The following is a 113,955-nucleotide window of genomic DNA, read 5'->3' as shown; positions in this document are numbered from 1 at the left end:
GTCCGGGCCGACCGGATCGCAGGCCAGGAGACCCACAAGATCCAGGACCAGTGGGCGGCCGGCGCCCGGGACCCCGGGGTCTTCGAGCCCGGTCAGGGCTTCGCGATCATCCACATCCCGAAACTCGACATCGTCGCGCCCATCGCCGAGGGCACCAGCAAGGAGAAGGTGCTCGACCGGGGCATGGTCGGCCACTACGGCGAGGGTGCGCTGAAGACCGCGATGCCCTCAGCTCCCCAGGGCAACTTCGCGTTGGCCGGCCACCGCAACACCCATGGTGAGCCGTTCCGGTACATCAACAAGCTGAGTCCGGGCGACAAGGTCGTGGTCGAGACCCAGGACGCGTACTACACGTACGAGATGACGAAGACGCTCGCGCAGACCTCGCCGTCCAACGTGTCGGTGATCAGTCCGGTGCCCGCCGGGTCCGGATTCACGGCACCCGGCCGCTACATCACTCTGACGACCTGTACGCCGGAATTCACCAGTACCTACCGCCTGATCGTGTGGGGCAAGATGGTCGACGAGCGGCCTCGGAGCAAGGGCAAGCCCGACGCTCTCCTGGACTGACGACAGCGCGCTCGCGGGCGGAACCTCCCGGCGGCGGACAACCCCACGACAAGGGATGGTTGCGGTGGTAACGAGGACCGAGCACGAGGCGCGGGCCGACGAACCCGCTCCGCCCCTCGCGGCGGCGCCGGTCCGGCGCCATGTGGTCGCTGCGGCCGTCAGCGTCGTCGGTGAACTCCTCATCACCGCGGGGCTGGTGCTCGGTCTCTTCGTCGTGTACTCCCTGTGGTGGACGAACGTGGTCGCCGACCACGAGGCCGCGAAGCAGGGCCACGCCGTCCGCGACGGCTGGAAGGCGGCCGGCGGACCGGGCGCGCTGGACATAGAGGGCGGCATCGGCTTCCTGCACGTGCCCGCCATGAAGAACGGTGAGGTGCTGGTCAGGAAGGGCACCGACACCAGCGTCCTCAACGACGGCGTCGCCGGTTACTACACCGACCCGATCCCGGCCGCGCTGCCGTCCGCGGCCCGGGGGAACTTCACGCTCGCCGCGCACCGCGACGGCCACGGCGCGAAGTTCCACAACATCGACAAGGTGCACACCGGTGACGCGATCGTCTTCGAGACGGAGGACACCTGGTACGTCTACAAGGTGTTCAAGACGCTCCCGGAGACCTCGAAGTTCAACGTGGACGTGCTCCAGCAGGTGCCGAAGGAGGCCGGTGTGACCAAGCCCGGCCGCTACATCACCCTGACGACCTGCACGCCGGTCTACACCTCGAAGTACCGCTACATCGTCTGGGGCGAGCTGCAGCGTACGGAGAAGGTCGACAGCGACCGTACGCCCCCGGCCGAGCTGCGCTGACCTCAGCGGACCTCAGCCGCCTTCGGGTGAGGTAACCGCCGGTCCGTCGTATCACCCGTAGAACACATGAAGGGGCCCGGACCACCGTGAGGTGGTCCGGGCCCCTTCGTCGTTGTCGTGTGCGCGGGGGACGCGCGCCGGGGTCGGATCAGCCGAAGAGGCCGTTTCCGCCGGCCCCGTTGCCGCCCCCGCCGCCGTTGCCGCCCATCGTCCGCACGTTGACGGCGCTGCCCTTGTCGACCTGCTGACCGACATCCGGATTGACGATGAAGACCACGGCGTTGTCGTCGGAGGATCCGTCGACGCTGCCGAGCGTCAGTCCGTTCTGGGCGAGCAGGGCCTTGGCGGCCGCCAGCGTCTGGTTCCTGATCTCCGGGACGGCCACCTTCTCGGGCTGCGGCGGTCCCTTGGAGACCTTCAGCACGATCTGGACGTCCTTGGCCTGCTCGGTGCCGGCCTCCGGGGTCTGCTCGACCACGGTGCCCGCCGGGGCCGTCGAGTCGGTCTCCGCCTGCGAGACGTTGGTGAACCCGAGACCGTTCAGCTGGCTCTGGGCCTGCTCGAACGTACGGCCCGACGTCGAGACGTCCGGCATGGAGATGAGCTTCTCCTTGGCGACGGTGATCGTCACCTCGGACTCCTTCTCGGCCTCGGAGCCGCCCTCGGGGCTCTGCTTGGTCACCGTGTCCGGCGTCGCGTCCGACTCCTCGGTCTCCACCTTGACGGTGAAGCCCTTGTCCTCAAGAGCCTTGCGGGCGTTGTCCTCGGACTTCTCCGTGACGTCCGGGACTTCGATCTTGGGCGCACCGGAGGAGACGTGGACCGTGACGGTGTCGTGCTTCTGCAGCTCACCGCTGGAGGGGTCCTGGTCGCAGATCTTGCCCTTCTCCTGGTCCTCGCACGGCTTCTCGTCGCCGACCTTGAGGACCAGTTCGGAGTTGTCCGCGAGGCGTTGGGCCTCCGTGACCGTCGATCCGACCATGTTCGGTACCGCGACCGAGCCGGTGTCCTTGGTGTCGGTGAAGACGTATCGGCCGATCAGAATGGCGCCGATCAGGACGAGGACGCCGCCCAGGACGAGGAGGATCGTCGAGGTGTTGCTCTTCTTCTGGTTCTGGCGCCGCCGGCCGGGGCGGTCGTCGTAGCCGTAGCCGCCGTCGTCGGGGTTGAGCGGCGGCATCATCGACGTCTGCGGGCCGCCGGGGTTGTCCGTGGCGCGCAGGGCGGTGGTGGGGTGGTCGCCGCCGTAGCCGCCGTCGTAACCGCCGTAGGCCCCGTACCCCGCCGCGCCCATGGCGGCGGCCGCGGCGACGGGGCGGCCGTCGAGGCAGGCCTCGATGTCGGCGCGCATCTCGTCGGCGGACTGGTAGCGGTAGTCGGGGTCCTTGGTGAGCGCCTTCAGCACGATCGCGTCCATCTCGGGCGTGATCTCGGGGTCGAAGTTGCTCGGCGGCTGGGGCTCTTCGCGGACGTGCTGGTAGGCCACCGCGACGGGCGAGTCCCCGATGAAGGGCGGCCGCACCGCGAGCAGTTCGTACAGCAGGCAGCCGGTGGAGTACAGGTCGGAGCGGGCGTCGACCTGCTCGCCCTTGGCCTGCTCCGGGGAGAGGTACTGGGCGGTGCCGATGACCGCGGCGGTCTGCGTCATCGTCATGCCGGAGTCACCCATCGCACGGGCGATGCCGAAGTCCATGACCTTGACCTGGCCGGTGCGCGTCAGCATGACGTTGGCCGGCTTGATGTCGCGGTGCACGATCTGGGCGCGGTGCGAGTACTCCAGCGCCTGGAGGATGCCGACCGTCATCTCCAGGGTGCGCTCGGGCAGCAGTCTGCGGCCGGAGTGCAGGAGTTCCCGGAGCGTGGAGCCGTCCACGTACTCCATCACGATGTACGGGATCGAGACCCCGTCCACGTAGTCCTCGCCGGTGTCGTAGACAGCGACGATCGCGGGGTGGTTGAGCGAGGCCGCGGACTGGGCCTCTCGGCGGAACCGGGCCTGGAAGGACGGATCGCGGGCCAGATCGGCCCGGAGCGTCTTCACGGCTACGGTGCGGCCGAGCCGGGTGTCGTGCGCGAGGTAGACCTCGGCCATGCCACCACGGCCGAGCACCGAGCCCAGCTCGTACCGGCCGCCGAGGCGACGCGGCTCTTCCATCACTGTTCCAGCCCTCTCCGTCAGTCCCGACCGCACCCGTGTGTGGTCCGGCGGTGCGCTGTTCGCGCATACGCTACCGGGCACGCGCGACGCGTTCGGCCCGCACCCGTCAGCCGATATCCGACCGGTATCCCGATGTCCGGTATGGCGGTCGGGCGTCGGGGCCTTGCCCAGGGCCGTACCGCCCCTACTTGCTGTCGATGACCGCCTTCATGATGGCCTTCGCGATCGGGGCGGCCAGACCGCCACCGGAGATGTTCTCGCGGTTGGCCGAGCTGTCCGCGACCACGACCGCGACGGCGACCGGGGTGCCCTTGTCGGTCTTCGCGTACGAGATGAACCAGGCGTACGGCTTCTTGCTGTTGTTCAGGCCGTTCTCGGCGGTGCCGGTCTTGCCGCCGACGGTGACGCCGTCGATCTGTGCATTGGTTCCCGTGCCCTTCTCGACGACGGTCTCCATCATCTGCTGGATCTTCTGGGCGTTCTCCGCCGAGACGGGACGGCTCATCTCCTTCGGCTCGGCCGTGTCGATGGTGTCCGTGTTCGGCGCCTGGCGGGAGGCGACCATGTACGGCTGCATGAGCTTGCCGTCGTTGGCGATGGCCGAGGCCACCATGGCCATCTGGAGCGGGGTGGCGCGGTTGGACGCCTGGCCGATGCCCGCCATGGCGCTCTGCGACGGGATGTCCTCGGGGAAGACGCTCTTGTCGGCGCGGACCGGGGTGAAGATCTCCTTGTTGAAGCCGAACTTGTCGGCCTCCTCGATCATCTTCTTGTTGCCGAGATCGGCGCTGATCTTGCCGAAGACGCTGTTGCAGGACCAGCGCAACGCCTCACGGAGCGAGGCGTTCTCGCAAGGGATGTTGCCCTCGTTCTTGAGCGGGAGCGTGGTACCTGGGAGTTCCCAGGGGAGGGGGGACCTGGTCGGGTCGTCGATGTTGTCGTAGAGCCCGTTCTCCAGCGCGGCGGCGGCTGTGACGATCTTGAACGTCGAACCCGGCGGGTAGGTCTCGCGCAGGGCCCGGTTGAGCATGGGCTCGTCCTTGTCCGCGAGGAGCTTCGCGCGGGCCTCGGAGTCCTTGTTGGAGTTGCCGGCGAAGACCGAGGGGTCGTAGGACGGCGTACTGGCCAGGGCCAGGATGGCGCCGGTCTCGGGGTCGAGCGCGACGGCCGCGCCCTTCTGGTTGCCGAGCCCCTCGAAGGCGGCCTTCTGCGCGGCGCCGTTGAGGGTGGTGACGACGTTGCCGCCCTTCTTCTGGTCCCCGGTGAACATCGACAGGGTGCGGTTGAAGAAGAGCTGGTCGTCGTTGCCGGTGAGGATGCCGTCCTCGATGTTCTCCAGCTGCGTGGAGTCGAAGGCCTGCGAGGAGTATCCGGTGACGGGGGCCCACATGGGCCCGTCCTTCCAGACCCGCTTGTACTTGAAGTCGCTGCCGTCCGTCTCGACGGACCCGGTGATGGCCTTGCCGTCCACGATGATGTCGCCGCGCTCGTGGGCGTACCGCTCGATCCGGACGCGCCGGTTCTCGTCGCGCGAGTTGAGCTCGTCGGCGCGGACGTACTGGAGGTAGTTCGTACGGACCAGCAGGGCCAGGATGAGGACCCCGCAGAAGATCGCGATCCGGCGCAGGGGCTTGTTCACGGACGGACCACCTGAGTCATCTCGGCGTCGGGCGAAGGGGCGGGGGCGGGCGCGGGGCGGCGGGCGGTGTCGCTGATCCGGATGAGGATGGCGATCAGCGCCCAGTTGGCGAGCACGGACGACCCGCCGTACGCCAGGAACGGCATCGTCATACCGCTGAGCGGGATGAGGCCCATCACACCGCCGGCGACGACGAAGACCTGGATGGCGAAGGCGCCGGAGAGGCCGACCGCGAGGAGCTTGCCGAACGGGTCGCGGGCGGCGAGCGCCGTGCGGATGCCGCGCTCGACGATCAGACCGTAGACCAGCAGGACCGCCATCATTCCGGCCAGGCCCAGCTCCTCGCCGACGGTGGAGAGGATGAAGTCGGCGTTGGCGGCGAACATGATCAGGTCCGAGTGGCCCTGGCCGAGGCCGGAGCCGAGGGTGCCGCCGGAGCCGAACGACATCAGGGACTGGGCGATCTGGTCGCTCTGCTCCATCGTCTTCTGGGAGAACGGGTCCATCCAGGCGTTGACGCGCTGCTGGACGTGCGGTTCGAAGGTCGCGACACCGACCGCGCCGGCCGCGGACATCAGCAGACCGAAGACGATCCAGCTGGTCCGTTCGGTCGCCACGTAGAGCATGACGATGAAGAGGCCGAAGAAGAGCAGGGACGTACCGAGGTCGGTCTCGAAGACCAGGATCAGGATCGACAGCGCCCAGATCGTCAGGATCGGGCCGAGGTCACGGCCGCGGGGCAGGTACATCCCCATGAAGCGGCGGCTCGCCAGGGCCAGCGCGTCCCGTTTCACCATGAGATAGCCGGAGAAGAAGATCGCGATGAAGATCTTCGCGAACTCTCCCGGCTGGATGGAGAAGGGGCCCAGGCTGATCCAGATCTTCGCGCCGTTCACCGCGGGGAAGAAGATCGGCAGGATCAGCAGCACCATCGCCACGACCATGGAGATGTAGGTGTAGCGCTGGAGGACGCGGTGGTCCTTGAGGACCATCAGTACGGCGACGAAGAAGGCGACGCCGATCGCCGAGTACAGCAGCTGCTTGGGAGCGTCCGGGCTGTATCCGCCGTAGGCCTGCTCCGCGCGCTGGATCAGCCGCTGTGACTGGTCGAGGCGCCAGATCAGCACCAGACCCAGGCCGTTGAGCAGGGTGGCCAGCGGCAGCAGCAGCGGGTCGGCGTACGGCGCGAACTTGCGCACCACGAGGTGGGCGACGCCGCCGAGCAGGACGAGCCCGGCGCCGTAGCCGAGCATGCCGGAAGGCAGCTTGCCGTCGATGGCGAGACCGACGTTGGCGTACGCGAACACCGAGATCGCGATGGCGAAGACCATCATGATCAGTTCGGTGTTGCGGCGGCTCGGTGCGTCGATCGCGCCGATGGTGGTCGTGTTGGTGACAACGCTCATGGTGCTGTGGGCCCCCTACGGCCTTACTGCTTACCGCACTGCGGGACCAGCTTCTGCTCTTCCTCCGAGAGGCTGGGGCCGGGAGTGGGGGTCGCTGCGGTCGGCTTCGTCTCCTTGGCGGTCTCCTTGTCGGAGCCCGCCTCGGAGGTCTTGTCGGCGGAAGCGGCGGTGCTCTCCGCGGCCTGCTTCTCGGCCGCTCGGCGCTGAGCGTCCTTCTTGCAGGCGCTGGCCAGGGTCGACAGCTGGTCGACCTTCTTGCGGGCGTCGCTGAGGTTCCCCTCGGCGATCGTCTCCTCGACGGCCTTGCGCTGGTACGGCGGCAGGTACTTGAGTTCGATCTCCGGGTGGTCCTTCTCGACCTTCGAGAGCGAGACCCAGCCGAGGTCCTGGCTGATGCCGCGGAACAGGGCGACGTTGTCGTTCTGCGCACCCACGTAGAACTGCGTCTGCGTCCAGCGGTAGCCGCCGTACAGGCCGCCGCCGACGATTGCCAGGGCGAGCACGCAGTACAGCGACCGCTTGAGCCACCTGCGCCCGCCGGGCTTGACGAAGTCGTCCTCGGTGTACGAGTCGAAGGAGCCGTGCGGGCCGTCGCCGTAACCGGCGTCGCCGCTGCCGGGAGGGCCGAAACCGCCGGCCGGCGGCGGCACCGGGCGGCCGAGGCCGGCCGCGCGGCCGGCCGGGGTCTGCATGGCCCCGCCGTCGCTGAGCTGCGCCTGGTTCTCCGCGACCGCGCCGACGATCACCGGGGTGTCGTTGAGGTGGCCGGCCAGGGTGTCGTTGCTGTCGACGTCCAGGACGTCGGCGACGATGCAGGTGATGTTGTCCGGTCCGCCGCCGCGCAGGGCGAGCTGGATGAGCTCCTGGATGGTCTCCTGGGGGCCCTGGTAGCTGGCGAGCGTCTCTTCCATCGTCTGGTGCGAGACGACGCCGGAGAGGCCGTCGGAGCAGATGAGGTAGCGGTCGCCGGCCCGGACCTCGCGGATGGAGAGGTCGGGTTCGACGTGGTCGCCACTGCCCAGGGCCCGCATCAGCAGGGAGCGCTGCGGGTGGGTGGTGGCCTCCTCCTCGGTGATCCGGCCCTCGTCCACCAGGCGCTGCACCCAGGTGTGGTCCTGGGTGATCTGGGTCAGGAGTCCGTCGCGCAGCAGGTACGCGCGGGAGTCGCCGACGTGCACCAGGCCGAGGCGCTGGCCCGTCCAGAGCAGGGCGGTGAGCGTGGTGCCCATGCCCTCCAGCTGGGGGTCCTCCTCGACCATGACGCGGAGCTGGTCGTTGGCACGCTGCACGGCGGTGCCGAGCGACGTGAGGATGTCCGAACCGGGGACGTCGTCGTCGAGCTGGACGAGCGTGGAGATCACCTCGGAGCTGGCGACCTCACCGGCGGCCTGGCCGCCCATGCCGTCGGCGATCGCGAGGAGGCGGGGACCGGCGTAGCCGGAGTCCTCGTTGCCCTCCCGGATCATGCCCTTGTGCGATCCGGCGGCGAAACGCAAGGACAGACTCATGCGCACCTCGCCCGTCGGTTCGGGGTACAGCCGGTCTTGTCGAGCCACACTGCCCACCCTCCGGTCGGGAACCGGGCCGCGTCCTTCGTCAGGACCGCCGCGGCTCGCTCGCTCCGCTCGCTCATTGTCGTACTACTTCCGCAGCTCGATGACGGTCTTGCCGATACGGATCGGCGCACCCAGCGGAACAGGCGTCGGGGTGGTGAGACGGGTCCGGTCGAGATACGTGCCGTTGGTGGACCCGAGATCCTCGACGATCCACTGGCCGTCCCGGTCGGGGTAGATCCTGGCATGCCGGCTGGACGCGTAGTCGTCGTCCAGCACGATCGTTGAATCGTGGGCCCGGCCCAGCGTGATGGTCTGGCCCTGGAGCGCGACCGTGGTGCCCGTGAGGGAGCCTTCGGAGACGACCAGCTTGGTGGGTGCGCCGCGGCGCTGACGCGCCGGCTGCTGGCGCTGCTGCGGTGGTGCTGCCGCCTGTTGGCGGGCCTGCTGCGGACGCGTCTCGGTGCCCGTGCGGCGTGAGCCGCGCTGGGTGACGCGCGTTCCGAACAGATCGCTGCGGATGACCTGTACGGCCACGATCACGAACAGCCACAGAACGGCTAGGAAACCTAGCCGCATGACCGTCAGGGTCAGCTCTGACATTGCCCCCGCTTCACCCTTCGGCTTGCCGGTAAACGATGGTGGTACTGCCCACGACGATCCGCGAGCCGTCGCGGAGCGTAGCGCGGGTGGTGTGCTGCCCGTCCACCACGATGCCGTTGGTGGACCCGAGATCCTGGATCGTCGAGGGCGTTCCGGTCCGGATCTCACAGTGCCGGCGGGATACGCCGGGGTCGTCGATCCGCACGTCGGCTTCGGTGCTGCGTCCCAGCACCAGCGTCGGGCGGGAGATCTGATGGCGGGTGCCGTTGATTTCGATCCAGCGCCTGACCTGTGTCTCCGGCAGGGGGCCGGAGGGCACGGGCGGTCGGCGCCGGTCGTTCGCGGGGCCCGCTCCGCGTCCGCCCAGCGGCGGCGGGGCCGCGGGCATGGGAGGGGCGGCGGGGGGCGGGTAGCCGTAGCCGCCGGGGGGCTGCTGCCCCTGCGGGGCCGCGGGCCTGCCCGGTGCCTGGCGCTGGGCGCCGTAGGGGTCGGGGCGTCCGCCGTGGGGCTGCTCGGGCCGGCCCTGGGGATCGGCGGGGTCCTGCTGCGACGTACTGGACGCGAGGGTGCGGCTGCGTACGCGGTAGAGGCCCGTGTCCAGGTCCTCGGCCTTCTCCAGGTGGACCTTGATCGGTCCCATGAAGGTGTAGCGCTGCTGCTTCGCGTAGTCCCGTACGAGTCCGGACAGCTCGTCGCCGAGCTGTCCGGAGTACGGGCTGAGCCGCTCGTAGTCGGGAGCGCTCAGTTCGACGATGAAGTCGTTGGGGACGACGGTCCGCTCGCGGTTCCAGATCGTCGCGTTGTTGTCGCACTCGCGCTGGAGCGCACCCGCGATCTCGACCGGCTGGACCTCGGACTTGAAGACCTTGGCGAAGGTGCCGTTGACCAGACCTTCGAGACGCTGCTCGAAACGCTTCATGACTCCCATGGGGCACCTCCTCCGGTGTCATCGTCCCTGTACTGCTTACTGATCGTATCCACGCCCGGGGAAAACGGCTGGTTCCCCTTGTCTGCCCGGTGGACGAGTGTCCCCCCTCACACGGATCGTAGAGGTGGCCACATCACAGTGTCCCGCACACGGGGTGCACTCGGCAGGAGTGGGGAGAGGGTTCCGCGTTCCCGCTTCCCGCTCGGGAGTCCCCGAAACAACGGATGTGAATCCTCCCCGATCAGCGTGCTAATCTTCGGTTGTCGCCAGGGAGAAGCGCCGAAACGGCGGGACGAACTGGAAACACCACTCTTGCGCGAGTGGCGGAACGGCAGACGCGCTGGCTTCAGGTGCCAGTGTCCTTAGGGACGTGGGGGTTCAAATCCCCCCTCGCGCACAACGAGTAGCTGGAAACAGCTGCTGGGTTGGTTCGACAGAACCCCCGCACCGGCGAGATCCGGTGCGGGGGTTCTTCGTTGTTTGCGGTGCGGTGCGGTGCGGTGCGGTGTGACCTGTGGCCTGTGGCGGGCGGGTTGGCGGGGCGGGTGTGGGTCGGGCGCTGTGCCTTGTTTCACGTGAAACGTCGAGGGGGCGTCTTCTCCGGCGACGGTTTTACTTGCTCTTTGGCCTGTTCAGAGACTTGTCCACAGCCTGGGGCGGTAGTTGTCCACAGGGGCCGACGGTCCGGGGTGAACGGCGGTACGGTCAGGGCCCATTGAGGGCGAACAGGACCGCTGGTGGGCGGGGGAGGCGGTTTCCATGAGTGCGACCGATGTGACGGCGGTCTCGGTGGTGGCGGCGAATCCGGTGGTGGTGGAACCGGTGGTGGCGGTGCCGGTCGTGACCGTGGCTGATGTGGCGGCGGCCGGGGCTCCGGCGCCGGGTGCGGTTTCCGGGGTGCCCGGGCCGCGCATTCCGGCGGTCCCGGGGTTCGCGCGGCGGACCGAGGAGTCGTCGCCCAAGGCGGCGGGCCGGGCGTTGCGGGAGCGGGTGCCGCGTGGCGCCCACGCCTCTCTGGTGCTTCCGGCGGGGCGGCCCGACGCCGTGCGGGCGGTCGAGGAGTCGAACAGGGGCCGGGTGGCCGGTCTGACCCCGATACGGGTGGGTCGCATGGCGGCCACCCCCTTCGCGTTCCTGCGCGGTGCGGCGGGACTGATGGCCCACGACCTCACGGGGACCCCCGTCACCGGGGTGGGCGCCCAGCTCTGTGGCGATGCGCACGCGGCCAACTTCGGTCTGTACGGCGATGCGCGCGGCAACCTCGTCATCGACCTCAACGACTTCGACGAGACGGTCTTCGGTCCCTGGGAGTGGGACCTCAAGCGGCTGGCCACCTCCTTCGTGCTCGCGGGCCGGGCGGCCGGCGCCGACGAGGACACCTGCCGCAAGGGTGCGTACGACGCCGTGGGCGCGTACCGGCGGACGATGCGACTGCTCGCCCGGCTGCCCGCGCTCGACGCGTGGAACGCCATCGCGGACGAGGCGCTCGTCTCGCACGCGGACGCGCGGGACCTCCTCGGGACGCTGGAGCGGGTCTCGGCGAAGGCCCGGAAGAACACGAGTGCCCGGTTCGCCGCCCGGTCCACGGAGGAGTCGGAGGACGGCGGGCGCCGGTTCCTGGACGCCCGGCCGGTGCTGCGCCGGGTCCCGGACGCGGAGGCGGCGGCGGTCGCGGCGGGTCTGGGCGGCTATCTGGAGACCCTCCCGGAGGACCGGGTGCCGCTGCTCGCCCGCCATGCCATCCAGGACGTGGCGTTCCGGGTGGTTGGGACGGGCAGCGTGGGGACCCGTTCGTACGTGGTGCTGCTGCTGGACCACCGGGGGGAGCCGCTGGTGCTCCAGGTGAAGGAGGCCCGGCCGTCGGCGCTGACGCCTCACCTGCCGGCCGTCGGTTTCGACGTTCCGGTGGTGGAGCACGAGGGGCGTCGGGTGGTGCTCGGGCAGAAGCGGATGCAGGTCGTCAGCGACCATCTGCTCGGCTGGGCCGAGGTCGAGGGCCGGCCCTACCAGGTACGGCAGTTCCGGAACCGCAAGGGCAGCGTCGATCCGGCGGCACTCGCCCCGGACGAGGTGGACGACTACGCGCGGATGACCGGTGCCCTGCTCGCCCGGGCCCACGCGCACAGCGCCGATCCGCGTCTCGTGGCCGGGTACTGCGGGAAGAACGACGAGCTGGAGGAGGCGGTGGCGGACTTCGCCGTGACGTACGCGGACCGGACCGAGGCGGACCACGCCGAACTCCTCAAGGCCATCAGGTCCGGACGGATAGCGGCCGAGCTGGGGGTCTGAGCGCCGGGGCGGCCCCCGCCGGGTCCTCGCCCCGCCCGCCGGGGCCATACGCTGGACGGGTGACCGACGAAGCCGCCGGGGTGGACACCACCCGGAACGACGATGACCGGCAGAGCCCCGACCACGTCCAGGACCTGGGGAGTCCGGGCGGCGAGCCCGACGCGGAAGGAGAAGCGCCCGGCGCGGAGCCTTCCGGGGCTCCTTCCGCTGCTTCCTCCGGGGCTCCTTCCGGGGAGGACACGGTGCCCGGTGCGGAGGAGACCGCCGCACGGCCGGAGGCGCGGCTCGCCAAGGCGGTCCAGGCGGCCGAGCAGGCGCTGATCGAGTTCGAGATCGCGGTGGAGACCTTCCGGGTCGAGGTGGAGAACTTCTCCCGGCTGCACCACCAGAAGCTCGGCCCGATGTACGCCCGCCTCGACGAGCTGGACGCGCTCATCGCGGAGGCCACGGCCGCCCGTACCGGCGACCCCGAGGACGCCCGCAAGGCCCGGGAGAAGCGTGCCGCCGTCATGCCGATGCCGGGGGTGGAGGAGCTGTTCCACGGCTGGATGGATTCGGACGGGCTCTACCCCGAGGCCGTCGCCATGCTCACCGAGCAGACGGTTCAGCCGCCGAAGCGGGTACGGCCCAGCGACGAGGCCCGCAAGCTCTACCGCGAGCTGGCCCGCAAGGCCCACCCCGACCTGGCGCGGGACGAGGCCGACCGGCAGCGGCGGGACGAGTTCATCGCCCGGGTCAACGCGGCGTACGGCCGGGGCGACGTGCCGTTGATGCGGGAGCTCGCCGACGAGTGGGCGGCGGACCCGGTGCGCCCGCCGGTGCTGCTGAGCGAGAGCGAGGAGCTCTACGCCCGGCTGGAGTGGCTCAGCCGGCGCAAGGAGCTGCTGACCGTGCTCGCGCAGGAGCTGGAGCAGAGCGCGATCGGCTCGATGCTGCGGATGGCGCCGGACGACCCGGACCAGCTGCTGGTGGACATCGCCGACCAGTTGCTGGGCGAGGTGTCCCGGCGGGAGGCGGAGCTCGCGGAGCTGGTGCAGTAGCGTTTCGGTAGACGGTGTCGCGTATGCGCGTATGTACGAGAGAAGGCATGACCCATGAATTTCGCCCCGCTGCCCTCGGTGGACGTCGCTGCGGTGCCGTCGGACGGCTTCGTGCTCGACGTCCGTGAGAACGACGAGTGGGCGGCCGGTCACGTCGAGAGTGCCCTGCACATCCCGATGAGCGACTTCGTCGGCCGCTTCGGCGAGCTGACGGAGGCGGCCGAGGACGGCCGCCGCGTGCACGTGATGTGCCGCGTCGGCGGGCGGTCCGCGCAGGTCACCCAGTACCTCGTCCAGCAGGGCATCGACGCGGTGAACATCGAGGGCGGCATGCTCGCCTGGGACGGGGCCGGCCGTCCGATGGTCGCGGACGGCGGCGCGTCGCCCTTCGTCCTCTGAGAGCGGCTGACGACTGGGATGGACGGCTGACCACCGAGGCTGACGGCTGACCACCGGGGCTGACGGCTGACCACTGGCGGCACGGGGGCGGCGGTGTGCGGACCGCCCCGGTGCTCGCCCCGTACTCGCCGCCGGTCAGCGGTCGAAGTCGATGGCCACCTCGGGGGTGAGCGGGTGCGACTGGCAGGCCAGGACGAAGCCGGCCTCGGTCTCCTCCGGTTCCAGCGCGTAGTTCCGGTCCATCCGCACCTCGCCCCGGACGAGGAAGGCGCGGCAGGTGCCGCATACTCCGCCCTTGCAGGCGTAGGGCGCGTCGGCACGCCTGCGGAGCACCGTCTCCAGCAGTGAATCGCCGTTCTCCACCGGCCAGTTGCCCGAACGCCCGTGCAGGGTCGCCGTGAGTGTGGCCTCCGCGGGGACGGTGACCCCGGCCGCACTTCCGGCGGCTGCCAGGTCCGGATTCGCCCCCGTCGGGGCGGGGGCGTCCGCCACGTGGAAGATCTCCTGGTGGACACGGCCGCGGTCGACGTCCAGCGAGCGCAGGGCCCGTTGGGCCTCCCGGACCAGTCCGAGCGGTCCGCAGAGGAACCACGCGGCCACCTCCGGCACCGGCAGCAGGGCGGGCAGCAGCGAGGTCAGGCGCTCCTGGTCGAGGCGTCCGGCGGGCAGCCCCGCCGCCTGCTCCTCCCGGGAGAGCGCGGTGACGAGGTGGAAGCGGTCCGGGTAACGGTCCTTGAGGTCGGCCACCTCGTCGAGGAACATCGTCGACGCCACCGTCCGGTCGCTGCGCACGAGGCAGAACCGGGCCAGGGGCTCCCGCGCGAGCAGGGTCGCCGCGATCGACAGGACCGGGGTGATGCCGCTGCCGCCGACCACCGCCGCGAAGAGACCCGGCCGGGGCTCCAGCGTGAAGCGCCCGGTCGGGGGCATCGCCTCCACCTGGTCGCCGACCGCGAGTTCCTTGAGCGCGTACGTCGAGAAGGTGCCGCCGTCCACCAGGCGGATGCCGACCCGGAGCACCGGCGGCTCCGGTGGGGCCACGGCGGGGGAGCAGAGCGAGTAGGACCGCCGGATCTCCTCGCCGCCCGCTTCGTAGCGCACGTTGAGGTGCTGGCCCGGTACGTGGCGGAAGGTCTCCCGCAGGGCGTCCGGGACCTCGAACGTCACGGCCACCGCGTCGTCCGTGATGCGTTCGACGGCGCGGACCCGGAGCGGATGGAACATCTACAACTCCTTGAAGTGGTCGAAGGGTTCGCGGCAGTCGTCGCAGCGGCGCAGCGCCTTGCAGGCGGTGGAGGAGAACCTGCTGAGCAGCTCGGTGCGGGTCGAGCCGCAGTGCGGGCAGCGCACGGCGAGGGTGAGCGGCACCGTCCCGTCGGAGGCGTGTACGGGGCGCGGGGGCGCTATGCCGGAGGCGGCGAGCTTGCGGCGGCCCTCCGCGCTGATGTCGTCCGTGGACCAGGCCGGCGTCAGCACCGTGACCACCGAGACCTGGGCCATTCCGTGGTCGTGGAGGGCGCGTTCGATGTCGTGGGCCATGGTCTCCACGGCGGGGCAGCCGGTGTAGGTCGGGGTGAGGGTGACGGTGACGCGGTCGGGTCCCTCCACCCGGACACCGCGCAGGACGCCGAGCTCGTCGAGGGTCACCACCGGCAGTTCCGGGTCGGGTACGGCTCCGGCGACGGCGCGCAGCTCCTCCTCCAGCGGGGTCGTGGTCACCATGTCGCCCCCGGGTGGCTGCGGTGGAGGTGCTGCATCTCGGCGATCATCCGCCCGAAGGGCTCGGTGTGCAGCCCCTGGCGGCCGGCGCCCGCCGTCCAGGCACCGCTCCTCGGGCCGGTGGGCAGGGAGAGGCCGGCGCGCCCGACCACGTCCGTGACCGAGGCCAGCCAGTCGTCGCCGAGGGCCGCCCAGTCGACGTCGACGCCTTCGACGGGCCGGACGAGCTCACCGGTGAACTTCCAGAGCCCGTCCAGTCCTTCGCGCATCCGGCGGTGGCTCTCCTCGGTGCCGTCGCCGAGGCGCAGGGTCCACTGCTCGGCGTGGTCCTGGTGGTAGGCGACCTCTTTCACGGCTTTCGCGGCCAGAGGGCGGAAGGCGCTCGTGCCGGCGGCCAGCCGCTCGTACAGGAGGCGCTGGTAGACGGAGAAGTAGAGCTGGCGGGCGATGGTGCGGGCGAAGTCGCCGTTCTCCTGCTCGACCAACTGCGTGTTGCGGAAGGCGCGTTCTTCGCGGAGGTAGGCGAGTTCGTCCTCGTCGCCCACGAGGGAGAGGAGGACGCGGGCCTGGCCGAGGAGGTCCAGCGCGATGTTGGCGAGGGCGACCTCCTCCTCCAGCACCGGGGCGTGGCCGGCCCACTCCCCCAGCCGGTGCGACAGCACCAGCGCGTCGTCTCCCAGGGCGAGGGCACCGGCCAGGAGTCCGGGCGGTGCGGAGGCCGTGGGGCGGGGCGTCGCGTCGTGCGGGGCGGCGGTCACAGGTGCTTCACCCCTTCCGGGATCTCGTAGAAGGTGGGGTGGCGGTAGGGCTTGTCGGCCGCCGGTTCGAAGAAGGAGTCCTTCTCGTCGGGGGACGAGGCGGTGACCGCGGTGGAGGGCACCACCCAGATGGAGACCCCTTCCGCGCGGCGGGTGTAGAGGTCGCGGGCGTTGCGCAGGGCCATGGTGGCGTCGGGGGCGTGCAGGCTGCCGGCGTGGGTGTGCGAGAGCCCCCGGCGGGAGCGGACGAACACCTCCCACAGCGGCCAGTCGGTCGAGTCGCTCATGCCGTCGCCTCCGCGTTCGGGGCCGGGGTGGTGGATGCGTCCGCCGCGCTGCCCGCACCGGTGGAGGGCGCGGCCCGCGGGGGCTGCGGGGGTTCGGGCCGCGCGTGCTTCGTGGCGTACGCGGCCGCGGCGTCGCGGACCCAGGCGCCCGCCTCGTGGGCGTCGCGGCGCTGGGCGAGCCGCTGGTCGTTGCACGGGCCGTTGCCCTTGAGCACCTCCTGGAACTCCGTCCAGTCGATGGCGCCGAAGTCGTGCCTGCCCCGGTCGTCGTTCCACCGGAGGTCGGGATCGGGGAGCGAGAGGCCGAGGGCCTCGGCCTGGGGCACGCAGATGTCCACGAACCGCTGGCGGAGTTCGTCGTTCGAGTGACGCTTGATCTTCCAGGCCATCGACTGCGCGGAGTGCGCGGAGGCGTCGTCCGGCGGCCCGAACATCATCAGCGACGGCCACCACCAGCGGTCCACCGCGTCCTGCGCCATCGCGTGCTGGGCGGGTGTTCCCCGGCTCAGCGCCAGCAGGAGTTCGTACCCCTGGCGCTGGTGGAAGGACTCCTCCTTGCAGATGCGGACCATCGCGCGGGCGTACGGGCCGTACGAGCAGCGGCAGAGCGGCACCTGGTTGGTGATGGCGGCGCCGTCCACCAGCCAGCCGATCGCGCCCACGTCAGCCCAGGTCAGCGTCGGGTAGTTGAAGATCGACGAATAGCGCTGGCGGCCCGCGTGCAGCTTGTCGAGCAGCTCCGCCCGGCTGGTGCCCAGGGTCTCCGCGGCGCTGTAGAGGTACAGGCCGTGGCCCGCCTCGTCCTGCACCTTGGCCATCAGGATGGCCTTGCGGCGCAGGGAGGGGGCCCGGGTGATCCAGTTGGCCTCGGGCTGCATCCCGATGATCTCGGAGTGCGCGTGCTGGGCCATCTGGCGGACCAGCGAGGCGCGGTACGCGTCCGGCATCCAGTCGCGGGGCTCGATCCGCTCGTCCGACGCCACGGTGGCGTCGAACGCCGCCGTACGGCCGTCCGTCCCCGCTGCTGCGGCATCCGCACCGTCCGGTGTCTGCCGACCCGCGGTCACTGTCGCCATGACCACTCCGTCCCGACCGATCGTTCGGTCCATCGACTTCAATGGTCGGTCGGCGGACCGTAGGGTGTCAACCCTGTGGATGGCCGAGGGATGATCGACGACGATCGGGGCGGTATGCAATCGGATCACAGGGGGCGCCCGGGGCGTCGGCCGGCCGACGAGGGCGAGGGATCGGACGAGGTACGCGCGGACGCGGCACCCCAGGAGGCGTCGGGGCTCTCCACGGAACGCGCGGTACGGCCCGACGGGCCGCCGGGTGAGCCGGGTGGGTCGCCCGCCGAGGAGTTCGCCGCCGAGGGGCGCATACCGGAGCGAGCCGGTGGTGAAGCGGCCGCTGGGGGCGAGGCCGAAGCGGAAGAAACCGCCGACGCCGAGGAAACCGCTGGTGAGGTGATCGGTGGCGAACAGGCCACCGCCGGGGTCTCCGCGTCCTGGCCTCCCGGGACGGACGGGCACGAGCCCGCGCCGGGGCCCGAAGAGCTCGACGCGGGCCGTGACCACGACGGGGACACCGCCGCTTCCGGTGCCGCGGCGCACTCCCCGGGCGAGGGGGACGACCGGCACGGTGCGGTGGGTGCCGGGCGTGAGGGCGGTGACGACGGTGCGGGCGGACCCGGTACCGCGTCCGGGGCGCCGTCCGGCGCGGCCCCGGGCCCGGCGCGCGTCGGGATGGCCGGGCTGTCGACCGGATACCGGGTCGTCGCGGGGCTGGTGATGGTCGGGATCGGCCTGCTCGCCTGCGTCCACCTGGGCATGGTCTTCCTGCACGTCGCACCGTCGAACACGCTCTCCAAGGAACACGCGGAGAGCGTCAACAAGTGGATCTATCCGGAGTTCGAGCAGAACTGGAAGCTTTTCGCTCCGAATCCGCTCCAGCAGAACATCTCCGTGCATGTCCGGGCGGAGGTCGTCAGCGCCGACGGGGATCGCCGTACCACCCCCTGGATGAGTCTCACCGCGGAGGACGCCGAGGCGATACGGAGCAACCCGCTGCCCAGCCATGCCGCTCAGAACGAGTTGCGCAGAGGATGGGACTTCTACGTCAACAGCCATGACGACAAGAACCGTTCGACCGGAACGCGCGGAGTGCTCGCCGAGTCCTATCTGCGGCGCATCGTGATGCGGCGCCTGGACGGGCACGACTACGGCGGGAAAGTCGAACGCATCCAGCTGCGTTCGTCGTCGCGCCGGGTCGCGGCACCCCCGTGGAGCACCGAGAAGATCAGCACCCGTCCGGTCTACCGCGAGCTCGGGTGGTGGAACGTGTCCACCGACGATCTGCCCGAAGGCAGCGCGGCGGCCCGGGCGGCAGCGACGTCCGGCGAGGAGGCCGACCAGTGAGCACCGCCCCCACGGCGCCTGCCGTCGACCCCCGTCCGATCGAGGATCGGATCCGCCGTTCCGTCCAGCGGATCACCGCGTCCGCTCTCGGCCCGTACCAGAGCGCCGTGATCCGGATCGGGTTCACCGCCACGTATCTGCTGTTCCTGTTGCGCGAACTGCCGTACCGGCAGGAGCTCTACGGGCCGGACTCCCCCTGGCAGTGGGAGCTGGCGCACCGGCTGATATCCGACAACCACGCCTTCACCGTCCTGATGTGGTCGGACAGTTCCGCGTGGTTCGAGGCGGTCTACGCGCTCACCCTCGTGGCGGCGTTCTGCACGATGATCGGGTGGCGCACCCGGACGATGTCCGTCCTGTTCATGGTCGGGGTCCTCTCGATCCAGAACCGCAACGTCTTCATGGGCGACGGCGGCGACAACGTCGTCCATCTGATGGCGATCTACCTCGTGCTGACCCGCTGCGCCCAGGTCTGGTCGCTCGACGCGCGGCGGGCCGCACGGAACGCGGCGCGGCGGGCGCAGGGACTGCGGCCGGCCCGGGACGTCGTCGGTCCGGTGCTCTGGTCGGTGCTCGGACCGGTACTGGTGGTCGCCACGGTGCAGGACGGTCTCGGCGGCACCCGGTGGCTGCCGGCGCTGCTGTGGGTGCTCTGGCTGGGGGCCGCCGCCCAGCGGATCACGGACCGGAAGGCACCGGACGGGGAGCACCGGGTGCTGCTCGACGTGGTGGCCAACCTCGCCCACAACGCGGCCCTCGTGGTGATCATGGCCGAGGTCTGCCTGGTTTACGCCACCGCCGGCTGGTACAAGATCCAGGGTTCGCGCTGGCAGGACGGCACCGCGCTGTACTACCCGCTCCATCTGGACTACTTCACCCCGTGGCCCCAGCTCTCGAACCTGCTCGCGGGCAGCGCGGTGATGGTGATGGTGGTGACGTACGCGACGGTGATCGTGCAGGTGGCGTTCCCGTTCACGCTCTTCAACCGGCGGGTCAAGAACGTCCTGCTGGTCCTGATGATGGGCGAGCACGCGGGGATCGCGGTCCTGCTGGGCCTGCCCTTCTTCTCGATGGCGATGATCTCGGCGGACGCCGTCTTCCTGCCCACCGTCTTCCTGGTGTGGCTGGGCGGCCGGGTCGGCGCGGGCCGGGACCGGCTGCTGGCCCGGGTCGGCAGCCGTACGGGCGCGGCCCGCGTGCCCGGCCCGCGGGGGCCGGACGGACCGGGCGGGGAGGCCCCGCGGCGTCCCGCCGACGGGGGCCATACGCTCGTCGGGTGAGCAGTGAGACCGGCAGTACAGAGGAATTCGTGCCCTTCGTGGCCGAGGGGCCCGATCCGGCCGCGGAACCGGCGCAGTACGACGACGGGTTCGGGGACGGGATCGGTGTCGGACCGCACCCGTCCCCCTGGCCGGAGGACGAGCGGTACGACCCCGAGCTGCTGGCGGGCGGCGACCGGCGCAACGTGGTGGACGAGTACCGCTACTGGACCCGCGAGGCGATCGTCGCCGACCTGGACCTGCGGCGTCACGACTTCCACGTGGCGGTGGAGAACTGGGGCCACGACTTCAACATCGGCTCGGTCGTCCGCACCGCGAACGCCTTCCTCGCGAAGGAGATCCACATCGTCGGCCGTCGGCGCTGGAACCGTCGTGGCGCCATGGTCACCGACCGCTACCAGCATGTGCGCCACCACCCCGACACCGCCGACCTGACCGCCTGGGCGGCGGCGGAGGAGCTGCCGATCATCGGGATCGACAACCTCCCCGGGGCCGTACCGCTGGAGCGGACCGTGCTGCCCCGGCGCTGTGTGCTGCTCTTCGGCCAGGAGGGTCCGGGGCTCACGGAGGAGGCCAGGGCCCACGCCTCGATGGTCTGCTCGATCGCGCAGTTCGGTTCGACGCGGTCGATCAACGCGGGGGCGGCCGCCGCCGTCGCCATGCACGCGTGGATCCAGCGGTACGCGGACGTGCCGGACCCCGCGGCCTGACGCCCGGCACCGTACGAGGAGACCCGGGCCCGGTGGCCTCGGGCCCGGTGGCCTCAGGCCTGGCGGCGTACCTCGATGGTGCGGAAGCGGCCCGAGACGAAGGCGCCGTCGCAGAGGGCCGCGTTGGCCGCCGGGTTGCCGCCCGAGCCGTGGAAGTCGGAGAAGGCCGCCGTCTGGTTGACGTAGACCCCGCCGGTCAGGTTCAGCGACAGCTGGGCGGATTCCTCCAGGCAGACCTCCTCGATCGCGCGCTCCACCTCGGGCGAGGTGGTGTAGGCGCCGACCGTCATCGCGCCCTTCTCCCGGATCGTGCGGCGCAGCAGGTCCACCGCGTCGGCGACGGAGTCCACCGAGACGGCGAAGGACACCGGGCCGAAGCACTCGGAGAGGTGGACGGGGTCGCCGCCGTCCGGGCCGGGCTCCTTGGCGAGGACCTTGACGACGACCGGCGTGCGCACCACCGCGTCGGGGAACTCCGGGTGAGGTACCGCGCGTGAGGCGAGGGCCACGTCGCCGAGGTCCGGGGCGGCTTCGAGCCGGCTCCGTACGTCCGGGTTGACCAGGGCGCCGAGGAGAGCCGTGGCGCGTGCGTCGTCGCCGAGGAGCCCGTCGACCGCCGCCGCCAGGTCGGCGACCACCTCGTCGTACGTCCGGGGACCCTGGTCGGTGCTGATGCCGTCGCGGGGGACGAGGAGGTTCTGCGGGGTGGTGCACATCTGGCCGCTGTAGAGGGAGAGCGAGAACGCGAGGTTGGCGAGCATTCCGGCGTAGTCGTCGGTGGAGTCGATCACCACCGTGTTGACCCCGGCCTTCTCGGTGTAGACCTGGGCCTGGCGGGCGTGGGTCTCCAGCCAGTCCCCGAAGGCGGTGGAGCCGGTGTAGTCGATGATCCGGACCTCCGGGCGCACCGCCAGCTCCTTGGCGATGCCCTCGCCGGGGCGCTCGGCCGTCAGCGCGACGAGGTTCGGGTCGAATCCGGTCTCGGCGAGCACCTCGCGCGCGATCCGGACGGTGAGCGCGAGCGGCAGCACGGCGCGCGGGTGCGGTTTGACGAGGACGGGGTTGCCGGTGGCGAGCGAGGCGAAGAGGCCCGGGTAGCTGTTCCAGGTGGGGAAGGTGTTGCAGCCGATCAGCAGTGAGACGCCGCGCCCCACCGCGGTGAACGACTTGCGCAGCCGGAGCGGGTCGCGTTTGCCCTGCGGCTTGGACCAGTCGGCCTCGGCGGGGGTACGGAACTGCTCCTCGTACGCGTACGCCACCGCCTCGAGGCCGCGGTCCTGGGCGTGCGGGCCGCCCGCCTGGAACGCCATCAGGAAGGCCTGTCCGCTGGTGTGCATGACGGCCTGCGCCACCTCGTGCGTGCGGGCGGCGACGCGCGCCAGGATCTCCAGGCAGACCAGCGCCCGCGCCTCGGGGCCGGCGTCCCGCCAGGCTGTCGTGGCGGCGCGCATCGCGGGCAGCAGGACGTCGGGGTCGGCGTGTGGGTACTCGATGCCCAGCTCGGGGCCGTACGGGGAGATCTCGGCGCCCGTCCAGCCGTCGGTGCCGGGCTGGCCGAGGTCGAAGCGGGTGTGCAGGAGTGCGTCGAACGCCGCCTTGCCCTCGGCCATGCCGAGGCTGCCGGGCGCCCCGCCCTCGCCGTACGCCTTGGGGTGCTCCGGGTGGGGCGACCAGTAGGCGCGGGTCCGGATGGCGTCGAGGGCCTGGTCGAGCGTGGGCCGGTGGGTCTCGGACAGCTTCTGGAGGGAGAGCGCGGCGGCCATGGCGGACCAACTCCTCATCGAGCCGGGCGGGGACGTGCTGACGGAGTTAGAGTAACCGAACGATCGGTCGGGACAAGGGGGCCCGGACAACCTGTGGACAACTCATGGGGGAGGATCGCGTTCATGACCACGGCCAAGCGGGACACGTACACCCCGGAGACGCTGCTGGCCGTCGCCGTGCGGGTGTTCAACGAGCGCGGATACGACGGCACGTCCATGGAGCACCTCTCCCGGGCGGCGGGCATCTCGAAGTCGTCGATCTACCACCATGTGGCGGGCAAGGAGGAGCTCCTGCGCCGCGCGGTGAGCCGGGCGATCGACGGGCTCTTCCGGATTCTCGACGAGCCGGGCGCGGACCGGGGGCGCGCGGTCGAACGGGTCGAGTACGTCACCCGCCGCACGGTCGAGGTGCTGATGGCCGAGCTGCCGTACGTCACTCTGCTGTTGCGCGTCCGGGGCAACACGAAGACCGAGCGGTGGGCGCTGGAGCGGCGCCGCGAGTTCGACCAGCGGGTGGCGGCCCTGCTGAAGGCGGCCGTCGCGGACGGGGACCTCCGGGCCGACGTGGACATACGGCTGGCCACCCGGCTGCTGTTCGGCATGGTGAACTCGCTCGTCGAGTGGTACCGCCCGCAGCCCGAGGGAGCCGGCGGAGGCACCGGTGGCGCCCCGGACGGGGTCCCCGGGGCGGACGACCTGCCGGGGACCGTCGTACGGCTGGCTTTCGACGGGATGCGCTCCGCCGGCCGGTGACAATTCGTGTGACGGTTCGGGTGAAGGTCGGCCGTCAGCCGGCGGCGGTGGGGCGGTTGGTCCGGCCGTGGCCGAGTTCGGTCTCCTCGAACACCAGCAGGGTGCGGGTGGAGAGCACCTCGGGAATGGCCTGAATGCGGGTGAGGACGAGCTCGCGCAGGGCCCGGTTGTCCGGTGTGTGCACCAGGAGCAGTACGTCGAAATCGCCGCTGACCAGCGCGATGTGGGTGGCGCCCGGGAGTGCCTGGAGCTCCTCGCGCACGGTCCGCCATGAGTTCTGCACGATCTTGAGCGTGATGTAGGCGGACGCCCCCTGCCCGGCCCGCTCGTGGTCGATCCGGGCGCTGAACCCGCGGATGACCCCGTCCTCGACCAGCCGGTTGATGCGGGCGTAGGCGTTGGCCCGCGACACGTGCACCTGTTCGGCGACGGCGCGTATCGAGGCCCGGCCGTCGGTGCGGAGGATGCGCAGGATGTCCCGGTCGACGGCGTCCAGGGGGCGGGCCGGCGGTGTCGGCCCGGGCCCCTCGGCCATTCGTTCAGCTGCCATGCCCCCGCGCCTCCCTGTTGTGGACGAGCTGCCTCCATCCCAGGCTGTGGACAACCGTTTGTCCACAGGGCGAGGGGGGCTGTAGCCAGAATGCGTCCACGACCGAACAATCGGTAGGTGAGACACGTCACCCGGGCTCGCCCCGGGCCGCGTCCGCGTGCGACCGCTCCGACTCCGACGTACACCCCGACGTAGGGCCCGGGGCCCGGTGGGATTCCGTTCTTCCGCCGGCCCGTGTGTCCGCCTCGTTGCCAAGGAGGTGCCTCTCATGACGGTCCAAGAGCTGCCCGGCGCGGGCTACCGGCCGGTGCCGCCCCCGGCCTGGAAGCCGCTCACCGACCCCGCCCCGCTGCTCCCGGACCCGGAGCCGTACCGGGTGCTGGGCACGGACGCGGCGGCCGGAGTGGACCCGCGGCTGCTGCTGAGACTCCACGCCGAGCTGGTGCGGGGCCGCCGCTACAACGCGCAGGCGACGGCGCTCACCAAGCAGGGGCGCCTCGCCGTGTACCCGTCCAGCACCGGCCAGGAGGCCTGCCAGGTGGCCGCAGCGCTGGTGCTGGAGGAGCGGGACTGGCTCTTTCCGAGCTACCGGGACACCCTCGCCGCGGTGGCCCGGGGGCTCGATCCGGTCGACGCGCTGACGCTGCTGCGGGGCGACCGGCACACCGGTTACGACCCCCGCGAGCACCGGATCGCGCCGCTCTGCACCCCGCTGGCCACGCATCTGCCGCACGCGGTGGGGCTGGCGCACGCGGCGCGGCTCAGGGGCGACGACGTGGTGGCGCTGGCGATGGTCGGGGACGGCGGTACCAGCGAGGGCGATTTCCACGAGGCGCTGAACTTCGCGGCCGTGTGGCGGGCCCCGGTCGTCTTCCTCGTGCAGAACAACGGCTTCGCCATCTCGGTGCCGCTGGCCAAGCAGACGGCGGCACCGTCCCTCGCCCACAAGGCGGTCGGTTACGGCATGCCCGGCCGGCTGGTCGACGGCAACGACGCCGCCGCGGTGCACGAGGTGCTCGCCGACGCGGTGGCGCGCGCCCGCGGTGGTGGCGGGCCGACGCTGGTGGAGGCGGTGACCTACCGCATGGACGCCCATACCAACGCCGACGACGCGACCCGCTACCGCTCCGGGGACGAGGTGGAGTCCTGGCGGGACCACGACCCGGTGCTCCTCATGGAGCGTGAGCTGACCGGGCGCGGCCTGCTGGACGAGGCCACCGCCGACGCGGTGCGCGAGGCGGCGGAGCGGATGGCCGCGGCGCTGCGGGAGCGGATGAACGCCGATCCGGTGCTCGACCCGATGGACCTGTTCGCACACGTCTACGCGGACCGGACCGGGCCGCTGCGCGAGCAGGAGGCCGCGCTCCGCGCCGAGCTGGAGGCGGAGAGCGCGTACGCGGGCACGGACGCGGAAGGACAGCAGGACGGCCACGAGCGGGGCACGGAGGGCGGGCGATGACCACGGCGGTGCGGGCGGGGGCGGGTCGTACGGGCCCGGTCACGATGGCTCAGGCGCTGGGGCGGGCGCTGCGGGACGCGATGGCGGAGGACCCGTCGGTGCACGTCCTCGGAGAGGACGTCGGCACGCTCGGGGGCGTCTTCCGGGTCACCGACGGGCTGGCGGCGGAGTTCGGCGACGAGCGGTGCACGGACACGCCGCTCGCGGAGGCGGGGATTCTCGGCGCCGCGGTCGGGATGGCGATGTACGGCCTGCGGCCGGTGGTGGAGATGCAGTTCGACGCGTTCGCCTATCCGGCGTTCGAGCAGCTCGTCAGCCATGTGGCCCGGATGCGGAACCGCACCGGGGGCGCCCTGCCGATGCCCCTGACCGTGCGGATTCCGTACGGCGGCGGGATCGGCGGGGTCGAGCACCACAGCGACTCCTCGGAGGCGTACTACATGGCCACCCCGGGGCTCCACGTCGTCACCCCGGCCACCGTGGAGGACGCCTACGGGCTGCTGCGGGCCTCGATCGCCTCGGACGATCCGGTGGTGTTCCTGGAGCCGAAGCGGCTGTACTGGTCGAAGTCCGACTGGTCGCGGGAGGCCCCGGCGGAGGTCGGACCCATCGGCCGGGCGGTGGTCCGCAGGCCGGGGACGAGCGCCACGCTGATCACCTACGGCCCGTCCCTGCCGGTCTGTCTGGAGGCGGCCGAGGCGGCGGTGGCGGAGGGCTGGGACCTGGAGGTCGTCGATCTGCGGTCGCTGGTGCCGTTCGACGACGGGACGGTCGCCGCGTCCGTGCGGCGGACCGGGCGCGCGGTGATCGTCCACGAGTCCGCCGGGTTCGGCGGGCCGGGGGGCGAGATCGCCGCGCGGGTGACCGAGCGGTGCTTCCACCACCTGGAGGCGCCGGTGCTGCGGGTCGCCGGCTTCGACATCCCGTATCCGCCTCCGATGCAGGAGCGGCACCATCTGCCGGGGGTGGACCGGGTGCTCGACGCGGTCGCCCGGCTCCAGTGGGAGGCGACGCGCTGATGCCCACGGTGCTCGAGTTCAAGCTGCCGGACCTCGGCGAGGGGCTGACCGAGGCGTTGATCGTGCGGTGGCTGGTGGAGATCGGCGAGGTCGTCGCCGTGGACCAGCCGGTGGTCGAGGTCGAGACGGCCAAGGCCCTGGTGGAGGTGCCGTGCCCGTACGGGGGCGTGGTGACGGCCCGCTTCGGTGAGGAGGGGGCCGAACTCCCGGTCGGCGCGCCGCTGATGACGGTCGCGGTCGCACCGGGCCCGGCATCGGGTTCCGCCCCGGCTCCGGTTTCCGCCCCGGCCGCTCCGGTGTCGGCTCCGGCGTCCGCACCGGTGTCCGCTCCGGTGTCGTCGGAGGCTTCGGGGAACGTACTGGTCGGGTACGGCACCGCCGCCCCGGCAGCGCGGCGGCGGCGGGTCCGCCCCACGTCGGCGCCGGCCGCTGCCGGCGGTGGCGCCGGTGGCAGCGGTGGCGCCGGTCCGGTGGCTCCGGTCTTCCCGGTTGCTCCGGTAGCTCCGGCAGCTCCGGTCGTGGAGGCCGCTCCGGCTGGTTCCGCCGCTCCGGTCGCGGTCATCTCTCCGCTCGTCCGCCGACTGGCCCGGCAGCACGGACTGGACCTCCGGGAGCTGGTCGGATCGGGTCCGGAGGGGCTGATCCTGCGGTGCGACGTCGAGGCGGTGATCGAGCGGGCGTCCGCGGCGGGCGGTGAGCACACTGTCGGCGAGGCGGGGGCCGTCGGTGCGGTGGGGGCTGCCGCGTCCCCGCAGGGACGTGCCGTGACCGGCGAGCGGATCGCGTTGCGCGGGGTACGGGGCGCGGTCGCCGACAAGATGGCGCGCAGCCGGACCGAGATCCCCGACGCGACCTGCTGGGTGGACGCGGACGCGACCGAACTGATGGCGGCCCGCGCGGCGATGAACAGGGCGGCGGGTCCGAAGGTCTCGGTCCTCGCCCTGCTGGCCCGGATCTGTGCGGCGGCGCTGGCGAAGTACCCCGAGCTGAACTCCACCGTGGACACCGCCGCCCGGGAGATCGTCCGGTTGCCGTCCGTCCACCTCGGGTTCGCCGCGCAGACGGACCGGGGGCTGGTCGTACCGGTGGTCCGCGACGCGCACGCGCGGTCCGTGGACTCGCTGGCGGCCGAACTCGCCCGGCTCACCGAGGTGGCCCGGGACGGGAAGCTGACCCCGGCGGAGCTGACGGGCGGCACCTTCACCCTGAACAACTACGGCGTGTTCGGGGTGGACGGCTCCACGCCGATCATCAACCACCCTGAGGCAGCCATGCTCGGAGTCGGCCGCATCCTCCTCCGCCCCTGGGTGCACGGGGGTGAACTGGCGGTACGTCAGGTGGTGCAGCTTTCGCTCACCTTCGACCACCGGGTCTGCGACGGCGGCACGGCGGGAGGCTTCCTGCGGTACGTCGCCGACTGCGTGGAGCATCCGGCCGTCCTGCTGCGGACCCTGTAGGCCCGGTCCGGACGCGGGACCACTGATCGCCCGGCCCGCCCGGCCCGCCCGGCGGTCCCGCGTCCGAGGCGGGCGCCCATACTCGTCGCATGACCGCCTATGACGCCATCGTCCTCGCCGGAGGGGCCGCCCGACGGCTCGGGGGAGCCGACAAGCCCGGGATCGGTGTCGGCGGCCGGGCGCTGCTCGACCGGGTGCTCGCGGCGTGCGCCGGTGCCGCGAGCACTGTGGTGGTGGGGCCCCGCAGACCCACGGTCCGGCCGGTGATCTGGACCCGCGAAACGCCTGCCGGAGGTGGCCCGGTGGCCGCGCTGGGCGCGGGCGTGCGGGAGACCGCATCGCCCTGGCTCGTGGTGCTCTCGGCGGATCTGCCGTTCCTCGGGGCCGCCACCGTCGGTACGTTGCTGGCCGCCGCCGAGGAGGGCGGCCGGGAGGGCGCCCTGTGTACGGACCCCGACGGGCGACGGCAGCCGCTGGTCGCCGTCTACCGTGCCGAACCCCTGCGGCGCGAGCTCGCCCTGCTCGCGACGGAGCACGGCGGCCTCGCCGGACTCCCGCTGCGCCTGCTGACGGCCGAGCTCGATCTGGCCGCCGTGGCCACACCGGGCCTCGCCTCCTTCGACTGCGACACTTGGGACGACATCAGGGTGGCAAGGGCACACATCAGGGAGCATGAGGCCGTGCTGGACGAATGGATCACCGCAGTCAAGACCGAACTCGGCCTCGAACTCGACGTCGACACCGATGTTCTGCTCGACCTGGCGCGCGACGCCGCGCACGGAGTCGCGCGGCCCGCCGCCCCGCTCACCACCTTCCTCGTCGGATACGCGGCGGGTCTGGCGAGCGCGAACGCCGAACCCGGCGACGGCCCCCGGGCCGTGGCCGAGGCGACCCGCAAGGCGACCGCGCTCGCCCTGCGTTGGGAAGCGGAATCGGGCGATGCCAAGGGAGCCGGAGCCTCGTGAGCGGCCGGGAGCCGCTCCCGGCGGCGGAGGCCCCGACCGTGCGGCTCTCCGGCATGGGAGACCCCGGGGACTTCTTCGTGCTTCCGGAGCTGGACGACTGCCCGGTGCCCGTGCGGAAGACCTCCTCGGCGGAGGACGAACGGGCCGTGGAACAGGCCCTGGCCCTGGCCAACCGGGTCTCCCCGCAGGAGCCCTACGAGCCCTACGAGCCCTCGCGCCACGGCTCCTCGGCCCCGGTGGCTCCTGAGCCGTCCGGAATCCCGGCGGGCGGATCCGCGAAGGACGCACGCGCGAAGGACGCACCGCCCCCGGGCACGCCCGTGCACCGCTCCCCCGCCGCGACCTGGGAGCAGGCCCGGGCGCTGGCCGTGCGGGCAGGACGCAGGGGCGGGCACCCGGCGATCCGGCTGCCGCTCGGCCGCTCGCTGGGCCACGTACTGGCCTCGGGGCTGACGGCGTTGACCGATCTGCCGTCCTTCGACACCTCGGCCATGGACGGCTGGGCCGTCACCGGACCGGGCCCCTGGCACTTCCACGGTGGCTCCGGGCTCCTCGCCGGGGACGGCGGCCTCGACCGGCTGCCGGACGGCGAGGCGGTACGGATCGCCACCGGGGCCCGCATGCCCGTGGAGGCGACGGCGGTCATCCGCTCGGAGCACGCGGAGGTGGACGAGGCCAAGGGGATGCTGCACGCCCGGCGCGCGGTCGTTCCGGGCCAGGACATCCGGCCGCGCGCCCAGGAGTGCCGGACGGGCGAGCAACTGCTGGCGCCCGGAACGCTGGTGACCCCCGCGGTGCTCGGCCTGGCCGCCGCCGCAGGGTACGACGCGCTCGTCGTCGTACCGCGTCCCCGGGTGGAGGTGCTGGTGCTCGGTGACGAGCTGCTCACCTCGGGGCTCCCGCAGGGCGGGCGTATCCGGGACGCGCTCGGGCCCATGCTCGGCCCGTGGCTGAACGCCGCGGGCGCCGATGTCGCCGAGCCGCGCCGGCTGGGCGACGACCCGGAGGCCTTGCGGCAGGCGCTCACCACCACCGACGCGGACCTGGTGCTGACGACCGGCGGCACGGCGGCCGGTCCGGTCGACCATGTGCACCCGATCCTCGCGGAGATCGGCGCCGAACTGGTGGTGGACGGAGTGGCGGTACGCCCGGGGCACCCCATGCTGCTGGCCAGACTGGCGCCGGACGGGCCGTGGCTGGTGGGACTGCCGGGCAACCCGCTCGCCGCGGTCTCCGGGCTTCTCACACTCGCCCTTCCGCTGCTCGGCGGGCTCGCGGGGCGCGTCGAGCAGGAGCCGTACCGGGCACCCGTACAGGAGGCGGTGCAGGGGCACCCGCACGACACCAGGCTCGTGCCCGTGGTGCATCGGGCCGGGCACGGAGCGATCCGGGACCACGCCGTGCCGCTGCGCTACAACGGCCCCGCGATGCTGCGGGGGATCGCCACCGCCGACGGTATGGCGGTCGTGCCGCCGGGCGGAGTGAGGCCCGGTACCGAGGTGGAGATCCTGGATCTGCCCTGGGCTTGAGGCCCGTCCCGGGGTGAGTCCCGCGACCCCGGGGCCCGCCCCGGGGTACGCCCCGCGATCCGGGTACGTCCCGGGGTACGTACGCGACCCGGGGCCCGTCCCCCGACCGTTTCACGTGAAACAGCAGCGGCTCGGCGCCGTTCGGGTGTTTCACGTGAAACACGCGGGCCCCTTCACGGGACCGGACAGGGTCTCAGCGGGCCGGACCCGAACGGCTGATGGTGATGAGACGGTCCTCGCGCTGGAGGCTGGTGAGCGTGGGGTCCGTGTAGTCGAGCAGCCTCCTGTTGCGGAGCACCGCGACGATCAGGTCGGCGCAGTCGCGCGGCGGGCGGCCGATCTCCTCCTCGGTCACCGCGCGTTCCCCGAGGTCCAGTCCGCTGCCGTGGGTCATCAGGTCCTCCAGGGTCCTGGCGACCGGTGGGCTGGCCATGGAGACCCCGAGCAGGCGGCCGGCCGAACTGGAGCTGGTGACCACGGTGTCCGCGCCGCTCTGTTTGAGCAGCGGGACGTTCTCGTCCTCGCGGACCGCGACGACGATGGTGGCGTGCTTGTTGAGCTGGCGGGCGGTCAGGGTGATCAGGGTGGCGGTCTCGTCGCGCTGGGGGGCGATGATGACCCGGCTGGCGGTCGGTACCTCGGCCTTGAGCAGCGTCTCGGAGCGCGTGGCGTCGCCGACGACGGCCACCAGCCCGTCGTCACCGGCCGCGTGTGCGGCCTTCTGCTGCGGGTCCACCACGACGATCTTGTCCTTGGTGATGCCCGTGGAGATCAACGACTCGATCGCGTGACGGCCCTTGGTGCCGTAACCGACCACCACGACGTGGTCGCGGGTGCGGGAACGCCACCGGTGGATGCGTACCTGCTGGCGGGTCCGCTCGGTGAGGACTTCGAGGGTGGTCCCGACCAGGATGATCAGGAAGAGCACTCGAAGGGGTGTGATGACCAGGACGTTGATGAGGCGGGCGCCGTCGCTGACCGGGGTGATGTCGCCGTATCCGGTGGTGGAGAGGGTGACGGTCGCGTAGTAGACCGCGTCGAGCAGGTCGACGCTGCTGTCGGAGGTGTCGTTGTAGCCGGAGCGGTCGGACCAGACGATCACCACCGTGACCGCCAGTACGAGCAGTGCCATCGCCAGTCGCCGGAGCACCTGCTGGAGCGGCGGCAGTGCGCCCTGCGTCGGCATGGTGATGGCCCGGCTGGCCTCGGCGTCCTCCCGCGCGTCCGAGCGCGAGCGGTGCCAGAGGGTCCGCAGGATGGAGAACCTGCCCATCCTGGCTGCTGGTTGGTTCTCGTCCTTCAAGGCATGTCCTCTGGCGGCGGCGGGCAGGTGGTCACGTCGTGGCCCATGGTCGTGGATCGACGACGGGGACGGTGGCCGAAGTGCGTCGCACGTGCCGTGTCTCCACCAGCCGTGCACCGTCACCGGCGGAGAGAAGCGTAAGGGGTTCCGTGCGGCCGTTCCGTCCCTCGTCCTTCCGTACCCTGAGAGCTGCGCCGTACCGCGCGGCCCACCGGCCAGGGCCGCCCGCCGAGCACCCGGACCCCCGGATTCCCGAGCACCCGGACCCCGAGTTCCTGAATCGCTGAATCGCTGGAGAAGCAACGTGCGTGATCACAGTGTGGTCGTCGGTTTCGGTACGAAGGGCCGTTCGGCCGTGCAGACGCTCTGCGCGACCGGCCAGCGGAAGGACCGGATCGTCATCGTCGATCCGTCCGGCAAGGTGGTCGACGCGGTCAATGCCCAGGGGTTCACCGGGGTGCAGGGTGACGCCACGCGCAGCGAGGTGCTGCTGCGGGCCGAGGTCCAGAAGGCGCGTCAGATCATCATCGCCACCCAGCGCGACGACACGGCCGTCCTGGTGACGCTGACGGCACGGCAGTTGAACCAGAGCGCGAAGATCGTCGCTGCGGTGCGCGAGGAGGAGAACGCCCCGCTGCTCCGGCAGTCCGGTGCGGACGCCGTCATCACCAGCGCCAGCGCGGCCGGCCGTCTGCTGGGTCTCTCGGCGCTCAGTCCCAGCGCGGGCACGGTGCTGGAAGACCTCATCCAGCACGGCAGCGGCCTGGATCTCATCGAGCGGCCGGTCATGAAGAGCGAGGTGGGACGGGGCGTCCGGGAGACCGACGACCTGGTGGTGAACGTGGTGCGGGGACACCGGATGATCAGTTACGACGATCCCGCCGCGAGCCCCTTGCAGATGACGGACCGGGTGGTCGTGGTCGTGCGCGCCTCCCCGCTGCCCTCCCCGCTGATCCCGAACCGGCCGCCCCAGGGCCCACAGCGGCTGTAACCGCTGTAGCGGCTTCGGAGAGCGGGTACGGAGTAGCCTCGCGGCCATGTATGCGATCACGATCCCGGAACCCGGTGGCCCCGACGCGCTCGTCTGGACCGAGGCGCCAGATCCCGTACCCGGCGAGGGCGAAGTCCTCGTGGAGGTGCTCTCCAGCGCGGTGAACCGCGCCGACGTCATGCAGCGCCAGGGGTTCTACGACCCGCCGCCCGGCGCCCCCGTGTACCCGGGGCTCGAATGCGCGGGGCGGATCGCCGCGCTGGGCCCCGGGGTGAGCGGCTGGGCGGTGGGCGACGAGGTCTGCGCGCTCCTCGCCGGCGGCGGGTACGCGGAGAAGGTCGCGGTGCCGTCCGGGCAGCTGCTGCCGGTGCCCGCGGGGCTCGACGTGGTGTCGGCGGCGGCGCTTCCCGAGGTGACGTCGACGGTCTGGTCCAACGTCTTCATGGTGGCCCACCTGCGCCCCGGCGAGACCCTGCTCGTGCACGGCGGTTCCAGCGGCATCGGCACCATGGCGATCCAGCTGGCCAAGGCGGTCGGCGCCCGGGTCGCGGTGACGGCGGGCAGCGCGGAGAAGCTGGCGAGCTGCGCGGAACTCGGCGCGGACATCCTGATCAACTACCGCGAGCAGGACTTCGTGGAGGAGATCCGCAAGGCGACGGACGGGGCGGGCGCGGACGTCATCCTCGACATCGTCGGCGCGAAGTACCTGGCACAGAACGTCGAGGCTCTCGCGACCAACGGGCGGCTCGCCGTCATCGGTCTCCAGGGCGGCGCGAAGGCCGAACTGAACCTGGGCGCCCTGCTGACCAAGCGGGCCGCGGTCACCGCGACCTCGCTCCGGGGCCGCCCGCTCGCCGAGAAGGCCGCGATTGTGGCGGCGGTGCGTGAGCACGTCTGGCCGCTGATCGAGGCCGGAGTGGTCCGCCCGATCGTGGACCGTACGGTGCCGATGGCCGAGGCCGCCGAGGCGCACCGGGTGATGGAGTCCAGCGCCCACATCGGCAAGGTCCTGCTGCTGGCACCCGCCGCGAACCAGGCCTGACCGCGCGAACCGGGCCCGACCGCGCAAGCAGGTTGATCACGCGAACCGGGCCCGACCGAGCGAGCGCGCCCGACCGTGGGACCGGGAAGCCCGGAGCTCATGACGAGAGCCCGGCCCGTACACCGGATGGTGTGGGGGGCCGGGCTCTTCCGGGTTCTGCGCGTGGTCGTGCTGTTCGGTGCGGTCCGGCCTACAGGTACGGGCCGGAGCGGATCGCGCCGTGCGGGTCTCCGGCCGACCCCTCGTCGTCGCCGGAGCCGGGGGGCAGGGCGCGCCGCATCTGCTCCAGCTGGGCGCGGGCCGCCATCTGCTGGGCGAACAGGGCGGTCTGGATGCCGTGGAACAGGCCCTCCAGCCAGCCCACCAGCTGGGCCTGCGCGATCCGCAGCTCGGCCTCCGAGGGGACCGACTCCTCCGTGAAGGGCAGCGAGAGGCGTTCCAGCTCCTCCACCAGCTCGGGCGCGAGACCGTCCTCCAGCTCCTTCACGGAGCTGGCGTGGATCTCCTTGAGCCGGACGCGGCTCGCCTCGTCGAGAGGTGCCGCTCTGACCTCCTCAAGGAGCTGCTTGATCATGCTGCCGATGCGCATGACCTTCGCGGGCTGTTCGACCATCTCCGTCACTGGGACCTCGCGGGACTCGTCGCCACTGGCACCGCCGCCGACAGCCATTCCGTCCTGTCCCACTACGAGGACCTGGGGGTGCTCCTGCGACCGGTCATTCCTCGGCATCTCCATGCCGCCATTGTCTCGCACATGCGCCGTACAGAAGGGTGGTGCCCCTTCTTGGGCTTGATCCACCGTCCCCTACGTACCTGAATGCGTGATCGGTCCCCCCGGATGTCCCTTGGATGTCCCCGGATCTTCGGGCGCCGAGCCGGACGCGGATTCCGTTCCGTCCCGTACGTACCGTCTGTCCCGTCAGTCCGCGCGGCGCATCCGGGCGCCGAGGAAGGCCAGTCCGAGGCCGACCAGGGCGATTCCGCTGCCCAGGGAGAGGTGGCGGAGACCTCCGGTGGCGTGGGTGCCCAGCGCGTGCGGACGCGTCGTCGGTACGGGCTCCGAGGACGGGAACGGCGGCGCTGCGGAGGCGGACGGGGGCTCCGGGGTGGCCTCGTCCTCCAGGGCGGCGATGGCCTCGGCGAGCTCCTGGGGCGACAGCGACCGGCCGGGGCGCACCCGGCCCTCCCCCGCGGGCCGCCCGGCGAACGGTTGCTCCCCCTGGGACGGCGTGGCGGTCGGGGTGAGGGGCGGGGTGAGAGACGGAGTGAGGGGCGGCGGGGCGACGGGCGGAGTGGTGGCCGGAAGCGTGAACCCGGCCTGTCCTGCCGGAGCAGGGGCGACGGCGGCGGCCGCAGGGGTGGACGGTGAGGCCACAGGGGCGGATGGCGAGGCCCCTGGATGGGACGGGGAGAACGGCGACGGCGACGCTCCCGTCGGGCGCGGGGCCCGGTGGGGGAGGCGTGTACCGGGCATGCCGGAGAAGGCGGGCCCCGCCGCCCGGGACGGGGTGGCCGAGGGAGAGGCGGCGGTGGTCGTACGGGGAGACGGGGAGGCGGCCGCGCAGGCCGTCGGGCCCAGCGTGGCGGTCATGGCGAGCAGGAGGGAGACGACCGACCTCGACGTCCACGGAGACCGCGGGGGAGGAGGACCTGGAGCCATGGGTTCAGCGTCACACGCCCGCACATTCCCGGCATCCCGGATCGACGGATGTCATCCGCCATGGTGACGGCGGACCCACCTCCCACCCGAACGGCCGATCCGGTCCACGCACGAACGGACGATCCGGCCCGGCCAGAAGAGAGCCGGAAGAACCGGAAAGGCCGAACGGCGAAGCCCGAAGCGGTCGGCCGGCCCGACCCGGCCCGGCCCGGCCCGCTTCAGCTCAGGGCGGGCCTCAGGACGGGTCCCCCGTGGAGACGCTCAGCTCGATGTGGGCGTTGACCGGATCGATGGCCGTACCGGCGGTCGGGAACTGCTTGACGACCTGGTCCTCGGCGTAGGTGTTGCCGGGCTCCTCGATCACCTTGAGGGTCCATCCGGCGGCGTCGGCGCAGGCCTTCGCGGAGAGCAGGTCCTTGTAGACGAAGTCCGGCACGGCGACCTTCTCGGTGTCGCGGACGTCCGTGTTCGGGTCCGTGCAGTCCTGGGTGTCCATGGTCCGGTTGCGCTCGGGGCCCTTGTGTTCCCCGGCGACCGCCGGTGCGCTGCTGCCGGAGGCGTCGGTGGGCCCGGTCGTCGGGTTGTCGTCGCCGCCACCGCTGAGCAGGAGTGTCGCCACCACGCCGAGGACGACGATGCCGGCGACGGCGACCGAGCCCAGGACCACCGGGTTCCGCCGGGACCTGCCGTTGCCGCCCCCGGTGCCCGTACCCCCGATGCCCGTACCCCCGGCGCCCGTGCCGCCGTGGCCCAGCTGTCCGGCGGCGGGCGGGGTCTGCGCCACCGCGTACGGCGGCGGGGTCTGCTGGTACGCCTGGGGGGCGGCCTGCGGGTAGCCGTAGCTCGGTGCCGGGGTCGGGGCTCCGTACGGGCCGGGCTGCTGGTGGTGCGGGTGCGCCGGGTACGGGGTCTGGACACCGTACGGGCCGGGCGCGGCCTGCTGGTCGACCGGCGGGAAGACCGTCGCGCCGACGCCCGAACCGCTGTTGGTGGGACCTCCGGCGACGATCACCGGGGCGGCGGCCTGGCCCGAGGCGTTCAGTACCCGGAAGATCTCGTCGCGCATCGCGGCGGCGCTGGGGAAGCGTTCGTTCGGGTTCTTCCGGAGCGCGCGGGCGACGAGGGCGTCCACCGCGGGGGTGACCGCCCGGTTGATCGTGGACGGGACGGGCGGCTGCTCCTGCACGTGCGCGTAGGCGATGGCGAGCGGGGACTCCGCGTCGAAGGGGAGGCGCCCGGTGAGCAGCTGGAAGAGCATGATGCCGACCGAGTAGAGGTCGGAGCGGGCGTCCACGCCGCGGCCGAGGGCCTGCTCGGGGGAGAGGTACTGGGGTGTGCCGACCACCATGCCGGTCTGGGTCATCGAGGTGACGCCGGACTGCATGGCGCGGGCGATGCCGAAGTCCATGACCTTGACGACGCCGCGCTTGGTGATCATGACGTTGCCGGGCTTGATGTCGCGGTGGACGAGCCCCATCTCGTGGCTGGTCTCCAGGGCGGCCAGCACGTCGGCGGTCACCTTGAGGGCCTTGTCGGCGGGCATCGCGCCCTGGGCGGCGATGTCCTGGCGCAGCACCGAGCCGAGCGGCAGACCCTCCACGTACTCCATGACGATGTACGGCATCAGGGCGCCGCCGAGTTCGTCCTCGCCGGTGTCGAAGACGGAGACGATGTTGGTGTGCTGGAGCTTCGCGACGGCCTGGGCCTCGCGGCGGAACCGTTCGCGGAAGGACTGTTCCCGTCCGAGTTCGGTGTGCAGCGTCTTGATGGCCACCTGGCGGTCGAGCGCCGCGTCGTAGGCGAGGTAGACGGAGGCCATGCCGCCTTCGCCGAGCAGGTCACGGAGCTGGTACCGGCCGCCGGCGACGGCTCCGCCCGCATAGCGGCCCTGCGAACCGTCCTGGCTCATGACGTGCTCCCCCTCGGCGCGTCGTTGGCGCCTCACCCCGATGTCGCGGGAATCGCGGAAATTGTTCCGAAGCTTCGGTGACGAGAAACTTCGGTGAACAGAGGCCCCGGGCCCCCGGAATCCGCGAAGATCCGTACTGGGTCCCAAGTCTGCCCGAGGGGTGGGACACGTCAAGCCAGGTGCCGGTTCCGTGACCCTGACCACACGAACCGTCTCGGAAGCGTTACAGGAACTGCCCAGAATGTGCGCGTGCGCCACGCGGGCCGATCGGATGACCGGTTTCGCTCCGGACCGAGGGGCGCGGTGGAGGCTGTAGCGTGGCGTGGCAGTACAGCCGTCCATGCGGCTGATGCAGGAACCAGGCACCGTGAGGACCCGCGGACGCGCGGACAGATACGACGGCGAGGACTGATGGCACCCGATTCCGAAGCAAACGGCGGCGGAGTCTCGGATGGCACCGACTCCTGGGGCGTCGGCGGCGTCGTCGGGGACGGCCGTTACCGGATGACCCACCGCCTCGGCAGGGGCGGAATGGCGGAGGTCTACGCCGCGGAGGACGTCCGTCTGGGACGTACCGTCGCGGTGAAGCTGCTCCGCTCCGATCTCGCCGAGGACCCGGTGTCCAAGGCGCGGTTCACCCGCGAGGCACAGTCGGTGGCCGGGCTCAACCACCACGCGATCGTCGCCGTGTACGACTCCGGCGAGGACGTCGTGGGCGGTCAGACCGTCCCCTACATCGTGATGGAGCTGGTCGAGGGCCGCACCATCCGTGACCTGCTGATCAGTGCGGAGGCACCGCCGCCCGAGCAGGCGCTCATCATCGTCTCGGGTGTGCTGGAGGCGCTGGCCTACTCGCACCAGCACGGCATCGTGCACCGGGACATCAAGCCCGCGAACGTCATCATCACGGACTCCGGCGCGGTCAAGGTCATGGACTTCGGCATCGCCCGCGCGCTGCACGGCGCGCAGTCGACGATGACGCAGACCGGCATGGTCATGGGCACTCCGCAGTACCTCTCTCCGGAGCAGGCGCTCGGCAAGGCCGTCGACCACCGCTCCGACCTGTACGCGACCGGCTGTCTGCTGTACGAACTGCTGGCGCTGCGGCCCCCGTTCACCGGTGAGACGCCGCTCTCCGTGGTGTACCAGCACGTCCAGGACATCCCGGTCCCGCCGTCCGAGGTCTCGGACGGGGTGCCGCCGGAGCTGGACGGTCTGGTGATGCGTTCGCTCGCGAAGGAGCCGGACGACCGGTTCCAGAGCGCGGAGGAGATGCGCGGGCTGGTCCAGTACGGCCTGCAGATGCTCCAGGTGCAGGGCGGCCACACCGGTACGTGGAACACCGGGCCTGTCGTCGGGTACGACGGCGGTCACACCCCGGCGCAGGGTTTCGCGGGGTCCACCCAGGTGATGGGGGCCGGCGGCTACGCGGCGCACGGGGACACCTCGCAGGGGCCGATCCTGCCGCCGATGAACCCGGACGACGGCGGCTACGGCGGTTACGGCAACGGCGGTTACGACGGCGGCCAGGGCAATGGCGGCGGCAAGAGCAAGATGTGGCTCTTCGTGGTGCTGGCGCTGGTCGCGATCGGCGTCGGGGTCGCGATCGCCGTCAACGCGGCGGGCAGCGGCGACACCGACAAGGGCCGGGTTGACCCGCCCACGTCGTCCTCGCCGTCCCCGGACGAGACGTCGGCCGAGCCGAGCGACGAGCCGACCGAGGAGTCGCAGGCGCCCGAGGATTCCTCCGGCGGGAAGTCGCAGTGGTCCGAGGACCCGACGTGGACGCCGACGCCGACCGAAACGCAGCAGTCGTACACCCCGAAGCCGACCCAGACCACGGAGGCGCCCGCCACGTCGAACGGCGGGGGCGCCGGGGAGCCCACGGGCGACACGTCCACGGAGCCGACCACGGACCCGACGGACGACGGCGCGGGCGGAGACCCGGCGGGCGGCACGGGCGACACCGGTGCCACCGCCGAGCCCACCGGCTCCACCGAGTCCGCGGGCGCGGAGGGACTCATCCCCTGACCGGCTCGCGCCGACCGACTACGGGACCGGCTCGCGCCAACTGACCCCGCGACCCCGTTGAGCGCCCCGCCCACCCGGTGCGGGGCGCTCACCCCGTGAACGCCTCGTTCACGGCCTCGTACTCCCGGGTCCACCACACCACCAGGGCCGACACCGCAGGGAACTGCGGGTCGGCCCTTCGGTCTCCCAGGGCGTAGCGCCAGCGCAGTATCCAGAAGTCGTTGAGCCGCTCCCACCAGACCCGGTGGACCGCGGCGGCGAGCTCGGCCGAGCCGGCTCCGGCGGCCTCGCGGTAGGCGCGGGCGTACGCCTTGACCTTGTCGAGTTCGAGTTTTCCGGCCGGCTGGACGAAGAAGATCGCCGCGGCGCGTACCGCCTCCTCCGCGCGGGGCTGGACGCCGAGCCGGTCCCAGTCGACGATCGCGACGGGGTCGCTGCCCCGGTAGAGCAGGTTCAGCGGGTGGAAGTCGCCGTGCACCCAGCCGTGGGCGGGGCCCACGGGGGTGGGCGGCCGGCGGTGGGCGTGGCGTTCCAGCAGGGCCCTGCGTTCGACGAGGCGGTGTACGGCGAGCTCGTCGAAGGCGTCCAGCGGGGTGTCGCGGGGGCGTACGCCGCGGGCGGCGTCGAGCAGTTCGTCGATGAGGGCGAAGGTGTCGGCCGGGTCCGGGCTGCCGTGGCCGCGTCGCGTGGTCGGCGTACCGCCGCCGGGGCCCATGACCTGTTCGAGACCGGTGTGTACGGCTCCGAGGAGCGCCCCGAGACGCTGGGACTGGTCGGGGGTCAGCTGGGCGCCGATGCGGTGGCGGCCGTCGACCCAGGGGTGCAGGGCGAAGCAGTGGCCGTCGATGACGGTGACGGTCTCGCCGTCGGCGTCGGCCAGCGGTGGTGCGACGGGGACGCCGATCGACTGGAGGCGCATGGTGGCCCGGTGCTGGCGGGCGATGAGGGAGCGCTCGCCGGTGGCGTCGTCCAGGTGCTGCTTGTCGAGGTGGTGCTTGAGGAAGTACGCGCCGCGCGTGGTGGAGACGCGGTATCCGTGGTTGAGAAGTCCCTTGGTGATCGGCTCGCAGGCGAGCGGTTCACCGACCGCGGGATAGCGGCGCATGACCTCGCCGACCGGAGGCTGGGGAGGGTGGGTTACATATGAGCGCGGCACTTACCAGATGGTAGATCACACGACGTGCCCCGGATGCGGACTTGATTTCCAGCCCAGAGTGTGCACAGAGGTGAACTGAGGGTGCAGTCGGAGGTAGACCGGAGCGAAGGTCTCGCCGTTGACCTCGGCGGGCAGGGCGCCGAAGCGGGCGCGCTGGGCGCGGGAGGGTTCGAGGAGCTCGGCGGTGCCGGTGAACTGCACGGCCCACAGGTCCTGGTCGCCCGGGGCGGCGGTGTTCAGGTTGTCGGCCCCGTAGGCGACGACGCTGCCGTCGCAGGCCTCGTGGTGGCCGAGTCCGCCGTGCATGCGCAGCACGAGGTGCCCGTCGTCCACGATGTGGCGGGCGAGGGCCAGCAGCGGGAGCGCACGCCTGCTGGTCGCCAGCCGGCCGTACGGGACCCGGTGCAGCAGCTCGATGGCGCGCGATACCTCTGGAGACATTCCTCCACTGTCCGACGCGGCCCGGTCCGTCCGTAAGGGTCCGGGGCCCCGGGCGCACCGGGACCAAGGTCCCCGGTCAGGCCGGGGACCGCTTCCCAGCGCCGGTCTCCCGGCGCGGCTCTCCCGGCACCGGTTCCTCGGCGCCGGTCTCTCAGCGCTCGCCCTCGGCCTGGATCCGGGCGACGTACGCGGCGGCCTGCGAGCGGCGCTCCATGCCGAGCTTCGACAGGAGGCTGGAGACGTAGTTCTTGATCGTCTTCTCCGCGAGGTGCAGGCGCTCGCCGATGACCCGGTTGGTGAGCCCCTCGCCGATCAGGTCGAGGATCTTGCGCTCCTGATCGGTGAGGTTGGCGAGCTTGTCGTCGCCCTTGCTGTCCTTGCCGTCGCGGAGCCGGGCCAGCACGCGGGCGGTGGCCGCGGGGTCCAGCAGCGACTTGCCGGCCGCCACGTCGCGTACCGCGCTGAGCAGCTCGTTGCCGCGGATCGCCTTCAGTACGTACCCCGAGGCACCGGCCATGATCGCGTCGAACAGGGCCTCGTCGTCGGCGTACGAGGTCAGCATCAGGCACTTGATGTTCTCGTTCTGGGAGCGGATCTCCCGGCACACCTCCACCCCGCTGCCGTCCGGCAGGCGCACGTCCAGCACGGCCACGTCCGGGCGGGTGGCGGGGATGCGGACCAGGGCGTCGGCGGCGGTCCCGGCCTCGCCGACGACCTCGATGTCGTCCTCCACCGCGAGCAGGTCGTGGACGCCCCGACGTACTACCTCATGGTCGTCGAGTAGAAATACGGTGATTTTTCCATCTTCGGACACATTCGCAGTCTCACACACTCCGCTCCGCTCCGCCCTTCCCTGCGCCGGTCCCCCGGGATAACGTGCCGTTGTTCCGGCCGCCTGCGAGGCTGTTACCAGTGCTGTGACCAGCGAGAGTTCGGGTTTTTCGCGATTTACTTGGAAATCCAAGCAAAATCGCAGGTCAGAGAGGGTTTCGCGTATATGCGACCCACTGGGTAACGTGCCTGTGACAGGGCGCTCGCCGGGGCACCTGTCACGCCTGTTCCCGGCCGAGCGGCACCCACCCCGTGCACGGGTCCGGACACAGGCGAGCCGCACTGGTATCCCGGCAGACCCCGGGGTCCGGACCGACGGAGGAGCACGCACGTGACCGTGGAGAGCACTGCCGCGCGTAAGCCGCGACGCAGTAGCAGCAGCAGGCGCACCAGCGCCGCGAAGGCACCGCAGAGTTCCGAGCCGCAGCTCGTACAGCTCCTGACGCCCGAGGGCGAGCGGGTGGAGCACCCGGACTACAGCATCGACCTCTCCCCCGAGGAGCTGCGTGCGCTGTACCGGGACATGGTGCTGACCCGTCGGTTCGACTCCGAGGCGACCGCCCTGCAGCGCCAGGGCGAGCTGGGCCTGTGGGCCTCGCTGCTGGGCCAGGAGGCCGCGCAGATCGGCTCCGGCCGGGCGCTGCGCGACGACGACTACGTCTTCCCCACCTACCGCGAGCACGGCGTTGCCTGGTGCCGTGGCGTGGACCCGACGAACCTGCTCGGCCTGTTCCGTGGTGTGAACCACGGCGGCTGGGACCCGGCCAGCAACAACTTCCACCTGTACACGCTGGTCATCGGCTCGCAGACGCTGCACGCCACCGGCTATGCCATGGGTGTCGCCAAGGACGGCGGTGACTCCGCCGTGGTCGCGTACTTCGGTGACGGCGCCACCAGCCAGGGCGACGTGGCCGAGGCGTTCACCTACGCCGCGGTCTACAACGCCCCCGTCGTGTTCTTCTGCCAGAACAACCAGTGGGCGATCTCCGAGCCCACCGCGCGCCAGACCCGGGTGCCGCTCTACCAGCGCGCCCAGGGCTACGGCTTCCCCGGCGTCCGGGTCGACGGCAACGACGTGCTCGCCTGCCTCGCGGTGACCAAGGCTTCGCTGGAGCGGGCCCGCAGCGGTGAGGGCCCCACCCTCGTGGAGGCGTTCACCTACCGCATGGGCGCGCACACCACCTCCGACGACCCGACGAAGTACCGGGCCGACGAGGAGCGCGCCGCGTGGGAGGCGAAGGACCCGATCCTGCGGCTGCGCACGTACATGGAGAAGCAGAAGTTCGCGGACGAGGCCTTCTTCACCGCCCTGGAGGCGGAGAGCGAGGCGCTCGGCAAGGGCGTGCGTGAGGCTGTCCGCGCCATGCCGGACCCGGGTTCCATGGCGATGTTCGACCACGTCTACGCCGACGGCTCCTCGCTCGTCGACGAGGAGCGGGCCGAGTTCATCGCCTACCAGGCATCGTTCGTCGAGGAGGGGAACTGACCATGGCCGCGGAAAAGATGTCCATCGCGAAGGCGCTCAACGAGTCGCTGCGCCATGCCCTCGACACCGACCCCAAGGTCCTGATCATGGGTGAGGACGTCGGCAAGCTCGGCGGCGTCTTCCGGATCACCGACGGGCTCCAGAAGGACTTCGGCGAGGGCCGGGTGATCGACACCCCGCTCGCCGAGTCCGGCATCGTCGGCACGGCGATCGGTCTGGCCCTGCGCGGTTACCGTCCCGTCGTCGAGATCCAGTTCGACGGCTTCGTGTTCCCCGCGTACGACCAGATCGTCACGCAGCTCGCGAAGATGCGCGCCCGTTCGCTCGGCAAGATCAAGCTGCCCGTCGTCATCCGCATCCCCTACGGCGGCGGCATCGGCGCGGTCGAGCACCACAGCGAGTCGCCCGAGGCGCTGTTCGCGCACGTCTCCGGTCTGAAGGTCGTCTCGCCGTCGAACGCGCACGACGCCTACTGGATGATGCAGCAGGCGCTCCAGAGCGACGATCCGATCATCTTCTTCGAGCCCAAGCGGCGTTACTGGGACAAGGGTGAGGTCGACACCGAGGCCATCCCGGTCCCGCTGCACCGCGCCGTCACGGTCCGCGAGGGCAGCGACCTCACGCTCGTCGCGTACGGGCCGATGGTGAAGGTCTGCCTGGAGGCCGCCGCGGCGGCCGAGGAGGAGGGCAAGTCGGTCGAGGTCCTGGACCTGCGGTCGATGTCCCCGATCGACTTCGACGCCATCCAGGCCTCGGTCGAGAAGACCGGCCGGCTGGTCGTCGTGCACGAGGCCCCGGTCTTCTACGGCTCCGGCGCGGAGATCGCGGCCCGGATCACCGAGCGCAGCTTCTACCATCTCGAAGCGCCGGTCCTGCGTGTCGGCGGTTACCACGTGCCGTACCCGCCGGCCCGGCTGGAGGACGAGTACCTGCCGGGTCTCGACCGGGTGCTCGACGCCGTCGACCGCTCGCTGGCGTACTGAGGAGAGGGGTCGTGACGATGACCGACACATCGGTCCGTTTCCGTGAGTTCAAGATGCCCGACGTGGGCGAGGGGCTCACCGAGGCGGAGATCCTCAAGTGGTTCGTCCAGCCCGGCGACACCGTCACCGACGGCCAGGTCGTCTGCGAGGTCGAGACCGCCAAGGCCGCCGTGGAGCTGCCGATCCCGTTCGACGGGGTGGTGCACGAGCTGCGCTTCCCCGAGGGCACCACGGTCGACGTGGGCCAGGTGATCATCGCGGTGGACGTGGCGCCCGGTTCGCCCGCCGACGTCCCCGTGCAGGCCGCTCCGGTCTCCGCACCGGCGGAGCCCGAGGCCGCCGCCGCGGAGGAGGCGCCCAAGGGCCGCCAGTCCGTACTGGTCGGTTACGGCGTCTCCGAGAGCTCCACCAAGCGCCGCCCCCGCAAGGGCGCCGAGCAGCCGGCGGCCGCCGCGGTGCAGGCGGTCCAGGGTGAGCTGAACGGCCGGGGCGCCGGTGCCGCGCAGGCGGTGGCGAAGAGCCGTCCGCTCGCCAAGCCTCCGGTCCGCAAGCTCGCGAAGGACCTCGGCATCGATCTGGCGGCGGTCACCCCGACCGGCCCGGACGGTGTCATCACCCGCGACGACGTGCACGCCGCCGCCGTTCCGGCGCCCGCGGTCACCGCACCGGCCGCCGCCGTCGCCGAGGGCACGGCCGCCGTGGCCCAGTCGCCCGACGAGACCGTGGCGTACGAGACCGGACCGTACGACACCGCTCCGGCCGAGGCGCCGCAGCCGGTGGCCGCGGTGCCGGGTGCGCGGGAGACCCGTATTCCGGTCAAGGGGGTACGGAAGGCCATCGCGCAGGCGATGGTCACCAGCGCCTTCACCGCACCGCACGTCACCGAGTTCGTCACGGTCGACATCACCCGCACGATGAAGCTGGTCGCGGAGCTGAAGGAGGACAAGGACCTCGCCGGGGTCCGGGTCAACCCGCTGCTCCTCATCGCGAAGGCCCTGCTCGTCGCGGTCAGGCGGAACCCGGGCGTCAACGCCGCCTGGGACGAGGCGAATCAGGAGATCGTCCAGAAGCACTACGTGAACCTGGGCATCGCCGCCGCCACCCCGCGCGGACTGATCGTGCCGAACATCAAGGACGCGCAGGAGAAGACCCTACCCGAACTGGCCGGTGCGCTCGGCGAGTTGGTCACCACGGCCCGCGAGGGCAAGACCTCTCCGGCGGCGATGGCGGGCGGCACGCTCACCATCACCAACGTGGGTGTCTTCGGCGTCGACACCGGCACGCCCATCCTCAACCCGGGCGAGTCCGCGATCCTCGCGGTCGGTTCGATCAAGCTCCAGCCGTGGGTCCACAAGGGCAAGGTGAAGCCCCGTCAGGTCACCACGCTGGCGCTGTCGTTCGACCACCGCCTGATCGACGGCGAGCTGGGGTCGAGGTTCCTGGCGGACGTCGCCGCGATCCTGGAGCAGCCGAAGCGCCTGATCACCTGGGCCTGACGGCCCGGACGGCTTACGAGGTGGGCCCGCGCGCGGCAGCGTGCGGGCCCACCTCCCGTTTCCGGGGGCGGGAGGCGGAGTTACGGGAGGAAGAGGGGCCCGGTCTTTCCCGCGAGGGACATCTCGGCGAACACCGTCTTGCCGACCGTGCGGCGCTCGATGCCCCACTTGTCGGCGAGGTTCGCCACGATCAGCAGCCCCCGTCCGAAACAGTCGGTGTCCACGGGCTTGCGGGTGTCGGGCAGCCGTTCCGCCCGCGCGTCGCTGACCTCGATCCGCAGAGTGGTCGCGGTGAGCAGGAGGCGTACGCGGAAGAGGCGGCCCTGTACTCCGCCGTGCAGCACCGCGTTGGTGGTCAACTCGCTGACCAGCAGCGCCACGTCGTCGGCCAGGTGTTCATGCCCCCACTCCGCGACGAGTCGCGCGGCCCGGCGCCGGCTGAGCCTGACGCTGCCGGGCGTGGGCGTGTAGCTGAGCACGTCCTCGTGGAGAACGGGTTCGGGGGCGGGGATTTCCTGGGCGGGCGTCATGGACACGTACCTCCGTGGAAACGGGCGGTGGCGATGCCGTGCCGGGGCCTGAGCCGGTACGTCTCCGGCGCGGGGCAGGACGGTGCACTTCCGCCGGTGGCCTCGCTGTGCGAGCGGTGGAGTACTGAACGTAGCGATCCCTCGAACCTGGGCACAAGTGAAACGGAGACAAGTGTCTCCAACGGGTGAAGGTGCTCGACGCCCACGCGGCCCGAACGCGACACTGACCCTGTGAATCGAGCAACCCAACTTGGGAATCGGACGTCGACGGTGCTGGGCCGCAGGCTCGGTAGCGAACTGCTCCGTCTGCGGGACGCGTCGGGGAAGACGCAGCAGCAGGCCGCGCAGACGATCAGCGCCACCAATTCGAAGATCGTGAAAATGGAGCGAGGGTGGGTCCCGATGCGGGACCCGGACATCCGCACGCTCTGCGAGTTCTACGGCACCGACGATTCGAAGCTCATCGGCCGCCTGCTGGACTTGGCCGGACTGGACCGGGAGCGCCGCAAGGCGAAGGGCTGGTGGAACCAGTATCCGGAGCTGCGATCGCTGGTCGAGTACGTGGCGTTGGAGGACATCGCCACCGGAATCCGTACGTGGCAAGGCGCGTTCGTTCCTGGCCTGCTCCAGACTCCGGACTACGCGCGGGCTCTCGCTGTGGGCAACGCGGAGTGGCGTGAACCTGAGGAGATCGAGCGATTCGTCGAAGCGAAGGTGGCGCGCCAGGCCCGTCTCTCGGATGACGAGCCGCTCGCGCTGTGGGCGATCATCGGGGAGGGAGCGCTGCGGCAGTTGGTCGGTGGACGCGAGGTGATGCGTACGCAGCTCGCACGCCTTGCGGCAGCATCCATGGAGCCAAATGTCACGGTGCAGGTTGTCCCGTTCCTTGCGGGGTCCCATCCCGGGATGACCAGCGCGTTCAGCGTCGTTTCCTTCGCCGAGCCGGGGGCGCTCGACGTGGTTTACATGGACACCACGTCGTCTACGCTGTGGTTGGAGAGCGAGACGGACGCCGCGCGTCACAACGTCACGTTCGGCCGCATTGCCAGAAGCGGACTCGCTCCCCGCGATTCCATCGCTCTGATAGAGCGTATTCGCAAGGAGTTGTAGCTGTGCGCCACTTCGAGTTCGTCAAGTCCAGCTACAGCAGTGGAGATGGCGAGTGCGTCGAAGTGGCCCGCAACGTCCCGGGTGCCGTCGCGGTTCGTGACTCAAAGTGTCCTGACGGCCCGGTACTTGTCGTGAATCCTTCTGCATGGAGCTCGTTCCGGGCCGCTGCCCGCTGTATGGACATGAACTGATTTCGGGGAACTGCCAGTTCAGGGTTTTACGATCTCCAGTGACAACCACGGCCAGAAGTGGGTCAAGATCGTCCGCAACATTCATGGCGCCGTTGCCGTACGCGACTCCAAGCGGCCCTGCGGCCGTGTGCTCGTATTCGCGGCCGCCAGCGGGGGTGTTTGGGTGGCTGGTCCTGAGAGGTGCGGGGCGTCTTCCTGATGGGGTGTCGGTAGCTGGGGGGCGGGCGAGGGTGAGGATGCGGTTCCGAGGGGAGACTTCAGTTGCCGAGCGATGGTCATGCCGCGCTGGCGTCTCCGAAGGAACCGAACGGGGAGGGCGGTCAGCGATGGACTATCAGTTCGCCAAGTCCAGCCACAGCACTATGAACAGCGATTGCGTCGAGGTCGCCCGCAACGTCCCCGGCTCCGTAGCCGTGCGCGACTCCAAGCGCCCCCAGGGCCCCGTGATCGTCGTCGCGCATGCCGCCTGGGCAGCCTTCGGAGCCGAGTTGTGCCGCTCGGAGACCTCCGCCTCGTGATTGACCTGCTGCCCAGTACTGCTTGAAGCGCTGGGCGTGGCGTCGTACGCGGGTACGGATGGCCCGGCGCGGAGTGGTCCTACCGGTCGGCGGGAGCCACCGGCCCCTGGGCGATCAGCACGTCGGCCTCGTGGCGCCAGCCGAGCGACGAGTAGAGCAACTGGCCTTCCTTGCTGGCGATGAGAAGTCCGGTACGGGCGCCCTGGGCCACGGCGGTTTCCGCCAGCGCGCTCATCACGGCGCTGCCCAGGCCGCGTCGCTGGTGTGCCGCGTACGTCTCGATGCGATCGGCGATCGCGTCGGTGCCGACCACGGCGATGGTGCCGTTCGCCGCCACCTCGCCGGAGGGGGTGCGGAGGGTGACGACCGTGACGGGCCCCTCCGTGCGGACCTCGCGCTCGTACGGTGCGGCGGGTGCGTGCTGCGGGTGCGCGGTCAGGTCGGTGGTCATGAGCCACTCCGCCCGGTGGAGCACCTCCAGTCCGGCGGTGGCGAAGACGGCTTCGACGGCGTCCGGGTGCAGCGTGGGTACCGTGAGCCAGGTGGGCTGTCGCGCGGCGGCGACGATGTCCGCCAGCCGCGTCAGGGACTCGGGCTCTACGTCCGCACGCAGTGCGACTATCTCGACGGCGCGGCTGGGCAGGCCGCACTCGGACCGCAGGCCGTTGTCGTCCCCGGCGGACTCGACCGGCTCGGCCTCGGGCAGGGAGCGCGCCACGGACCAGCCGTTCAGCCAGCGTCGTATCAGCTCTGATTCGATGTTCGTCACCGGGCGATTAGAGCACGACCGCAAGCGGGGACGGGCGAGCTGTCGACCCCCGCCGTCCGTCGCCCGTGAGCGTCGTGGGGAGCTCCTGGCAGGCTGGCATTCCGCGAACCCAGGTTCTCGACCGGCATCTTCATCGCAACCACTCTCGGTAGAATGGGACTTGATCCTCAGGGTCTGTTTCAGGCGTGATCGAAGGGCCGTGATCGGAGAGTCCGGGGATGCTGCTGCCGCTCACCCAGGGGAAGACCGAATTCGTCGAGGTCGTCCGTATCACCGATCCCGCCAGGCACCTCACTTCCAAAGACCTGGCGGGCGACAGTGCCGCCTTCTGGGAGGGCGACCAGGCCCAGCAGGTCCTGTCCCTGATCGCCGGCCTGCCGGGCGGTGAGCTGCACCGCTGCTTCCTCCCGGGCTGGGGTATCCGTGCCTACGACTCGGCCGATCAGCTCTTCGAGATCGCGTTCTGCTTCCGCTGCCACGGTGCCCGCATGTGGGGGCCGGATCTTCCTGCTGGGCAACGAGCCCAGAACTTCGACGGGGAGAGCCCTGCCGCACAGGAACTGCTGCGCCGGTTTCGCTCCTGCCTGCCGGAGTGAGGTGCGGTTCTCGCAGGCCGCTGGTGATCTTCTGACCCGGAGGGTGACGGACGGCGGTCACCCGGCGACGGCCGAGGCGAGCCGCGCGATCGGGTCGCCGTGGACCCGGTGCTGCGAACGTCCGCCGGGCCAGGTCGAGAAGCCGTCGCCGCTCCACCGGGGGATCACGTGGAAGTGCAGGTGGGGCACGGACTGCTCCGAGCCTGGGCCGCTGGCGTTGAGGACGTTGACCCCGTCGGCCCGGAGCGCGGACCGCATCCTGTCGGCGACCAGCCGCACCAGAGCCATGGTCTCCGCGAGGACCTCCGGCGGGGTGTCGAAGAGGTCGGCGAAGTGCGAGGTCGGGACGACCAGGGTGTGGCCGGGGGCGATCGGCGTGAGCGGGGCGAAGGCGGAGGCTACCGGCCCACGAGTGACCCACCGGGCCGAGTCCGCCTGGATGAGAGCGCAGAAGACACAGTCCATGAGGTCCGACCCTGGCAGACGCGACCGGGGCAGCCCACCCGGGGAACCGGACACGCGGGCGCGCTCCGACGCGCCGCCCGCATGGCGGGAGTTGACGCCACCGGTGCCGGGGCCGCCGGGGGTGCGTCAGCGTTCCGACAGGAACGTGCGCCCGGGGATTGACCCGCGTCGACGGGGTGCGGGAGATTCGCCGGATGATCTCCGATCCGGTTGTCCCGACGATGGTGCTGGTCATGGGAGTGGGGTTCGCCTGCGCGGGGGCTTTCCTGCTCACGCCCCGGGGAGCGGCGTGGATGCTCCGCGGGTATGAGCGCCGGCGGCAGCGGATGGCCGAGGTCGGCCGGAGTCGCCGGGAGATCGTCCGGGTCGCCGGGCTGCCGCTCTCTCGCGTTACCTCGGCCTGGTGTGGGTGACCGTGGGTTCGGCCGCCGCCGTCGTCTGCGCGTACCTGCTCGCCTCCGGCTGAGCCGCGTGCGCTGAGCTGCGTGCGCTGAGCCGCGTCCGCCGAGCGCGCCCCTGTGCGCGCCCCCTCGGCCGAAGGGCCCCGCGCGATCCTCCGCGCGGAGCCCTTCGGGGTGTCCGTACCGTCCGGTGATCAGCTCACGCGGCCGGGGCCAGCACCACGTAGGCGGTGCCGGGGACCGAGGCGGTGCCGTCGGCGTAGAGGGCGGTCACGCGGTAGAAGTGCGTGGTGCCCGGGGCGGCGGACTTGTCGGTGACGCTGGTGCCCGAGTACGGCGAGGGGGCCGCCGCGATCGTCTCGTAAGCCTCGGTGGCCGGGTTCCAGCGCTCGACCGTGTAGCCCGTGGCGTCCGTGACCGGCTGCCAGGTGAGCTGCACGCCGCCGGTGGAGGCTTCGTCGGCGGTGACGGTGACCGGGGAGCCCTCCGGGGTCGCGACCGTGGGAGTCAGGTCCCGCTCGGTGACGGTCACGACGGGGTTGATCTCGGGGTCGCGCATGCTGTTGTTGCCGGAGGTGTCCTGCACGTCGATGAAGTAGCACCGCTCCTCACCGTCGGGCAGCCGGACATCGGTGTACGAGGTGGCGGTGGCGCCCACGTACGCGGAGCTCACCGCGTAGCAGACCGAGGTGCCCTCCTCCTCGTCGGTGACCAGCTCGCCGATGAGGACCCGCTGGCGCGCGATGTCGGCCTCGCCACCGTTCTTCCAGCTCAGCTCGACGCCGTAGTCGGTCGCCTCGGCGGACAGGCCGGTGACCGGTGCCGGGGGCGTCAGGTCCTCGTACAGCGTCGTGGTGGTGACGCTCGCCGAGGCCGCGGACTCCTTGCCGGTGGCGTCGAACGCCTTGACCACGTAGTGGTACGTGGTGCTCCCCACCGGATAGTCGTCCGTCCAGGTGAAACTGCGGCTGCCGTCCGTGAGCAGGGTGGAGGCGACGACGTCGGCGGCGGGAGCGGCCTTGGTGTCGACGGGCAGGGCCTTGGAGCGGTAGACGTGGTAGCCGGCGACGGAGCCGTCCGTCGTCGCCCGGATCCAGGAGAGCGTGACCGAACTCTTGGCCGGGACCGCCGTCAGGCTGTGCGGGGCGGCGACGGTCCGGTGGGCGGAAGCGGCCGTGTACGTCGCGGGGGTGTAGGCGGAGGTGCGCCCGGCGCCGTCCACGGCGGCCACCCGGTACTGCCACTGCGCGGACCGGGCGACAGCGGTGTCGTTGAGGGTGGTTCCGGTCACCGACACGGTGGTGGCGGTACCGGCACCGCTGCGGTTCAGCAGATAGCGGGTCGCGCCCGCCACCGGCTTCCAGGTGACCGTGATGCCGGTGTCGGTGCCCGTGGCGGTGAGGCCGGTGGGCGTGGTCATGAGCGGCGACACCACGGGGACGTCGGCCGAGCCGGTGGAGACGTTCCCCGCCTTGTCGACGGCGCGGACCTCGTAGTAATAGGTCTTGCCGGGAAGGGGGTTGAGGCCGGTGTAGCTGGTGGCCCCGCCCGCGGCGACCTGGGTGTACGTGGTGGTTCCGGCCAGGCGGCGGTAGATCCGGTACCCGGCGAGGTCCATCTCCACGCTCGCCGGATAGGTCATTTTGACCTTGCCGGACGCGGTGTCGTGGACGACCTTCACCCCGGTCGGGGTGCGGGGCTTGACCTTGTCGACCGTCTTCGACGTGCGGGGGGCGTAGCCGAACTTGACGTTGGCGGCGCCCGTCCAGTTCACGTAGTCCACGCGCAGGGTGTGCTTGCCGGACGGGATGGTGACGTTGACCGACTTCGACACGGTGGCCGAGCCGTTCTTCCAGATGTCGATCTTCCGTACGCCGTCGAGGTAGACCCGCACGCCGTCGCGCGCGGAGGCGGCGAAGGTGAAGGGGCCGCCGCCGCCGAAGTCGCGGGTGACGGAGTAGCGGACGGCGAAGTTGTCCTTCGGCAGACCGGCCAGGGGTGCGTTGTTGCCCCAGTTCTGGTCCATCGCGTTGTCGCAGTCGGTCTTCTTCGGCGTACCGGCGAACGTGGTGTTCGCGTAGAAGGTGCGCGTGAAGTAGTTCGTCTTGCAGACCACCGTGGCCGCCGCCGCCGGAGTGGCGCCGATGGCCGAGAGCAGCGTGCAGGAGGTCGCCGCGACGGAGAGGGCCGCGACGGAGCGGAGCCGTACGCGGGAACGAGGTATCACGTGGGGAGGCCCTTTCGGACAAGGGTCGTCGAGCACGACGGGAGTGGAGCACGGGGGGAGGGGCCCGGTGCGCGGAGCGCGCGCGGTCCGGACCCCTCCCGTGGCACCGGTGGTGCCGGGGACTACTTCTTGAAGCCGTAGTCCAGGAGCTTCTTGACGTCGGTCGTGCGGGTGGCCTCGGTCGAGGAGGCCAGGACGGCGCCGATCACCGTCTTGCCGTTGCGGGTCGCGGCGAAGACCAGGCAGTACTTGGCGTTGCTGCCGGAGCCGGTCTTGATGCCGATCATGCCGCTGTAGCTGCTCAGCAGCTTGTTGGTGTTGGTCCACGACATGTAGCGGTAGCCGCCGCTCTTCGTGGTGACCTTCTGCTTCGTCGACTTCGTCTTGACGAGGGCGCGGAAGGTCGAGTTCTTCATGGCGCTGCTGGCGATCTTCGTCAGGTCGCGCGGGGTCGAGTAGTTCGAGCCATTGCTTATGCCGTCGAACGAGTCGAAGTGCGTGTTCTTCAGGCCGAGGGCCTTCGCGTCGGCGTTCATCTTGCCGAGGAAGGACTTCACCCGGGCCGCGCGGGTCGTGCCGGTACCGAACTTGTCGGCCAGCGCGTAGGCCGCGTCGCAGCCGGACGGCAGCATCAGGCCGTACAGCAGCTGGCGCACGGTGACCTTGTCGCCGACGATCAGGTGCGCCGAGGAGGCGCCCTTGGCGACGATGTAGTCGCTGTACGCCTTCTGGATCGTGACGGTGCTGTTCAGGTTGAGGTTCTTCTGCGCCAGCACCACCTTGGCGGTCATGATCTTGGTGGTGGACCCGGTGGGGCGACGGGTGTCGGCGCCCTTGGAGTAGAGGGTCGCGGCGCTGGCGTTGTTCATCACGAACCCGCCGGGCGCGACGACGGTGGGCGTCGGAACCGTGGCCGCCTGCGCGGTGGTGGCGAGCGCCCCACCGGCGATGACGGCACCGGCCGTCAGGGTTACGGTCGCCGCGACGGACGTGCGACGAATGCCCCTCATGCGGATCTTCAAGATAAATGCTCCAAATGCCACTGGAATGCGACTGCATGGGAGCCGCTGATGGTGAGACTCCTGAGACGGCCGCTTGGATGTGCTGGCGCCGGGGCGCGTTTGAACGGCGTGCGGAGCGCTGCGCATCGTAACGCGCGTGGGCGACAGCCCGGTCACCCCTGAGGCGGGCGTTCTTCCTGGTACGGGAGGGGCCCACGGGTTCACCGTGGCGTCCGGATCACGGACGGCTTCCCTCATGCGTCCATGTTGTATCTATGCTGTGTGCATGCCTGCCGCACCTCCCGCATCCCCTGCTGCCCACCGGGCGGAACCCAAACCGCCTCCCGCCGCCGAACGCGTCTACTCCCACGTCAAGGAGGCGGTTCTCGACCGCCGTTACGAGGGCGGGACGCTCCTCACCGAGGGGGACCTCGCCGAAGCGGTCGGCGTCTCCCGGACCCCCGTGCGCGAGGCGCTGCTCCGCCTCGAAGTGGAAGGGCTGATCAAGCTCTACCCGAAGAAGGGCGCGCTCGTCCTCGCGGTCTCCGCGCAGGAGATCGCCGACGTCATCGAAACCCGGCTGCTGGTCGAGGAGTTCGCCGCCCGCAAGGCGGTGCCCGCCTCCCCGCAGCTGATCGGCAGGCTCGAAGAGCTGCTCGCCGAGCAGAGCACCCTCGCGCGGGCCGGGGACCTGGCCGCGGTCTCCGTCGCCGACCGCTGCTTCCACGCCGAGATCGTGCGCAACGCGGGCAACCAGATCCTCTCCCGCCTCTACGACCAGCTCCGCGACCGGCAGTTGAGGATGGGCGTCGCCGTGATGGAGGCGCACCCCGGCCGGATCGCCGCCAACATCGCCGAGCACACGGATCTGTTGGAAGCCATTCGATCGGGTGATGCGGAGGCGGCCGCGGGGGTCGTCCGGCAGCACGTCGGCCGGGTCAAGGTGCTGGTGCGGGGTGAGGACCGATGAGTTCGGCCGCCGCGCCCACCCTCTCGCTGCCCGGAGACCCGCCCGGCGGCCGGCGGGCCGTGTGGATCTGGGGCATCGGGGTCGCCGTCTACTTCGTCGCGATCATCTTCCGTACGAGCCTCGGGGTCGCCGGACTCGACGCCGCGACACGCTTCGACGTCAACGCCTCCGCCCTGTCGACCTTCTCCATCCTCCAGCTGCTCGTGTACGCGGGGATGCAGATACCCGTCGGCCTGATGGTCGACCGGCTCGGCACCAAGAAGGTCCTCGCCCTGGGGGCGATCCTCTTCACCGCGGGCCAGCTCGGCTTCGCGCTCTCCCCGTCGTACGGCACCGCGCTCGCCTCGCGCGCGCTGCTCGGCTGCGGCGACGCCATGACGTTCATCAGCGTGCTGCGGCTCGGCAGCCGGTGGTTCCCGGCCCGGCGCGGACCGCTGATCGGGCAGATCGCCGCCCTCTTCGGGATGGCGGGCAACCTCGTCTCCACCCTCTTCATCGCCCGCGCCCTGCACGGCTTCGGCTGGACGAAGACGTTCGTCGGCAGCTCGCTGGCCGGTGTGCTGGTGCTCGTCCTGATGCTGCTCTTCCTGAAGGACCACCCCGAGGGCCACGAACCGCCGCCCGTGGAGCACGCGGGCGCCGCGTACGTACGCCGCCAGATCGCCGCGTGCTGGCGTGAACCCGGCACCCGGCTCGGGATGTGGGTCCACTTCACCACGCAGTTCCCGGCGATGGTCTTCCTGCTGCTGTGGGGGCTGCCGTTCCTCGTGGAGGACCAGGGGCTGAGCCGGGGCACCGCCGGCAGCCTGCTCACCCTGGTGGTGCTGGCGAACATGTCGGTGGGCCTCGTCTACGGGCAGGTCATCGCCCGCCACCACGCGGCCCGGCTCCCGCTCGCCCTCTCCACGGTCGGGGCGACGGCGGTGCTCTGGGCGGCCACCATCTTCCACCCGGGCCACGCGCCGATGTGGCTGCTGATCGTGTTGTGCGTGGTGCTGGGCGCCTGCGGCCCCGCGTCGATGATCGGCTTCGACTTCGGCCGGCCCGCCAACCCGCCCGAGCGCCAGGGCACCGCCTCAGGCATCGTCAACATGGGCGGCTTCATCGCCTCGATGACCACGCTGTTCCTGGTCGGGGTGCTGCTCGACGCGACCGGCGACGACTACACGATCGCGTTCTCCTCGGTGTTCCTCCTGGAGGCGCTCGGCCTCGTACAGATCCTGCGGCTGCGGAAGCGCGCGGCGGCCCGGGAGCGCGAGCACCACGTGGTCAGCCGGGTGGAGGCGGTGCACGTACCGGTGTGAGGGCTCGTGGGCACTGGTGGCCGGTGGGCGGGTGGCGTCGGGGTCACCCGGTCGCGCCGGTGGCCCGGGTGGCCCGGTGGGCGGGTCACCCGGTCGCGCCGGTGGCTTGGTGGGCGGGGTCACCCGGTTTCGCGGGTGGCCTGCTGGGCGCGGGCTCGGGCGAAGCCCCAGGCGACGAGCGCGGCGGCGAGGACGGTGAGCGCGAGGCCCGCGACCGTGGCGGCCCGCTGGAACTCCGCGGTCTGCCGGGCGCTCCAGTGCGCGTCGGCGACGCTGCCGGTGAACAGTGCGGCGAGGACCGTACCGGCGACCGCGACGGCCGTGCCGGAGCTGACCTCGGACGCGGTGTCGACGAGCGCCGCGCCGGTCGTCGTCCGTCTCTCGGGCAGCCCCCGGAGCACGTTGACCCCGGCGACGACCCCGACCACCCGCATCCCGGCGGCCACCAGCACCAGGGCGAGCGCGACCCACCCGTAGCCGTACCCGCCCAGCAGGGAGTGGACGGCGAGCCCGGCGACGACCGCCGAGGCGCTGAGCCAGGCGGCCCGTACGAGCCCGGCCCGCTCCACGAACGGCCGGACGAACGCGCCGCCGGCGACCAGTACGACTACCTGCGGCAGCATCCCGAGGGCGGCCTGCCCGGGCGACCACCCCCAGTCGAGCTGGAGCCGCAGCGTCACCAGATAGCCGAGACCGGCGGTCGCCAGCCCGGCCGCGGCCTTGAACGCCAGGCCGCTCGACACCAGCGGGGCGGCGAGGAGCCGGAGGTCGAGGAGCGGGTGGCGCGCCGACCGCTCGCGCAGGACGAACAGCACCGCCCCCGCCGCGACCGCCGCCAGGACCGCCCACGGTGCCCAGGAGCCGGCGCCCCGCTCCACGAAGAACGTCGGCGCGAGGAGCGCCGCCACGATCGTCGCCGTACCCAGCACCGCTCCGGCCACGTCCACCGGATCGCGGTGGAGCTCCGCCGCCCCGTCGGGTCCGATGCCCCGGCGTATCCCCAGGAACGCGAGCGCGGCGACGGGTACGTTCACCAGCAGCAGCACCTGCCACGGCGCGACCGCGAGTACGAAACCGCCCGCCGCCGGCCCGACCGCGAGCCCCACCAGGCCCACCGTGGAGATCAGGGTGGTCGCCCGTACGCGCAGCCCGTCCTCGTCGAACAGCCGGAAGGCCAGCGCCATCGAGCCCGGCGTGGTCATCGCCGCCGCGACGCCCGTCACCGCGCGGACCGCGATCAGCTGCCCCGGGGTGGTGACGAACACGGTCGCCAGGCTCGCGACGCCCAGCAGCACCAGCCCGGTGAGCATCACCCGCCGCCGCCCGAACCGGTCGGCCACCGCCCCGAACGCGAGCATCAGCCCGCCGAACACGACCGCGTACACCCCGGTCACCCACTGGAGAGCGGTGGTCGAGGCGTGCGTCTGGCGCCCGATCGTGGGGAGCGCGACGTTGAGGATCGAGTTGTCCAGCATCTCGAAGAGGAACACCGCCGACAGCCCGGCCAGCGCCACCCATGCCTCGCGGAGGGAGCGGGGGGAAGGGGCTGTCACGGGGGTACGGTCCCGGTCCCGGTCCCGGGCTCGTGGTGCGTACGCAAGGACGACGACCGCCTAAGATATAGAGTCCTATCTTACGGAGCTCAGAGTAGGGCTCCGAAATAAGATAGGCAAATCTATCTAAGCGGCCCCGGTGTCAGGCACAGGGCACCAGGGCACCTAGGCGCCAGAGATGATCCTCAAGGAGACGTGATGGCCGAGCGGAGACGCGGACCGGCGCTGGAGAAGGCACTCCTCGACGCGGCGTGGGAAGAACTGACGGCCAACGGCTACGCCCGGTTCACCATGGACGCCGTGGTCCAGCGCGCGGGCACCAGCCCGCCCGTCCTCTACCGCCGCTGGTCAGACCGCGACGCCCTCGTCCGGGCCACCCTCCAGCACGTCATGAAGGGGGCCCTCCTCGACGTCCCCGACACGGGGAGCCTGCGCGGGGACGTCCTCACCCTCATGCGCGAGATCAACGCCACCCGCATCGAACTCGTCACCGTCATGAGCGTGCAGCTCGCCGACTACCACCGGGCCGCCGGCCCCGACGCCCCGCACGCCCCCCTCACCAGCGGGCGCAAGGAAGCCGTCGACGTGCTCTACGACCGGGCCGTCCGGCGCGGCGAGGTCCGGCCGGAACGCCTCACCGACCGCATCAGGTCACTCCCCTTCGACCTGCTGCGCCACGAACTCCTCACGACCTTCGCCCCCGTGCCGGACGACGTGCTCGAAGAGATCGTCGACACGGTCTTCCTGCCCCTGGTCCGCTGACGCCCCTCGTACGGTTCTGTGGACTTACGGAGTCACGGGGTCACCGCGAACCGGTGCAGGATCGCCGCCGCCAGGTCCTCGTCGCCCTCGACCTTGATCCGGTCCGCGACGCTCGACGGGCGCACCCGCCCGCAGGCCAGCCGGTAGTACGTCTCCCAGTCCATCGCCAGCGTCACGGCGGGGCCCAGCGACGGCGAACCGTCGATCGAGCCGTGCCCTTCCGCGTCCACCCGGACCGTACGGAGGAACTCCAGCGGCCCCTGGACGTCGAGCACAACGGCCGAGTTCGCCGGGGCGCCCGCGTCCTTGGCGACGACCTTCGGCAGCGCCTCCAGCAGGGTGTCGCGGACGATGTGGGCGCCCGGGGAGTCGAGGTTGCCGGGCTGCCCGAGCGCCGTACGCAGGTCCTGCTCGTGCACCCACACGTCGAAGGCCCGCATGTGCAGGGCGACTTCGAGGGTCTGCTCGGCACCCAGGGGTGCCCGGACCATCGTCTCGGGGGCGCGCGACTCGTTCCGCAGCTGCCGGGAGCGGCGGATGATCGTGTACTCCAGCTCCGAGGTCATCTCGGGCGAGGTGTGGTGGCGCCGTACGTCGACCTGCATCTCCATGTACCGGGCGTGGTCGCTCTGCACGTGGTAGAGGTCGCGCGGCAGCGTGTGGATGGGCCGCGGGTCGCCGAGCTGCTCGCACTCCACGCCGATGATGTGCGACACGATGTCGCGCACCGACCAGGCGGGGCACGGCGTACGGAGGTTCCAGTCCCCCTCGGCGAGCGGCAGCACCAGCTCCGTTATCGCCTCGATGGAGTGGGTCCAGGCGTCGGCGTAGGTCTGGAGGCTGGGATGGACGGTCACGGGACCCCTCGTGCGGTTCTTCGGTGCGTGGGCTGGAGAGCAGGGAGTGCGGGCGGGTGGGCTGGCACTGACGGCGCTGTCTGCGAGCTGCGTGGGAGGTTCGTTCCTTCGGAAAGTTCCAAGTTACGCTGCGAGCAGGCACCCCGGCAGTGCTTTCGTGTGACGATCGTAGGCCGGTGTTGACGGCTCGAATGCCAGGACGGTGGTACTGTGCGCGCCTCTCTGATCCAGATCGCGGTAAACCCGGACGAACCCGTCAATCACCGCAGGGCGAGGGCGGCTTCGCTCGTGGTCGGCGAGGCGTCAGGTCCGAATCCGGCCGACCTGGTGGTCCTCCCCGAACTCTGGCCGGTGGGCGCCTTCGCCTTCACCCGGTTCGCCGACGAGGCCGAGCCCCTCGAAGGGCCCACCCACGAGGTGATGTCCCGCGCGGCGGCCGAAGCGGGCGTCTGGCTGCACGCCGGATCCTTCGTCGAACGCGCCGAGGACGGCACCCTCTACAACACCTCCCTCGTCCTCGACCCCCGGGGCGAACGCGTCGCCACCTACCGCAAGATCCACCGCTTCGGCTTCGACCAGGGCGAAGCGACCCTGATGGGCGCCGGCGAACACCTCGTCACCGTCCCCCTCCCGGAAACCACCCTGGGCCTCGCCACCTGCTACGACCTCCGCTTCCCCGAACTCTTCCGCGGCCTCGTCGACGCCGGCGCCCAGACCCTCGTCATCCCCGCCGGCTGGCCCGCCCGCCGCCGCGCCCACTGGACCCTCCTCGCCCAGGCCCGCGCCGTCGAGAACCAGGCGTACGTCCTCGCCGTCGGCACCGCCGGCACCCACGCCGACGTCCCCCAGGCGGGCCACACCATCGCGGTCGACCCGTGGGGCGAGATCCTCGCCGAGGCGGGGCCGGACGAGGAGATCCTGCGGGTGGAGTTCGACCCGGCGAAGGTGGAGAAGACCCGGGCGCAGTTCCCGGCCCTGAAGGACCGTCGGCTGGGGGTGGAGCGGCCGGGGGCGGTGGGGTGAGGGAGCGGAGGCGGGTGGGGGGCGGCCGATTCGGGAGGGGTGAGGGCGAAATATCCGAGTCGGTGAAGTTGGCCGGTTCGAGGGGGCAGGGCCGGGTAACGGACCGGGTCGGGAAGAGTGCTCCCCGCGCGTGCGGGGATGGTCCCCAGGCGTACGCGGGCCGGCTTCCCCCCTCGGAGTGCTTCCCGCGGGTGCGGGGATGGTCCAAGCGGCCAGGGGTGCGCGCTCGCCCCTCGCTACGCTGACGGCATGACGAACCGTGAGGGCTTGCGTATCGAACTCGACGGCATTATGCGGGAGTTGGAAGCCAATGGCTCCGACGAGGTCCGGGTGGAGTTCGCCCCGGACGGCCAAGTCGCCATCGCGGTGATCGCCGAAGTGGCGCACCGGGGGCTCGTGGCGGCCAATGACGCGGCCGACAAGGCGGCGCCGGACTCCGCCTGGGGGTCGTTCCTGACGGCGAGTTTCGCGGGTGTCTCCGTGAAGATCGGGTCGCCGTGGAGCGATGAGGCGCTGCTCAGATGGCTCGACGCCTTCGCCGGTGAGCTGCGGGCGGGTGGGCTGTCGGGTGCGCTGCGGGCCACGAAAACCATCAGACTGCCGGAGTGGGTCGCGCAGCTGGATGATCCGATGATGACGGCGTACGTCGCGCTGGCCGCGCCGGGCGATGCCGGTGCGGCGGGCTGGGCCGAGCGGGCCGCGCGCTGGGCGGCCGAGGCGGGAGGTGACGCCTACGTCTCCAGCGGCGGGATGAGTCAGCTGGACACTGCCGGCGACGTGGCGGCCCACCTGGCCTCGACACTGCTCGTGGCTTCGTCCGGCTCGCTGCTGTACGCGGACGCGCGGGCCTCGCGGGCCGCCTTCGCCCACATCGGCAGGAGCGGCCAGGCGACGTACCAGTTCCATGACGCGTCCGCCTCCCCGGAGGCCCGGGCCGGCCGGGCCCGCGCGGCGATCCTCGCCGAAGCGGAGCGCGCGCACTACGCGTTCGTGGCACCGACGCGGTACCCCGCATACCTCTGGGACAAACGTGGCCGAGCGCTGCCGCCGCTGCGGCCGGAGGTCTCCGCCGTCGCACTCCGCATGAACGCAGGCCTGTGGAGCCGGTTCGTCCCCGACGTCCACTGCATGCAGTTGCTCACCGACGAGCATCTGGCGAGGGTCGCGGACCTGTCGCAGTGGACCGTGACGTATGTCACTCCTGGGCGGGCGCTCGTCGAGTCCCCCGATCTGGCCGAGTGGCTCCGCCCCGCCGGACCTGCACCCTCGGTCCTCGACCGTGCGCGTGCCGACTTCGGCCGAGCTCTGGTCTCTGCCGAGGATGTCCGGTAACGCCGCTTGTCGCGCTGAACCCTGATCGTTACTTCGTTGACCGCCCCATCAGCACGCTGACAGACTTTTCGAGTTTCGAACTCATGCGTGTATGTATTCGGGGGGTCTTGCGGTGCGCATTCGTCGTTTAGCGAGTCTGCTGGCAACCATCGTCGCGGGGGCGCTCTTAGCCACCGGCGGTCCCGTGGGAACAGTGGCGCATGCGGAGCCGCCACCGACAGCCACCGCGACGCGTGCGTCGAGTCAGGCGCCCTCCAAGACGACGGGGAACCCGGTGGCGCCCGGGGCGACCACGCCGACCCCGACCACGCCGAAACATCCGGCGAACTCCACGGACCCTTCGGCCTTCTCGGCTCAACTACCGCCGACAACCTACGCGAGTCCCGCCGCGAGCATGCCGTCGTCGTACACCGACACCGCATCCCGGACGACCGGCGTCGAGTCCGACGCCGCTGTTTCCACGTGCCCGCCGAACAGCGATGACGCCTCGGTCCCGGACTCGGGCGGCGTTCGCTGCGTGGCAGGGAACCTGATGTCCACCCGGGGGCTCCTCGGCTACGCGTGGAGTCCGGCCACCAAGAGCTACACCTCAGTCCCCTGCGTCCTCGACCCGCGCGCACTGAAGCCCAACGCCGTCTACAAGATCCAGGACTGCAAGCCGAGGAGGATGGAGGCAGAGAACCTCGCGCAGACGCGCGTCATCGCTCAACTCAACGCGGCCGGTGTCTACGGCGACAGATCGGCGACAGGCATCACACCCAACATTCAGTGGGAGACGCAAATCACCCCTGGCGGCCTGCGACCGGACCTCGTCCTGTACGACCACACCAGCAATACGGGCCCCGTCGGGCTGGTGGAGATGAAGGGCACCTGGAGTAGCGCCAACCCGGTGGACGAAGTCAACGAGTACGCGGACGTATGGCCACGCGCTGGGCACACCGTGGACCCGTACCACTTCACCAAGCCCTTCAGCGACGACTTCAAGGTCGAGCTGGACCCGCCGTGCAAAGCGGATCCGACCAAGCACTCCGCCTGGCTCTTCCACACCTACAGCGACCCGGTCAACGACGGTGTGATCCGGATATCCCGGACTTTCCAGGAGTGCCCCGAGCGCCAGAAGCAGAACGACGAGGACGAGAAGAAGCAGACCTACGAAGGGACTCTGGGCGCCGACGCCGACAACAACGGCACCGATGACTTCTACGACAACATCCAGGAGCGCCCGGATCTGCAGTTCTCGCACGGCCCCATCAAGGTCCCCTCGTTCCACGCGCTGCCCAAGCCGGTCTTCGTGTCGCTGAACCGGGACGCCATCATGGCGATCGAGGAGGCCATGGAGGGCGCCGGCGCGGACGCCATCGACGCGGAGTGGGCGGCCTTCGTGGACAGCATGCCCGAGGTGGTGGCCGAGGCCTCGGCCGACATCCTGGCCGGCGACGCGGCAGCGCTCGGGCTGGACGGGGCGGAGCTGTTACTGGCGGAAGCAGCGCTCGACGCCGGTTTCGTCACCCTCAGTACCGCGCTCCTGCTCCCGGTCATCGCGGTGGCGGTGGTCGTGGCGATCTGGGCGGTCATGCACTGGCACCTGTTCGGCGATCCGCACATGACGACACTCGATGGACTGGCCTACGACCTGCAGGCCGCAGGGGAGTTCGAGGTCGTCCACGTCCCCAGTCTGGATCTCGACCTCCAAGCCAGATTCGTGCCGCAGGGCACATCGGGGACGTTCACTACCGTGGACGCGCTCGCGTTCTCGATCAACGGGGCGTACGTCGAACTGCACCAGAACGGCGACGCCTTCGTGAACGGGGTGCAGATCCCGGCCTCGCAGAAGCTGACGGACTTCGGTGGGGGCGCGATGCTGGTCCGCAGCGGCAGCAAGTTCGTGGCGACCTTCGGCGCGGCCAAAGCACGGCTGGCGTTCAGCGCGGGCAACGTCGGCTTCGACATCGCGCCCGGCGTACCGACGACCGGCCTGCTCGGCGACAACGACGGCATCCCGGCCAACGACCTGGTGATGTCCGACGGCACGCCGGTCTCCTCCGCCACCGCCTCCGTGCTCGACGGTCCGTACGCCAACTCCTGGCGGCTCACCGACAACCAGTCCGACTTCACCTACCCGGACGAGAACACCACGGCGTCCTACACGGACCTGACGTTCCCCTCGAACGTGGTGACCCTCGTCGACTTCGCACAGTCCGACCAGGACCTCGCCCGTCAGACGTGCAACGCCCAGGCCGTACCGGCGGGTCCGCAGTTCGACGCCTGCATGCTCGACGTCGCCCAGACCGGTGACGCGAACTACGCCAAGGCCGCCGCTGCGGTCACCGATGTGCTTCAGGATGCGGGAGCGCACACGGTCGACGCCGACGGCGCCGTGACCGAGGACTTCGAAGCCGCGATCGGCCCCAACTTCCGCCCCGACAGCACCGAGTCGATCGGTGGAGACACCGTGGCCGGGCCCGTCTTCGACGGCAGCGGGTACAGCTTCACCGTCCCGTCCGTGCCGAACCATTCCGGCGCCACGGTCGCGTTCGACGTCTACACGGTCGGCCTCACCAGTGCCGACGCCCAGGACCAGGGGCTGACCGTGACGGTGGGTGAACCGGCGACCTCGTCGGCGGTCGCGTTCACCTCGACTACGGCGAGCGTCTCCTCGGGGCCTGCGACGATCAGCGCGCTGGGCCAGGGCCAGACCGCCCAGGGAACGGCTTACCAGCGGTATCGGATCACGTTGTCCACGCCGCAGTACAGCGACCAATTGAGCGTGCAACTGAAACCCTCGGGCTTCCGGGGCATCATCGGCACCAGCCTCGCCGTCGACGACATCTCGGTGAGCGCCAGTCTCGTACCGGCTCAGACGTTCTCCGCCGCGCTGCCGTTGTCGGTCTCCTCCGGGACCGTCGACGGCTCCACGGAGGCGGGGGCCGGAAAGCTGGAGAACACCGGTTCGGCGGACGTGTACGCGTTCACCGTTCCGGCCGGCGGTGAGCGCCTCAACCTCGACCTTCGTTCGTGCCCGGCCGCCGGTCAGTCGGACGGCGTCCGCTGGACCCTCCGGACGTCGGCGGGCCGCACCGCCGCGTCGGGGATCTGCGACGACGCCGCGCTCGGCCTCGTGGCGGCGGGGGAGTACACGCTGACGGTCCGCGGCCCAGGTGTCGTGGGGTCCTACGCGCTCGACCTGGAGGCCCCGCAGTCGTTCGCGACGACGGTGCCGCTGTCGGTGACGGAGAACACCCTCAATGGAACCGGCACCGTCGGAGCCGGTGTGTTCGAGGACGGTGCTTCACAGGACAGTTACACGTTCACCGTTCCGGCGGGCGGTCTGCCGCTCGCGCTCAGCCTCAGGTCGTGCCCGGTATCGAACACCTACTCCTCCGGCACCTGGACCCTGCGCGACGCCGCGACGCAGTCCGTGGTCGGGTCCGGGTACGGCGGTTGTTCGTACGGGGACTTCGGCACGCTCGCGGCCGGCTCCTACCAACTGGACGTCGCGGCCAACGGCACGGCCGGTCCGTACACGCTCGACCTCCTCTCCCCGCAGTCGTTCGCGACGGCCCTCCCGCTGACGGCCCGTGCGAACACGCTGAACGGTGCCTCCGTACCCGGTGCGGGCGCCTTCGAGACCGGCGCCTCCCAGGACATCTACACGTTCACGGTGCCGGACGACGGCCGGGTGCTGAACCTCGGCGTCTCGGCGTGCCCGACGGCGAGCTATTCGACGCCACTGCACTGGAAACTGCTCAGCGCGGCGACGGGCACGGTCCTGGCCAACGGCGGCTGCTCGTACACGAACCTGGACCCGCTGGCCGCCGGCGCGTACCGACTGGTGGTCAGCGCCGGGGGCTTGGCCGGTGGGTACACACTGAACCTTGAGGCGCCGCAGTCGTTCACCGCGGCCTTCCCGCTGGCCGTGTCGCCGGACCGGCTCAACGCCGAGACGGCGACGGGCGCGGGCCGGTTCGAGACGGCGGCGTCGCAGGACGTGTACGCGCTCACCGCGCCCTCCGACGGCTCGCCGGTGCTCCTGAACGTCGCCTCGTGTCCCACCGTGAGCTACAGCACCTCGCTGGTCTGGCGGCTTCTCGACGGTTCCGGGGCGGCGATCGCCCACGGGCGGTGCGGCGTTTCCAGCCTCGGAGTCCTGGCCTCCGGCAGTTATCGGCTGGCCGTCGACTCGGGCGGACTGGCCGGGACCTACAGCCTGTTCGCCACGGCCGGTGGCGGGGGGACGCCGGCGGCGACGCTGGACGGCACACCGGACGTGGTGACCACGACCGTCGCGGCCCAGTCGGTGGCCGTCGGGTTCGTGAACCCGACGAGCCAGACCGTGGCGGTGACGGGGTCCTCCACGCTCGTCTCGGGCGACTGCGACTACTCCTCGCTGGTTTTCCACCTGTACGACGGCACCGGCACGGAGGTGAAACACGGCGGCCTCCCGTGCGGCGGTGCGGGGATGCTCTACTCGCCGGTCCTGCCCGCCGGTTCCTACACGGTGGTCATCGTCCCGCCGGCGCCGGTGACCGGGAAATTGGGCGTGCAGCTCTTCGGAGCGTCCACGTCGGCATTGACGGCGACGCTGGACGGCACGCCCGCGTCCGCGACGACCACCGCCGACTCCCAGTCGGTGATGGCCGGTTTCACCAATCCGACCGACCAAGCGGTGGCGATCACCGGTTCCTCGGCGATCGCCACGGGTGACTGCGCCTACAACCCGGTGAAGTTCTACCTGTACGACCACGCGGGTACCCAGGTGAAGAGCGGGAGCCTGAGCTGCGACACGTCCGGCGTGCTGTTCTCGCCGACGCTGGCAGCGGGGTCCTACACGATGCTGATCGCGCCGCCGGGACCGGTGACGGGTACCTACGGCGTCCAGTTCTTCGGAGCCGACGCGTCGACGGCGACCACGGACCTGGACGGCGCTCCCGCGTCGGTGACGACGACAGCCGCCTCGCAGTCGGTCGCGTTCGGGTTCACCGTTCCGGCGGACCAGGCGGTGACCGTCACCGGTTCGTCCGTCATCACCGGCGACTGCCACTACTCGTCCGTGAAGTTCTACCTCTACGACCACTCCGGAGCGCAGCTGAACAGCGGAAGCCTCACCTGCGGCTCGTCCGGCGTGCTGTACGGCAAAGCCCTGAAAGCCGGTTCCTACACGGTGCTCGCGGTACCGCCGGGTCCGGTGACCGGCACCTACGGGGTCCAGGTCTTCGGCGCGAACATCCCTGTGGTCGCCACGTTGGACGGCACTCCGAAGGTGGTGACCACCACGCACGACTCGCAGTCGGCCGCGTTCCGGTTCACCGTCCCGAGCGGCCAGGCGGTGACGATCACCGGCTCATCGGCCATCACCGGCGACTGCGCCTACTCGCCGGTGAAGTTCTCCCTCTACGACAGCTCGGGCGCCCAGGTGAAGAGTCAGAGCGTCACCTGCGGCACGGCAGGCGCCTTGTTCGGCGCGACACTGGCGGCGGGGTCCTACACGCTGCTCGCGGTTCCGCCGGGTCCGGTGACCGGCACCTACGCGGTCCAGGTCTTCGGGGCGACGGCGCCGGTGACGGCCGCGTTGGACGGGACGCCGAAGTCGGTGACCACCACCGTCGCTTCCGGGTCGGTGGGGATCGGGTTCACCGTCCCGTCGAGCCAGGCCGTGACGATCACGGGCTTCTCGACGATAGCCACCGGCGACTGCGCCTACTCTGCGGTGCGGTACTCCCTCTACGACCACACGGGCACCCAGCTGAACAGCGGGAGCCTCACGTGCGGGAACGCGGGCGTTCTGTACTCTCCGACGCTCGCCGCCGGCGACTACACCATGGTGATCGTGCCTCCGAGCGCGCAGACCGGTACCTTCGGCGTCCAGGTCTTCGGCGCCGACGCGGCGTCGGCGACGGCGGCTTCGAACGGCACCCCCGCATCCTCCACCACCACGATCGCCTCGCAGTCCGTGGCGATCGGCTTCGTGGTCCCGGCCGACGGAGCCGTCACGATCACCGGCTCATCGGTGATCACCGGTGGTGACTGCGGGTATTCGACCATGCGCTACTACCTGTACGACCACTCCGGTAAGCAGGTGAAGACCTTCAGCCTCACCTGCGGCAGTGCGGGTTCACTCTTCACCGCGACTCTCGCGGCAGGGCCCTACACGGTGCTGATCGTGCCGCCCGGCCCGGTCACCGGAAAGTACAGCGCTCAGGTCTTCGCGGCGGGCACGTCATCCGCCACAGCCACGATGGGCGGTGCCCAGGTGACGGCGAAGACGACGGTCGCGGCACAGGCCGTGTCGATCGGCTTCACGAACTCCACCGCGCAGAACGTGGCGTTGACGGGCTCGTCGGTGATCACCGGAGGTGACTGCGGGTCTTCGTCCGTGCACTTCTACCTGTACGACCCCGCAGGCGCCCTGCTCAAGAGCGGAGTCCTCAGCTGTGGAAACAGCGGATCGCTGTACACGATGCCGGCGTTGCCGGCGGGGAACTACACGGTGCTGATCGTGCCGGGCAGCCCGGTGTACGGCACGTTCGGACTGCAGGTGGCGAAAGCCTGATCATCCGGTGTCGCCGATCGGGCCGGGACCGCCTTCGGGGGCGGTCCCGGCCCGATCCGTCGTCGGTGCGCCGCGTCCGCCCGCCCCGCCCCACCGTCCCTCAGTCGTCCCCCTTGTCGTGCTCCTTCTCCGCGAGGACGATCACGCACATCGCGACCGCGATCAGCAGCGAGGCGTCGGCGTCCTCGCGGACGATGTCGATGCCGTACGTGTCGCGGATGCTCAGCCACCGTCGGGAGATCTGGGCCAGCAGCTCACCGTCGTAGTCGACGGCGAACTCGCGGTCGAGGATCTTGCCGCTGACGTCGAGTTCGGTGCCGTCCGCCATGGTCACGCGGTAGTGGTTGCGGAGCAGCGACAGGTGCTTCTTCTTCACCCGGGCCAGCTCTTCGCCGTCGCGCTCGACGATCATCGTGTCGCGGATGCTGATCAGCTTCTGCCGCAGCTCCACGAGGACCCGGCCGTTCGCGTCCTTCAGCTCGAAGGTGTCGCGTACCCGCATGGCCTTGCCGTCGACGAGGAACACCTTGCGGCCCTCGGTGTCCTCGATCCAGTAGTCGTCGCCGATGGCGAACAGTCGCTCGCGTACGAGAAGTCTCATGGAGCACAGGTTCCCGGAGGCGGACACGGAATGCATGGGGGCGCGCGAGGTGCCGGAGGCGTCCGGCAGAGCACCCCGCACAGCACCCCGCACAGCACCCCCGCACCCGTGATCGGCAACCGCGCCGCGAGTGGCACCCTTGAGGCATGAATGATGCCGCCCCGGCGCCCGTCCCCGCGCCCCACCGTGCCCGTGTCCGCGCCCCCGAGCTCATCGGCAAGGGCGGCTGGCTCAACACGGGTGGCCAGCAGTACACCCTCGCCGACCTGCGAGGACGCATTGTCGTCCTCGACTTCTGGACCTTCTGCTGCGTGAACTGCCTGCACGTCCTCGACGAGCTGCGCGAGCTGGAGGAGAAGCACCGCGACACCGTGGTGATCATCGGCGTGCACTCGCCGAAGTTCGTGCACGAGGCGGAGCACCAGGCCGTCGTGGACGCCGTGGAGCGGTACGAGGTGCACCACCCGGTGCTCGACGACCCGGAGCTCGCGACGTGGAAGCAGTACGCGGTCCGCGCCTGGCCGACGCTCGTGGTCATCGACCCCGAGGGGTACGTCGTCGCCCAGCACGCCGGTGAGGGCCACGCCCACGCCATCGCGAAGCTGGTGGACGAGCTGGAGGCCGAGCACGAGGCGAAGGGCACCCTGCGGCGCGGGGACGGCCCGTACGTGGCGCCCGAGCCGGTCGCCACGCACCTGCGGTTCCCCGGCAAGGCGCTGCTGCTGCCGGACGGCGGCTTCCTGGTCTCGGACACCACCCGGCACCGCCTGGTCGAGCTGGAGGCGGACGGCGAGACCGTACGCGGCCACTACGGCACCGGCGAGCGCGGCTTCGTCGACGGCGGCCGGGACGAGGTGCGGTTCAGCGAGCCGCAGGGCCTCGCGGTGCTGCCGGACGGCCGGATCGCCGTCGCGGACACCGTCAACCACGCGCTGCGTGCCCTGGACCTCACCACCGGCCGCACGGTGACGCTGGCCGGTACGGGCAACCAGTGGTGGCAGGGCTCCACGACGTCCGGTCCGGCGCGCGAGGTGGACCTCTCCTCGCCGTGGGACATCGCCTGGTTCGGCGACCGCCTCTGGATCGCCATGGCGGGCGTGCACCAGCTGTGGACGTACGACCCCGGGGCCGGGACCGTCGAGGTCGCGGCGGGCACCACCAATGAGGGCCTCGTCGACGGTCCGGCGGCCGAGGCGTGGTTCGCGCAGCCGTCCGGGCTCGCGGCCTCCGCCGACGGCGAGCGGCTGTGGATCGCCGACTCCGAGACCTCGGCGCTGCGCTTCGTGGACCGCGCGGGCGTGGTGACCACGGCCGTGGGCACCGGTCTCTTCGACTTCGGGCACCGCGACGGGGCGGCCGACCAGGCGCTGTTCCAGCACCCGCTGGGCGTCACCGCGCTGCCCGACGGGTCGGTGGCGGTCTCGGACACGTACAACAACGCGCTGCGCCGCTTCGACCCGGCGAGCGGCGAGGTGACGACGCTCGCGACCGATCTGCGGGAGCCGAGCGACGCGGTGCTGGTCGACGGCGACCTGGTGGTCGTGGAGTCGGCGCGGCACCGGCTGACCCGGCTGCGGCTGCCCGAGGAGGCGCTGCGGGTCGACGGCGGCGCGCACCGCACCCAGCGGGCGGCCACCGAGGTCGCCGCCGGGAACCTCCGGCTGGACGTGATCTTCCAGGCGCCGGCCGGTCAGAAGCTCGACCTCCGCTACGGCCCCTCCACCCGGCTGCTGGTCTCCTCGACCCCGCCGGAGCTGCTGGCCGAGGGTTCGGGCGCGGGTACGGACCTCTTCCGTGACCTGGTGCTCGCGGACGGGGTCACCGAGGGCATCCTGCATGTCTCGGCGATGGCGGCGTCCTGCGACGACGACCCGGCGAACGAGTACCCGGCCTGCCACGTCCACCAGCAGGACTGGGGCGTACCGGTCGTGGTGACGGCGGACGGCGTGGCCCGGCTGCCCCTGGTGCTCGCGGGCATGGACGACGCCTGACCGGTACCGGTACGTACGGCCCGATCGGCGGGCTCCGGCGACCCGGAGCCCGCCGATCGGCCTTCCCCCGGCCGGGTTCTGGGAAGCCGGCTCCCGGAAGTCGGCTCTCGGAAGCGGATTCTCGTCGGCGGGATCTCAGAACTCGTCGGCGCCGTTGCGCAGTTCGGGCGTCCAGTAGCCGGTCGCCCACTTCGCGGGGTCGACGGCGATGCCGCCGGAGCCGGGGGCCTTCACGGTGGCCATGCCCGCGCCGGCCGGGAAGGTGATGGTGAAGTCCTCCGCCGTCCTGACGTCGTCGTCCGTTCCGCCGTCCGACAGCCGCACCACCGCGTAGGCGGGAGCACCGGCGGTGAGGACGACCGCTTCGGCGGGCTTGCTCTTGGCGACTGCCGGAACGGCGCCGAGGGCGTTCTCCAGGAACCGGATCTCCGGGAAGCCCGGCATCAGGCAGCTGTGTCCCGAGGTGTTCTTCGCGGTCAGCACGATGTGGGTGTAGGGCGGGCCGTCCTGAACCGCGGCACTGATCGCGAGGGTCTCGGTGGTGCAGGCGGGGGTGCCGGCGGAGGTTCCGGTTCCGCCACCCGTGGTCGTCGCGGTGCCTGCGGCCTGAGCCGTACCGGCGCTCTCCGTCGTGCCGGCGCTCTGTGCGGAGCCCGGGTCCGACGCGGGGGTCGCCGAGGCGGCGGGCGTCGCCGAGCCGCTCAGCACCGTACCGGCGGACTCCGTACCGGCGGACTTCGTGTCGGTGCCGGTGTCGTCGCAGGCGGTGAGGGCCAGGGAGAGCGCGGCGGCGGCCGCGGCGGCGAGGACGGTGGTGCGGGTGCGGTAGGTGGACGTACGCATGGAGATTCCCCCGGGGAGCGGTGTGACGACGGTGCGCCGGCGGCGGCCGTAACGCTGTGAGCTGCTGACATCTCCGAGTCTGGGCCCCGTCGCTGACGTTCCGCTGGTGTCCCGCTGACGTCCTGCTGATGCTCCGCGCCCACGGGCCGCCGCCTTTGCGGGGGTGGTCGGTGGCCCCGTGGAGCGCGGGCTTCAGCCCGTGTCGGTGAGCCTGCGCAGGGCCATTTCGTGGCGGATCCGGTGGTCCGCCCGCGCCGAGACCCGCAGCAGGACCTCCAGGGCGCGCACCGCGCCCTCGTCGTATCCGACGCGTTCCGCTTCCTCGGCCGCCCGGTCCAGCAGCAGGATGCCGCCGTCCTCCTCGCCGAGCGCCAGACGGGCCTCGCCGGCGACGGCGAGCAGCAGCGAGCGGCGGGCGGCCTCCTGCTGTTCCGGGCCCAGGTCCAGTGCCGCGCGTGCGGTCGCCAGGGCGGCGGCCGGCCGGTCGGCCACGAGCTGCAACCGGGCGAGATGCTGCAGCGCGAGCGTCTCCGTGTGCCGGTCGCCCTCCTCCCGGGCCAGCGCGACGGCCCGCTCGCAGCCCTCCAGGGCCGTCCCGGTCTCGCCCCGGCCGGCCAGGACGACCGCCAGGTTGATCAGCGCCGTCGCCTCGCCCAGCCGGTCACCGGCCTGCCGCGCGAGTCCCGGCGAGCGTTCCAGGAGGACGGCCGCCTCGGCGGTCCTGCCCTCCTCCACCAGTACCCAGCCCAGCAGGCTGAGCACCCGCGACTCGGCGTACGGGTCCCGCAGCGTCCGCGCGGAGTCCAGCGCCAGCTCCAGCAGGGGTGCCCAGCTGTCCCGTACCCGCCACACCACCTGCGGCCACTGGAGCAGGATGATCCGCCAGGCGCGGTCGTGCAGACCGGCCTCCCTCGCGGCGACGGCGGCCCGTGCCAGGTCGTCCCGCTCGGCGGCCAGCCAGCGCATCGCCGCCGCCCGGTCGGCGAAGTCCCGTACGGCGGCCGGGCGGTGGTAGTCCTCCGGCAGGACGAAACAGGGCTCGCCGCCGGGCTCTGCGGCCTCGGAGGCGGCGAGAGCGGTGGCGATGCAGTGGTCGAGGACGGCGGTCAGGGCTTCGGCCCCGGCCGCCGGGTCGAGATCCCGGGCGTACAGGCGCACCAGGTCGTGCAGCACCCAGTGCTCCGGCGCGGTCTCGGTCACGAGGTGCGCGGAGCCGAGCCGTTCCAGGGCGGCCGACGCGGCGGTGGGACCGGTGCCGGCGAGCGCCGCGCAGGTGTACGGGTCGAAGTGGCCGCCGGGGTGGTGGCCGAGCCTGGCCAGCAAGTGGGCGGCGTCGGCTGGCAGTTGCTGGACGGTCAGTCGGAGAGCGGCCGAGACTCCGATGTCGTCCACGTCGAGGCGGGCCAGCCGGCCGCGTTCGTCGGCCAGTTCCTCGGCCATTCCGGCGAGGGTTCGCTGCGGCCGGCCCGCCAGCCGGGCGGCCGTGACCCGCAGGGCGAGCGGAAGCCCTCCGCAGAGTTCGGCCAGGCGGCGGGCGGCCACGGGTTCGGCGCGGACCCTCTCCTCACCGAGGACACCGGCGAGCAGGGCCGTGCCGTCCCGGGGTTCGAGGGTGTCGAGCGGTACGGGCCGGGCCGCGTCCGAGGCGATGAGGCCCTCCAGCCGGTTGCGGCTGGTGACGACCGTGACGCAGTCGGTCCCACCGGGGAGCAGGGCGCGGACGGTGGGGGAATCGCGGGCGTTGTCGAGGATCACGAGCAGCCGGCGCCGCTCGGTCAGGGCGCGGAAGAGCGCGGCCGCCGCGGTGACGGACTCCGGGACGCGACGGGGTGCCACGCCGAGGGCGAGCAGGAACTCGCGGAGCACGTCGACCGGTGCGGGCTCGCCCGTCTCGCTGAACCCGCGCAGATCGGCGAAGAGCCGCCCGTCCGGGAACGCGGCGGGGTTGTGGTGCGCCCACTGGACGGCCAGCGAGGTCTTGCCCACCCCGGCCGGGCCGGTGACCAGGCACACCGGCGCCTCGCCCGCGGCGGCCCGGGTGAGCGCGGCCAGTTCGGCGGTGCGTCCGTGGAAGCCGCGGGGGGCGCGCGGCAGCAGATCGACGGCGTGCGGGACGGTGAGGTGCGGCGCGACGGGAGGGTGCGGTCCGGGCGCCGGGGCCGGAGGTGGTGCGGGGAGCGCGCCGACCGCCGTCGCGCCGGTCTCCGGGGCCCCCGGAGCATCCGGTTCCGTACCCGTGGCACCGGCCGGTTCCGACGCCTCGTGACGGCCCGGCGCCTCGTGACGGTCCGATGCTTCGTGACGGTCCGGGAGCGTGGCGGGCCCGGGATCGCCGCGCAGGATCAGCGCGTACGCGTCGGCCAGCTCGCGGCCCGGGTCGATGCCCAGCTCGTCGGCGAGCAGCCGCCTCGTGCGGTGGAACCAGTCCAGGGCCTCGGACTGGCGCCCCGCCCGGTACAGCGCCAGGATCAGGGCCGCCGAGAGGGACTCCCGCAACGGCTGTGCCGAGGCTTCCGCCCGCAGAACGGCGGCAGCCCGGTGGTGCTCGCCCAGTTGCCCGTAGGCGCGGGCCAGTTCTTCCACCGTGGCCAGCCGCGATTCCTCCAGCGTGTGCGCCGCGGCCTGCAGTGGAGGACCGGCGAGCGCCCCGCTGAGGGCGGGGCCCTGCCACAGCGAGAGGGCGTCCTTGAGCATGAGGACGGAGTCGGTGGTGCTGCGCTGCTGCCGCGCCAGCATCAGGAGCTCCTCGAACCGCTGGGAGTCCAGCAGGGTTTCGGAGGCGCGCAGGACGTAGGCGTCGCCGAGGGTGAGCAGTTCCACGCCGTACGCCGACGCCTCCGCGTCCACCAGCAGGGCGCGGAGGCGTGAGACGTGTCCCTGGATGACGCTGCGGGCCTGCGGCGGGGGTATGTCGTCCCACAGGGACTCCGTCAGCCGGGCGACGGAGACAGGGGTGTTGACGGAGAGCAGGAGGGCGGCGAGCAGGCTGCGCCGTTTCGCGGGGCCGAGCGGCAGGGGACCCCTGTGGGTGTCGACGGAGACCGTGCCGAGCAGCCGGAACTCCACGAGCGGCTTCCTTCCGGGCGGACCACACCCGGGACGCGCCCCGGACCGGAGGCCAGGATATCGGGCCCGCCGGGCCGCCCCGCGGCCTCGTCCCGTACGTCCCGTGTGGGCTGTGCCGTACGTCCCGAACGGGCTCGCGGGCAAGCCTGGAGCACGGGGCCCGGCCGCCGCGTATGCGTGCGGGGCCGGGCCTCCGTCAGGTCACTGGTAGCGGCGCTCGTCCTCCGAGACGACCGTGGTGGTGGGCGGCACGATCATGCGGCGGCGCCGCGCGATGCTCATGTAGGCGAAGACCCCGACGAGGCCGACGAGCATCATGATCCAGCCGACCAGGTCGACGTTGACCGTGTCGATCTGCCAGTCGGTGGCGAACGCCAGTACCGCCCCGGCACCGATCAGGAGAATGCATCCTCCGAGTCCCATGATTCCCGCCTCCTCGACGACCCGGTGACTCCGGGCCGGTGTACGGATCGCGTACCCGGCCCGGCGTCAACCATGCCGCAGCGGCGGCCGGTGACTCGGTGTCAGCCCGCCAGGAACTCGGTCAGGGCGTTGGCCAGCAGGAACGGGTCGTCGGCGCCGCAGAGTTCGCGGGCGCTGTGCATCGACAGGATCGCCACGCCGATGTCGACGGTCTGGATTCCGTGGCGGGCGGCGGTGATCGGGCCGATCGTGGTGCCGCACGACACCGAGTTGTTGGAGACGAACGTCTGCATCGGCACGCCCGCCCGCTCGCACGCGGTGGCGAACACGGACCGGCCGTTGCCGTCGGTCGCGTACCGCATGTTGACGTTGACCTTCAGGATCGGGCCGCCGTTGACGACCGGGTGGTGCGTCGGGTCGTGGCGCTCAGCGTAGTTGGGGTGGATCGCGTGGCCGGTGTCGGAGGAGACGCAGATGGTTCCGGCGAACGCGCGGGCCCGGTCCTCGTAGCGGCCGCCCCGGGCGTACACCGAGCGCTCCATGACGTTGCCGAGCAGCGGGCCGTCGGCGCCGGTGTCGGACTGGGAGCCGTTCTCCTCGTGGTCGAAGGCGGCGAGCACCGGGATGTACGGGAGCTCGGTGCCCTCGGCGGCGTGCCGCTGGGCGACGGCGGCCAGGGCCGCGGCGCCGGCGTGCACGGAGATCAGGTTGTCCATCCGGGGGCCGGCCACGAGCTCCTCGTCACGGCCCAGGTAGGAGGGCTTCTCGACGGCGTGCGCCATCAGGTCCCAGCCGGTGACGTCCTCCGGGTCGACGCCCGCCTCCTCGGCGACGAACCGGATGAGGTCGCCCTCCTCCACCTTGCCCAGGCCCCAGATCGGCTGCATGTGCTTCTGGCGGTCGAGCTTGAGGCCCTCGTTGGCCGAGCGGTCGAGGTGGACGGCGAGCTGCGGGACGCGCAGCAGCGGGCGGTCGACCGAGGCCAGCACGTCGGTGCCGTCGCGCAGCGAGAGCCGGCCCGCGATGCCGAGGTCCCGGTCGAGCCAGGTGTTGAGCAGGGTCCCGCCGTAGATCTCCACGGCGACCTGGCGCCAGCCGTGCGCGCCGGTGTCGGGCAGCGGCTTGACCCGCAGGTTGGGCGAGTCGGTGTGGGCGCCGACGATACGGAACGGGGTGTGGGGGGACGCGCCTTCGGGGACGTACCAGGCGATGATGGCGCCGCCGCGCAGGACGTACTTCCCGCCGCTCGTCGCGTCCCAGGCCGCGGTCTCCTCGACCTGCCGGAACCCTGCCTTCTCCAGACGGGCGGCGGTGTTGGCCACGGCGTGGTACGGGGAGGGGCTGGCGGCGAGGAAGGACATCAGGTCATCGGTGTGGGACCTGTCGAAAGCGTGGGAGGAACTCATGCTCTTCACTGTATCGACGCGTGTTGCGAACCATTCACGATCGGGTGGCGGGGGGCCTGGCCCGCACACTACGACGGCCCGCACACGGCGACGGCCCGCCCCCCGGTATGCGCCGTGGTGGGGGCGGGCCGTCGCCGCTGACGGAGTACGACCAGGCTAGAACGCGGCCTCGTCCAGCTCCATCAGGGAGTTGTCGACGGACTCGGCGAGCGCGCGCTCCGTCGAGACGCCGGGCAGGACGTTGGCGGCGAAGAACTTCGCGGCCGCGATCTTGCCCTGGTAGAAGGCGACGTCCTTGGCGGAGGCGGTCGCCAGCTTCTCCGCGGCGACGACGGCGCCCTTGAGGAGGAGGTAGCCGACGACGACGTCACCGGAGGAGAGCAGCAGGCGGGTGGTGTTGAGGCCCACCTTGTAGATGCTCTTCACGTCCTCGCCGGTCGCGGTGAGGTCGGTGATCATCGTGCCGACGATCGCCTCCAGGTCCACGGCGGCCTTGGCGAGGGAGTCCAGCGCGGGGGCGAGCTCCTCGTTGCCCTGGGCGCCGGCGAGGAACTTCTTGATCTCCTCGGAGAGCGCGTTGAGCGAGGCGCCCTGGTCGCGGACGATCTTCCGGAAGAAGAAGTCCTGGCCCTGGATGGCCGTGGTGCCCTCGTACAGGGTGTCGATCTTGGCGTCGCGGATGTACTGCTCGATCGGGTACTCCTGGAGGTACCCGGAGCCGCCGAAGGTCTGGAGCGACTGCGCCAGCTGCTCGTAGGAGCGCTCGGAGCCGTAGCCCTTCACGATCGGCAGCAGCAGGTCGTTGAGGCCGTGCAGCGCCTTGGAGTCCTCGCCCGCGGCCTCCTTGACCTGGATCGCGTCCTGGACGGAGGCGGTGTAGAGCACGAGGGAGCGCATGCCCTCGGCGTACGCCTTCTGCGTCATGAGGGAGCGGCGCACGTCGGGGTGGTGCGTGATGGTGACCTTGGGGGCGGTCTTGTCCATGAACTGCGACAGGTCCGAGCCCTGGACGCGCTCCTTGGCGTACTCCAGCGCGTTGAGGTAGCCGGTGGAGAGGGTGGCGATGGCCTTCGTGCCGACCATCATCCGGGCGAACTCGATGATCATGAACATCTGGCGGATGCCGTCGTGCTTGTCGCCGATCAGCCACCCCTTGGCGGGGTGCTGGTCGCCGAAGGTCATCTCGCAGGTGTTGGAGGCCTTGAGGCCCATCTTGTGCTCGACGTTCGTGGCGTAGACGCCGTTGCGCTCGCCCAGCTCGCCGGTCTCCCAGTCGAAGTGGTACTTCGGGACGAGGAAGAGCGACAGGCCCTTGGTGCCCGGTCCGGCGCCCTCGGGGCGGGCCAGCACGTAGTGGAGGATGTTCTCCGACATGTCGTGCTCACCGGACGTGATGAAGCGCTTCACGCCCTCGATGTGCCAGGAGCCGTCCTCCTGCTGCACGGCCTTGGTGCGCCCGGCGCCGACGTCCGAACCGGCGTCCGGCTCGGTCAGCACCATCGTCGAGCCCCACTGCTTCTCGACGGCGATCTCGGCGACCTTCTTCTGCGCGTCGTTGCCCTCGGCGAAGAGGATGCCGGCGAACGCGGGGCCCGAGGAGTACATCCAGATGGCCGGGTTCGCGCCGAGCAGCAGCTCCGCGTAGGCCCAGATCAGGGAGCGCGGGGAGGTGGTGCCGCCGATCTCCTCCGGCAGGCCGAGGCGCCAGTACTCGGAGTCCATGAACGCCTGGTACGACCGCTTGAAGGTCTCCGGGACCGGGGCGGTGTTGGTCGCGGGGTCGAAGACCGGCGGGTTGCGGTCGGCGTCGGTGTAGGAGTCGGCGAGCTCGTTCTCCGCGAGGCGGGTGACCTCGTCGAGGATGCTCTTCGCGGTCTCGACGTCCATCTCCGCGAACGGGCCGGTGCCGTACAGCTTGTCGCGCCCGAGCACCTCGAAGAGGTTGAACTCGATGTCGCGGAGATTCGACTTGTAGTGCCCCATGGGAAGGCTCCGTAATCAATAGCAGTGACGCGCAGCGCCCCGGGGAGTGATGCGGTCGGGCGACGGGCTGTGCGGAAGGCCGGCCGGCTGCATGACGCGTATCAGTCGACCTCTCCGATGATGCTACCCGCGAGTAATAAGGCGCAACCCCTGGAGCCGGAGATGTGTCCGATTACTCTTTGGGGCATGTACGGCTACGACCAGAACCCGGGTGCACAGCAGCAGATGGGTCAGATGGGGCAGATGGGCGGCGGCTACGCCGAGCAGCCGTTGTACCCCGAGCCTTCGCCGCCCTCCCTGGCGGACGCGGTACGGGCCTTCACCACCGGCACCCTCGCGGCGGAGGACTTCCAGCAGATCTTTGCGACCTCGAAGGTCTACTGCCCGCGCGGCGACGGCCCGGGCTTCCTCGCGCTGCACAACACCCAGCAGCCGGTGATCCCGATGTTCACCACGCTCAAGGAGCTGCGGCGGTACGCCGGCAAGGAGTCGAAGTACTTCGTGATCACCGGCGCCGAGGTGATCGACCTGCTCCCGACCGGATACGGCTTCGTCCTGGACATGGAGGGCGACCACCGGATGGTCTTCGACGCGAAGGCGGTCGAGCAGATGGTCGACTTCGCGATGCGGCGCATGTACGGCTGACGCCGCCCTCCCCCTGGCCCGCCGAGGCCCGTACCCGCTGTGGTGCGGGCCTTTTCCGTGCGCCGGTCGCGCCCCGTTTCCGCCCCGCCGCGCCGCCCCGGGAATGAACGACACCTTGCAAGATGTTCACTGTTCAACTAAATTGGAAGCAGATCCCGCCCGGAGGTGGCTCCCATGCCCGCAGTGACCGTAGAAAACCCGCTGACCCTGCCCAAGGTGGCCGCCTCGGGCGACGCCGTAGCCCGCCCCGTGCTCGCGGTCACCACCGCGCCGACGGGCTTCGAGGGCGAGGGCTTCCCGGTGCGCCGCGCGTTCGCCGGGATCAACTACAAGTACCTCGACCCGTTCATCATGATGGACCAGATGGGCGAGGTGGAGTACGCCGCCGGAGAGCCCAAGGGAACCCCCTGGCACCCGCACCGCGGCTTCGAGACGGTGACCTACCTGATCGACGGCAGCTTCATCCACCAGGACTCCAACGGTGGCGGCGGCACCATCGAGAACGGTGACACCCAGTGGATGACGGCGGGCTCCGGCCTGCTGCACATCGAGGCCCCGCCGGAGTCGCTGGTCATGTCCGGCGGCCTCTTCCACGGCCTCCAGCTCTGGGTGAACCTGCCCAAGAGCCACAAGATGATGGACCCCCGCTACCAGGACATCCGCGGCGGCCAGGTCCAGCTCCTCGCCTCCCCGGACGGCGGCGCGCTGCTCCGCGTCATCGCCGGAGAGCTCGACGGCCACGAGGGCCCCGGCATCACCCACACCCCGATCACGATGATCCACGCGACCGTCCGGCCGGGCGCCGAGGTGACCCTGCCGTGGCGCGAGGACTTCAACGGCCTCGCGTACGTCCTCGCCGGCCGCGGCACCGCGGGCGCCGAGCGCCGCCCCGTCCACATGGGGCAGACCGCCGTCTTCGGCGCCGGTTCCTCGCTGACCGTCCGTGCGGACGAGCAGCAGGACGGGCACACCCCCGACCTGGAGGTCGTGCTCCTCGGCGGGCGCCCGATCCGCGAGCCGATGGCGCACTACGGGCCGTTCGTGATGAACAGCCAGGCCGAACTGAAGAAGGCCTTCGAGGACTTCCAGGCCGGCCGCCTCGGCACCGTCCCGGCGGTCCACGGCATGTGATTCCTCCGGGGTGCGGGTGACGGTCCGTCACCCGCACGCCCCACGGGGCGGGACACCGTGTCCGCCCCGTGGTCGGGTGGGGGAGTGCCGAACCAGAAGCCCCTCCTGCCCGACGCCGCACGGCGGACGGCCGCCTGGTGCGGCGTCCTGCTCCTCGTCGCCGCCGTCGCGGCGGTCCTCGTGTGGCTGTCCGTCTACCTCAAGACCGCCGTCACCCCCGTACTCCTCGCGCTGCTCGGTACGGCACTGCTCGGCCCGGTCCACCGCTGGCTGACCGCCCACCACGTGCAGCGTTCGCTCTCCGCCGGGCTGACCTGCGCCGCGCTGGTCGCGGTCGTCGGCGGGGCCGGGTACATCGTCGTCACCGCGCTCATCGACACCGGCGGCCAGATCGTGGACTCGCTCAAGGACGCCGGTCAGTGGGTGATCGACCACTTCGACCTGGCCGGCCAGACGTCCGTGGACAACCTCGCGGGCAACGCCAAGAACCTCGTCGAGAAGTTCGGCGCCACCGCGGCCGGCGGGGTCATCACCGGGCTGAGCCTGATCGGCACCCTGATCGCGACCGCCGTCCTCGCCCTGCTGCTCACCTTCTTCTTCCTGCGCGACTCCGACCGGGCCGTACGGCTCGCCCACTCGCTCGCCCCGCACGGCTCCGGCGACCTGGTCGAGGCGATGGGGCGCCGGGCCTTCGAGGCGGTCGAGGGGTTCATGCGCGGCACCACCTTCATCGCCTTGATCGACGCCCTCTGCATCACCGTCGGCCTGCTGATCCTGCGGGTGCCCGGCGCGGTGGGGCTGGGCGCGCTGGTCTTCGTCGGCGCCTACATCCCGTACCTGGGCGCCTTCCTCTCCGGCGCCGTCGCCGTCCTGGTCGCCCTCGCCGACCGCGGGTTCGTCATCGCGCTCTGGGCGCTCGGCGTGGTCCTCGCCGTCCAGGTGCTGGAGGGCCACGTGCTCCAGCCGATGATCCAGAGCCGCACCGTGCGGATGCATCCGGCCGTCATCCTCATCGTGCTGACCGCCGGAGCGAGCGTCGCCGGGATCCTCGGCATGCTGCTCGCCGTCCCGCTCTGCGCGGCCGCCTTCGGGGTGGTCGAGGAGCTGCGGCTGAGGAACACCGGCCCCTCGGCACCGCCTCCGGCGGACGACGACCGGGCCTGAAACCGCAGGTGAAAGGCGAGGCCCGCCGGAATGTCCGGCGGGCCGCCGGGGTGTGGCGGGCCGGAGAACGTACGATCTCCGCGCGCGGTCCACGGCGGACCGCGGGGAGGGGAATCTGTCCGTGGCGGTTACGGATCTCATCGACCTGGCCGGCCCCTGGGGCCGTGTCCTCAGCGGGACGCCGCTGAACCACGAGAAGCACACCCGGGCGCCCCAGTCGATCGCCGTCGACCCGGTGACGCACGACCTCTTCGTCGTGCAGATCCGTGACGCGCTGGAGTACGGCAACCTCTGCGTCTACCGCATGGACCGGGCCACCGGGCAGGCGCTCGACCACATGCACCTCGACGGCTTCGGCCACGGCTACCAGATCGGTGCGCAGCACATCGGCGGCACGACCTACCTGTGGACCGAATGCGGGCCGCTGTACGAGCAGTTCGGCACCCGGATCGCCCGGTTCCCGTACCTCCCGGGGCAGGTGGTCACGATGACCTCCTCCGTGCTGTCGGAGCCGTTCAGCCCGGTGCCGGACGCCAAGTTCATCGCGCCCAGCGTCGATCCGGTGTTCCAGCGCCTCACGGTCCGTTATCTGACCGCGCAGGGCTATCTGTTCACCCAGTACCCGATCGACCCGTCGACCGGTGACGTCGTGTGGACCCCCCTGCGCACGGTGGCGCACCCCCCGGCGGCGCAGGTACCGCGCCTGGCCGACACCTTCCAGGGCTTCGCCTCGCTCGGCGACCACCTCTACCTGTACACCGGCAACCCGGACGTGGACGACACCCACATCACCGCCCTCTCCTGGACGGACGGCTCCGTCATCGCCGGGCCCCGGCTCATGACCGCCGTGCCGGGGCTGGAGCGCAGGGAGCCCGAGGGGCTGGCCATCGAGCTGACCGGCGCGGAGGCGCGGCTGCTCTTCGGGTTCAGCGGCAGCGACACCACGCCGCGCGAGGTCACCGTCTGCTTCCTCTCCACGGACGCGCCCGTGCAGGGGGTGAAGGTGCTGGCCGACTGGACCGCGCTGACCCCCGCCGCCGGGATCACCGCGCAGACCGGGGTCCGGGCCCCGCGCGGACGTCTGGTGGACATCGCCGGGACCACCTTCCTCCAGCTGCGCGGGGTCTTCGAGGGGACCCTCGCGAAGGACACCCGGATCGCCACGCTCCCGCCGACGCTGACGCCCAGCCGCACCCTCCGGGCGGAGGTCTCCCGCAACAACCGGGGCGGTCGCTGCGTCTGCCGGCTGGAGATCTCGCCCGAGGGCGCCGTCACGGTGTACGGGCCGACCTCGGACAACACCGTCACCTGGGTCGACCTGGACGCCTGTTCGGTGGCCTGGCGCTGACGTACGCCCCCGCCGCGACCCAGCCCCTTCCCGCCTCCCGCCCGTCTCCCACGCACCCCGAGGACCAGTCATGCGAGTCATGCCGCAGAGAACCCCCAGCCGCCGCGCCCTGCTGACCGCGGCCGTCACCGTCCCGGCGGCGGCGGTCGGCGCACCCCTGCTCGCCACCCCCGCCGCAGCGGCCACCACCGGGGGCGTCGAGGTCGTCCACGACTGGACGGCGCTCGTCCTGGCGTCCGGCGTCACCGCCGCCGCCGACGCCCCGGCCGCCCGCGTGATCAGGATCGCCGGTACGGATTTCCTCCAGCTGCGCGGAGGCGTCGACTGCGCCTTCACCGGAGACTCCGCGCTGGGCACGATCCCCGCCTCCCTGGCGGTGCCCAAGACCACCCGGGCGGTCTGCCCGCGCAACAACAAGGCCGGTGTCAACGCCTGCCGGGTGGAGATCAACACGGCGGGCCACGTCACGGTGTTCGGCGGTACGGCCGCCAGCAGCATCACCTGGATCGCCCTGGACAGCTTCTCGGCCGTGCTGGTCTGAGGCCCGTCCCCGACCGCCGGGACCCGCCGGACAGCCCCGCCGGGACCCGCCGGTCAGATCTGTTCGAACGGGATCGACCCCGCGGTGAGTTCCGCGGGCTCGGAGGACTCGTACAGCTCGTACCAGATCGACTTGCCCGCGCCGCGCGGATCGACCCCCCAGTCGTCGGCCAGCATCTCCATCAGGACCAGTCCGCGTCCGCTGGAGGCCATCTCGCCGGGGCTCCGTCGGTGCGGGAGTTCGTCGCTGTTGTCCGCGACCTCGACCCGCAGCCGCCGCTCGCCGCGCTCGCCGGTCACCTCCGCGACCATCAGCGCGTTGCCGTCCGTGTGGACCAGCACGTTGGTGGCCATCTCGGAGAGCATCAGCACGGCCGAGTCGACCTGCTCCGGGTCCGCCCAGTCGTGCAGCAGCTCGCGGAGCAACTGCCGCGCGACGGAGATCCGCTCCGGTTCGGCCTGCGCGATGGCGACGGCGGCCCGGCGCGGCGGGGCCTTCGACAGGGTCATGGGGGTGTCGCGGCGGAGCAGCACCAGCGCGATGTCGTCCTCGTGCCGCTCCGCCAGGGGGCCCGTCGTGTAGTGCGAGGTGGGGCCGTGGACCGTCTCCACGAGCGCCTCGGCAAGGCTCTCCGGGTCGGCTCCAGGGGTCTCCATGACCGGGCGCAGCCGCTCCCAGCCGGTCGCGAGGTCGTGTCCGCCGGTCTCGATGAGCCCGTCGGTGCAGAGCATGATCGTCTCGCCGGGTTCCAGTACCACCTGGGTCGTCGGATAGTCGGCGTCGGTCTCGATGCCCAGGGGCAGCCCGCCCGCCGTCTGCCGGATGACGGCGGTGCCGTCGACGCTGATCACCACGGGGTCGGGGTGGCCCGCGCGGGCGATGTCGAGGGAGCCGTCGGCCGGGTCCACCTCGGCGTACAGGCAGGTCGCGAAGCGCGGGGCGGTGGATTCGTCGTCCTCGCCGCCCGCGTGCTCGTACCCGTCCGTCAGCCCGGCCAGGAAGCGGGAGGCCCGGGCCAGCACGGCGTCCGGGCGGTGCCCCTCGGAGGCGTACGCGCGCAGGGCGATGCGGAGCTGGCCCATCAGCCCGGCCGCGCGCACGTCGTGGCCTTGGACGTCGCCGATGATGAGCGCGACCCGGCCGTTGGGCAGCGGGATCATGTCGTACCAGTCGCCGCCGACCTGGAGGCCGCCGCCGGTGGGGATGTAGCGGGCCGCCACGGTGATGCCCGGGGGGCTCTTGCCCAGGGAGGGCATCATCGCCCGCTGGAGCCCCAGCGAGAGCTCCCGCTCGGTCTCGGCCGCCCCGGCGCGCGCGAGGGCCTGGGCGAGCATCCTGGCCACGGTGGTGAGCACCGCCCGCTCGTCGGGGGAGAACCCCACCGGATTGCGGAATCCCGCCATCCAGGCGCCCATGGTGCGGCCGGAGACGATCAGCGGCAGGAAGGCCCAGGAGCTGCGGCCGAACGTGCGGGCGAGCGGCCAGAACATCGGGAAGCGGCGGGCGTACTCCTCGGGGGTCGGCAGATAGATCGCCTGGCCGGTACGGGCGACCTCGGCGGCCGGGTACTCCGTCTGGAGCGGCATGTCGACGAAGGGCTCCTCCTCGCCGACGGTGTGCCCGTGGTGTCCGACGAGGGTCAGCCGGTCGCCCTCCACGCCGAAGACCGCGAGCCCGTCCGGGGAGAAGCCCGGCATCGAGAGCGAGCCGGCGACCCGCAGCACCTCCTCCGTGGACCGGGCCTCGGCCAGGGCCCGCCCCGCGTCCAGCAGGAACGCCTCGCGGGAGCGCCGCCAGTCGCCGGTGACGGGAGTCTGCACGGAGGTGCCGGGGATGGGCTCCGCGACCTCCTGGAGGGTGCCCCGGAGCATGACCTGCTCGACGGTCTTGCCCTCGGGCACGTAGGGCCTGGACCGGGTCCGTACGACGCGGACGACCGTGCCGTGCTCGTCGACGATCCGGAGCCGTGACTCCGCGAGGGTGTCCTCGGCCACCGCCAGGCCGACCACCGAGCGGACCTCGTTCCAGTCGGCCTGGTGGTAGCAGGCGCGTACGGTGGCCTCCCGGTACGTACCGGCCTCGGGCAGCCCGAGGAGACGGGCGGCCTCCGCGTCGATCGTGACCGTCCCGTCCGCGGTGTCCCAGCGCCAGAGCCCCGTCTCGATGGCCGCCAGGATGTCCTCGGTACGCATTGCCCCACTTTAGGAAGATGCGTTCCCCGGACGCCACCGTTGCCCCGGCCCTGCGGCGTGCCTCGGAGGCCCTGCGGAGGCGGTCCCGACGGGTGTGCGGCGGCCGTGGGCGCGCCTGCGGATGATCTTGAAGTGGTTATGGCAATGAAGTGGCCCGGCTCCGGGCGGTAGCCTGGGGAGGCTCACAGACCCCAACCGCGAAGACTGGATGAACGACGATGCATCGGTACAGGTCCCACACCTGCGGCGAGCTCCGCGCCTCTGACGTCGGCACCGACGTCCGGCTGAGCGGCTGGCTGCACAATCGCCGAGACCTGGGCGGCATCCTCTTCATCGATCTCCGCGACCACTACGGCCTGGTCCAGCTCGTCGCCCGCCCCGGCACCCCGGGGAACGAGGCGCTCTCGAAGCTGACCAAGGAGACCGTCGTCCGGATCGACGGCAAGGTCTCCGCGCGCGGTGCCGAGAACGTGAACCCGGAGCTCCCGACCGGCGAGATCGAGATCGAGGTCACCGAGGTCGAGGTGCTCGGCGAGGCGGCCCCGCTGCCCTTCATGATCAACACCGAGGACGGTGTGAACGAGGAGCGCCGTCTGGAGTACCGCTTCCTCGACCTGCGCCGCGAGCGCATGCACCGCAACATCATGCTGCGCTCGGCCGTGATCGCCTCCATCCGCTCGAAGATGGTGGCCCTCGGCTTCAACGAGATGGCGACCCCGATCCTCACCGCGACCTCCCCCGAGGGCGCCCGTGACTTCGTCGTGCCGTCGCGTCTCAACCCCGGCAAGTTCTACGCGCTGCCGCAGGCCCCCCAGCAGTTCAAGCAGCTGCTGATGATCTCCGGCTTCGACCGCTACTTCCAGATCGCGCCCTGCTTCCGCGACGAGGACGCCCGCGCCGACCGCTCGCCGGGCGAGTTCTACCAGCTCGACGTCGAGATGTCGTTCGTCGAGCAGGAGGACGTCTTCCAGCCGATCGAGAAGCTGATGACCGAGCTCTTCACCGAGTTCGGCAACGGCCGCGAGGTCACCTCGCCGTTCCCGCGCATCCCGTTCCGCGAGTCGATGCTGAAGTACGGCAACGACAAGCCGGACCTCCGCGCCAAGCTGGAGCTCGTCGACATCTCGGACGTCTTCGCCGACTCCGGGTTCAAGGCGTTCGCCGGCAAGCACGTCCGCGCGCTGCCCGTCCCGGACACCGCCGGCCAGTCCCGCAAGTTCTTCGACGGCCTCGGTGAGTACGCCGTCGAGCACGGCGCCAAGGGCCTCGCCTGGGTCCGCGTCGGCGAGGACGGCACGCTGGCCGGTCCGATCGCCAAGTTCCTCACCGAGACGGACGTCAAGACGCTCACCGAGCGCCTCTCGCTCGCCCCGGGCCACGCGGTCTTCTTCGGCGCCGGCGAGTTCGACGAGGTCTCCAAGATCATGTCGGCCGTCCGTGTCGAGGCCGCCAAGCGCTCCGGCAACTTCGAGGAGGGCGTCTTCCGGTTCTGCTGGATCGTCGACTTCCCGATGTACGAGAAGGACGAGGAGACCGGCAAGATCGACTTCTCGCACAACCCCTTCTCGATGCCCCAGGGCGGCCTGGAGGACCTGGAGACGAAGGACCCGCTGGACATCCTCGCCTGGCAGTACGACATCGTCTGCAACGGCATCGAGCTCTCCTCCGGCGCGATCCGGAACCACGAGCCCGAGCTGATGCTCAAGGCCTTCGAGATCGCCGGCTACGACCGCGAGACCGTCGAGCAGGAGTTCGCGGGCATGCTCCGCGCCTTCCGCCTCGGCGCCCCGCCGCACGGTGGCATCGCCCCGGGCGTCGACCGCATCGTGATGCTCCTCGCCGACGAGCCGAACATCCGCGAGACGATCGCCTTCCCGCTCAACGGCAACGCCCAGGACCTGATGATGGGCGCCCCGACCGTGCTCGACGAGGCCCGTCTGCGCGAGCTGAACATCCAGCTCCGCAAGCCGGCCGCCGTGTCGAAGGGCGAGGCCGCCAAGGCCGAGACCGCCGCCGCGGAGAAGACCGAGAAGTAGCGGGCGGGGGGAGCCGCCGCCCTGGCGTCGCGCTCCCCGTCGTTCCGTTCCGTACGTTTCACGTGAAACAGCCCCCGATCGACCGATCGGGGGCTGTTGCGTCGTGCGGGGGTGCTGTCGCGCCCTTGGCCGGCATCCGTCGTGGTAACGGGTGGGCGGGTGTACCGCCGGATGGCCCCCGCCCGGATTCGCGAGGGCCGGGCGCGGCGAAGAGTGGCTTCTGAGAGGCAGTCAGCCAGAACCACTCAGGAGCCCGCCCCGTGTCCGTCTCCCTCCGCACACCCGCCCGTGCCGTCCCGGGAACAGCCCCCCGCCGTCGCCCGTACCCGCTCGCCGCTCCGGTCCTCGCGCTGCTTCTGGCGCTGCTCCCGGTGCTCACCGGCTGCGGTACCCCCACCTCCTCGGGGGCGCCGCCGAAGGACGTGGCCGTGGCCCGGTCGGACGACGAGGGCAGCCGGGGGCCCGCCGGTGCCCCCGCCGCTTCCGCCCCGCCCGCGCAGCCCGTACCACCGCTGGAGATCCCCGGGCTGGGGCCGGAGACCCGGGCGGAGATCCCGGTCGACGCCCGGCAGGCGTTCGTGGTGACCGGCAAGGGCGCGGACTCCAACGAATCCACCGCCGTCCTCTACGTCCGGGACGCCCCGGACCGGAGCTGGACGCCCGCCTTCGAACCCTGGGCCGCCCACAACGGCATGGAGGGGTGGACCGACGAGCACTACACCGGGGACCTCAGGTCCCCCGTCGGCGTGTTCGGCCTCACCGACGCGGGCGGCAAGCTGCCCGACCCGGGCGCTCTGCTCCCCTACGACGAGGAGGAGTACTTCGCGGTGGAGGGCGACGGATTCTTCGGCGAACCCCTGGAGGGCTCGTTCGACTACGTCGTGGCCATCAACTACAACCGCGTCGAGGGCGTCAGCCCGATCGACCACGAGCGCCCGCTCGGCGAGGACCGGGGCGGCGGCATCTGGATCCACGTGGACCACGGCGGGCCGACCCAGGGCTGCGTGTCGGTCTCGGAGGAGCGGATGAAGGAGCTGCTGCTCACGCTCGACCCGGCGAAGAAGCCGGTCATCGTGATGGGCGACAAGGCCTCGCTGGCCCGCTGACGAGGTCTCCCGCCCGAGAACGGGGCGGGTACGGAGAAGGGCGGGGCCACGGGGGCCCCGCCCTTCTCACGTACGGATCGCGTTACGCGGCCGGCTTCTCCTCCAGGCGCGGGAAGAGCACCGCACCCTTGGTGACCGTGGCGCCGGCGGCCAGGCGGCCCCAGGTGCCCGCGTCCTGGACGCGCTGGTCGGCCAGGGCACCCAGGGAGGGCTCGGCGCCGAGCGACTCCCACAGCTTCTGCGAGGTCTCCGGCATCACCGGGTTCAGCAGCACCGCGACACCGCGCAGGGCCTCGGACGCCGTGTACAGGATCGTCGCGAGACGGGCCTGGCCCTCCGGCGAGGTGTCCTTGGCGACCTTCCACGGCTCCTGCTCCGTGATGTAGCCGTTGACCTGCTTCACGAAGTCGAAGATCGCCAGGATGCCGGCCTGGAAGTCGAGCTCCTCGCCGATCTTCAGGTCCGCCGTGGCGACGGCCTTCGCCAGACCGTCCTGGACCGCCTGCTCGGCGTCACCGGCGGCGGTCGCCTCCGGCAGCGTGCCACCGAAGTACTTGCCGATCATGGCGGCCACGCGGGAGGCGAGGTTGCCGTAGTCGTTGGCGAGCTCGGAGGTGTAGCGGGCGGTGAAGTCCTCCCACGAGAAGGAGCCGTCACTGCCGAAGGCGATGGCGCGCAGGAAGTACCAGCGGTACGCGTCCACGCCGAAGTGCGAGGTCAGGTCCTGCGGCTTGATGCCGGTCAGGTTCGACTTCGACATCTTCTCGCCGCCGACCATCAGCCAGCCGTTGGCCGCGACCTTGCCCGGCAGCGGAAGGCCCTGGGCCATCAGCATCGCGGGCCAGATCACCGCGTGGAAGCGGAGGATGTCCTTGCCGACCAGGTGGACGTTGGCGGGGAAGGTCCCGTCGAACTTCTCCTGGTTGGCGCCGTAGCCGACCGCCGTCGCGTAGTTCAGCAGGGCGTCGACCCACACGTAGATGACGTGCTTCTCGTCCCACGGCACCGGGACGCCCCAGTCGAAGGTCGAGCGGGAGATCGAGAGGTCCTGGAGGCCCTGCTTGACGAAGTTGACGACCTCGTTGCGGGCGGACTCCGGCTGGATGAAGCCGGGGTTGGCCTCGTAGAACTCCAGCAGCTTCGGGCCGTACTGGCTCAGCTTGAAGAAGTAGTTCTCCTCCTTGAGGATCTCCACCGGCTTCTTGTGGATCGGGCACAGCGGAGTGCCGTCCTCGGCCTCGATGAGGTCCCCGGGGAGCTTGTACTCCTCGCAGCCCACGCAGTACGGGCCTTCGTACCCGCCCTTGTAGATCTCGTCCTTGTCGTACAGGTCCTGGACGAACTCCTGCACCCGGTCGGTGTGACGCTTCTCCGTGGTGCGGATGAAGTCGTCGTTCGCGATGTTCAGGTGCTCCCAGAGGGGCTTCCACGCCTCTTCGACGAGCTTGTCGCACCAGGCCTGCGGGGTGACGCCGTGCTGATCGGCCGTGCGCATGATCTTCTGACCGTGCTCGTCCGTGCCGGTGAGGTACCACACCTTCTCGCCGCGCTGGCGGTGCCAGCGCGTGAGCACGTCGCCTGCGACGGTCGTGTAGGCGTGGCCCAGGTGAGGAGCGTCGTTGACGTAGTAAATGGGGGTGGAGACGTAGAACGACGTCTCTCCCTGCTTCTCGGATCCAGTGGCCGCCATGGTCAAAATCCTAACGGTCCGCGGCAGGGTCCAGGGACGCGGACGGCGGGCCCGGTGACCGGGCCCGCCGTGACGTGCGGTGGAGCGGTTGGCGTGATCCGCCCGAGTGCGCGGGTCAGTCGGCGGAGCCGCCGGACCGGGCCGTGATCCAGGAGGGGAGACCGGCGAGGATCTCCCGGTAGAACGTGGCGTCCGGGATCGTGGCGGGCGCGGGGCCCGCGTGGAAGAACCCGGCGTGCTCGGCGTCCAGCTTCCGCAGGAAGTCGAAGCCCTTGGCGTCGTGGTCGCCGAACGCGACGAACTGGAAGAAGAGCGGCAGCCGGGCGGCCTCGGCCAGCGCCTGCTTGGCCGCGACCTTGGCGTCCGGCGGGCCGTCCGTCTGGAAGACGACCAGCGCCGGGCCGGTGGAGCCGGACTTCTCGTAGTGGGAGACGACCTCTTCGACGGCCCGGTGGTAGTGGGTCCGCCCCAGGCGCCCCAGACCGGCGTTCAGCTCGTCGATGCGGCCCTCGTGGCCTTCGAGGCCGACCGTCCCCGTGCCGTCGATGTCCGTGGAGAAGAAGACCACCTCGACCGAGGCGTTCTCGTCCAGGTGCGCGGCGAGGGCCAGCGTGCGGTCGCCCAGGTGCTGGGCGCTGCCGTCCTTGTAGAACGGCCGCATGGAGCCCGAGCGGTCGAGCACCAGGTAGACGGAGGCCCGGAAACCGGTCAGCCCCTGCGCCTTGAGCGCCGCCTGCGCGGACTTGTAGGGGGCGACCAGACCGGGGGCGCGCGACTTCACCCGGGCGAGTGAGGTGGCGGGCTTGGCGGCGGGCGCGGCCGGGGCGGCGGCAGTGGCGGAGGGCGCCTCGGGGGCGGCCGGGGCCGCTGCCACGGGGGCTGCCGCTTCGGGGGCGGGCGTCTCGGGGGCTGCCGCTTCGGGGGCCGGCTCGGGCTCGTAGTCGATGATGATCGCGTCGAGAGCCGCCTCGGTGGCCTTCTCGGGGGCCTCGGCCGTCTCCGCTTCGGCCGTCTTCGCCTCGGTGTTCGCGGCCGCGGTTGTCTCGGCGGCCTCGTCGGCTTCGGCCTGCGGTTCGGCGGTCTCGGCCTGTGCCGGTGCGGGCTCCGGGGCGGCTTCCGGGGCGGGGGCGGCCTCCGGCTCGGGCTCCGGGTCCATGTCGATGGTGATGGCGGCCGCGAGGGTCTCGGGCTCGACGACCGCCGGCTCCTCGGCCGTGACCTCGGCCTCGAGGGTCTCGGCCTCGGCCTTCGCGGGCTCGGGGGTCTCGGCGGTCTCCGGGGCCGCGGGCCGCTCGTCCACCTCGGAGGCCGGCGCGGCAGCCTGCTCGGGCAGGGAGACCGGCTCGGCCTCAGCGGCAGGCTCGGCTTCGGCGACCGGCTCGGGCTTCGCTTCGGACGCGGGCTTGGGGCCCGTGTTCTGCGCGGGCACCGTCGGCTGCGGGGCGGCGGACGGCTGGTCGAAGGCGGCGGCGACCAGCGCGGCCGCGTTCCCCTGGTCCGACTGGTCCGACCGGTCCGCGCTGTCCGACCCGCCCGTACCCGCGTCCGACGAGGAGCGCGAGGCGGAGGAGAGGGGGGAGGCGGCGGGGGCGGGAACGGTCACCTTCGGCTCGGCGGCCGGAGCGCTCTCCGGGACCACCGTGTCCGATTCCGGCTCCGTCGATCGGGCGCGCTCACCCTGAGGAGGAACGGTGGCCGTGGTCGGCTCGTCCTGCTCCCGGCCGAACACCTTGCGCAGCAAGCTCCGAATGCCCATGGGCGAGGCCTTTCGCGTGAGTTGGGTGCGGGAAATGTCCGACCCGTGGAAAATCATCCCTGGCCAGGACGGATACGTAAGGTTAGCGGCCGGATCAGGCCGTTCGGCGGTCCGGCCCGCACGCGGGTGAACCGACGCGCAACCGTTTCCTTGTGAGAACCCAAGAGTTCGGCGGTCAGGCGTACTTCGCGGCTGGTTGACGGACCTGTTCCTCAACACCCGGACGGACGTACCCCGTCACGGTGCGCATACGATCGGCCAAATCCGCCCCCGCGTCGGGTGCACGGTGGTCCGTCCCGGCGGCGGTCTCCGCGCCGGGGGCTCCCCCGTTACAGTCGGACCATGGTTTCGGTTTCCGGTGAGGCTCCGCAGGCGACAGGCAGCGTCCGGGTCGATGTGTGGATCTGGTCGGTGCGGCTGACGAAGACCCGGGCGCAGGCGGCGGCCGCCTGCCGGGCGGGACACGTCAAGGTCGCGGGTGAACGCGCCAAGCCCGCGCAGGCCGTACGGGTCGGTGACGAGGTGCGGCTGCGCCACGAGGGCCGGGACCGGATCGTCACCGTGTCGAAGATCGTGAAGAAGCGCGTCGGCGCACCGGTGGCGGTGGAGTGCTTCGTCGACGACAGCCCGCCCCCGCCGCCGCGTGAACTGGCTCTCCAGGTGCCGGTCCGCGACCGGGGAGCCGGCCGTCCCACCAAGCGCGACCGGCGCGAGATGGAGCGCCTCCAGGGTGGCCGGGAGACCGGCCGGGAGACCGGTCCGCGCTGAGCGGTCCGAGCTGAGCAGCGCGGCAGCGGTGTGTAACTGCCGCTCACGCTCCGTGTTTCACGTGAAACACCGTCATGGCTGCGGTGAGGCGATGGCGCGGGCGGCCGCGACTTCCTGGCTGAGGGGGCCGAGGACGCTCTCCTCGATGCCGGTGAGGTCGGCCCGTACCCCCACCAGCGTCTCGCTGGACCGGATTCCGGCCGCGAGCTCCCGCAACTGGCCCTCGATCATGATGGCTTCGCCGGGCTCGGGCGGGGGTGCTCCGTAATTCAGCCGCACCCGGGCGGCTGTTGCCGCGTCGACGATCCGCTCGACGGCGACGACCAGCGGCCACCAGGCCGCGGCGCGGGTGCCCACGGGCGGTGGTTCGGTGAGGGCGCGCTGGAACTCGGAGCGCACCGCCGACAGGTCGCGGTAGAGCTTCCGGCGTGCGCGGACCCGCTCGGCCCGGTCGTGGTCGCTGGTGAGGTCGAAGGCGTAGGCGATGTAGTCGGCGGTGTCCTCCACCGCGTCCGCGAGCCGGTCGCCGACGCGGGTGTGCCAGCTCTCCGGCCAGAGCAGATAGCCGGCCACCAGCACGATCGCGCAGCCGAGCAGGCTGTCGAGGAAGCGCGGCTGGACCAGGTTCACGCCCTGGTGGTTGAGGAGGTCGGAGAGCAGCAGGATGGGCGGCGTGACGGCGGCGGTCTGGAACGCGTACCCCTTCGCCGTCAGCGCCGGGATCAGCGCGGCGAGGACCGCCATCGCCGGGACGAACCACCAGCCGGACGGAACCTCGGCCAGTACGGGAGCGGCGACGAGCAGCCCGGCGGTGGTGCCCACGGCCCGCAGTACGGCGCGGGAGAACACCGAGCCGTAGTCGGGCTTGAGGACGAAGGTCACGGTGAGCGCCACCCAGTACGAGCGTTCCACCGGGATCAGCGAGGTCAGTGCCTGGGCCAGTCCGATGCAGAGGGCGAGGCGCAGCCCGTAGCGCCAGGATGCCTCGGAGAGCAGTACGGACCGCAGGGAGCGCCGGACGCGGACGCGCAGGGCGGCGGGCCGGCCGAGCCGGTCGTCTACGTTGTACGGGGCGGGGTCGCCCCCGTGCACGACGGTGGCGGTGTGGCGCAGTGCGGTGTCCACGGCGTGGGTGGCGGGCGAGTCGGGCGGGGGCAGGTCGGGGGTGGGGCGTCCGGTGCGGCCGCGTTCGACGTCGTCGGCGAGTGCGCGTACGGCTGCCGGGACGGCCTCGGGCAGTCGGCGCCCCTCCCCGTGCGCGGCGGGCGCGGCCTCGACCAGTGGGATCACCACGTTGAGCTGGGCGAGCGTCCGCACCATGGCGGGGCTGCGGCCGTGGTAGCGGGCCCGGCGGGCGAGGATCAGGTCGTAGGAGGTGTTGAGGCGTTCGGTGACGTCCTGGCGGTGCAGTTCGTACGCGGGGGTTCCGGCGGCGTCGAGCAGGGCGGCGACCGCGCGGTAGGTGCGGGCGACCGCGGAGCGTTCGGGGAGCCGGCGGCGGAACGGCCACGAGAGCAGGGCGAGCGCCAGCACCACCAGACCGCCGAACGCGAGCAGCAGCGGGGCTACCCACCAGGGGTCGGGCATCGGGAGTCCCGCGCCGACCACGGAGTTGAGCAGGAGCAGCAGGCCGGAGACGGAGGCCACGGCGCCGATCGTCGACATCATTCCGGAGACCAGCGCGACGGCGGTGAGCACACCCACGGAGGCCCAGCCGGTTCCGTACACGAGCGAGCCGAGGGTGACGCCGACGGCGCCGAAGAGCTGCGGCACGGCGATGTTGTAGATGCGCATCCGGTAGGCGTCGGCGGTGTCGCCGATGACCCCGGAGAGGGCCCCCATGGAGACCAGCGCACCGTAGGCGGGGCGGTCGACGGCGAAGCCGACGGCGATCGGTGCGGCCATGGCGACGGAGGCGCGCAGCACGGCCGCCCAGGGGATGGGGGTGGACTGCGGGCGGAGTCCGTTCATCAGCCAGGGCGGCGGCGTCACGCGTCGCCTTCCGGTGCCCATGTCGGCCGTGGCCACGGCTCACTCTCCTCGCGGGGTCCGCCGGATGCTGCCTGAGAGCGGCTTCAGCCCTGGTACCCCTCCACTTCGTCGGCCGGGCGGACCCGGGCCGACGAGGGGTCCTCGCCGTACTCGCTCAGCGCGCGGCGCTGCCTCAGCAGGTCCCAGCACTGGTCCAGTTGGACCTCCACCGTACGCAGCCTGGCCTTCTCCTCGGCGGACAGGCCGAGGGCTGCGGTGGACCGGTCGCGCAGGGACCGTTCTTCGGCGACGAGTTCGTCGATGTTCGTGAGGATGTCGCTGTCGGACATGGGAGTTCCTTCCATTGAGGCAGACGCAGACGCAGAGGCAGGGGCAGTGGCAGCCGGGCGGGGTGGGTCACGGGGCGTGGTGCCTCAGGGCGAAGACCGTCTTGCCCCGGGCGCCGCCCGCCCGGTTCTGCGCGAGCGCCTCGGGGGCCTTCTCCAGGGGGAGTTCGAGGTCGATGGGGACGACGAACGCCCCGCTGGTCACCGCCGTCGCGAGCGCGTCGAGCAGCAGTGCGGTCGGCGCGAGCCGGAAGCCGACGGGGAGCGGTCCGGTGTGCGGGGTACGGGTGCCGCCGGCGCCCCGGGTGGTCAGTGCGATGCCGCCGTCCCGGACGAGGGCGGCGTGCTCGGCGAAGGCGTCCGGGGTCTCGGAGACGAGGTCGGCGAGGGCGTTCACCCCGTGCGGGCAGAGCTCCCGCACGGCGGCGGGGAGTGCTTCCGGTCCGGCGGAGACGTCGAGGGTGCGGGCGGCCCCGAGGATGGTCATCCTGCGGTTCTCGTCGCCGCGTACGGCGGCCAGTACCCGGACGCCCCGGGCGGAGGCGAGCTGGGTGAGGTAGCTGCCGACGCCGCCCGCCGCCCCGACGATCAGCAGGGACTCGCCCTCACCGGCCCCGGTGGCGGCCAGGATCTGGCAGGCGGCGGTCGCGGCGGTCGGCAGTGCGGCGGCGGCCTTCAGCGACAGACCGGTGGGGACCGGGGCGATCGCCGAGTCCTGGTGCACCGAGACGTACTCGGCGTAGGCGCCCCCGCCGGGCAGCGGGGCGGTGACCATGCCGAACACCGGGTCGCCCACCCGGAACCGGCTGGGGCCCCGGCCGATCATGTCCACCCGCCCGGCGAAGTCCACACCGAGGATGTGCGGGAGGCTCCCGGGTGCCGTACCGGCCGCCGGGTCGTCGGCGCGCTGCCAGTCGTACGGGTTGAGGGCCGCGTACTCGATCCGCACCCGCACCTCGCCCGGCTCCGGATCGGGCTTGGGGAGTTCGGTGAGTGCGGGCTCCCCGTGGAGCGCGGTGACGGCGATGGCTCGCATACGGCAACCTCCAGTCGCCCCCGGCGTTCACGCTCCCACTCTCGCCCGGCCCGTTCCGCGCCGCACGTCGGAGGCGGCTCGACCGGGCCCGGCTGCCCCGCGATGCCGCGCCGCCGTGCCGCCCCGGCCGCCCCGCCCCTCCGGCGTCAGCCCGGCCGGGGCGCGGTCAGCAGGTACCGGGCGACGACACCGGCCACCAGCAGGACGGCGCCCACCCCCAGGAGCCACCAGACCGTGGTGCGCAGCGAGGCGGTCAGCGCGTCGGAGATCGCCGCCGCACCGTCCCGGTCGCCCATCGGCACCGCGTCCAGCATCTGCGCGCGGCCGATGGCGAGGAGCACCCGGAGCACGACCGCGCCCAGGACGAGTCCGGCGCCCACGACCGCGGTGGCGAAGAGCCCGGCCCGCCGCCCGCCCCGGACCGTCGACAGCCCCACCACCAGCACGAGGAGGACCACGGTCGCCACGGCCGGCCAGACGCTGGCGTACCTCAGCCATCCGAACGTCTCGCGCACATGGTCGGCCCGGTCCCCGGAGAGGATGGTGAGTTCGGTGCGCTCGACCGGTATCTGGTCGGCGAAGGGCACGCCGCTCACCTCCAGCTCCCTCTTCACCTGCTCGATCACCGGCGCCAGGTCGATGGTCACGGACTCGCCGGAGTCTCCGTCGAGCGCGGCCGTGATCGAGGTGTGGGCGGTGCGGTTCGCCGCGTCCCACGCGGCACGGAACGCGTCCGTCGTCGTGAACGACAGGACGCCCTGGTGCAGGAAGTCCCGCATCGTCTCCTGGAGCCCGCCGAGGTCGATCCGCCGCATCGCCTCGTCGGTGATCAGGTCGGCGACGGTCTCGCGCACGGCGGGGTCGGAGGAGAGCGGGGAGACGGCGGCCACGTACCGGTCGGTGTCGTCGACCTCCAGGTCGACCCAGGCGGAGAGCGCGCTCAGCGGCACCAGGACGGCGAGCACGACGAGCAGCACGGCCGACAGGGGCACCGAGAGAGAGGTCCGCATCTCCTCAGGGAATCCCGGCGGCCGTGGTCGCGCCCCGAGCCGTCGTCCATTCGAGTTGCCGGGCGGCGCGGCCGGGTGTGCGCTGGAGTGGACGGGGGCGACGGAAGGAGCTCTCCACCATGGCCACACACGCAGCCATGCCCGGGTCGAGGTCCCGGGCATCGCAGGCCAGGACGCCGGTCCACCGGCACACCTCGATGGTGTGGGCGGTGCCCCTGCTCCTCGGCGTCATCTACGGCTTCTACGCCGCCTTCATCCGGCGGGACGGCGGCCCGAGCACGGGCGGTCAGGTGGCGCTGGGCTTCGCCGCCGGTGTGGCGTTCGCCGTGCTCTGCTACGCACTGGCCCGGTTCGAGTACGCGATCCCGCGCGAGGCGCGGGCGGCGGCCTACGGGGCGCTGACGGCGTGCGCGATCGGGTTCCTGGTGAGTCTGACCGACACCAGCGTGCTGCGCTCGACCATCCTCGGCCTGGCGGTCGGCGTTCCGGTGGCGCTCGCCACGTACTACTTCTTCTACTCGCGGGAGGACTGGCCGGAGGAACGGACCGACGACCGGACCACCGGCGGGACGATCTACCGGGCGACGGACAGGACCGCCCACCGGATCACCGACCGGCCGCTGCCCGGGGGAGGTGAGGGTGAGCGCCGAACCGGCCGTCGAAACGACCGGTCTGGGTGAAGGTCTTCGGTGAGAACCGGGCCGTGGACGGCATCGATCTCGCCGTCCCCACCGGAACCGTCTACGGAATCCTCGGCCCCAACGGCGCCGGGAAGACCACCGCCGTCCGGATGCTGGCGACCCTGCTGCGACCGGACGGCGGCAGCGCGCGGGTCTTCGGCCACGACGTGGTGCGGGAGGCCGACGCGGTACGCGGCCTGGTCAGCCTCACCGGGCAGTACGCCTCGGTCGACGAGGACCTCACCGGTACGGAGAACCTGGTGCTCCTCGCCCGGCTGCTCGGCCACTCCCGGTCCGCCGCCCGCTCGCGCGCCGCGCACCTGCTCGAAGGCTTCGGGCTGGGTCCGGCCGCCGGGAAGCAGGTCAAGAACTACTCGGGCGGGATGCGGCGCCGGATCGACATCGCCGCGTCCATCCTCAACACCCCGCGCCTGCTCTTCCTCGACGAACCGACCACCGGTCTCGATCCGCGCAGCCGCAACCAGGTGTGGGACATCGTCCGGGCGGTCGTCGCCCAGGGCACCACCGTGATGCTGACGACGCAGTATCTGGACGAGGCCGACCGGCTGGCGTCCCGCATCGCGGTGATCGACCACGGCCGGGTGATCGCCGAGGGCACCAAGGGGGAGCTGAAGGCGTCGGTGGGCTCGGGGACGGTCCATCTGCGGCTGCGGGACCCCGCGCAGCGGCCGGAGGCCGAGCGGGTGCTGGTCCGCACGCTGGGCGCCGTGGTGCAGCCGGACCCCGACCCGGTGGCGCTGACCGCCCGGGTCGACGGTTCGGGCTCCGAGCGGGGGGCGGCCGAGCGGGCCGCGCGGGCCCTGGCGGAGCTGGCCCGGGCCGGCGTCACCGTGGACAACTTCGCGCTGGGCCAGCCCAGCCTCGACGAGGTCTTCCTCGCCCTCACGGACCGGAAGGGAACGGCGGCGTGACGGCCACCACGACTCCGACGACCACCGGGCCGGGCGCCGAAGGCGCCGACGCCGACGCGTTCTCCGTACCGGACGCGGAGCGGCTCGCGGCGCTGCTGGTCTCCGGGGAGCGCCCGCCCCGCCCGGGCGCGCTCTCCGTCTCCCTCACCTTCGGGTGGCGCGCGGTCCTGAAGATCAAGCACGTGCCGGAGCAGCTCTTCGACGTGACGGCGTTCCCGATCATGCTGGTGCTGATGTACACGTACCTCTTCGGCGGGGCGCTCGCCGGGTCGACCGGGGCGTACATCCAGTTCCTGCTGCCGGGCATCCTGGTGATGAGCGTCGTGATGATCACGATGTACACCGGGGTCTCGGTCAACACCGACATCGTCAAGGGCGTCTTCGACCGGTTCCGCACCCTGCCGATCTGGCGTCCCGCGCCGATGGTCGGCTATCTGCTGGGCGACGTGCTGCGCTATCTGCTGGCCTCGGCGGTGATGCTCACGGTCGGCGTGATCATCGGCTACCGGCCGGACGGCGGCGTGCCCGGCGTGCTCGCGGGGGTCGCGCTGGTGCTGGTGTTCGCCTTCGCCTTCTCGTGGGTGTGGACGATGTTCGGCCTGCTGCTGCGCACCGAGAAGTCGGTGATGGGCGTCAGCATGATGGTGATCTTCCCGCTGACCTTCCTCAGCAATGTGTTCGTCGATCCGAGCACGATGCCGGGCTGGCTCCAGGCCTTCGTGAACAACAATCCGGTGACCCACGTGGCGACCGCCGTACGGGAGCTGATGGCGGGCGGCTGGCCCGCGACGGCCGTCCTCTGGTCGCTGGGGTGGTCGGCGCTGCTGGTGGCGGTGTTCGGCCCGGTCACGATGCGGCTCTACAACCGGAAGTGAGCGGGGCCGACCGGAGGTGAGCGGGGCGGGAACGCGCCGACGGCGGTGAGCGCGGGTCCCTGTGGGAACCGCGCGCTCACCGCCGTCGGGCGCCCGGTCGCGGAAGACCGCCCGGCCGGGTGGCCGTCCCGTCGCGTACCGCCGACTCAGTCGCGTACGACCGTCACCGGGCAGGGGGCGTTCTGGGTGACGTGGAGGCTGACCGATCCCAGCAGGGTCGCCTTGAAGCCGCTGTACCCTCGTGCGCCGACCACCAGCAGGTTCGCTCCCTCGGCGCGGTCGATGAGGTTCTGCGCCGGGTTGCCGATCACCACGACCTTGCTGATCCCCGCCGCGCGCTCCGCGCCGAGGGCTTCTTCCAGGGCCTCGGTGAGGGAGACGGTCGCCAGGGCCTGCGGGTCGAAGTCCTCCGGCATGCCCGGCATCATCGAGGCCCAGCTGGTGGCGGGGTACTCCCAGCTGTTGACGGCCTCGACGGTGTCGCCGGTGAGCTCGCCCTGGCGCACCGCCCAGTGCAGTGCCTTGATCGACGACGCCGAGCCGTCCACGCCTACGACGATCCTGCCCATGTTCTGCCTCCCGCCGGGGCCCGCTCGATCGCTCGGTCCCGCTCGATCCGATGTCCGGTCCACTGTCCGGTCCACTCCAAGTAGACCGGACATTTCAGGCATCTGGGTCGAGTCGTCCCGCCGCGCGTGTCCGTACGGCGCGGGCGCCGGTCAGTCGAGCCGCAGGTCGGAGAGCTGCTGCGCGAACGGCACGATCGCGTCCAGCCCGTCGTCCAGGCCCAGCGTCCGGGAGGCGCCGGAGACCGTACGCCCCAGGACCGCCGAGGCCAGCTCACCGCCGGCCCGCCGGACGCGGGACGGCAGGCCGTCGGTGTACTCGTCGCCGGACGAGCCCCAGTCCTCCGACGCCGCGTACACGGACGTCGGTACGGTCACGGCCCGCAGGTACGCGAAGAGCGGGCGCATGGCGTGCTCCAGGACCAGCGAGTGCCGGGCCGAACCGCCGGTCGCGGCGATCACGACCGGCTTCCCGGTCAGCGCGGTGTTCTCGATCAGGTCGAAGAAGGACTTGAACAGACCGCTGTACGAGGCGCTGAAGACCGGGGTCACCGCGATCAGCCCGTCCGCCCCCGCCACCGCGTCGATGGCGTCCTGCAGGCCGGCCGACGGGAACCCGGTGATCAGGTTCTTCGCGATGTCGACGGCCAGGTCGCGCAGGTCGATCGCGCGGACCTCGACCCGACGGTCCTGTACGGTCTCCAGCTGCTCCCGGGTGGCCGTCGCCAGCCGGTCGGCCAGCATCCGGGTCGAGGACGGCTGGCTCAGCCCGGCCGACACGGCGACGATCCTGAGCGGGGCGGTGGTGAGGCCGATGGCGCCCACGGGTGCTGTCATGACGGTCAGACCTCCTTCGAGGCGGTGCGGGCGGCGGTGACGGCCGGGTGGACGGGGGCGGATTCCGGCACCCCGGCGGGGCGCAGGGCGGCGAACTCCTTGCGGAGCACCGGGACGACCTCCTCGCCGAGGATGTCGAGCTGCTCCAGGACCGTCTTGAGCGGGAGTCCGGCGTGGTCCATCAGGAACAGCTGGCGCTGGTAGTCGCCGACGGCGTCACGGAACGACAGGGTGCGCTCGATGACCTCCTGCGGGGAGCCGACGGTCAGCGGCGTCTCGCGGGTGAAGTCCTCCAGCGTCGGGCCGTGGCCGTAGACCGGGGCGTTGTCGAAGTACGGGCGGAACTGCTTGACGGCGTCCTGCGAGTTCTTGGCCATGAACACCTGGCCGCCGAGTCCGACGATGGCCTGGTCGGGGGTGCCGTGGCCGTAGTGCGCGTACCGCTGCCGGTACAGCTCCACCATCTTCTTGGTGTGGGACATCGGCCAGAAGATGTTGTTGTGGAAGAAGCCGTCGCCGTAGTACGCGGCCTGCTCGGCGATCTCGGGGGAGCGGATCGAGCCGTGCCAGACGAACGGCGGCACGCCGTCGAGCGGGCGCGGGGTGGCGGTGAAGGACTGCAGCGGTGTGCGGAACTTCCCCTCCCAGTCCACGACGTCCTCGCGCCACAGCTTGTGCAGCAGGGCGTAGTTCTCGATGGCGAGCGGGACGCCCTGGCGGATGTCCTTGCCGAACCACGGGTAGACCGGGCCGGTGTTGCCGCGGCCCATCATCAGGTCGACACGGCCGTCCGCGAGGTGCTGGAGCGTGGCGTAGTCCTCGGCGATCTTCACCGGGTCGTTCGTCGTGATCAGCGTGGTGGAGGTCGAGAGGATGAGCTTCTCGGTGCGGGCGGCGATGTAGGCGAGCGTCGTGGTCGGCGACGACGGGACGAACGGCGGGTTGTGGTGCTCGCCGGTCGCGAAGACGTCCAGGCCGACCTCTTCGGCCTTCTGCGCGATGGCGAGGGTGGCCTTGATCCGCTCGTTCTCGGACGGCGTCCGGCCGTTCGTCGGGTCGGTGGTGACGTCCCCGACGGTGAAGATCCCGAACTGCATGACGTCCGCCTCCTGTGCTGTGGCCGCTTCAATGTTGTTGAAGCTTGAACTAACTGGTCCCACCCTACAACGGGGACCCCCCACTGGCTATTCCGTCCGCGCACCACCCGTTGCCCCTGAGGGAACGAGGGGGAAACGCGGTGGCGCGGGTGGCGGCGCGAGGGTGGTGCGGGGGTGGTGCGGGCGGTCCGCAGGGGCTTTCGGGCCCACCGGGCGGGCGGCGGCCGGGTGCGTACTCTGGGGAGAACGCGCTGTGACCGGAGCAGGCCCGGAGCAGGCCCGGAGCAGGCCCGGAGCCGTCGGGGCCGACGGGGCGCGTCCGAGCGGGTGCGGGACGAGGGGGAACGGCCGTGAGCGAGAGCGAGAACTGGAAGGAGCGCGGCGTCGCGCTGCGCGTCTTCGTGTACGTCTTCGCCACCCACGCCTTCGCGGGCTTCGTCTACCTGCTGTTCTACGTGGGAAACCACGCCCACAAGTAGGGCCCGGCCCGCGAAGGCGGGCGGCTCCCGCGTCAGCGGCGGGCGACGGCCAGGCTGACCACGTACCGCTCCTCGACGTACTGCTCCCCGGCGTGCCGCTGCTCGACCTGCCGCTCCTCGGCCGTCCCGTCCGGGAGGGCGGCGGACAGCAGGCCGCGCTCCTCGGCGAGGAAGGCGGCCGTCCCCTCCGCGCCGAGGACCAGGAAGTCGGAGTAGCTGGCGAGGTTGGCCAGATGCGTGCCGAGGGGAACCCTCCGGGACCAGGCGATCTGCCGGTGGACGAAGCCGATCCCGGCCGGCAGCCCGCGGAAGCGGGCCCGGGGGTCGTGAGGGCGGTCCGCGGCGCCGAAGAGACGGCGCAGCCGGGCGTCCTGGGCGGCGATCCACGGGACGGTGGCGTCCGAGTCGTTCCACCAGAGCGCGAGGGTGCCGCCGGGGCGCAGCACGCGCAGCGCTTCCGGGACGGAGGCCCGCGGATCGGTCCAGTGCCAGGACTGGGCGTAGGTGAGGAAGTCGACGGAGGCGTCGGCCAGGGGCAGCCGGTCGCCGTCCCCGCGCACCAGTGGGACCCCGGGCAGCCGGCGGCGGAACTCCGACGCCATCCCGGCGCCGGGCTCGACCGCGAGGACCCGCGCGCCCCTGTCCCGCAGGAGCGCCGTCGCCAGCCCGGTACCGGCCCCGACGTCGGCGACGGCGGCGCCCTCGATCGGGCGGCCGCCGAGCTCCTCGACCGCGTCCAGCAGCGCCGGAGGGTAGGAGGGGCGGTTCGCGGCGTACGCGGCGGCGGCGAGATCGAACGAGCGGGCCTGCGAAGTCCTGGTCATACGGCCATTGTTGGAGGGGCGGGTGCGCGCGCCGCCACCGGTTTTCCGGGAGCGGGCGGGCGGCTGCCGATCCCGGGGCGGGCGGACGGCTGCGCAGTACACTCGCCCCATGACCTCCGTACCGTGCCGGAACTGGTGGCGCTCCTCCTAGGAGCGGCACCCCTTCCGCACGGAACCAGGGCCGTTCGACACGGACGGCCCTTCTCCGTTCCCGCGTACGGCGCCCGAGGCGCGCGACGGGGAGACGGACACGGATCAGCTCCACGGCGGGGCCGTCCTCCACGCAGACCACCTCGCGAGGAGAGATCCCATGACCACGATTCCGCCGCTCACCACTCCCGCCCCGGGCACCGGCCCGCTCGCCGACGCGTCCCCGCTGGCCGCGTCCACCCTCACCGGCGCGTCCCCGCTCGCCGCGTCCACCGTCGCAGCCGCCCGTAGGCGCAGCGCCGAGCTGGAGCGGGAGCTCGCCGCGGAGCCGGGCAGCTTCCGGGTGATGACCGGGGACCGGCCGACCGGCCCCCTCCACCTCGGGCACTACTTCGGCACCCTCCACAACCGGGTCCGGCTCCAGGACCTGGGCGTGGAGGTCTTCGTGCTGATCCCCGACTACCAGGCGCTCACCGACCGGGACGTCGTCGACCGGCTCGCGGAGACGATGGAGGGGCTGCTCCTCGACTACCTCGCCATCGGCATCGACCCGTCGCGTTCGACGATCTTCAACCACAGCGCGGTGCCCGCCCTGAACCAGTTGCTGCTGCCCTTCCTCAGCCTGGTCTCGGTGGCCGAACTGGGCCGCAACCCCACGGTCAAGGACGAGATCGCGCACTCCCGCCAGGCGTCCGTCAGCGGTCTGATGTACACCTACCCGGTCCACCAGGCCGCCGACATCCTCTTCTGCAAGGGCAACCTCGTCCCGGTGGGCCAGGACCAGCTGCCGCACCTGGAGCTGACGCGGACCGTCGCCCGCCGTTTCAACGAGCGCTACGCACCGGTCTTCCCGCAGCCCGAGGCGCTGCTCTCCGCCGCCCCGCTGCTGCTCGGCACCGACGGCGGCAAGATGAGCAAGAGCCGTGGCAACGCCATCGCCCTCGGCGCGACCGCCGACGAGACCGCCCGGCTGATCAAGGGTGCGAAGACCGACGCCGACCGGCGCATCTCCTACGACCCCGAGCACCGGCCCGCGGTCTCCAACCTCGTGCTGCTCGCCGCGCTCTGCCAGGACCGCGACCCGTACGAGGTCGCCGAGGCGATCGGGGACGGCGGGGCCGCCGTGCTCAAGCGGACCGTGACGGAGGCCGTCAACACCCGGCTGGCGCCCGTCCGGGCCCGCCGTGCGGAGTACGCGCGGGATCTGGGGTACGTACGCTCCGTGCTGCACGCCGGGAACGCTCGCGCGAACGAGATCGCCGAACGCACCCTGGACGAGGTCCGGGAGGCCATGGGGACGCTGCGGTAGGGGAGCTGCGGCAGGGGCCTCGGTGCCGGGCGGTGCGGCGGGGGCGCGGCGCCGCCCGGCACCGGTCACCTCGTGGCCACTTCTCCGGTGGTCACTTCTTGAGGAAGTCCAGCAGGTCCTTGTTGAACTTCTCCTTGTCGCCCGGCACCAGAGCGATGCCGTGCGAGCCGCCCTCGTAGACCTTCAGCGTGGCGTCCTTCACCAGCTTCGCGGTCTTGCGGCCGGTGGCGTCGATCGGGACGACCTGGTCGTCGTCGCCGTGCACGACAAGGGTGGGGACGTCGAACTTCTTCAGGTCCTCGTGGAAGTCCGTGGAGGCGAAGGCGTCGACGCAGGCGACCCCGCCCTCGATGGTCTCGGCCATGGCCATGTACCAGAACGCGTCCTTGTTGCCCTGGGTGGCCTTGGTGCCCTCGCGGTTGGCGGAGTGGAAGCCGACCGCGGTGTCCTTCCAGAACTGCGAACGTTCCGTCAGGATGCCCTTCTTGATGTCGTCGAAGACGCTCTGCGGCACGCCCTCCGGGTTGTCCGGTCCCTGGAGCATCAGGGGTGGGATCGCGGAGAGCAGGACGGCGGACCTGATCCGCTCCGTGCCGTGCCGGCCGATGTACCGGGCCAGCTCGCCTCCTCCCATGGAGTGCGCGACCAGGGTGACGTCCCGCAGGTCGAGCTGGGTGATCAGGTCGTCGAGGTCGTCGGCGAAGGTGTCGAAGTCGTAGCCGTCCCACACGGGGGTGGACCGGCCGTGGCCCCGGCGGTCGTGGGCGATGCCGCGGTAGCCGGCGTCCGCGACGGCCTTGAGCTGGTCCTGCCAGGCGTCACCGTTGAGCGGCCACCCGTGGATGAAGACCACGGGGCGCCCCTGCCCCCAGTCCTTGTAGAAGATCTCGACTCCGTCGCGCGTGGTGCAGACGGGCATGTGCTTCTCCCTCTCCTGCGGTCCTGCCGAGTGGTGGACAACACGGCCCATTACGGCATGGGAGGGAATGCGACGGGGAGCGTTCTTGGGCCGAACGGGTGAGGGCGGGCGCGTTACGGGGCGACGCTCGGCGTGGAGCGTTTCACGTGAAACGCTCCACGCCGTGCCCACCGCTGCCCCGGCCGCTGCCTCAGCGCCGCCCGGAGGCCGCGCGCTGCCTGCGCAGCAGCTCGGCGAGTCCGCGCCGGGTGGCAGCGATCACCACGCGGTCCTCGGCCTTGAGCACGTACCCGTCCGGCAGGTCCCAGATCAGCCCCGAGGTGCGCTGCCTGCCCCCGGCGCCGTAGAGGGGGGCGGCAGCGGAATCGGGTACCCGGTCGCCGGGCGGGGTGGTGTCCAGGGCCAGTACGCGCCAGGCGCCGGCCCGGAACGCCTGGGCGACGGTGTGGCCCTCCAGCTGGGGGTGTCCGCCCACCACCAGGGCGGCGAAGAGCATCACCTTCCGCTCGACGGGGACGGCGCCGAGGATCTGCCGGCCCATCATCGCCACGGCGAACGAGGGGGCGGCCAGATGGGTCACCGACCGGGAGCGGGTGGTGGCCCCCGGGTGGGCGGTGCGCAGGGTGCGGTAGACGACGGTCGCGAAGTCGTCGTCGTAGAGCCGGAGAGCCACCCGCAGGTCGGGCTTGATCGACCGGGCGTAGAGGGTCGCTTCGAGGTTGGTGGTGTCGCTGCTGGTCAGGGCGAGCAGCGCGCGGGCCCGGCCGACCTTCGCCGCTTCCAGGACGCCTTCCTGGGTGACGTCGCCGATGACGGTCGGCACGTGCAGGGAGCGGGCCAGCGGGATGCCCCGGGCGTTCGGGTCCTCCTCGACGACGACCACGGGGATGCCGAGCTCGCGGAGGCGTACGAGGACCCGGGTGCCGATCTTGCCGAGGCCGAGCAGCACCACGTGGCCGGAGAGGCCGCGCGGCGGGCGGCGCAGCGAGGAGGCGGTGCGCAGGGTGCCGAAGGCCTCTAGGACCGCCGCGATCAGCAGCGGCAGCAGCAGGAGTCCGGCCACCCCCGACAGCAGTTGGATGATCTTGCGGGCGGAGGGTGCGGTGTCCTCCGCCGGGTCCCCCATGGCGAACAGGTCGAGCAGGGTCAGGTAGACCGAGTGCGGGGCGCTGTCGCCGGTCGTCCGGACCGAGGCCACCGCCAGGGCGACCACGGCCGCCGCGACGCCCAGGGCCGACCAGCGCAGCCGCCGCGAGAACACCTGGCTCAGCGGGGCGCCCCTGCCGCCCATCCGGACGGCGGGCCGGTCCGGGGCCGAGCGGCTGACGGTCTCCAGGACGATGGTGCCGCGCCCGGTCGCCGCCGCCACGGAGCGTTCGTCGGGCAGCAGCCGCGGTCCTTCGTCGCCGCTGCTGTCGGAGCCCTCGGCCCCGGCGGGGTCGACGGTGGTGGAGGAGAGGAGCGCGAGGGTGCAGAGCCCCGGGTCGGCCCGTTCGCCGGGGCCGGGCGGGGTGCGTTCGGCCGCGCGCAGCAGCAGCCCCTCCGCCTCGACGACCTTGCTGCTGCCGGTCAGCGCGGTGGCGGCCAGGGCCGGGGCGACGGTGTCGGCGTCGGAGAGGACCGTGGTGCTGGCGTCCAGCGCGGCCGGGTCGAGTCCGGGCACGGCGAAGGCCGCCGCCTGGTCGAGGAGGGTCTCCAGGTGGACGCCGAGCTTGCGGTTGTAGAGGCGGATCACCAGGCGCAGACGGGGGTTGAGCCGGCGGGCGGTCAGCGCGGCCCGGATGTTGCGCTCGTCGTCCTCGTAGACGAGGGCGAGGGCGGCGGCCCGGTCGACGCCTGCCTCTTCCAGGATGTCGTCGGAGGGTTCCGCCGATTCCATGATGACGACGGGCTCCACCCCGGCGTTGGTGTCGCTGTCGCCGGATCCGACGCCGTCCAGGGGTGCGGGACCGGTGCGGCTCATCGCCGCGGACATCCGGCCGAACAGGGCGGAGGCGCGGGCCCGCTGGTTCAGCGGGAGGTCCGGCTGCGCGGCGTCGGGACCGGGCGGGAGGATCAGGGTGACGCGTTCCCCGTAGACGTACCGCAGTTCCACGGCGAGCCGCCGGGCGAGCGCGTCGTCCCCGCAGACGACCATGTGGCCGGAGACCGGGGGGCGTTGGGGGCGCTGCGGCTGCTGGGGGAGAGAGGACACGAAACCCAGCATGCCTTGCTCCTGTCGGGTCGGTACGGGACTCGGTGATCCGTGTGCCGAACTCGGGGCCGGGGGCGGAGGCGGAGGGGGATGCGGCCGGGTCGGGGAACCCGGTACGAGCCCCGTCGCCGGGACCCGTCGCCGGGCCGTCCCCCCGATTCCCCCGTGCAGTCCCGTCAATCCCCCGTCAGGACTCCATCAACGCACCGTCAATGGAACGGTCGTTCCCCCGTGCGGTGCTGTACGGATCGTGCCATCCGGAAAGGTCTTCGCGCACTGCCGGATCCCGGCAGTCCTGGAGCCAGGGGGTTGCCGGGACGCGGCACGGACGGTTGTGCGCTACATATACGTACCGGAACATGGGGAGGGGAAGGGTGATGGCGGAATCGCGCATACCCATCGAGGCGCTGGGAAACTACGTCCACGTCCTGGAGGAAGTGGCCGCGACGGGCAGGCGGTTGACGCACAAGGAACTTGAGGACCGCCGCGAACTGGGCCGGGAGGCCGCGGAGTCCGGGCTCCAGCTGCGCGGGCTGATCACCCTCCACCTCGCGCGGACCCGGGTGCACTGGCCGTGCACGGCGGCCCGGGGCGGCGCCGGCTCGACGGACGCCGTGCTCCACGCGGTGGAACAGGCCGTGGACGCGTTCACCGAAGGCTTCGAGGGGGCCCAGCGGATGACGGTGCGCCGCGAGGAGGCGGCCCGCCGCGAGTTCATCGACGACCTGCTCTACGGGCGCAGCGACCTCGGCCACCTCGCGGAGCGGTCCTCCCGGTTCGGGCTGCATCTGTCGCGGGCGCACGCGGTCGCGGTGGCCGTGGGCCCGGAAGCGTACACCGAGACGGACGCGGTGCCGCGCAGCGTGGAGGCGGCCATGCTGGCCCGGTTCGGGGGGCGGGAGATCCTGCTGACGACGAAGGACGGCCGCTTGATCTGCATCGCGCCGGGCAGCCGGCCGGACGTCCTGCTCCACTTCGCCCAGCAGTCCCACGCGGCGACCGGCGGCGGGCGGGCGGCCATCGGCCGGCCGCACCACGGGCCGGGCGGTGTGGTGCAGTCCTACGACGAGGCTCTGGAGACCCATGAGCTCGCCGAGCGGCTGGCGCTCGACGAACCGGTGCTGCACGCGGCGGACCTGCTGGTCTATCCCGTGCTGACCCGGGACCGGCAGGCCATGGTGGACCTGGTGCGCAGCCGGCTGGGCCCGCTCCAGAAGGCCCGGGGCGGCGCCGAACCGCTGCTGCGGACCCTCCAGGCGTACTTCGACTCGGGGTGCGTGGCGGCGGAGACGGCCCGCCGGCTGTCGCTGAGCGTCCGGGCGCTGACCTACCGGCTGGAGCGCATCCACCAGCTGACCGGCGCCGACCTCTCCGACCCGGTGCACCGCTACACCCTGCAGACGGCGGTCATCGGCGCCCGGCTGCTGGACTGGCCCGCGAAGGAGATCTGAGGCCGCGCACGGGAGGGCCGCGCACGGGAGAGCCCGCGCGACGGTCTCGCGCGAGGAGGGCCGGACACCTGTGTGCCCGGCCCTCCCTGTGTGCGGTCGCCCTCGGGACCGCGATGCCGTCGGGCCCTCACGTCATCGGGCCCGCGCGGCTTCACCCGCTCATGTCATCAGGCCCCCACGTCCCTGCGCCGGAGGTCTTCGAGGGACTCGCGGCGTACGAGCAGCCGTACGGTGCCGTCCGTCACGGCGACCACCGGCGGCCGGCCCACGAGGTTGTAGCCGGAGGCCATCGACAGGTGGTACGCCCCCGCCGCCGGGACGGCCAGCAGATCGCCCGGGTGCACGTCCTCGGGGAGTTCCACCGCGTCGGCCAGGATGTCCCCGGCCTCGCAGTGCCGGCCCACCACGGTCACCATCCGCCCGGGGGCGGTGGAGGCCCGGCCGACCATCCGGGGCGCGTACCGCACGCCGTACAGAGCCGGGCGCGGGTTGTCGCTCATGCCGCCGTCGACGGCGACGAAGGTGCGGGTGCCGGTCCGCTTGACGGAGAGCACCCGGTACACGGCCACGCCCGCCGGGCCGATGACCGCCCGTCCGGGTTCGACGGTCAGCCGGGGGACCGGCAGCATGGCCCGCGCGCATCCGGCGGCGAGTTCGGCACGGATGCGCGCGGCGAGGGTGGGGATGTCGAGCGCCGGTTCGCCCGCCCGGTACGCGATGCCGTGCCCGCCGCCCATGTCCAGCTCGGGCAGCACGACCCCGTGCTTGTCGCGGGTGCGGGCGAGGAGCCCCACCATCCGGCGGAGCGCGGAGACGTACGGCGTGACCGAGGTGATCTGCGAGCCGATGTGGCAGTGCAGGCCCACGAGTTCGAGTCCCGGCTGGCCGAGGACCCGGTCGATGGCGTGCTGCGCCGAGCCGTCCATGAGGGAGAGGCCGAACTTCTGGTCCTCGGTGCCGGTACGGACCGCGGCGTGTCCGCCGGCCGAAATCCCGGGTACCACACGGATCATGACGGGCTGGCGGGTGCCGTGCGGCACCAGGGCGGCGAGGCGGGCGATCTCGGAGGTGGAGTCGAGCACGATCCTGCCGACGCCGAGCCGCACGGCGGTGCTCAGGTCCTCCGGGCTCTTGGCGTTGCCGTGCAGCACGATCCGGTCGGCGGGGAAACCGGCGCTGATCGCGAGGAGGAGTTCACCGGCCGAGCAGACGTCGAGCCCGAGCCCCTCCTCCCGTACCCAGCGGACGACGGCCCGGCTCAGGAAGGCCTTCGCCGCGTAGACCACGTCCGCCTCTTCCGGCGGGAACGCGGCGCGGTAGGTCCGGCAGCGGTCGCGGACCTCGCCCTCGTCGAGTACGTACACCGGGGTGCCGAACCGTTCGGCGGCCTCGGTCAGGGAGACCCCGCCCACCGTCATGTCCCCGTGCGGGCCGGGGCGCGTCGACGCGGGCCACACGTCCTTCGGATACGTCTGCCGGGCCGGGGAGGCACACGGGGTGAGGGCGGCGCGGGAGGTGGGGGAGGCGGTGAGCTCCCCGGCCGGGTCGGGGGACCCGGCCGGAGAGGGGGCGCCGGCGGGGCTTGGGGACCCGGCCGGTGCGGGGGTGGGGACGGGGGCGAGGTGGGTGGTGGTCATGGCGCGCTCCCTTCAGCGTCCGTGGCGGACGAGCGCGGGGGCGTCGGGGACGGCCGGCGCGGGAGGAGCCGTGTCCGTCGTGGGGACGACGGGTACGGCGGGGGCCGCCTGCCGGGCAGGCGCGGTGGACGCGGTGGGGGCCGCGTGCGCGGCGGTGTGGGGCACCGAGGGGTGCGGGTCGGCGGCGCGCGGCGCGGAGAGCAGCGGGTCGACGGTGAGGGTGCGGACGCCGAGAGGAGCGGCGAGGTCGCGCAGGGCCGGTTCGCAGAGGCGTACCCACTGCTGTCCGGCGCCCAGGGTGGCGACGAGCCGGCGTTCCGAGGTGAACGCGACGGCGGTGCGCGCGCCGAGCGGTGTACGGAAGAACCGTGCCTGGACGCTCGACGGGCAGCGGGCGGAGCCCGCGCGGACGGGTACGAACAGCGGCCCGGCCGGGACGGATGCGATCGGGGGTCCGGCCGGGACGGGTTCGAGGGGGTCGGAATCCGGCAGCGCGCTTTCCATGGTGCCTCCAGACGTCGGCACGGGTCGCGGACGCGACCCGGCGGTTCGTCTTCGACGCTAAGTCCGCAGGCAGGGGGCGGCGCGGTCGGAGTCCGGGCCCTGACGGGTACTTGACGCCGGACCCGGGTCACCTTGACGCGACCCTGATGCGGAGTCCGGCGAGTACGGGTGCGGGCGACCCTTCCGGGGCGCGGTGCGCGAGAGCGTCGGGGCGCGGTGCGCCCCGGGAACGCGACATGCCCCGGTCGTCAGGACCGGGGCATGCCGGAGTGCGGTGCGGCGGGCTCGGCGCGCAGGGTCCGAGCCTCGGAGGCTCCAGCGCGTCGGCGCGGAGGCCGAGCTCGGAGGTTTCAGCGCGTCGGCGCGGAGGCCGGGATCAGAGGTCGAACTCGTGCGGCGGCAGGTCGAGGGCGAAGCACGCCTCCCGGACCACGGCCTGCTCCGACTTGTCGAAGTCGCCGTCGGCGCCACCGATGACGATGCCGATCTGGATGACCGCGCGCGCCTCGGCCGGCTTCTTCTTCGCCTTGGCGATCTCCTGGAGCACGGTGACCTTGCCGAACGCGAAGTCGGCGGTGAGCTTGTCGACGTACGCGTTGAAGCGGCGCTGGAGGTCTTCCGCGGGGAAGTTCTGGAGCACGTCGTTGCTCATGATCAGCTGGGCGACACGCTGCCGCTCCGACGGGTCGATGGAGCCGTCGGCCGCCGAGACCAGGGCGCACATCGCCATGCTCGCGTCGCGGAACGCCCCGCTCTTCAGGTCGTTCTTCTTCGCCTCCAGCTGCGTCTGCATCGTCGAGGCGGATTCCTTGATCCGATCCCAAAGGGCCATGACGTCTCCATACGTTGCTTTGCGGTGCGTTGGCTGAACCGAGTGGAACTCTACAGACGTGTAGAACTCGCTGCTCGACCCGGCAGGCTTTGCCACGGAATGGCGGCTCAGTAGGATGCGGCGATCGCTGAGCAGTGCCCGGGGCCGCCCCGCCGCGACTGCGAGAGCTTGCGCGAAGGGCGGACACCGCATGGGAAACGCGGGAAGGTACGAAGACGTTCCTGACGTTCCTCCGGGGGCCGACGCGTCCCCGGGGGCCGACGTATCTCCCGGCGCGGGCGGTCGGCCGCGCCGGCGGGGGCAGGGCGAGCTGGAGGCCCAGGTGCTCGCCGCGGTGCGCTCGGGCGGAGGACCGGTGACGGCGGGCTGGGTGCGGGAACGCCTCGACGACGGCCTCGCCCTGACGACGGTCATCACGATCCTCTCCCGCCTCCATGCGAAGAACGCGGTCACCCGCACCCGTGCGGGCCGTTCCTACGCCTGGACGAACGCCTCCGACGAGGCCGGTCTCGCCGCCCTGCGGATGCGCCGGGTGCTCGACGGCGAACGGGACCGCGAGGCCGTCCTCGCCCGCTTCGTCTCCGCGCTCAGCCCCGGCGACGAGGAACGCCTGCGGGCCCTGCTGTCCCGGACCGGCCCGGTGGGTTCGCAGGATTCGCCGGGTCCGCCGGATTCGGACGCGAGCGACCCCGCCGGGCCCTCGCGGCCCGATGCCCCCGGCCACGCGCCGGGGAACCGATGACGACGACAGGGGCGTTGGGGGAGCGATGGGCATCTTCGTCTACCTGCCACTCGTCCTGCCGCTGACCGCGCTGCCCGTCGCGCGGCTGGCCGCGCACCATCTGCACCCGCGCACCGCGACCCGGCTGCTGGCCGTCGCCGGTACGACGCTCGCGCTGTGCAGCACCCTCTGCCTCGCCCTGCTGATGGTGATCGGTACGGCCCAGCTCCCCGGCAACCCGTTGCCGGACGGCTGGTCGGACCCCGAGGTCAGGGCCGCGCTGCCCTACGAGGACCGGACGGGACTGGTGGCCATCGGGGTGCTGGGCGCGGTGGTGGCCGGCTGTGCGACGACGCTCGTACGCCATGTACGTACCCGGGTCGCCGCATCCCGCGCACTGGGGGCGGCGGGAGCGGAGGGGGCGGGCCGGGCTGCCGCTTCCGCTCCCGGTTCGGGGGCCGGTTCCGGCGCCGGTTCAGGGGTGCGTGTGGTGGAGTCGCCCGCTCCGTACGCGTACGCGCTCCCCGGCGGCCTGACGGGCGGCCGGACGCGCGGTACGGCAGGCGCGGGCCGGGTCGTCGTCTCCAGCGCCCTGCTCGACTGCCTCGAACCGGCCGAGCAGCGGGCGCTGTTCGCCCACGAGCGGGCGCATCTGGCGGGGCGCCACCACCGTTACCTGCTGCTGACACAACTGGCCGCGCGCGCCAACCCGTTCCTGGTGCCACTCCGTACGGCGGTGGCGTACACCACCGAGCGCTGGGCCGACGAGGAGGCCGCACAGGCGGTCGGCAGCCGCCATGTGGTGGCGCGGGCGGTCGGCAAGGCGGCCTTGGTATCGGCCCGTTCGCCGTTCGTGGGGCTGGCGGGGTTCGCGGCGGCGGGGCCCGTACCGCTCCGGGTCGCCGCCCTTCTCGACCCCGCCCCGGCCGCCCGTTTCTGGCCGCCGGCGTCGGCACACCTGCTCCTCGCCGCGCTGACGGCGACGGTGGGTACGGTGGCCTCCGCGCTGTCGTCGGTGAACGCCACGGTCACGCTGGTCCGCATCCTGCACGAGGCGACCCCGCTGTAGGCCGGCCTCGCCGGGGAACTCCGCAGGCCAGCAGGTCAGCAGGTCAGGGGGGAAACCGGCGCGCCGCGTGCGGTACACGACTGTTGCTCTGTACGGGAACGGTGACAGTGGTGTCGTGGGTCCAGGACATCCGGCCGCGGGGTTCCCCGGATGGCTCATAGTGATCACACAGCAGGTCGCACCGCAGGGCACACCCACATGTCGCACCGCATGTCGCACTGCGTGTCGCACCGCAGGTCACCCACCAGATCACGGCAGGCCGTGGAGAGACGCCTCTCCGT

94 protein-coding genes, 1 tRNA gene and 4 pseudogenes (1 of these 99 cut by a window edge) are annotated in these 113,955 nt (G+C 71.6%); 49 read left to right on the top strand and 50 right to left on the bottom strand.

Translation table 11 applies throughout. From position 1 onward, the window contains the following. Positions 1–570 carry the 3' end of a class E sortase gene (locus ACWCWD_RS04295; protein WP_450770120.1) on the top strand. The gene continues 1,098 nt to the left of window position 1, outside the view, so the window shows 570 of its 1,668 coding nt (coding positions 1,099–1,668); its start codon lies beyond the left edge, outside the window; it ends in the stop codon at positions 568–570. Positions 571–634: 64 nt separating this feature from the next. Further along, complete coding sequence (locus ACWCWD_RS04290) at positions 635–1,375, top strand: class E sortase (protein ID WP_450770119.1); 741 nt, start codon at positions 635–637, stop codon at positions 1,373–1,375. 148 nt (positions 1,376–1,523) lie between these two features. On the opposite strand, the gene pknB is transcribed toward ACWCWD_RS04290, so the two are convergent. The 6 genes from pknB to ACWCWD_RS04260 form a co-directional block, all read right to left on the bottom strand. Next, positions 1,524–3,530 (bottom strand): Stk1 family PASTA domain-containing Ser/Thr kinase, encoded by a 2,007-nt coding sequence (gene pknB, locus ACWCWD_RS04285; RefSeq protein ID WP_450770118.1) that lies wholly within the window; start codon positions 3,528–3,530, stop codon positions 1,524–1,526. Positions 3,531–3,717: 187 nt separating this feature from the next. Further along, positions 3,718–5,172 (bottom strand): peptidoglycan D,D-transpeptidase FtsI family protein, encoded by a 1,455-nt coding sequence (locus ACWCWD_RS04280; RefSeq protein WP_450770117.1) that lies wholly within the window; start codon positions 5,170–5,172, stop codon positions 3,718–3,720. Further along, a complete protein-coding gene (locus ACWCWD_RS04275; RefSeq protein ID WP_450770116.1) occupies positions 5,169–6,578 on the bottom strand; it encodes an FtsW/RodA/SpoVE family cell cycle protein in 1,410 nt (469 codons plus the stop codon). The genes ACWCWD_RS04280 and ACWCWD_RS04275 overlap by 4 nt, the downstream gene beginning before the upstream one ends. 23 nt (positions 6,579–6,601) lie before the next feature. After that, positions 6,602–8,086 (bottom strand): Stp1/IreP family PP2C-type Ser/Thr phosphatase, encoded by a 1,485-nt coding sequence (locus tag ACWCWD_RS04270; protein ID WP_450770114.1) that lies wholly within the window; start codon positions 8,084–8,086, stop codon positions 6,602–6,604. A gap of 132 nt (positions 8,087–8,218) precedes the next feature. Then, positions 8,219–8,734: an FHA domain-containing protein FhaB/FipA gene (locus ACWCWD_RS04265; protein ID WP_266706652.1), complete on the bottom strand. Its 516-nt coding sequence runs from the start codon at positions 8,732–8,734 to the stop codon at positions 8,219–8,221. 10 nt (positions 8,735–8,744) lie between these two features. Continuing rightward, on the bottom strand, positions 8,745–9,662 hold the full coding sequence (locus ACWCWD_RS04260) for an FhaA domain-containing protein (protein ID WP_450770112.1): 918 nt from the start codon (positions 9,660–9,662) through the stop codon (positions 8,745–8,747). 314 nt (positions 9,663–9,976) lie between these two features. Between ACWCWD_RS04260 and ACWCWD_RS04255 the strand changes: the two genes are divergently transcribed. The 4 genes from ACWCWD_RS04255 to ACWCWD_RS04240 all read left to right on the top strand — a co-directional run bounded on the left by ACWCWD_RS04255 (position 9,977) and on the right by ACWCWD_RS04240 (position 13,390). Beyond that, a tRNA-Leu gene (locus ACWCWD_RS04255) sits at positions 9,977–10,059 on the top strand. A 362-nt stretch (positions 10,060–10,421) separates the two neighbouring features. Next, positions 10,422–11,951, top strand: a complete 1,530-nt coding sequence (locus ACWCWD_RS04250) for a DUF2252 domain-containing protein (protein WP_450770110.1) — start codon at positions 10,422–10,424, stop codon at positions 11,949–11,951. A gap of 59 nt (positions 11,952–12,010) precedes the next feature. Then, positions 12,011–12,991: a J domain-containing protein gene (locus ACWCWD_RS04245; protein WP_450770108.1), complete on the top strand. Its 981-nt coding sequence runs from the start codon at positions 12,011–12,013 to the stop codon at positions 12,989–12,991. A 54-nt stretch (positions 12,992–13,045) separates the two neighbouring features. Next, entirely contained in the window at positions 13,046–13,390 is a 345-nt protein-coding gene (locus tag ACWCWD_RS04240; RefSeq protein WP_327176846.1) for a rhodanese-like domain-containing protein, read from the top strand. Positions 13,391–13,525: 135 nt separating this feature from the next. Here ACWCWD_RS04240 and ACWCWD_RS04235 read toward each other — a convergent pair whose 3' ends face one another. Genes ACWCWD_RS04235 through paaA form a run of 5 tightly spaced genes read right to left on the bottom strand, consistent with a single transcriptional unit; the run spans position 13,526 to position 17,230 of the window. Next, positions 13,526–14,614 carry a 2Fe-2S iron-sulfur cluster-binding protein gene (locus tag ACWCWD_RS04235; protein WP_450770106.1) on the bottom strand — a complete coding sequence of 363 codons (1,089 nt, stop codon included), beginning with the start codon at positions 14,612–14,614 and terminating at the stop codon, positions 13,526–13,528. After that, positions 14,615–15,112, bottom strand: a complete 498-nt coding sequence (gene paaD, locus ACWCWD_RS04230) for a 1,2-phenylacetyl-CoA epoxidase subunit PaaD (protein ID WP_450770104.1) — start codon at positions 15,110–15,112, stop codon at positions 14,615–14,617. Beyond that, the gene (gene paaC, locus ACWCWD_RS04225; RefSeq protein ID WP_450770102.1) at positions 15,106–15,867 is read right to left on the bottom strand and encodes a 1,2-phenylacetyl-CoA epoxidase subunit PaaC; all 762 of its coding nucleotides are present in this window, start codon (positions 15,865–15,867) and stop codon (positions 15,106–15,108) included. Before paaC ends, paaD begins: the two co-directional genes overlap by 7 nt. Next, complete coding sequence (gene paaB / locus ACWCWD_RS04220; protein ID WP_390959109.1) at positions 15,864–16,154, bottom strand: 1,2-phenylacetyl-CoA epoxidase subunit PaaB; 291 nt, start codon at positions 16,152–16,154, stop codon at positions 15,864–15,866. The genes paaC and paaB overlap by 4 nt, the downstream gene beginning before the upstream one ends. Further along, positions 16,151–17,230, bottom strand: a complete 1,080-nt coding sequence (gene paaA, locus ACWCWD_RS04215) for a 1,2-phenylacetyl-CoA epoxidase subunit PaaA (RefSeq protein WP_450770101.1) — start codon at positions 17,228–17,230, stop codon at positions 16,151–16,153. The genes paaB and paaA overlap by 4 nt, the downstream gene beginning before the upstream one ends. Before the next feature lie 114 nt (positions 17,231–17,344). Here paaA and ACWCWD_RS04210 point away from each other — a divergent pair, with 114 nt between their 5' ends. From ACWCWD_RS04210 to ACWCWD_RS04200, 3 genes are read left to right on the top strand one after another with little or no spacing between them, the layout of a single operon-like run. Continuing rightward, positions 17,345–18,571 (top strand): DUF5819 family protein, encoded by a 1,227-nt coding sequence (locus ACWCWD_RS04210; protein WP_450770099.1) that lies wholly within the window; start codon positions 17,345–17,347, stop codon positions 18,569–18,571. Further along, complete coding sequence (locus tag ACWCWD_RS04205) at positions 18,568–19,851, top strand: HTTM domain-containing protein (protein ID WP_450770098.1); 1,284 nt, start codon at positions 18,568–18,570, stop codon at positions 19,849–19,851. Before ACWCWD_RS04210 ends, ACWCWD_RS04205 begins: the two co-directional genes overlap by 4 nt. Next, the gene (locus ACWCWD_RS04200; RefSeq protein ID WP_450770096.1) at positions 19,848–20,561 is read left to right on the top strand and encodes a TrmH family RNA methyltransferase; all 714 of its coding nucleotides are present in this window, start codon (positions 19,848–19,850) and stop codon (positions 20,559–20,561) included. The genes ACWCWD_RS04205 and ACWCWD_RS04200 overlap by 4 nt, the downstream gene beginning before the upstream one ends. Before the next feature lie 53 nt (positions 20,562–20,614). On the opposite strand, the gene paaN is transcribed toward ACWCWD_RS04200, so the two are convergent. Beyond that, positions 20,615–22,324, bottom strand: a complete 1,710-nt coding sequence (paaN, locus tag ACWCWD_RS04195; protein ID WP_450770095.1) for a phenylacetic acid degradation protein PaaN — start codon at positions 22,322–22,324, stop codon at positions 20,615–20,617. A 123-nt stretch (positions 22,325–22,447) separates the two neighbouring features. Between paaN and ACWCWD_RS04190 the strand changes: the two genes are divergently transcribed. After that, positions 22,448–23,077 (top strand): TetR/AcrR family transcriptional regulator, encoded by a 630-nt coding sequence (locus ACWCWD_RS04190; protein ID WP_450770093.1) that lies wholly within the window; start codon positions 22,448–22,450, stop codon positions 23,075–23,077. A 53-nt stretch (positions 23,078–23,130) separates the two neighbouring features. Here ACWCWD_RS04190 and ACWCWD_RS04185 read toward each other — a convergent pair. Beyond that, a pseudogene (locus tag ACWCWD_RS04185) lies at positions 23,131–23,627 on the bottom strand (Lrp/AsnC family transcriptional regulator); the annotation flags it as partial. 268 nt (positions 23,628–23,895) lie between these two features. Between ACWCWD_RS04185 and ACWCWD_RS04180 the strand changes: the two are divergent. The 5 genes from ACWCWD_RS04180 (at position 23,896) to ACWCWD_RS04160 (ending at position 30,056) form a co-directional block, all read left to right on the top strand. Continuing rightward, complete coding sequence (locus ACWCWD_RS04180) at positions 23,896–25,086, top strand: thiamine pyrophosphate-dependent dehydrogenase E1 component subunit alpha (protein WP_450770091.1); 1,191 nt, start codon at positions 23,896–23,898, stop codon at positions 25,084–25,086. After that, entirely contained in the window at positions 25,083–26,105 is a 1,023-nt protein-coding gene (locus ACWCWD_RS04175) for an alpha-ketoacid dehydrogenase subunit beta (protein WP_450770089.1), read from the top strand. The genes ACWCWD_RS04180 and ACWCWD_RS04175 overlap by 4 nt, the downstream gene beginning before the upstream one ends. Continuing rightward, positions 26,105–27,562 (top strand): dihydrolipoamide acetyltransferase family protein, encoded by a 1,458-nt coding sequence (locus tag ACWCWD_RS04170; RefSeq protein WP_450770088.1) that lies wholly within the window; start codon positions 26,105–26,107, stop codon positions 27,560–27,562. The genes ACWCWD_RS04175 and ACWCWD_RS04170 overlap by 1 nt, the downstream gene beginning before the upstream one ends. 89 nt (positions 27,563–27,651) lie before the next feature. After that, complete coding sequence (locus ACWCWD_RS04165; protein WP_450770086.1) at positions 27,652–28,527, top strand: NTP transferase domain-containing protein; 876 nt, start codon at positions 27,652–27,654, stop codon at positions 28,525–28,527. Between the two features lie 53 nt (positions 28,528–28,580). After that, complete coding sequence (locus ACWCWD_RS04160; RefSeq protein WP_450770374.1) at positions 28,581–30,056, top strand: molybdopterin molybdotransferase MoeA; 1,476 nt, start codon at positions 28,581–28,583, stop codon at positions 30,054–30,056. Positions 30,057–30,249: 193 nt separating this feature from the next. Here the strand turns inward: ACWCWD_RS04160 and ACWCWD_RS04155 are convergent, their stop codons facing one another. After that, the gene (locus ACWCWD_RS04155; RefSeq protein WP_450770372.1) at positions 30,250–31,329 is read right to left on the bottom strand and encodes a potassium channel family protein; all 1,080 of its coding nucleotides are present in this window, start codon (positions 31,327–31,329) and stop codon (positions 30,250–30,252) included. A gap of 313 nt (positions 31,330–31,642) precedes the next feature. On the opposite strand from ACWCWD_RS04155, the pseudogene ACWCWD_RS04150 reads away from it, so the two are divergent. Both ACWCWD_RS04150 and ACWCWD_RS04145 read left to right on the top strand, forming a co-directional pair. Beyond that, a pseudogene (locus ACWCWD_RS04150) lies at positions 31,643–32,350 on the top strand (potassium channel family protein); the annotation flags it as partial. Between the two features lie 46 nt (positions 32,351–32,396). Continuing rightward, positions 32,397–33,392 (top strand): NAD(P)H-quinone oxidoreductase, encoded by a 996-nt coding sequence (locus tag ACWCWD_RS04145; RefSeq protein WP_450770085.1) that lies wholly within the window; start codon positions 32,397–32,399, stop codon positions 33,390–33,392. 190 nt (positions 33,393–33,582) lie between these two features. Here ACWCWD_RS04145 and ACWCWD_RS04140 read toward each other — a convergent pair whose 3' ends face one another. The 3 genes from ACWCWD_RS04140 to ACWCWD_RS04130 all read right to left on the bottom strand — a co-directional run bounded on the left by ACWCWD_RS04140 (position 33,583) and on the right by ACWCWD_RS04130 (position 36,961). Next, positions 33,583–34,128 (bottom strand): bacterial proteasome activator family protein, encoded by a 546-nt coding sequence (locus tag ACWCWD_RS04140; RefSeq protein WP_450770084.1) that lies wholly within the window; start codon positions 34,126–34,128, stop codon positions 33,583–33,585. A gap of 183 nt (positions 34,129–34,311) precedes the next feature. After that, complete coding sequence (locus tag ACWCWD_RS04135; protein WP_450770083.1) at positions 34,312–34,767, bottom strand: hypothetical protein; 456 nt, start codon at positions 34,765–34,767, stop codon at positions 34,312–34,314. Positions 34,768–35,287: 520 nt separating this feature from the next. Then, entirely contained in the window at positions 35,288–36,961 is a 1,674-nt protein-coding gene (locus tag ACWCWD_RS04130; RefSeq protein WP_450770081.1) for a protein kinase domain-containing protein, read from the bottom strand. 411 nt (positions 36,962–37,372) lie between these two features. Here ACWCWD_RS04130 and ACWCWD_RS04125 point away from each other — a divergent pair, with 411 nt between their 5' ends. Beyond that, positions 37,373–38,992, top strand: a complete 1,620-nt coding sequence (locus ACWCWD_RS04125) for a protein kinase domain-containing protein (protein WP_450770079.1) — start codon at positions 37,373–37,375, stop codon at positions 38,990–38,992. An 88-nt stretch (positions 38,993–39,080) separates the two neighbouring features. On the opposite strand, the gene ACWCWD_RS04120 is transcribed toward ACWCWD_RS04125, so the two are convergent. The 3 genes from ACWCWD_RS04120 to ACWCWD_RS04110 all read right to left on the bottom strand — a co-directional run bounded on the left by ACWCWD_RS04120 (position 39,081) and on the right by ACWCWD_RS04110 (position 41,403). Further along, a complete protein-coding gene (locus tag ACWCWD_RS04120; protein ID WP_450770370.1) occupies positions 39,081–40,097 on the bottom strand; it encodes a phosphotransferase in 1,017 nt (338 codons plus the stop codon). Positions 40,098–40,163: 66 nt separating this feature from the next. Further along, positions 40,164–40,589: a pyridoxamine 5'-phosphate oxidase family protein gene (locus ACWCWD_RS04115; protein ID WP_450770077.1), complete on the bottom strand. Its 426-nt coding sequence runs from the start codon at positions 40,587–40,589 to the stop codon at positions 40,164–40,166. A gap of 151 nt (positions 40,590–40,740) precedes the next feature. Continuing rightward, positions 40,741–41,403 (bottom strand): response regulator, encoded by a 663-nt coding sequence (locus tag ACWCWD_RS04110; RefSeq protein WP_450770075.1) that lies wholly within the window; start codon positions 41,401–41,403, stop codon positions 40,741–40,743. Between the two features lie 348 nt (positions 41,404–41,751). On the opposite strand from ACWCWD_RS04110, the gene pdhA reads away from it, so the two are divergent. The 3 genes from pdhA to ACWCWD_RS04095 are packed head-to-tail and all read left to right on the top strand — an operon-like array spanning position 41,752 to position 45,385. After that, on the top strand, positions 41,752–42,906 hold the full coding sequence (pdhA, locus tag ACWCWD_RS04105; protein ID WP_450770074.1) for a pyruvate dehydrogenase (acetyl-transferring) E1 component subunit alpha: 1,155 nt from the start codon (positions 41,752–41,754) through the stop codon (positions 42,904–42,906). Positions 42,907–42,908: 2 nt separating this feature from the next. Beyond that, positions 42,909–43,889: an alpha-ketoacid dehydrogenase subunit beta gene (locus tag ACWCWD_RS04100; RefSeq protein WP_450770072.1), complete on the top strand. Its 981-nt coding sequence runs from the start codon at positions 42,909–42,911 to the stop codon at positions 43,887–43,889. 17 nt (positions 43,890–43,906) lie between these two features. Next, positions 43,907–45,385, top strand: a complete 1,479-nt coding sequence (locus tag ACWCWD_RS04095; protein WP_450770369.1) for a dihydrolipoamide acetyltransferase family protein — start codon at positions 43,907–43,909, stop codon at positions 45,383–45,385. 80 nt (positions 45,386–45,465) lie between these two features. On the opposite strand, the gene ACWCWD_RS04090 is transcribed toward ACWCWD_RS04095, so the two are convergent. Further along, positions 45,466–45,915 carry an ATP-binding protein gene (locus ACWCWD_RS04090; protein ID WP_450770071.1) on the bottom strand — a complete coding sequence of 150 codons (450 nt, stop codon included), beginning with the start codon at positions 45,913–45,915 and terminating at the stop codon, positions 45,466–45,468. A 231-nt stretch (positions 45,916–46,146) separates the two neighbouring features. Here ACWCWD_RS04090 and ACWCWD_RS04085 point away from each other — a divergent pair, with 231 nt between their 5' ends. From ACWCWD_RS04085 to ACWCWD_RS04070, 4 genes are all read left to right on the top strand, one after another. Further along, entirely contained in the window at positions 46,147–47,025 is an 879-nt protein-coding gene (locus tag ACWCWD_RS04085; protein ID WP_450770069.1) for a helix-turn-helix domain-containing protein, read from the top strand. 2 nt (positions 47,026–47,027) lie between these two features. Continuing rightward, on the top strand, positions 47,028–47,216 hold the full coding sequence (locus tag ACWCWD_RS04080) for a DUF397 domain-containing protein (RefSeq protein ID WP_450770067.1): 189 nt from the start codon (positions 47,028–47,030) through the stop codon (positions 47,214–47,216). Between the two features lie 10 nt (positions 47,217–47,226). Beyond that, on the top strand, positions 47,227–47,415 hold the full coding sequence (locus ACWCWD_RS04075; protein WP_450770367.1) for a DUF397 domain-containing protein: 189 nt from the start codon (positions 47,227–47,229) through the stop codon (positions 47,413–47,415). A gap of 127 nt (positions 47,416–47,542) precedes the next feature. Then, positions 47,543–47,734 (top strand): DUF397 domain-containing protein, encoded by a 192-nt coding sequence (locus tag ACWCWD_RS04070; RefSeq protein WP_450770065.1) that lies wholly within the window; start codon positions 47,543–47,545, stop codon positions 47,732–47,734. Positions 47,735–47,813: 79 nt separating this feature from the next. On the opposite strand, the gene ACWCWD_RS04065 is transcribed toward ACWCWD_RS04070, so the two are convergent. Beyond that, a complete protein-coding gene (locus ACWCWD_RS04065) occupies positions 47,814–48,503 on the bottom strand; it encodes a GNAT family N-acetyltransferase (protein ID WP_450770063.1) in 690 nt (229 codons plus the stop codon). 218 nt (positions 48,504–48,721) lie between these two features. On the opposite strand from ACWCWD_RS04065, the gene ACWCWD_RS04060 reads away from it, so the two are divergent. Continuing rightward, on the top strand, positions 48,722–49,099 hold the full coding sequence (locus ACWCWD_RS04060) for a hypothetical protein (RefSeq protein ID WP_450770062.1): 378 nt from the start codon (positions 48,722–48,724) through the stop codon (positions 49,097–49,099). Positions 49,100–49,156: 57 nt separating this feature from the next. On the opposite strand, the gene ACWCWD_RS04055 is transcribed toward ACWCWD_RS04060, so the two are convergent. The 3 genes from ACWCWD_RS04055 to ACWCWD_RS04045 form a co-directional block, all read right to left on the bottom strand. After that, positions 49,157–49,564, bottom strand: a complete 408-nt coding sequence (locus ACWCWD_RS04055; protein ID WP_450770060.1) for an HIT family protein — start codon at positions 49,562–49,564, stop codon at positions 49,157–49,159. Positions 49,565–50,164: 600 nt separating this feature from the next. Next, the gene (locus ACWCWD_RS04050; protein ID WP_450770059.1) at positions 50,165–52,192 is read right to left on the bottom strand and encodes a PA14 domain-containing protein; all 2,028 of its coding nucleotides are present in this window, start codon (positions 52,190–52,192) and stop codon (positions 50,165–50,167) included. A 122-nt stretch (positions 52,193–52,314) separates the two neighbouring features. Further along, a complete protein-coding gene (locus ACWCWD_RS04045) occupies positions 52,315–53,202 on the bottom strand; it encodes a D-alanyl-D-alanine carboxypeptidase family protein (protein WP_450770057.1) in 888 nt (295 codons plus the stop codon). 277 nt (positions 53,203–53,479) lie between these two features. Between ACWCWD_RS04045 and ACWCWD_RS04040 the strand changes: the two genes are divergently transcribed. After that, positions 53,480–54,163: a GntR family transcriptional regulator gene (locus ACWCWD_RS04040; RefSeq protein WP_450770055.1), complete on the top strand. Its 684-nt coding sequence runs from the start codon at positions 53,480–53,482 to the stop codon at positions 54,161–54,163. Then, positions 54,160–55,467, top strand: coding sequence for an MFS transporter (locus tag ACWCWD_RS04035; RefSeq protein ID WP_450770053.1), 1,308 nt, complete (start codon positions 54,160–54,162; stop codon positions 55,465–55,467). The genes ACWCWD_RS04040 and ACWCWD_RS04035 overlap by 4 nt, the downstream gene beginning before the upstream one ends. A gap of 119 nt (positions 55,468–55,586) precedes the next feature. Here the strand turns inward: ACWCWD_RS04035 and ACWCWD_RS04030 are convergent, their stop codons facing one another. Then, the gene (locus ACWCWD_RS04030; RefSeq protein WP_450770051.1) at positions 55,587–57,020 is read right to left on the bottom strand and encodes an MFS transporter; all 1,434 of its coding nucleotides are present in this window, start codon (positions 57,018–57,020) and stop codon (positions 55,587–55,589) included. Positions 57,021–57,218: 198 nt separating this feature from the next. Here ACWCWD_RS04030 and ACWCWD_RS04025 point away from each other — a divergent pair, with 198 nt between their 5' ends. After that, on the top strand, positions 57,219–57,782 hold the full coding sequence (locus ACWCWD_RS04025) for a TetR/AcrR family transcriptional regulator (RefSeq protein ID WP_450770049.1): 564 nt from the start codon (positions 57,219–57,221) through the stop codon (positions 57,780–57,782). Positions 57,783–57,814: 32 nt separating this feature from the next. Here ACWCWD_RS04025 and ACWCWD_RS04020 read toward each other — a convergent pair whose 3' ends face one another. After that, positions 57,815–58,639 (bottom strand): maleylpyruvate isomerase family mycothiol-dependent enzyme, encoded by an 825-nt coding sequence (locus tag ACWCWD_RS04020; protein ID WP_450770047.1) that lies wholly within the window; start codon positions 58,637–58,639, stop codon positions 57,815–57,817. Positions 58,640–58,849: 210 nt separating this feature from the next. Between ACWCWD_RS04020 and ACWCWD_RS04015 the strand changes: the two genes are divergently transcribed. Continuing rightward, positions 58,850–59,662, top strand: a complete 813-nt coding sequence (locus ACWCWD_RS04015; protein ID WP_450770046.1) for a carbon-nitrogen family hydrolase — start codon at positions 58,850–58,852, stop codon at positions 59,660–59,662. A 249-nt stretch (positions 59,663–59,911) separates the two neighbouring features. Beyond that, the gene (locus ACWCWD_RS04010) at positions 59,912–60,994 is read left to right on the top strand and encodes a hypothetical protein (RefSeq protein ID WP_450770044.1); all 1,083 of its coding nucleotides are present in this window, start codon (positions 59,912–59,914) and stop codon (positions 60,992–60,994) included. Between the two features lie 372 nt (positions 60,995–61,366). Here the strand turns inward: ACWCWD_RS04010 and ACWCWD_RS04005 are convergent, their stop codons facing one another. Then, positions 61,367–61,534 carry a hypothetical protein gene (locus tag ACWCWD_RS04005; protein ID WP_450770043.1) on the bottom strand — a complete coding sequence of 56 codons (168 nt, stop codon included), beginning with the start codon at positions 61,532–61,534 and terminating at the stop codon, positions 61,367–61,369. Here ACWCWD_RS04005 and ACWCWD_RS04000 point away from each other — a divergent pair. After that, entirely contained in the window at positions 61,527–67,544 is a 6,018-nt protein-coding gene (locus ACWCWD_RS04000; RefSeq protein ID WP_450770041.1) for a VWD domain-containing protein, read from the top strand. The two genes, ACWCWD_RS04005 and ACWCWD_RS04000, sit on opposite strands and share 8 nt — an antisense overlap. Before the next feature lie 100 nt (positions 67,545–67,644). Here ACWCWD_RS04000 and ACWCWD_RS03995 read toward each other — a convergent pair whose 3' ends face one another. Further along, complete coding sequence (locus tag ACWCWD_RS03995; RefSeq protein ID WP_450770040.1) at positions 67,645–68,145, bottom strand: LURP-one-related/scramblase family protein; 501 nt, start codon at positions 68,143–68,145, stop codon at positions 67,645–67,647. Positions 68,146–68,291: 146 nt separating this feature from the next. On the opposite strand from ACWCWD_RS03995, the gene ACWCWD_RS03990 reads away from it, so the two are divergent. After that, positions 68,292–70,136, top strand: a complete 1,845-nt coding sequence (locus ACWCWD_RS03990; protein WP_450770038.1) for an NHL domain-containing thioredoxin family protein — start codon at positions 68,292–68,294, stop codon at positions 70,134–70,136. Positions 70,137–70,271: 135 nt separating this feature from the next. On the opposite strand, the gene ACWCWD_RS03985 is transcribed toward ACWCWD_RS03990, so the two are convergent. The 5 genes from ACWCWD_RS03985 to ACWCWD_RS03965 form a co-directional block, all read right to left on the bottom strand. Further along, positions 70,272–70,979 (bottom strand): DUF4232 domain-containing protein, encoded by a 708-nt coding sequence (locus tag ACWCWD_RS03985; RefSeq protein ID WP_450770036.1) that lies wholly within the window; start codon positions 70,977–70,979, stop codon positions 70,272–70,274. Positions 70,980–71,171: 192 nt separating this feature from the next. Beyond that, positions 71,172–74,045: an AfsR/SARP family transcriptional regulator gene (locus ACWCWD_RS03980; RefSeq protein ID WP_450770034.1), complete on the bottom strand. Its 2,874-nt coding sequence runs from the start codon at positions 74,043–74,045 to the stop codon at positions 71,172–71,174. Between the two features lie 201 nt (positions 74,046–74,246). Further along, entirely contained in the window at positions 74,247–74,468 is a 222-nt protein-coding gene (locus ACWCWD_RS03975) for a DUF6458 family protein (protein ID WP_450770033.1), read from the bottom strand. Between the two features lie 101 nt (positions 74,469–74,569). Next, positions 74,570–75,874: a M18 family aminopeptidase gene (locus ACWCWD_RS03970; protein ID WP_450770032.1), complete on the bottom strand. Its 1,305-nt coding sequence runs from the start codon at positions 75,872–75,874 to the stop codon at positions 74,570–74,572. 156 nt (positions 75,875–76,030) lie between these two features. Continuing rightward, positions 76,031–77,857 carry an acyl-CoA dehydrogenase gene (locus tag ACWCWD_RS03965; RefSeq protein ID WP_450770031.1) on the bottom strand — a complete coding sequence of 609 codons (1,827 nt, stop codon included), beginning with the start codon at positions 77,855–77,857 and terminating at the stop codon, positions 76,031–76,033. Between the two features lie 186 nt (positions 77,858–78,043). On the opposite strand from ACWCWD_RS03965, the gene ACWCWD_RS03960 reads away from it, so the two are divergent. From ACWCWD_RS03960 to ACWCWD_RS03940, 5 genes are all read left to right on the top strand, one after another. Further along, positions 78,044–78,502 carry an SseB family protein gene (locus tag ACWCWD_RS03960; RefSeq protein WP_327176900.1) on the top strand — a complete coding sequence of 153 codons (459 nt, stop codon included), beginning with the start codon at positions 78,044–78,046 and terminating at the stop codon, positions 78,500–78,502. Between the two features lie 174 nt (positions 78,503–78,676). Continuing rightward, entirely contained in the window at positions 78,677–79,633 is a 957-nt protein-coding gene (locus ACWCWD_RS03955; protein WP_266706715.1) for a pirin family protein, read from the top strand. Between the two features lie 84 nt (positions 79,634–79,717). Further along, entirely contained in the window at positions 79,718–80,797 is a 1,080-nt protein-coding gene (locus tag ACWCWD_RS03950; RefSeq protein ID WP_450770029.1) for an AI-2E family transporter, read from the top strand. A gap of 121 nt (positions 80,798–80,918) precedes the next feature. Further along, the gene (locus ACWCWD_RS03945) at positions 80,919–82,145 is read left to right on the top strand and encodes a phage baseplate protein (protein WP_450770028.1); all 1,227 of its coding nucleotides are present in this window, start codon (positions 80,919–80,921) and stop codon (positions 82,143–82,145) included. Between the two features lie 79 nt (positions 82,146–82,224). After that, positions 82,225–82,686, top strand: coding sequence for a hypothetical protein (locus tag ACWCWD_RS03940; protein WP_450770027.1), 462 nt, complete (start codon positions 82,225–82,227; stop codon positions 82,684–82,686). Positions 82,687–82,739: 53 nt separating this feature from the next. Here the strand turns inward: ACWCWD_RS03940 and ACWCWD_RS03935 are convergent, their stop codons facing one another. Next, positions 82,740–84,878, bottom strand: a complete 2,139-nt coding sequence (locus ACWCWD_RS03935) for an ATP-binding SpoIIE family protein phosphatase (protein WP_450770025.1) — start codon at positions 84,876–84,878, stop codon at positions 82,740–82,742. A 218-nt stretch (positions 84,879–85,096) separates the two neighbouring features. Between ACWCWD_RS03935 and aspS the strand changes: the two genes are divergently transcribed. Next, complete coding sequence (gene aspS, locus ACWCWD_RS03930) at positions 85,097–86,914, top strand: aspartate--tRNA ligase (RefSeq protein WP_450770024.1); 1,818 nt, start codon at positions 85,097–85,099, stop codon at positions 86,912–86,914. 260 nt (positions 86,915–87,174) lie between these two features. Next, positions 87,175–88,020, top strand: coding sequence for a L,D-transpeptidase family protein (locus ACWCWD_RS03925; RefSeq protein ID WP_450770022.1), 846 nt, complete (start codon positions 87,175–87,177; stop codon positions 88,018–88,020). 82 nt (positions 88,021–88,102) lie between these two features. On the opposite strand, the gene metG is transcribed toward ACWCWD_RS03925, so the two are convergent. Beyond that, positions 88,103–89,710 carry a methionine--tRNA ligase gene (metG, locus tag ACWCWD_RS03920; protein ID WP_450770021.1) on the bottom strand — a complete coding sequence of 536 codons (1,608 nt, stop codon included), beginning with the start codon at positions 89,708–89,710 and terminating at the stop codon, positions 88,103–88,105. A gap of 115 nt (positions 89,711–89,825) precedes the next feature. Further along, entirely contained in the window at positions 89,826–91,466 is a 1,641-nt protein-coding gene (locus ACWCWD_RS03915) for a VWA domain-containing protein (RefSeq protein WP_450770020.1), read from the bottom strand. Positions 91,467–91,808: 342 nt separating this feature from the next. Here ACWCWD_RS03915 and ACWCWD_RS03910 point away from each other — a divergent pair, with 342 nt between their 5' ends. After that, positions 91,809–92,234, top strand: coding sequence for an RNA-binding S4 domain-containing protein (locus ACWCWD_RS03910; protein WP_450770019.1), 426 nt, complete (start codon positions 91,809–91,811; stop codon positions 92,232–92,234). Between the two features lie 72 nt (positions 92,235–92,306). Here the strand turns inward: ACWCWD_RS03910 and ACWCWD_RS03905 are convergent, their stop codons facing one another. The 4 genes from ACWCWD_RS03905 to ACWCWD_RS03890 form a co-directional block, all read right to left on the bottom strand. Continuing rightward, a complete protein-coding gene (locus tag ACWCWD_RS03905) occupies positions 92,307–94,205 on the bottom strand; it encodes an FUSC family protein (RefSeq protein WP_450770365.1) in 1,899 nt (632 codons plus the stop codon). Between the two features lie 104 nt (positions 94,206–94,309). Next, positions 94,310–94,555: a DUF2630 family protein gene (locus ACWCWD_RS03900; protein ID WP_450770018.1), complete on the bottom strand. Its 246-nt coding sequence runs from the start codon at positions 94,553–94,555 to the stop codon at positions 94,310–94,312. A 67-nt stretch (positions 94,556–94,622) separates the two neighbouring features. Beyond that, positions 94,623–95,588, bottom strand: a complete 966-nt coding sequence (locus ACWCWD_RS03895) for an NADP-dependent oxidoreductase (protein ID WP_450770016.1) — start codon at positions 95,586–95,588, stop codon at positions 94,623–94,625. A 146-nt stretch (positions 95,589–95,734) separates the two neighbouring features. Then, on the bottom strand, positions 95,735–96,598 hold the full coding sequence (locus ACWCWD_RS03890; protein WP_450770015.1) for a hypothetical protein: 864 nt from the start codon (positions 96,596–96,598) through the stop codon (positions 95,735–95,737). Positions 96,599–96,717: 119 nt separating this feature from the next. Here ACWCWD_RS03890 and ACWCWD_RS03885 point away from each other — a divergent pair. The 3 genes and pseudogenes from ACWCWD_RS03885 to ACWCWD_RS03875 all read left to right on the top strand — a co-directional run. Beyond that, positions 96,718–97,125: pseudogene (locus ACWCWD_RS03885) on the top strand (hypothetical protein); the annotation flags it as partial. A 112-nt stretch (positions 97,126–97,237) separates the two neighbouring features. Next, positions 97,238–98,210, top strand: a pseudogene (locus ACWCWD_RS03880) (ATP-binding cassette domain-containing protein). After that, positions 98,207–99,085, top strand: coding sequence for an ABC transporter permease (locus ACWCWD_RS03875; RefSeq protein WP_450770013.1), 879 nt, complete (start codon positions 98,207–98,209; stop codon positions 99,083–99,085). Before ACWCWD_RS03880 ends, ACWCWD_RS03875 begins: the two are co-directional and overlap by 4 nt. Positions 99,086–99,231: 146 nt before the next feature. On the opposite strand, the gene ACWCWD_RS03870 is transcribed toward ACWCWD_RS03875, so the two are convergent. From ACWCWD_RS03870 to ACWCWD_RS03860, 3 genes are all read right to left on the bottom strand, one after another. Continuing rightward, on the bottom strand, positions 99,232–99,654 hold the full coding sequence (locus tag ACWCWD_RS03870) for a universal stress protein (protein WP_390958986.1): 423 nt from the start codon (positions 99,652–99,654) through the stop codon (positions 99,232–99,234). Between the two features lie 150 nt (positions 99,655–99,804). Next, positions 99,805–100,488, bottom strand: coding sequence for an FMN reductase (locus ACWCWD_RS03865; RefSeq protein ID WP_450770011.1), 684 nt, complete (start codon positions 100,486–100,488; stop codon positions 99,805–99,807). 5 nt (positions 100,489–100,493) lie between these two features. After that, positions 100,494–101,585 carry an LLM class flavin-dependent oxidoreductase gene (locus tag ACWCWD_RS03860; RefSeq protein WP_450770009.1) on the bottom strand — a complete coding sequence of 364 codons (1,092 nt, stop codon included), beginning with the start codon at positions 101,583–101,585 and terminating at the stop codon, positions 100,494–100,496. 350 nt (positions 101,586–101,935) lie between these two features. Between ACWCWD_RS03860 and ACWCWD_RS03855 the strand changes: the two genes are divergently transcribed. Further along, a complete protein-coding gene (locus ACWCWD_RS03855) occupies positions 101,936–102,064 on the top strand; it encodes a DUF6126 family protein (protein ID WP_450770008.1) in 129 nt (42 codons plus the stop codon). Positions 102,065–102,096: 32 nt separating this feature from the next. Here the strand turns inward: ACWCWD_RS03855 and ACWCWD_RS03850 are convergent, their stop codons facing one another. Continuing rightward, positions 102,097–102,888, bottom strand: a complete 792-nt coding sequence (locus tag ACWCWD_RS03850) for a class I SAM-dependent methyltransferase (RefSeq protein WP_450770006.1) — start codon at positions 102,886–102,888, stop codon at positions 102,097–102,099. Positions 102,889–103,198: 310 nt separating this feature from the next. On the opposite strand from ACWCWD_RS03850, the gene trpS reads away from it, so the two are divergent. Beyond that, the gene (gene trpS, locus ACWCWD_RS03845) at positions 103,199–104,347 is read left to right on the top strand and encodes a tryptophan--tRNA ligase (RefSeq protein WP_450770004.1); all 1,149 of its coding nucleotides are present in this window, start codon (positions 103,199–103,201) and stop codon (positions 104,345–104,347) included. 91 nt (positions 104,348–104,438) lie between these two features. Here trpS and ACWCWD_RS03840 read toward each other — a convergent pair whose 3' ends face one another. Then, entirely contained in the window at positions 104,439–105,266 is an 828-nt protein-coding gene (locus tag ACWCWD_RS03840; protein ID WP_450770002.1) for an alpha/beta fold hydrolase, read from the bottom strand. Positions 105,267–105,456: 190 nt separating this feature from the next. After that, positions 105,457–107,472 (bottom strand): NAD-binding protein, encoded by a 2,016-nt coding sequence (locus ACWCWD_RS03835; protein WP_450770001.1) that lies wholly within the window; start codon positions 107,470–107,472, stop codon positions 105,457–105,459. A gap of 365 nt (positions 107,473–107,837) precedes the next feature. Here ACWCWD_RS03835 and ACWCWD_RS03830 point away from each other — a divergent pair, with 365 nt between their 5' ends. Next, complete coding sequence (locus ACWCWD_RS03830) at positions 107,838–108,911, top strand: PucR family transcriptional regulator (protein WP_450769999.1); 1,074 nt, start codon at positions 107,838–107,840, stop codon at positions 108,909–108,911. Between the two features lie 167 nt (positions 108,912–109,078). On the opposite strand, the gene lysA is transcribed toward ACWCWD_RS03830, so the two are convergent. The 3 genes from lysA to ACWCWD_RS03815 form a co-directional block, all read right to left on the bottom strand. Further along, positions 109,079–110,548 carry a diaminopimelate decarboxylase gene (lysA, locus tag ACWCWD_RS03825; RefSeq protein WP_450769998.1) on the bottom strand — a complete coding sequence of 490 codons (1,470 nt, stop codon included), beginning with the start codon at positions 110,546–110,548 and terminating at the stop codon, positions 109,079–109,081. 12 nt (positions 110,549–110,560) lie between these two features. Further along, positions 110,561–111,052, bottom strand: a complete 492-nt coding sequence (locus tag ACWCWD_RS03820; RefSeq protein WP_450769996.1) for an SAV_915 family protein — start codon at positions 111,050–111,052, stop codon at positions 110,561–110,563. A gap of 376 nt (positions 111,053–111,428) precedes the next feature. Next, positions 111,429–111,884 carry a tellurite resistance TerB family protein gene (locus ACWCWD_RS03815; protein ID WP_327176926.1) on the bottom strand — a complete coding sequence of 152 codons (456 nt, stop codon included), beginning with the start codon at positions 111,882–111,884 and terminating at the stop codon, positions 111,429–111,431. Between the two features lie 190 nt (positions 111,885–112,074). Here ACWCWD_RS03815 and ACWCWD_RS03810 point away from each other — a divergent pair, with 190 nt between their 5' ends. Together ACWCWD_RS03810 and ACWCWD_RS03805 are read left to right on the top strand one after the other, a co-directional pair. Then, entirely contained in the window at positions 112,075–112,626 is a 552-nt protein-coding gene (locus ACWCWD_RS03810) for a BlaI/MecI/CopY family transcriptional regulator (RefSeq protein ID WP_450769995.1), read from the top strand. A 25-nt stretch (positions 112,627–112,651) separates the two neighbouring features. Next, positions 112,652–113,674, top strand: a complete 1,023-nt coding sequence (locus ACWCWD_RS03805; RefSeq protein WP_450769993.1) for a M56 family metallopeptidase — start codon at positions 112,652–112,654, stop codon at positions 113,672–113,674. Positions 113,675–113,955 lie beyond the last annotated feature (281 nt).

Source organism: Streptomyces sp. NPDC001493 (genome assembly GCF_053597235.1).
The sequence above is the reverse complement of the archived record's forward strand: the minus strand, read 5'-3'. Positions and strand labels throughout refer to the sequence as shown.

Coding starts and splice junctions, on each gene's coding strand:
- ACWCWD_RS04240 (WP_327176846.1), top strand. CDS start 13,046: ATGAATTTCGCCCCGCTGCCCTCGGTGGACGTCGCTGCGGTGCCGTCG.
- trpS (WP_450770004.1), top strand. CDS start 103,199: ATGACCACGATTCCGCCGCTCACCACTCCCGCCCCGGGCACCGGCCCG.
- ACWCWD_RS03940 (WP_450770027.1), top strand. CDS start 82,225: ATGCCGCAGAGAACCCCCAGCCGCCGCGCCCTGCTGACCGCGGCCGTC.
- ACWCWD_RS04170 (WP_450770088.1), top strand. CDS start 26,105: ATGCCCACGGTGCTCGAGTTCAAGCTGCCGGACCTCGGCGAGGGGCTG.
- ACWCWD_RS03965 (WP_450770031.1), bottom strand. CDS start 77,857: ATGGGGCACTACAAGTCGAATCTCCGCGACATCGAGTTCAACCTCTTC.
- ACWCWD_RS04090 (WP_450770071.1), bottom strand. CDS start 45,915: ATGACGCCCGCCCAGGAAATCCCCGCCCCCGAACCCGTTCTCCACGAG.
- ACWCWD_RS03975 (WP_450770033.1), bottom strand. CDS start 74,468: ATGGGACTCGGAGGATGCATTCTCCTGATCGGTGCCGGGGCGGTACTG.
- ACWCWD_RS03910 (WP_450770019.1), top strand. CDS start 91,809: ATGGTTTCGGTTTCCGGTGAGGCTCCGCAGGCGACAGGCAGCGTCCGG.
- ACWCWD_RS03915 (WP_450770020.1), bottom strand. CDS start 91,466: ATGGGCATTCGGAGCTTGCTGCGCAAGGTGTTCGGCCGGGAGCAGGAC.
- ACWCWD_RS04260 (WP_450770112.1), bottom strand. CDS start 9,662: ATGGGAGTCATGAAGCGTTTCGAGCAGCGTCTCGAAGGTCTGGTCAAC.
- ACWCWD_RS03990 (WP_450770038.1), top strand. CDS start 68,292: ATGAATGATGCCGCCCCGGCGCCCGTCCCCGCGCCCCACCGTGCCCGT.
- ACWCWD_RS03835 (WP_450770001.1), bottom strand. CDS start 107,472: ATGCTGGGTTTCGTGTCCTCTCTCCCCCAGCAGCCGCAGCGCCCCCAA.
- ACWCWD_RS04100 (WP_450770072.1), top strand. CDS start 42,909: ATGGCCGCGGAAAAGATGTCCATCGCGAAGGCGCTCAACGAGTCGCTG.
- ACWCWD_RS03905 (WP_450770365.1), bottom strand. CDS start 94,205: ATGAACGGACTCCGCCCGCAGTCCACCCCCATCCCCTGGGCGGCCGTG.
- ACWCWD_RS03850 (WP_450770006.1), bottom strand. CDS start 102,888: ATGACCAGGACTTCGCAGGCCCGCTCGTTCGATCTCGCCGCCGCCGCG.
- metG (WP_450770021.1), bottom strand. CDS start 89,710: ATGGCGGCCACTGGATCCGAGAAGCAGGGAGAGACGTCGTTCTACGTC.
- ACWCWD_RS03860 (WP_450770009.1), bottom strand. CDS start 101,585: ATGCAGTTCGGGATCTTCACCGTCGGGGACGTCACCACCGACCCGACG.
- ACWCWD_RS04115 (WP_450770077.1), bottom strand. CDS start 40,589: ATGTCTCCAGAGGTATCGCGCGCCATCGAGCTGCTGCACCGGGTCCCG.
- ACWCWD_RS03865 (WP_450770011.1), bottom strand. CDS start 100,488: ATGACAGCACCCGTGGGCGCCATCGGCCTCACCACCGCCCCGCTCAGG.
- ACWCWD_RS04165 (WP_450770086.1), top strand. CDS start 27,652: ATGACCGCCTATGACGCCATCGTCCTCGCCGGAGGGGCCGCCCGACGG.
- ACWCWD_RS04175 (WP_450770089.1), top strand. CDS start 25,083: ATGACCACGGCGGTGCGGGCGGGGGCGGGTCGTACGGGCCCGGTCACG.
- ACWCWD_RS04270 (WP_450770114.1), bottom strand. CDS start 8,086: ATGAGTCTGTCCTTGCGTTTCGCCGCCGGATCGCACAAGGGCATGATC.
- ACWCWD_RS04025 (WP_450770049.1), top strand. CDS start 57,219: ATGGCCGAGCGGAGACGCGGACCGGCGCTGGAGAAGGCACTCCTCGAC.
- ACWCWD_RS04070 (WP_450770065.1), top strand. CDS start 47,543: ATGGACTATCAGTTCGCCAAGTCCAGCCACAGCACTATGAACAGCGAT.
- ACWCWD_RS03890 (WP_450770015.1), bottom strand. CDS start 96,598: ATGCGGACCTCTCTCTCGGTGCCCCTGTCGGCCGTGCTGCTCGTCGTG.
- paaN (WP_450770095.1), bottom strand. CDS start 22,324: ATGGCCGCCGCGCTCTCCCTCCAGAAGCTGTCCGAGACCCACCGGCCC.
- ACWCWD_RS04180 (WP_450770091.1), top strand. CDS start 23,896: ATGACGGTCCAAGAGCTGCCCGGCGCGGGCTACCGGCCGGTGCCGCCC.
- ACWCWD_RS03970 (WP_450770032.1), bottom strand. CDS start 75,874: ATGAGTTCCTCCCACGCTTTCGACAGGTCCCACACCGATGACCTGATG.
- paaB (WP_390959109.1), bottom strand. CDS start 16,154: ATGAGCGACTCGACCGACTGGCCGCTGTGGGAGGTGTTCGTCCGCTCC.
- ACWCWD_RS04275 (WP_450770116.1), bottom strand. CDS start 6,578: ATGAGCGTTGTCACCAACACGACCACCATCGGCGCGATCGACGCACCG.
- ACWCWD_RS04125 (WP_450770079.1), top strand. CDS start 37,373: ATGGCACCCGATTCCGAAGCAAACGGCGGCGGAGTCTCGGATGGCACC.
- ACWCWD_RS04000 (WP_450770041.1), top strand. CDS start 61,527: ATGTCCACCCGGGGGCTCCTCGGCTACGCGTGGAGTCCGGCCACCAAG.
- ACWCWD_RS04190 (WP_450770093.1), top strand. CDS start 22,448: ATGACCACGGCCAAGCGGGACACGTACACCCCGGAGACGCTGCTGGCC.
- ACWCWD_RS04120 (WP_450770370.1), bottom strand. CDS start 40,097: ATGCGCCGCTATCCCGCGGTCGGTGAACCGCTCGCCTGCGAGCCGATC.
- ACWCWD_RS04235 (WP_450770106.1), bottom strand. CDS start 14,614: ATGTTCCATCCGCTCCGGGTCCGCGCCGTCGAACGCATCACGGACGAC.
- ACWCWD_RS04055 (WP_450770060.1), bottom strand. CDS start 49,564: ATGGACTGTGTCTTCTGCGCTCTCATCCAGGCGGACTCGGCCCGGTGG.
- ACWCWD_RS04140 (WP_450770084.1), bottom strand. CDS start 34,128: ATGGAGATGCCGAGGAATGACCGGTCGCAGGAGCACCCCCAGGTCCTC.
- ACWCWD_RS04095 (WP_450770369.1), top strand. CDS start 43,907: ATGACCGACACATCGGTCCGTTTCCGTGAGTTCAAGATGCCCGACGTG.
- ACWCWD_RS04155 (WP_450770372.1), bottom strand. CDS start 31,329: ATGGGCAGGTTCTCCATCCTGCGGACCCTCTGGCACCGCTCGCGCTCG.
- ACWCWD_RS03815 (WP_327176926.1), bottom strand. CDS start 111,884: ATGGCCCTTTGGGATCGGATCAAGGAATCCGCCTCGACGATGCAGACG.
- ACWCWD_RS04010 (WP_450770044.1), top strand. CDS start 59,912: ATGACGAACCGTGAGGGCTTGCGTATCGAACTCGACGGCATTATGCGG.
- ACWCWD_RS03985 (WP_450770036.1), bottom strand. CDS start 70,979: ATGCGTACGTCCACCTACCGCACCCGCACCACCGTCCTCGCCGCCGCG.
- ACWCWD_RS03870 (WP_390958986.1), bottom strand. CDS start 99,654: ATGGGCAGGATCGTCGTAGGCGTGGACGGCTCGGCGTCGTCGATCAAG.
- ACWCWD_RS04250 (WP_450770110.1), top strand. CDS start 10,422: ATGAGTGCGACCGATGTGACGGCGGTCTCGGTGGTGGCGGCGAATCCG.
- ACWCWD_RS03840 (WP_450770002.1), bottom strand. CDS start 105,266: ATGCCCGTCTGCACCACGCGCGACGGAGTCGAGATCTTCTACAAGGAC.
- paaD (WP_450770104.1), bottom strand. CDS start 15,112: ATGGTGACCACGACCCCGCTGGAGGAGGAGCTGCGCGCCGTCGCCGGA.
- ACWCWD_RS04210 (WP_450770099.1), top strand. CDS start 17,345: ATGCAATCGGATCACAGGGGGCGCCCGGGGCGTCGGCCGGCCGACGAG.
- ACWCWD_RS03830 (WP_450769999.1), top strand. CDS start 107,838: ATGGCGGAATCGCGCATACCCATCGAGGCGCTGGGAAACTACGTCCAC.
- ACWCWD_RS03820 (WP_450769996.1), bottom strand. CDS start 111,052: ATGGAAAGCGCGCTGCCGGATTCCGACCCCCTCGAACCCGTCCCGGCC.
- ACWCWD_RS04035 (WP_450770053.1), top strand. CDS start 54,160: ATGAGTTCGGCCGCCGCGCCCACCCTCTCGCTGCCCGGAGACCCGCCC.
- paaA (WP_450770101.1), bottom strand. CDS start 17,230: ATGGCGACAGTGACCGCGGGTCGGCAGACACCGGACGGTGCGGATGCC.
- ACWCWD_RS03955 (WP_266706715.1), top strand. CDS start 78,677: ATGCCCGCAGTGACCGTAGAAAACCCGCTGACCCTGCCCAAGGTGGCC.
- ACWCWD_RS03960 (WP_327176900.1), top strand. CDS start 78,044: ATGTACGGCTACGACCAGAACCCGGGTGCACAGCAGCAGATGGGTCAG.
- ACWCWD_RS04040 (WP_450770055.1), top strand. CDS start 53,480: ATGCCTGCCGCACCTCCCGCATCCCCTGCTGCCCACCGGGCGGAACCC.
- ACWCWD_RS03805 (WP_450769993.1), top strand. CDS start 112,652: ATGGGCATCTTCGTCTACCTGCCACTCGTCCTGCCGCTGACCGCGCTG.
- ACWCWD_RS04130 (WP_450770081.1), bottom strand. CDS start 36,961: ATGAGCCAGGACGGTTCGCAGGGCCGCTATGCGGGCGGAGCCGTCGCC.
- ACWCWD_RS04060 (WP_450770062.1), top strand. CDS start 48,722: ATGCTGCTGCCGCTCACCCAGGGGAAGACCGAATTCGTCGAGGTCGTC.
- ACWCWD_RS03995 (WP_450770040.1), bottom strand. CDS start 68,145: ATGAGACTTCTCGTACGCGAGCGACTGTTCGCCATCGGCGACGACTAC.
- ACWCWD_RS04145 (WP_450770085.1), top strand. CDS start 32,397: ATGTATGCGATCACGATCCCGGAACCCGGTGGCCCCGACGCGCTCGTC.
- ACWCWD_RS03895 (WP_450770016.1), bottom strand. CDS start 95,588: ATGCGAGCCATCGCCGTCACCGCGCTCCACGGGGAGCCCGCACTCACC.
- pknB (WP_450770118.1), bottom strand. CDS start 3,530: ATGGAAGAGCCGCGTCGCCTCGGCGGCCGGTACGAGCTGGGCTCGGTG.
- aspS (WP_450770024.1), top strand. CDS start 85,097: ATGCATCGGTACAGGTCCCACACCTGCGGCGAGCTCCGCGCCTCTGAC.
- ACWCWD_RS03900 (WP_450770018.1), bottom strand. CDS start 94,555: ATGTCCGACAGCGACATCCTCACGAACATCGACGAACTCGTCGCCGAA.
- lysA (WP_450769998.1), bottom strand. CDS start 110,548: ATGACCACCACCCACCTCGCCCCCGTCCCCACCCCCGCACCGGCCGGG.
- ACWCWD_RS04045 (WP_450770057.1), bottom strand. CDS start 53,202: ATGAGGGGCATTCGTCGCACGTCCGTCGCGGCGACCGTAACCCTGACG.
- ACWCWD_RS04265 (WP_266706652.1), bottom strand. CDS start 8,734: ATGTCAGAGCTGACCCTGACGGTCATGCGGCTAGGTTTCCTAGCCGTT.
- ACWCWD_RS04160 (WP_450770374.1), top strand. CDS start 28,581: ATGGGAGACCCCGGGGACTTCTTCGTGCTTCCGGAGCTGGACGACTGC.
- ACWCWD_RS03810 (WP_450769995.1), top strand. CDS start 112,075: ATGGGAAACGCGGGAAGGTACGAAGACGTTCCTGACGTTCCTCCGGGG.
- ACWCWD_RS03935 (WP_450770025.1), bottom strand. CDS start 84,878: ATGCGTACCGAGGACATCCTGGCGGCCATCGAGACGGGGCTCTGGCGC.